We start from the raw sequence: 115,343 nt of genomic DNA, 5'->3' as shown, positions 1-115,343 counted from the left end.
GCCTCACTGCCGCGGGCATCCAGAGCGAGTTCCAGTGCTACAACCAGAACAGCCTCGAATCCGTGGAGCGTCTCATCCGCCGCGGCATCTACAAGGGCCCGCTGGTGCTGAACTGGGTGGCGATCGGCGGCGGCATGGATTCGCCCAACCTCTACACCCTGGCCAACTTCGTGCGCGGCGTGCCCGATGGCGCGGTGCTGACGGTCGAAAGCTCGGTGCTCAACACGCTGCCCGTGAACATGTGGGGCATCGCCGCGGGCCTGCACGTGCGCACCGGCACCGAAGACAACCTGTGGAACCAGACGCGCACCGCCAAGATCGGCACCGCCAAGCAGATCGAGCAGCTGGTGCGCATCTCGGGTGAGCTGGGCCGCCCGATCGCGACGGCGAAGCAGGCACGTGACATCTGCCGCATCGGCGTGTTCTACGACACGGCGGAAGAAGCGCTGGCAGCCAACGGCTTCGCACCCAACGCCGCTGGCCGCCAGCAGGGCTTCCTGCGCAAGGCCGCATAAAAACACACCCCGAGGAGACAAGCCATGCAACGCCGTTTTTCCCTTGTTGTCGCCGCCGCTGCCCTTTTGTGCACGAGCGCCGCGATGGCCTTCACCGACAAGCCCGTCAAGCTCGTGGTCCCCGCCCCGCCGGGCGGCACCATCGACGTGTTCGCCCGCATCATCAGCGACCAGCTCTCGCAAGAGATCAACCAGCCCGTGATCGTGGAAAACAAGCCGGGCGCGGGCGGCGCGGTGGCCATCAAGTACATGCTCTCGCAGCCTGCCGACGGCCAGGTGCTGCTGGTCAGCGTGACCAACGTGCTGACCGAATCGCCGCACGTGGTCAAGAGCGGCTTCGACCCGCTCAAGGACGTGAAGCCCATCGCGGAGATGGCGCGCTCGTACATGCTGTTCATTGCCGCGCCGCAGTTCCCGGCCAATGACGCGAAGGAAGCCATCGCCTACGTGAAGGCCAACCCCGGCAAGGTTTCAGTGGCCTCCTACAGCCCCGGCACCTCGTCGCAGTACGCCAGCGCCATCCTGAACAGGAAGGCCGGGCTGGACATGGAGCACGTGGCGTTCGCCGGCTCGGCCCCTGCGCTGGCCCAGGTCATGGGCAACCAGATCCCGCTGATGTTCGATGGCTCGGTCACCTCCAAGCCGATGATCGCGGCGGGCAAGGTCAAGCTGCTGGCCGTGGCCTACAAGAGCCGCATGCCCGAATACCCGAACGTGCCCACCATGGCGGAGCTCGGCTACCCGGAAGTGAACTTCAGCAACTGGAGCGGCGTGTTCGCCTCGTCGCAGACGCCCCCGGCGCTACTGGCAAAGATCCACGCGACACTCACCAAGATCAACGCCTCGCCCGTCGTGCGGGCGCGCTACGCCAGCACCGGCTTCGAGCCCATCACGGAATCGCGCACGCTGGAACAGGCCGCGGAGGACGTGCGCACGGAATACGAGCGCAACGGGGAGATCGTGAAGGCCTTCGGCATCAAGCTGAACTGACCCGCCAACCGCACGCTGCCGACGCTCAAAGCAACCAGTCGATCGGCAGCCAGGAGCCGATCAGCACCAGGGTGCGCTTGAAGGCGCCGGTCTCGGGGTCCACGGTATAGACCCGGTCGCCCTCGTGCCAGAGGATGCGGCCGTCGTCGTCCAGGCTGAGGCGGTAGGCCAGGTCAGGCGATGAGCCCTGGACCACCGCCGCCAGATTCCTGGCCATGGTCTCGCTGTCGATGACCAGGCCCATCTCGGTGTTCAGCTTGGCCGAGCGGGGATCGAGGTTGAACGAGCCGACGAAGATGGCGCGGCCGTCCACCGCATAGGTCTTGGCATGCAGTCCGGCGCTGGAACTGCGGCCGGTCTCCCGGGCCCGCTTCGTGATGACGGCGGCCTCGGGCCTGAGTTCGTAAAGCTGCACGCCGGCCCGCAGCAGGGCCTTGCGGTGCTTGCTGTAGCCCGACTGCACAGACATCTCGTCGGTCGCCGCCAGCGAGTTGGTCAACACCTCGACCTGCACCCCACTGCGCGCGAGCTCGGCGAGGAGCTCGGTGCCCGGGTCGCCCGGCACGAAGTAGGGTGAGATCAGCGCCAGCGAGGCGGTCGGCCGGCCGAAGGCGGCCCGGAGCCGGGGCAACAGCTCGACCCCCCGCAGGTCCGGCGGGTCGAGCGTCTTGCTCGGATCGTCGTTGATCACGGCGGCCGTGGTCCATTCGGTGTCCAGGCGGCCAGCCATGAGGTTGCGCACCATCTCGGTGTTGGCGATCGCGCCGACGATCTTCGCCGCCGCGGGGTCCTCGCGGATCGCCCGCGCCCGCTGCGCGAGGGCGTCGCGCGCCTGCGGCTGAACGCCCGCCAGGATCAGCTTCGCCGGATAGGCCGACGCACTGTTCCAGAACAGGTCGAACTCGTTCGACACCTGGCCCACCACCGCCCCGATAGCGATGACGTCGAGGTCCACCAGCCCGGTCCGATCGCCGGTCTCGAAGTACTCGTCGGCGATGTTGCGCCCACCCACCACGGCCACCAGGTTGTCGACCGTGAAGGACTTGTTGTGCATGCGGTGGTTGACGCGGCTGAAATCGGTGATGAAGCCGAGCGCCTTCGAGCCGCGGCTCACGAAGGGGTTGTAGAGGCGCACCTCGACGTTGGGCTGCGAGGCCAGCAGGGCCAGGATCGAATCGATGCTGCGGGTGGTGTTGGCATCGTCCAGCAGGATGCGCACGCGCACGCCGCGCTCGGCCGCCCGCAGCACCTCCTCGTAGAGCAGGGTGCCGGCGGCATCGTCGTGCCAGATGAAGGTCTGGATGTCGATCGAGCGCGCCGCGTTGCGCACCAGCGCGACCCGTGCGCCGAAGGCGACGCGGCCGTCCTGGACGGCGACCACGCCGGTCTTGCCCGGATGCTGGCGGGACTGCGGCATGATCGCGCGGCCCAGCGGCGTCTGTTCGGACGGCGCCAGCGCGTGGGTGTCTGGGCGGTCCTGCAGCGGCGGGAGGCCGGCGCAGCCGGTCAGCAGCGCGAGCAGGACGCAGCATGCCCATGCGGCGGCGCAACGAAGGGCGTGCTGCATGTTCGACCCTCCTCGCCCGCTAGGAGCGGAAGACCAGCAGCAAGTTGTTCGCGGGCATGCCATGGCGCTCCCGCAGGACCAGTCCGGCCCGCCGCGCCTCTGCCGCCACCTCGTCCAGTTGGCGGATGCCCCAGGAGGCGTCGCGGGCCCGCAGGCTCCGGTCGAAGGCCAGATTGCTCGGCGCCGGCGGAACATCCGCTTCGAAATAGGGGCCGTAGGTGATCAGCAGGCCGCCGGGAACCAGGTGCCGCGCGGCGCCATCCATGAGGGCGGCGCATGCCGCAGCCGGTGAGATGTGCAGCATGTTGGCGCAGTAGATGGCGTCGAAGCGCTGGCCCGCGTCGAGCGACAGCCAGCGGGGCGACATCACGTCCAGCAGCAGCGGCGGCCTGAGGTTGGCCAGCCCCGACTGGGCCACCCGCTCGGCGATCGCGGGCAGCATCGCCGCGTCCGCGTCGCTGGGCTGCCAGTCCCATTGGCCGAGTGCCGCGGCGAACCACGCAGCATGCTGGCCGGTGCCGGAGGCGATCTCGAGGGCGGCACCGCGCTCGCCGAGGACGCGGCGCAAGACGTCGAGGATGGGCTGCTTGTTGCGGTCGGCGGCCGGGCTGCTTGGAAGGTCTGCCATCCTGGTCGGGCGATCAGCCCTCTATTGCCGGGCCATCGCCATGTGCAGGGCATCCTCCGGCGCGATCAGATGGTCCACGCTCTCTGCGGCATCGGCGATGGCGAGCTGCACGCCCTTGACCCGCCCGTTGAACGCGTTGTCCTTCGGTCCGTAGTCGGGGGACACCGGCGCGCCGCTGTCTTCGCCCACATCGCAACCGTCGTCCGCCGAGAAGACCATCGCCTGGGTCATCGGAACGGAACCCTCGCCGGCCTTCTTGCCGTCGACGAACAAGGTCACCTCACCGCCCTTGCCGAGACCGCCGCCGGCGTAGGCGAACTCCATGCGCACCTGGTGCTCGCCGGCCGGCAGCGGCGCTGCGGCCTCCACGAAATAGTGGTTCACCCCCGCCAGGTTGTAGCAGTACTTGAGCTTGCCCTGGTGCACGTAGAGGCTCCAGCCCCCGATGTTCGCGCCCTGGGCAACGATCACGCCGTGCGCGCCGGAGCCCGGGACCTCGATCTGGGCCGTGACGGAGTGCGATTTGTTCTTGATGTTGAGCACGCAGTTCTCCGACAGCCGGCTCATCCCGCCGAGCAGCAGCTGCGTCTTTCCCCTGATCAGGACGGGCCGGCCCGCGGTGTCGGGATTCAACTTTTCGACCACCCGGTCGTCGATGGGCAACACCTTGTAGCGCGAGGCCTCGATCAGCCACAGGCGCTGCAGATCGTGCAGCTTGCCGGGCATCTGCTTGGACAGGTCGCGGGCCTGGCTCCAGTCCTTTGTCGTGTCGTAGAGCTCCCAGACGTCGTCGTCGAGCGGCACGGTCTTGCGACCCACGAGGACCCACGGCGTCCCGTGCTTGGTGACGGCCGTCCAGCCCTTGTGATAGATGCCCCGGTTGCCGAACATCTCGAAGTACTGCGTCTCGTGCCGTTCCGCCGCATTCGCGTCGTTGAAGGTGTACAGCATGCTGACGCCCTCGAGCGGGTCTTGCGGCACGCCGTTGACCTCGACCGGCTCGGGCAGGCCTGCCGCCTCGAGGATCGTCGGCGCGATGTCGATCACGTGATGGAACTGCGAGCGCAGCTCGCCCTTGGCCTGGATGCCCTTCGGCCAATGGACGATCGTCCCGTTGCGTGTGCCGCCCCAATGGGAAGCCACCTGCTTGGTCCATTGGTAGGGCGTATTCATGGCGTGGGCCCAGCCCACGGCATAGTGGTTGTACGACTCCGGGCCACCCAGCTTGTCGTAGCGGGCCATCAGGAACTCGGGCGTTTCGAGTGCGGCCAGTCCGTTGAAATTGGCCATCTCGTTGTAGGCACCGTTCAATGTGCCCTCGGCGGAGGCCCCGTTGTCACCGACGATGTAGTAGACGAGCGTGTCGTCGAGGATGCCGAGCCTCTCGAGGCTGTCGAGCAGGCGGCCCACATGATGGTCGGTGAACTCCATGAAGCCCGCGTAGACCTCCATCTGCCGGCGCAGGATCGGCTTGAGCGCTTCCGGCATCGCGTCCCATGCGGGAATTTCCTCGTGCCGTGCAGTGAGTTCGCAATCGGCCGGGATCACGCCCAGGGCTTTCTGCCGGGCGATGGTTTCCTCGCGCAGCCGGTCCCACCCCTGGTCGAACTTGCCCTTGTACCTGTCGGCCCACTCCTTGGGTACGTGATGGGGTGCGTGCGTGGCGCCGGGCGCGAAGTAGGCGAAGAACGGCTTGTCGGGCGCCAGCACCTTCTGCTGCCCGATCCATGACATGGCCTTGTCGGTCATGTCCTCCATCAGGTGATAGCCCTCCTCGGGGGTCTTCTTCGGCTCGACCGGATTGGTGCCTTCATACAAGCTCGGATACCACTGGTTGGCTTCGCCGCCGACGAATCCGTAGAAATACTCGAAGCCGCCACCGCCGGTGGGCCAGGCGTCGAACGGGCCGACCGAACTCGTCTCCCACACCGGCACCTCATGGCATTTGCCGAACTGCGCCGTCGAGTAGCCGTTGAGCTTGAGCGTACGGGCCAAGGGGGACATGGAGTTGGGAAGCACCGAGCTGTAGCCCGGGGCCCCGGTGGCGATTTCGGTGATGCCGCCCATGCCGCAGGAGTGGTGGTTGCGCCCGGTCAGCAAGGCCTGTCGCGTGGGCGAACACAGCGCGGTGGTGTGGAAGCGATTGAACTTCAGCCCGCGGGCGGCCAGCTTTTCCGCATTCGGCGTCTGGCAAGGGCCGCCGAAGGCACTGGACGAGCCGAAGCCGGCATCGTCGATCAGGATGATCAGCACGTTGGGTGCGCCCCGGGGTGGGCGCAGTTGATCGATCGGCGGAAAGCGGGTGTCGGGGTCGCGCGCGTCGTAGGTGATCAGGCCGGGCCTGGACGTGTTGCGCATCGGCAGATGCGTACGAATTCGCGCTTCATTCAAATCCTGCTTGTTCGGCTTGGCTTGAGTGCTCACGACCTTCTCCTCGATGGATTCGATGGAGCGTTTTCACATGCGGACGCGCCCGCCCCTGGCGCCTCCGCTTTCGGGTGGAGGCGAAAGCGTACGCGAAACCCGTCCCGTCCGCCACAGGAAATTCCGGCCGCATCGCGGCCGCCTGGCGATCTATGTGGGCGCGAACAGATTCCGGCGCCCCACCTCCGCCGGGCTGCGAACCCCGATCAGCGCCATGTTGCGCATGATCTCGGACGCCAGGATGCCGATGGCGTGCGCCACGCCGGGCTGCCCCGCCACCGCGCCCGCGTAGTTGAAGGGCCGGCCGACGAAGACGAACTTCGCGCCCAGCGCCAGCGCCAGCAGTACGTCGTTGCCGCGCCGGAAGCCGCTGTCGATCATCACGGGATAGTCGTTGCCCAGCGCCTCCACGACCGCGGGCAGCACTTGCATCGGCGACACCGCGCCATCGAGCTGCCGCCCGCCATGGTTCGACAGGATGATGCCGTCGGCACCGTGCTCGCGCGCCTGCAGCGCATCGCCGGTTGCGAGAATGCCCTTGACCACCAGCCGCCCCCGCCAGCGACGCCGTATCAATGCGAGGTGCTCCCAGTTCAGGTGGTCGCGGGCGCCGAAGTCGCGCAGCACGCGCGACGAGAGAATCGGCGCGCCGCGCGTGGACTGCGAGTTCTCGAAATGCGGCATGCCATGCAGCAGCAGCGTGCGCAACGCCGTCCCGCACAGCCAGCCCGGATGCGTGAGCCCGTCCAGCGCCAGCCGCAGGCTCGGACGCAGCGGCGTGGAGAAGCGGGCGCGGATGTTGTTCTCGCGGTTGCCCGACACCGGTGTATCGACCGTGACCACCAGCGTGCCGAAGCCCGCCTGCTCGACCCGGTCCAGCAACTTGAGGATGCGCTCCGGCTCGCCGGGCACATAGGCCTGGAACCAGGCGGCCGGGTTGGCACGCGCGACCTCCTCCATCGGTATCAGCGACGTGCCGCTGAGGATCATCGGCACATCTGCCGCCGCCGCGGCCCGCGCCTGCACCAGGTCGCCGCGGTAGGCCGACAACGCGCTGATGCCCATCGGCGCGATGCCGAACGGCGCCGCGTAAGTCCGGTCGAACAGGTGCGTGGCGAGCGTGCGGCCGGAGGTGTCGGTCAGGATGCGGGGCAACCACGAGAAGCCGTCGAAGGCACTGCGGTTCGCTCGCAGCGAGCGATTCGATTCGCAGCCGCCGCTGACGTAGGCAAAGATCGGCGCGGGCAGGAAGCGCCGTGCGGCCTGCTCGAAGTCGTCCAGCGACAGCACGCGGCGCAGCCGGCGCGGCAGCTTCGGTGCGCCGCTGCCGGCGGGCGCCGATGAACTCGGCGCCGCGAAGCGCTCCAGCCCGGGCGATGTCGTGGTCATGGCGGCACTCACACCGGCAGGCCCTTGGCGCGCAGCGTGGCGTCGAATCGCTCCGGGTCGGACTTGCCGGCCTGGTTGTCGGCACGGATCTTCGCTTCCTTCACCAGATGCGCGCGGCTGCGCGCCAGGATGTCGGCGCACTCCGCCGCGGGAATGGCGATGACGCCATCGGCATCGCCGACCACCAGGTCGCCGGGCAGCACGGCCAGGCCCGCGCAGGAGACCGGCACGTTGATCTCGCCGGGGCCGTCCTTGCTCGGACCGCGATGCGTGTGGCCGCGCGCGAAGATCGGCATGCCCTCCTGCGCCCATTCGCACAGGTCGCGCACGGCGCCGTCGATCACCAGGCCGCCGAGCCGCTTGAAGAGGCAGGTGGTGCGGATCAGTCCGCCGACCAGCGCCTGCGACACGTCGCCGCCGCCATCGATCACCAGCACGTCGCCGGGCTGCACCATCATGAGCGCCTTGTGGATCATCAGGTTGTCGCCGGGCCGCACGCGCACCGTGACGGCCGGGCCGCACAGCACGGTGTCGAGCCGGGCGTGGTACTGGCGCAGGCCGATGGTGCCGACATTGCGGCTCATCGCGTCACCGATCGCCGCGACCGGAATATCGCGAAAGGCGGCGACGACGTCGGCCGACGGCCCCTCGGCGCGGGGGTGGATGCGGTAGCCGGCAGGCCACTGGACGGTTTCGTTGCTCATGGAATGGAATCTCCGAGGGCGGACAGGGATCAGGCAAAGACCTGGGGGTTGACGCAGGCGGATGGATCGACCGGCGCGCCTTGAAGCCAGCCGAGCACGTTGCGCGCGGCGCCGCTCGCCATGCCCGCGAGCGCGGCCGGGGTGGAGCCGCCCACATGCGGTGTCAGCACGACGTTGGGCAGCGCGGCCAGCGGGCTGCCGGCCGGCAGGGGCTCGACCGCCATGGTGTCGAGGCCCGCCGCACGCAGCTGGCCGCTTCGCAGCGCGGCGACCAGCGCCGGCTCGTCGATCACTTCGCCGCGCGCCGTGTTGACCAGCATGGCGCCGCGCCGCATGGCTTCGAACTGCGCTGCGCCGAGCAGGTTGCGGGTGTGCGGGTTGAGCGGCACGTGCAGGCTGAGCACGTCGACCTGCGGCAGCATCGCGGCCAGCGACGGCATCAGCCGCACGCCGTCGACCGGACACTGGCCGCCCGCCAGCGCCGGGTCGAAGGCCATGACTTCCATGCCGAGCGCCAGGCAGACCGTGGCCACGCGCTGGCCGACCTGGCCGAAGCCGACCAGCCCGAGCGTCTTGCCATGCAGCTCGACGCCATCCTGCGCCCGCGACCAGCGGCCCGCGTGCAGCTCGGCGTCCATCCAGCCGATGCGGCGCGCGGCCGCGAACATCAGGCCCAGGGTCATCTCGGCCACCGACTGCGCATTGGCGCCCGGCGTCACGTAGACCGGGATGCCGCGCGCCGTGGCCGCGTCGACCTCGATGTTGCTGACGCCGACACCATGCTTGGAGATGACCTTCAAGCTCGGACAGGCCGCGATCGCGCGGGCCGAGAGCCGCACCGTGCGCGAAATCACCGCATCGACCGGCTCGGTCGCCATGATGCGTTCGACTTCCTCGGCGCTGTCGGGGTCGGCGAGGTAGATGACGCGCGCGCCGCCCTGCGCCAGCAGCTCGGCGCCGGCCGGCGCCAGCTTGGGCGCCGTGACCAGGATGGTGAAGTTCATGTCAATCCAGCTTGATGTTGGCTTCGCGGATCAGCGCGCCCCATTTCTGGTGCTCGCTGCGGATGTAGTCGGCGAACTGCTTCGGCGTGCCTTCGGCCGCCGCCGTGCTGCCTTCGAGCGCCAGCTTCTCGATCACGTCCGGGCGCTTGAGGATCTTCTGCACCTCGCTGTTGATGCGCTCGACCACCGCTTGCGGCGTGCCGGCCGGCGCGACCAGGCCGGTCCATGTGATCGCGTCGAAGCCCGGATAGCCCAGCTCGGCGACCGTCGGCACCGCCGCCAGCTGCGGCACGCTCTTCAGCCGCTGCGGCGAGCTGATGGCCAGCGCGCGCACCTTGCCGCCCGCCAGCTGCGGGATCGCGACCGGCGTGTTGGCGAAGTTCAGTTCCACCTGGTTGCCGAGCAGGTCGGTCATCGCCGGGCCGGCGCCCTTGTACGGCACGTTCAGGATCCGGATGTCCGCCCGGCGCTCCAGCATCTCGCCGGCCAGGTGGCCCACGGTGCCGTTGCCGGCCAGGCCGATGCGCAGCGACTCCGGCTTGGCCTTCGACGCCGCGACAACGTCGGCCAGGGTCTTGTACGGCGACGACGCGTTCACCAGCAGCACCACCGGCTGCGATGCGACCGCCGCGATCGGCGCGAAGTCCTTCAGCGGGTCGAAGGGCATCTTGGCGTACAGCGCCGGGTTGATCGCCAGGTTGGCGGTCTGGCCGAGGCCGAGCGTGTAACCGTCGGGTGCCGACTTGGCGACGGCGTCGAGCCCGATGTTGCCGCCCGCGCCGGGCTTGTTGTCGATCACGATCACCCAGCCGGCCTGGGTCGAGAGCTTCTCGGCCACGAGGCGGGCCACGAAATCGGTGCCGCCGCCGGGCGGGAAAGGCACCACCAGCTTGATCGGCTTGGCGGGCCAGGCGGTCTGGGCAAAGCTGCTGCAGGCGAGCAGCGCGAGGGCGGCGCCTGCCAGCCAATGGGGTCGACGGGTCATGTTCATGGTGGTTGTTGTCTCCTGTGGATGGACGCATTCTGGAAACTTCAATTCATTCCGTCCATTCGATAATGTTCATCCACCGATTCTTCGGAGTTATGAATGGACATCCACCTTCGGGACTTGAAGTACTTCGAGTGGTGCGAGCAAATAGAGTGCAAGAACGTGAAATAGAGTGCCTAAACTCTGGTCTCATTTCCCCTGGAGTCGACAAATAGAGTGCCGAACTGAATCCACGGGGCTTCGCGACGCCTGATGCCGTCGGTTGTAGGCCGCGGGCCGGGGCGAGCCATGCTTTTGGCGCGCATGATGGCCACGTTGCTTGCTTGGGGTTCTCCTCGAAGAACTTCATCACGAAGTGGTGGGCAACCGTGACGACCACCGTTTCATTCCGTGTTCGGCAGCTGGTCCTTGGTCTGACCGAGAAGCGCGCTCGCGTCGGCCTGAACGACCAAGGAGTGCCTCGCCCCGATTCTGAGCAACAGACCGAACGGTTCGCGCAGCAATTCCACAACCTGACGATGCTAGCGATGCACGATGGGATCTTCCGAGGCAAACAGACGATGCTCGCCGGCATTGATGCGGCCTCGATCAGGATAGCGGCCAGTGCGAACCCCGGACTCAGGTCCCACTAGCGCGCAGGAATGGCTCGACGAGCGGCGCTGCAGATCGCTCCTGAACCGCCACATCGATTGCTACAAGCGGTCGAGACTGGTGCCGGCGGGCGGGTGCCCCCATTCGTTCAGCTCCCGACAGGACCGTGATGCCCACTCGTTTGCTGGAGATGGCGCGCACCGCATGGACGCGGGATGGGGTCATGGGGCACTCGCCTGATGAGAACGGTTCGCCAACCTTTGATCGCGCGCCCGCTCAGCTTCAAGCGAAATTGCGGATGTTGATGAGTCGTGGATTGCTCACCTGGCGAGCGTTTCGCCGGTCGCTTGGCCGTTAACTCACGCAAGGGGCAACGGTGCTTGCGCTTGCAACCAGTCCTTGAATCAGCCGCAGCCGCGCCGACGACCGCAGCCACGTGATCCCGAACCGACGAGCTTCCGAAGGAATCGGCAACGGAATCTTCGCGATGCGCTGCCCGTCCAGCAGCGGCGACGCGATGTCCGGCACGATCGATACGCCGAGGCCACGGCCCACCATCATGGCGGTGGCCAACAGGGAGCTCAGTTCGAAGCGCTCCTGCGGCACGATGCCGGCGGCGCGCAGGTAGCGATCCGCCTGCTCGCCACCGCCGAGGTTGCGGTCATAGCGGATCAGGGGCGAGGTGCGCAGGAGTTCGTGCGGATCGCGCCGCGCCATCCGGTTCGGTGCCAACAGCACGAGCGGTTCCTTCCGCAACAGCGACCAGTCGAAGGTTTTCGGAACCAAGAAGTTGGGATACAGGCACACCGCCGCGTCCAGTTCGCCCTCCCGCCTCCCCTAAACAAAGGTTCAACACGCCCAACCATCTGGGGAGGCCCTCGACCCGAAAGCTCTAGACCGCTTGCGTTTCGCATTCGGGCAACCGTGCGCGCCAATCCCCAGAGGTCGAATCGCTCGACCGCAGGGCAATACACCCCAACTGCAGTGCCCGGCATTCTTGCTCCCGAGGTGTGAACATTTGCGGTCACGCCCGAATGCAGCCACTAGTTGCCAAAGGGGTCCCAGCCGTGAACTACCTGCCTGTCGTCCTCATCACCGGCGCGCTGACCGGCATCAGCCGCGCCACTGCTCTTGCCTTCGCCCGTGAAGGCCATCGCATCGCCGTCAGCGGCCGACGCGACGAAGCCGGCCAGGCGCTCGCAGCCGAGCTGCGCGCGCTCGGCGCCGAAGCCGAGTTCATCCGCGCCGACGTGCGCTTCGAAGGTGAAGTGCGCAGCTTGGTCGAACAGGTCGTCGAGCGCTTCGGCCGTCTCGACGTGGCGGTGAATATCGCCGGCGCCGAGGGGCAGGCCGGCCCAACCACCGAGCAGTCGGCCGCCAACCAGGCGGTCCTTGACCAGCTCAAGAAGACCTTCGGTAAAGTGCCTCATCTGTATGCGACGTTCGCGCGCTCCGAACACGCGCTGGGTGCCTATCTCGCACTGCAGAACGCCAAGAGCAGCATCGCCCGGATGCGCGTGAGGGAGTAACAGTAAACCTTGTGTCAGCGCGGCCAACGCCTCTCCTTACTGCCGTAGTCCCGTTCGTCGAGCCCGACCGCCACACCACCAATGAGCAAGCGAAGTCGCAGAGAGTCCACCTAGTGACAGGGTTCTCGAAAGGCGCGTCGCCCGTCACGCAGCGACGCGTCCGCGTCCGTTCTCTTCACGGTCACGAGAACAAAAAGCGGCCGACGGCGCAGAACGACCCTGATCGATCTGAATGTCTTGAAGCGGGATCGGCCGGAAATGGCGAATTTGCACTGCCGAGACTCCGCAGATGCTTGGTTCCTCAGCGCCGGCGACCTAAGGGCGCCAACACCTCCACCGTCCAATCGACGAAGGCGCGCAGCTTAGCGCTCGGGTGCCGGCTCGACGGGTAGGCCACCGACACGGGAAGCGGCGGTGGTTCCCAGTCGGCCAGCAACTCGACCAGGGCCCCGCTCTCGACGTGCGGTTGCGCCATGAATGCGAAGGTCTGCGCAACGCCGAGCCCGGTCAGTACGGCCGTCAGGTGAGCCGTGCTCTCGTTGACCGCGAGGACGGTTTGGCCATTGATTTCGATTCGTTCGTCGCCGCGCTCGTAGCACGGCGGAACGTGGCGCCCGGTTCGCGAGGAGAAATAGCTCACGACTTGGTGCCCGTCCAGCAGATCGGCCGGCGTCTCAGGAGTGCCGTGGCGTTTGAGGTAGTCGGGCGTCGCACAGGTCATGTAGGGCATCTGCGCGACGCGGCGCGCTACCAGCGACGGGTCACTTAGCACGCCGCCGCGGAGTACGCAATCCACCCCTTCGCCAATCAGGTGGACAGACCGGTCGCTCACGCCGAGCTCGAGCAGGATGCCCGGATAGCGCGCGTGGAACGCCGGCAGCCTCGGGATCAGGATCCGGTTGGCCAGCGAGGAGCCGATGTCCACGCGCAGGCGGCCCCTGGGGCTGGTCTGTGCGTTCGTCAGATCGGCCTCGATGTCGTCGATCTCCGCCAGCACCCGCGAGGTGCGCTCGTAGTAGGCCGCGCCCTCCGGGGTCACCGTTACCCGCCGCGTCGTTCGCTGCAGCAGCTTCACGCGCAAGTGGCTCTCGAGTTGCTGGACCAGCTTGGTCACGCTGGGCTTGGGAAGCTGCAACAAATCGGCCGCGCGGGTGAACGTGCCGGCTTCGACGACCCGGGCAAAAACGCGCATGGCTGCGATCTGGTCCATGACCGGATTATTAACGAACAGGAAATAGATATGTCTTGATCACCGTCTTGGTCGACGAAGGGTCTGCTCCCACACTTCATGCCATCGCAACACAACCTTCTGGAGCATCCCATGAGCAAACCCCTCAACAAAAAAGTCGCCCTCGTCACCGGCGGAACGCGCGGCATTGGCGCCGCCATTGCCCGCCGCTTGGCGCAAGACGGCGCCGACGTCGCCATCAGCTACTCGAACTCAGCAGCACGCGCCGACGCGCTGGTCAAGGCGCTGGAGAACCTTGGCGTTCGCGCAGCGGCATTCCAGGCCGACCAGGCCGATCCCCTGCAGGTCGAGGCATTGGTGAACAAGACGGCCGAGCACTTCGGCCGGCTCGACATCCTGGTGAACAACGCAGGCGTGTTGGTGGTCGGCCAAGTCGGCGCGCCCGACAGCGACATCGCGGCCTTCGACCGCCAGTTCGCGATCAACGTCGGCGGCGTAGCTGCCGCCGTGCGCGCAGCGGTTCCGCTGATCAGCGACAACGGTCGCATCATCTCGATCGGCTCCGGCGCCGGCGACCGCTCGACCTGGCCGGGCGTAGCCGACTACTCGGCCACCAAGGCGGCAGTAGCCGCTTACAGCCGCGGCTGGGCGCGCGATCTCGCGTCGCGCGGCATCACCGTCAACACGGTACAGCCGGGCTCGATCGATACTGAGTTGAACCCGCTGGACGGCGACTTCGCCGCCGTGCAGAGGGCCGCGATCCCGCTGGGCCGCTTCGGCCTGCCGGAAGAAGTCGCGGCGTCGGTGGCCTTTCTGGCCGGTCCCGATGCCAGCTTCATCACAGGCATCACGCTCGACGTCAACGGAGGCGCTGCGGCATGAGCCGAAACGATATGGCTCGGAGCCGATCGAGATAGCCAAAGGTCCCGATTTCCCTCATCAGGTTTAGCAGTACGGCCCCGTTCTGCTGCTGATGAAAGATGCCTCGTCCGCCGAGGCCTCCTTCTCAGCCGGATCCATCCACATAGTGTGATGAGCTCCATGAGCAAAAGCGAAGCCCATCGACTTGAGGCGTCGCCTCGCCGAGACGCCTCCACCCAGGACCCGGAATTGCGCTTGAGCGCGTCCGGACTCCCGAGGCCACGCATCGTGCTCACCAAGACCCTTCGCCGCAGCATGCCGAAAAAGAGCCCCCTCAGGGGGCCTGGCGAACCGGCAGCGCGTTCAGGCCGCGATACACCAGATTGCCGCTCCAGTTCGGTTGGGCGTCGACGAGTTCCAGTTGGGGAAAGCGCCACAGCAGGCGGGCGAACACGATTTCTGCCTCCAACAGGGTCAAGCTGGCGCCAATGCACACGTGCGCTCCAGCACCGAAAGACAGCAGGCCCCCAGGGCGGCGCGCCAGGTCCAAGCGATCGGCCTGTTCATATCGCGCCGGGTCGCGGTTGGCGGAGGCGATGAGCGCTATGACCAGGTCGCCGCGGCGCAGTTGCCGGCCATGCAGCACGAGATCAACCGCCACCCGGCGGCCGGTGTACTGCACCGGACTGTCGAAGCGGAGCAGTTCGCGCAAGGCACCTGGCAACAGGGCGGGCTCCTGCTGCAGGCGCTGCCAACCTTTACGATCGGACAGCAGCGCCTGAAGGCCATTGCCAAGCAGGTTGCGCGTGGTCTCGTGCCCGGCAAACAACAGCATCGCGCATTGGGAGAGCAACTCGGAACCGGGCTGAATGGTGCCCGCCTCTTCTGCTCGCAGCAGCCGGCTCACCAGGTCGTCGCCCGGCGCGCGACGGCGCTGCGGCAGGAGCTGCTCGAAGTAGGCGCTCATCGCTAGCAAGCTGGTGCGCGCGCGCCGCGCGAGCTCAAGCGAGGGCACGGGCGCGCCGATGAAGGCGGCCAGATCGTCGGACCAAGTAATGAACTCGCCTCGGTCGTCCGCGGGGATGCCCATCAGCAACGCCATCACTTCGGCCGGCAACGGGCGCGCCAGTGCCTGCATGAAATCGAAGCCTGCGTGCATATCCACGGCATCGAGCAAGTCATCGACGCGAAGCTCGATGGCCGGAACGAATTGGCGCAGCACTTCGTTTCGAAAGCCCGCATTGAGCACGCCGCGGATGCACGTGTGGTCCGGCGCATCGAGAAACAGCATCGCCCGCGCAAAGAGTTGCTGGAAGTCCTTCAGCTCGGCGCGCGCCGCCTCATCCTGCATCACCCAGCCGCCGGTGCGCTGCGCAGAAAAGCGTTGAGCATCGCGCAGTACGGCCTCCACGTCGGCATGGCGGGTCAAAAGCCATGCGCCGCCGAAGAACTCTTCGCTCCAGTGTATCGGGCCGGCCTCGCGCAGCGCGGCATAGGTGGCATAGGGATCGGCGCGAAACGCCGCGTCGACCATCGGCCGCCCGAGCGGGCCGGGCACCTTCGCCCATACCGCGCTCACGGCCTGCCTCGCGTCTTCAGGCGCGGGCGCTTGAAGAACGCGCAGTTGCGCTCGGCCTGAGGATTGCTCGTGATGAGCAGCTCGTCACCGTAGAAGATCGAGTTCGTGCCGGCGAAGTGCGCGGATTGTGGACAGCAGTCGCACTCTTCAGCGCATCCACCCGTCTTGATCGACAGCAGCGTCGAAATCTGCGCTTCGGAGGAGTCGACGTGCGCGCGATACACATGCTGGGCGCCAAACAGCGTGTCGATGAACGGCAACTCGCGCAAGGCCCGGACCTCCGAGACGCGCCAGCGAGGGTTCGGACACGGTTCGAGACTTGAGGCCGAAGTACGGAGCGAAGACAGGAAGGTGGTTGCGGTGGTGCTCATGTCAGGGGCAGGTAGCCAGCCACCCGTCACAAGAGTGAGTGGCCAACTCTGGATACAAACCGCGCCGAGGGCGCTGGGAGACATCGGATCGAAACGGTTCCTCAGGACAAGCCGAACAAGAGCTGCAGCGCGGCATCGTCGAGCTGGGCTGCCACGGCGGCAGGGTGGGGGCTCGTCAGCCGTGAAACGACGCCCAGGCACGGGGCCTGGTGGCGCCGACCCAGCTCATGGCGGAGGGTGGCGAGGTTGTCGTCGCGGTGAAGCATTGCGGGATCGACAGTGTTCGCTACCCAGCCCGCCAGCCGCAGCCCGCGTGATCGGATCGCCTCGGCGCTGAGCAGCGCATGGTTTATGCACCCTAGTCGTAGCCCGACGACCAGCACAACCGAAAGCCCTAGGTCCATTGCGACGTCGGCACTGTCGAAATGGAGGCCCAGCGGCACGCAGAAACCGCCGACGCCCTCGACGATCAGACACTCGGCGCGTGCCGCGAGTGCATTCGCTCCCTGCAGCAATGCAGCACGTTCTATGCCGCGGCCCTCGAGCGCTGCCGCAATGTGCGGAGCACAGGCGGCCTTGAACTGGAAGGGGCCGACCGCGGCGTCGGTCAACGCCACCGAACTCGCATCGCGAAGTGCGCCCACGTCCTCGTTAGCCTGCTTTCCTTCGATCAATTGGGTACCAGCGGCCACGGGCTTGTAGCCGGCACAGCGCTGTCCGCGCATGCCAAGCCAGTGCAACAGCGCGGCACTGATGCGTGTCTTGCCGACTTCGGTGTCGGTACCGGTGACGAAGCAACCGCGCAGCGCCACGGCAGTCATTGCCGGCCCCCCGCCGCCGCTCGCGACAGTGCATCGGCCAGGATCTGCACGTCTTGCGACGTGTGCGCCGCACTGAGCGTGATGCGCAAACGCGCCGTGCCTGTGGGCACCGTCGGTGGACGAATCGCTGGCACCCACAGGTCCTGCGCATCGAGCGACGACGCGAGGGCCAGCGCAGCGGCATTGTCGCCGACGATCAGCGACTGGATCGCGGTGGCCGAATCGGTCAGACGCCACCCAAGATGGGAGAACCGTTGTATCAACGTCGTAAGACGATCTCGAAGCATGCCGATCAGTTGGCGCAACCGCGCGCGCCGCGCCTCTCCCTCTTCACCTTCGATCAGCCGAAGGCTGGCGCACAAGGCATGTGCGATCGCTGGCGGCGCGGCGGTGGTGTAGATATAGCTGCGCGCTGACTGCACCAGCCAGTCGATCACTGTCGGGTGGGCCGCCACGAATGCCCCACCCAAGCCCGCGGCCTTTCCGAGGGTCCCCATGTAGATCAGCCGCTCGCTGCGCAGGCCAAAGTGCGACAGGCTGCCACCGCCTCGTTCGCCGAGTACGCCGAAACCATGGGCATCATCGATCACGAGCCAAGCGTCGTGCGCGTCGGCCAGCGCCAGCAGCGCCGGAAGATCGGCCAGGTCGCCGTCCATGCTGAAGACGGCATCACTCACGATCAATTTGATCGGCGTATCACAGCGCGAGAGGTGGCTCTTGAGCAGGTCGAGTCGGCCGTGAGGGTAGCGCTGCAGCCGCGCCCTCGCCAGCAACGCGCCATCGACCAGCGATGCATGGTTGAGCCTATCCGCAATGATCGTCGCGTTCCCGTCTCCTAGCGCGGTGAGCAGCGCGAGGTTGGCCATGTAGCCGGTACAAAAGGTCAGCACGCGAGCCTGTGGAATGGAGCGCGACATCCATCGCGCGAGTTCGTCCTCGAGCAGGGCATGGGCGCGAGAATGACCGCTGATCAGATGCGACGCGCCGCTGCCGACACCGAAGCGCCGAGCGCCCTCCGCGATCGCTTCGATCAGCGCCGGATGGTTCGCCAGTCCCAGGTAATCGTTGCTGCAGAAGGCCAGCATACTGCGCGTAGCTGCACCCTGCCCCATGCCAGCCACGGTCACCTGCTGGCGTGGCGCGCAGGGCGACTCGGCGGTGCGACGCTCTCGGCACAGCACCTGCGACTCCACTTCACGCAGTCGGTGGTTCAGGTGTTCGATGAGCATGAGCGTTTTCTACGGGGGTCACAGCATCCAGCGTTTGCGCCACGCGCTGCGCCAGCCAGGCGGCGAGCTGATCGTCCAGCACATAGGGCGGCATTAGGTAGACGGTGCGACCAATGGGTCGAATGAGCAGTTCGCGCTCGCGACCGGCGAGATGAAAGCGCTCGGCGAAGCGATCGCCCACGAAGGCCTCGCGCACGTCGAAAGCCCATATCATCCCGCACTGCCGAAAGTGCTCCACACGCGGATCGTCCTGCAGGGGCGCGAGCGCAGAACTCAGCACTTCGGCCCGTTGGCGGTTCCGCTGCAGAACGTCGTCCTGTTCGAAGCGGTCGAGCACCGCGAGAGCCGCACGGCAGGCCAGCGCATTGCCAGTGTAGGAATGCGAATGCAGGAAGCCCCGCGCGACGTCGTCATCGAGGAAGGCCTCGTAGATCGCGGAGCGAGTCATCACTAGCGACAGCGGCAGTGTGCCGCCGCTGATGCCCTTGGACAGGCAGACGAAGTCGGGCCAGATCGCGGCCTGCTCGCATGCGAAGAAGGTGCCGGTGCGTCCGCAGCCGACCGCGATTTCGTCGGCGATCAGGCTCACCTGGTAACGGTCGCACAAGCTACGCGCCGCGCGAAGGTAGGCCGCGTCGTGCATCGCCATACCGGCGGCGCCCTGTACCAGCGGCTCGACGATCAGCGCCGCGATGCTCCCATGACGAGCGTCGAAGAGCGCCTGCAGCTCGGCCGCGGCCCGCGCTGCCACGTCCGCTGCGCTCTCACCGGGCGCGGCTTGTCGCGAGTCAGGTGACATCACTTGGTGAGCGCGCATCAGCAGTGGGTCGTACGCGTCGCGAAATACCGCAACGTCAGTGACCGCAAGCGCTCCCAGCGTCTCGCCGTGGTAGCCCTGGCGCAAGCAGACGAACTCCCGCTTGTTCGGACGTCCCCGGTTGCGCCAGTGATGAAAACTCATCTTCAGCGCGATCTCGACCGCCGAAGCGCCATCACTGGCGAAGAAGCAATGGCCGAGCACGCCGCCGGTCAGGGCCGACAGGCGCTCGGCCAGCTCCACGGCAGGTGCATGGGTACAGCCGGCCAGCATCACGTGAGGCAGTCTGTCAAGCTGGTCCTTTAGAGCTGCGTTGATCCGCGCATCGGCATGGCCGAACAGGTTGACCCACCAGGAGCTCGTGGCGTCGAGGTAGCGCTGACCCTCATAGTCGAAGAGCCACGGGCCTTCACCGCGCGCAATCGGCAGCGGCGGCACGACCGCCGCGCGCTGCATCTGCGTGCAGGGATGCCAGACGGAGCGCAGGCTGCGTTGCTGCCAAGAGTCGTCGACGCCAACGGGCATATGCATGCCGTGAAACAGCATCGACGTGCGGACAGTGCGACTCATGAGGCCTGGATACACGAGCGGCCGGAGCCGCTGGTGCAACGGGATTCAACTTCTTTCGTCATGAAGACGTTAGGTGGACTTGACCACGCGGCCAGGCAACTTGCCGGTGGACTCTCCATTGCGCCGGACGACCTCCCCGGAGAGAATGGTCGCGACATAGCCGTGGGCCCCTTGCATAAGGCGTTTTCCGCCTGCAGGAAGGTCCTCTAGCATGCTTGGTCGGCGCAGACTTAGCCGATCAAAGTCGATGATGTTCAAGTCGCCTTTCATGCCGGGCATGATCACCCCACGATCATTCAATCCCACCATGCGCGCTGTGTCAGAACTCTGCCTCTTGACAAGTTCGCTCAGCTCAAACTTGTCAGCTCCGCGGTCGCGTCCCCAGTAGCTAAGCAGAAACGTGGGGAAGTTGGCGTCGGAGATATAACTCACATGGGCACCTCCATCACCAAGACCAGGCACAGTCAGAGGGTGGGCGATCATCGCTCGACATGCGTCGAGGCTGAACCCGGCGTAGTTCGTCATGGCCACGAACAAGAACGACAAACCATCGTCCCGCAACAACAGGTCGAGTGCCACCTCGTAGTTGCAGCGACCCTCTCGTTTTGCGATCGCCGCCACCGAATCTTGCCATCCGGGTTCGTAGTTGGGCACCGTGTCGAAGGGAAACATGAGATTGAACTGAGTCAGCGGACGCGAAGCGGCCAACCGTTCGTCAACCCCGCTGTTCTCCGATAGCAACTGACGCCGGAACTCGGGATTTCGCAGCACAGTGAGCTTTTGAGCAAGCGGTAGATGCGCAATAGGCTTGAACGAAGGGTGATCCGAAAATGGATTCTGGCTACCTTGGAGGCCCATCAAGACACCCGCGGGCCTCGGCGCCACCTGAGCCCTGATAGGCAATCCGTCACGATGCGCCTGTTCCAGCAGCGCCAATCCTTCCTTCCAACCATCTGGATCGTTGTGGCGCTGCGAGAGGGTGAACGAAAGCGGTCGGCCCGAAGCAACGACCAGGCGACGCACCATGTCAAACTCGCTCTTGCGATCAGGCGTATCCCAATCCGACACGTACTGCAGGACGCCTCTTCCCGCATCCTTCAAGCCCATCGCAATGCCGAGCAACTCGTCTTCCGTTGCGCGAAGGGTGGGCGTCACATTGCCGTCGATCGAACGGTGGTGAATCGTGCGCGATGTGGAGAATCCGACGGCACCTGCCCGTATTGCTTCGGCGGCGAGCGTCCTCATGGCCGCTATGTCCTCCGAAGTTGCCCTCTCATGTTGCAGCGCGCGATTGCCCATCACATATACGCGTAGCGCAGCGTGCGGCAACTGTGCGGCGAGATCAACGTCACGAGGCCGCTTGCCGAGCACCTCAATGTAGTCTTTGAACGAATGCCAGTTGAAATCGAGGCCTTCGTGCAAAGCCGCGCCCGGAATGTCCTCCACTCCTTCCATGAGATTGATGAGGGTCTCGCGGTCCTCTGCCTTGACGGGTGCAAAACCGACCCCGCAATTGCCCATCACGGCAGTGGTTACCCCATGCAACGACGAAGGCGTGAGATACGAATCCCATACAGACTGCCCGTCGTAGTGCGTATGCACGTCGACGAAACCAGGTGTGACCAGCAAACCTCTGGCGTCGATCTCTTCGACACCCTTCCCCGGCACGGAGCCGACAGCAGTGATCTTGTCGCCGGTGATAGCGACGTCTGCTTCACGCAATGAGCCGCCAAGTCCGTCGGCAACCGTGCCGCCACGGATGATCAGATCGTGATTCGCGTTCTTGAACATACAAACTCCAATGAATTTCAACTATTGGCGGCCACTCAAGCAACGCGGCTTCAGGAGCGACCGTAAACTGGAACGATTGCACCGGTCGTCACACAATTTGCAGACGAGGCGAGGAATAGAATCGCCGCTGCGATGTCTTTGGCACTAGGCCATGAACAATGATTGGCGCTCGGCCATGAACGATGGTTGGCGCTCGGCATGGCCGTTCGGTTGGCGGGCGTGTCTATGATCGACGGTGCTACAGCATTCACGAGGATGCCGCTGTGCTTGAGTTCTTCGCCCGCAGCAATAGTCAAGGCGACAACTGCAGCCTTGCTGGCAGCATAGGCACTCATGCCGCTGCCCATTCTTGGCTCCAACGCAGCACGAGCGGCGACGTTGACGATCCGCCCGCCATCGTTGCCGAACACTCGCGCGGCGGCACGGCTGCACAAGTAGGCACTCACGTAATTGACTTCGATCATCCGCATCAACGTTGCCTTGTCTGTATCCATCAGTGGACACATGGAGAAGCCGCCGGCAATGTGGATCGATGCCCAGAGGTCCTTGGTCCCCTTATAGATGCGGGCAACGTCCGGTTCCTTCGTCAGGTCACAGCCCTCCATGAGTTCCACACGATTGCGGTATTCAAAGTTACCCATCTCAGATGAATCAAAGACAGGCACTCGAACTCGGGCACCAGCGTCGAGCAGAGCGCCTGTGACTACCGATCCCAATGCGCCTGTACCACCAGTGACGACGACCAATCGGCCACCAAAATCGAGCATGCAAAGTTACCCTACAGTTGAAATCGAAGACGTCGACACGCAGTCCCAAACCTCTCAAGCTAGTGCGCCACTAGATCGAGCATCAGACCGACGCCTTGGCAGCGGCGGCAGCAGTCGGCTCGAAGGCCAGGACGTGTTCACGGGGCTTTGTGCATCCCTTCACTCGAGCTTGAGATTCAGCGGACGGATCGCGGAGGCCCAGCGCTCGGTCTCCTGGACGATGAATTCATTGAGGCTGTCCAGCGTGTCGAATGACAGAGGCTCGGACGCCGTATCCGCAAGCATCTGCTGATAGCGCGGCGTCGCAATGGCAGCGCGGAATGCGCGCTCGAGCTTGGCGACAACCTCAGGTGGCGTTCCGGCTGGCGCGCCGTATCCCCACCACGGGCTTGGCATGCCCTGCACGCCCGACTCCGCGAAGGTAGGCGTTTCAGGGAGTTTGGCCATGCGTCGCTGTGTGCCGACCGCGATGATATTGGCTTGGCCCGCCTGCATCATGGATACCCCGTGAGTGGCCGAAGTGATGAACAAGTGAATGCGGCCCGCAGCCAGGTCAGTGCTCGCTTGGCCTGGATCCCTATATGCCACGCCCTCCATCTTGATACCAGCAACGGCTTGCAGGCGTGTTGCCATCAGATGCGGACTACCTCCGACGCCCCAGTATCCATAGTTGAACTTACCGGGATTCGCGCGCGCCAGTTCAATGAATTCATGCGCGTTCTTGACCGGCAACGCCTTGCTGACGACCATAACCAGCGACAGAGTGCCACCCAGCGCGATGGGGACAAAGTCCGAAGGCTTGTAGTTGACGTTGCGGAATAACAGAGGATTGTTGTACTGCTGAACATTCAACAACAGCAGCGTATAGCCATCCTTTGGCGCCTGCGCAACCTGATTGGCCGCAATCATCGTCGCCGCTCCGGGCTTGTTTTCCACTATCACTGGTTGGCCCAACTCCTTGGAGAGCTGGTCAGCCAAGATACGTGTGCTCACCTCGATGCCAACGCCCGGACCAAATCCTGTGACGATCTTGATCGGCCGGCTGGGAAATTCCCGTTCGGCAAGCGCCGGAGCCAGACCGACAAAGGGAGCGGCGAAGAGGGCGAGGGTGACCGCCCGACGTTTGGTCGAATCCATTTGAAAGGTCTCCTAGTCTTATCGGTTATTCCACGGGCCCAGCGTTCTTGCAAAACTTGCGTAGCCTCACGTTCGCTCTGGTCACGCCATGCAAGCAGGAGCGCGTATCGCGAACCCCACGTAGATCGGCCGTTGTCGGGTGTCGCTGTCAACGAAGCCGGCGCGACCAACAGGCCATGTGCAAGACTTGGACTATGTGATTCGTGATTTCGAACTTTATATCGATATTAGGAACAGGTTACCACGGCAAGGTTCGAAGTCAAGCCTTCGCACCTTGACTATCTGACGGAAGACATCGCAGGTCGGTAGCATCTGGCTGACAGCTTGCGCGTGGGCTACCTAGGTGGGCGAATCTAGAATCTGCGGTTGACCGCATGTCCGTTCGGGGTGAACAAATGCGTGAACCTGTCGGCCCGACGATCAATGAATAGCCGCTTTGTGCGGCTTGTAAATCACACTCATCTGGTTGCTGGCAGCGCGCGCTGAGGAACGAACTGGACACTGAGTCTGCGCGCATCGGCGGAGACGCGGGGCAAGTTCGCCGCTGCGCGGACGCTGGGCGACCTCAAACAGCGGTACTGATCTGCGTCGCGCCGTCGTGGTGAAACGGCGCGGCAATGGCGCCGTTGATCTTGATGTCGATCAGGATCGGGCCCTCCGGATTGGCCAGCATCGGCGCCAACGCATTCAGTTCGTCCATCGTACGCACTGTCGCCGTCTGGAAGCCGAAGGCTTCGGCGACCGGGGCGAAGTCCACGTCCGGGAAGAGAGACATGCCTACGGGCATGTCTCTCATCGCCAGGAAGTGCGTCTCCGCTCCGTAGGCGCGATCATTCAGCACGACAATCACGAGCGGGATGTTCTCTCGCGCCACCGTCTCCAACTCGCCCAGTGTCATCAGGAAGGCGCCGTCACCGACCACGAACAGCGTGGTGCGCTCCAGGTTGGCGCGTGCAAAACCCATCGCGACGCCGAAGCCCATGCCGATGGATGCGAAGTCGCCGGCCTGCTTGTAGTGGGATGGAGCCGGCACCGAGATATACGGCACCACTTGCAGGAAATTGCCGGCGTCGTACACCACATTGCGGTCTTTCGGCAGCAGGTTGCTCAGCACCAGCCCCGCCGAGCGGGTGTCCAGCGTGCGCGGCGTGTGAGCCGGTTTGAAGTCGTTTGACAAGTCCCAGTTGTCCAGCCACTGGCGGAAAGCCGGTGCGTGGAACTCTTTGTGCGCTGCAGTGCGGGGCGGCAGTGCTTCCATCAGCGCTTGCGCAGCCAGCCTCGCATCGCCAACCATTGCGACGTCTGCATAGGTGTAACGGCCGATGTTGCTTCTCGAAGAGTCCACATGAATCAATGGCGCGTCCTTGGGAATGGAGGCGCCATTGCTAGTGGTGCGCCGGTTCATGCTGGCGCCAAAGGCCAGCACGGAGTCCGCCTGCTCGATCAACCGGCGGCCGCCGGCATTCGAGAAGGACCCGACGATGCCGCAATCCATGGGGTGGCCGCCGAACATGTCCTTGGCCTTCATGGTGGTGGCCAGCGCGGCGCCCAGATGATCAGCAAGAGCGATCAGCGCCTCCTTCGCGCCGGCCTGAAAAGCGCCCTGCCCCGCGATGATCAGAGGTCGGCGGCTATTCTCCAGTAGCGCTCCAGCGGCGGCAACGGCGGCGGCGCGCGGCGCCATCGGCTTCGGGGGCACGGCGGGCTTGTCCACAGGCGCGGTTTGCTCCACGTCGACCAGTCCCAGTTGCACGTCGGCCGGTAGCAGCAACGCCACGGCACCGTGCTCGGTCGCTGCGACGGCATCGGCCAACGCCTGCCGAGCGCTGTGTGAACTCGTGGCAATAAAGGGCGCAAAACCTGCGGCCTGAATTGCAAGGCTGGCGTTGAAGCGTTTGTTGTCGGGGCCGTGGTCGTCGGTCGACGTGTGGGTGGGCTGGTCGCCGAAGATCAGCAGAACGCGCGATCCGGAACGTTGCGCGTATGTGGCGCCGTGCATCGCGTTGGCCGTAGCGGGGCCGCGGCCGATAATCGCAATGCCGAGCTTGCCGCTGGCGGCCGCGAAGCCCTCGGCCATGCATACAGCGGTATTCTCGTGGCGGGCGCCGTGAAACTTCACGCCAATCGAGTCCAATGTGGTTACGAACAGCGCGGTGTCATCGCTCATGAGACCGAACACGACCTCAATCCCCATGGCCTTGATGTCCAGTGCCAGTGCTTGGTAGGCCGGTAGTGTCTTGTTGCTCATTGTGTCCTTTGCTTGGTCAGATGCCGGCGACGGCGCGTCGCCATAGATCCGGCAATTTCGTCTTCGTGAAAATTGGTTCTACGTTGGCGAGTGGCAGCGCCTCGTGCGGGAGCACTCGAGTGGGAATCTGCAGGAGTTACTCCTTCGACCCAGTGTGATACTCATTGCATTTGTCGCCGGTTAGCCAGAACCCAGGTAAGCAGCGATCACCGCTTCATTGGCTTGTACTTCGGGAGGCGTGCCTTCGGCGATCTTGCGGCCGAAGTCGAGCACGATGATCTTGTTCGAAATGTCCATGATCACCGGAATATCGTGCTCCACGATGAGGAAACTCATGCCGTATTTCATGCGCACGCGTTGAATCAGATCAGTCATGGCAATCTTTTCCGACCCGCTCATGCCCGCCATTGGCTCATCCAAGAGCACGAGCCGGGACTTTTGCATCAGCGCGCGACCGAACTCAACTTGCTTCTGGCGTCCATACGAGAGCTCCCCCGGCAGCTGGCCAGCGGTTTCACTCATACCCAGGAATTCAAGCACCTCCATGGCCGCAGCCTTGGCCGCACGCTGCTCCGCGCGTGCCTGGCCGGTGCGCAACGCACCCTGCAGCAAACCTGAGGAGCCCTGGCGGTAGGCGCCGACAACCAAGTTGTCGAGCACGGAAAGGCCGCCGAACAGCGCGAGGTTCTGGAAGGTGCGTGCAATGCCGTGTCTCGAGACCAGATGCGCCGCTTGACCGGTGATGTCCTGACCTTCGAAGGCTACCTGACCGGAGGTCGGACGGTACATGCCGGTGATGCAGTTGAACAAGGTGGTCTTGCCGGCGCCGTTCGGGCCGATCAGCGATGTGATCGAACCGGCGTCCATCGTGAATGACACAGTGTCCAGTGCGACAATGCCCTGAAAGCGCATCAGCAAGTCCTTGATGTCGAGCATCGCGGCGTTCATCGCTGTACCTCCTCTGCCTGGCTTGTCACGGGCGCAGACGTGCGGGCTGAGCCGAGATAGGACTCCTTCACTAGTTCTGAGGCTGCCATCGCCGCGGCCGGCCCCGACAGCACAATGCGGCCACGCTCGAGAAGGTAGGCCGTCGCAGCGAATTCGAGTGCAAGCCGGGCATTCTGCTCGACGACTAGCATCGATGTGCCGAGGGTCTCGCCGACGAACCTTAGTTGTTTGTAGATAGATTGAACAATGAGTGGTGCGAGGCCCAGCGAGAGCTCGTCAATCAGCAGCACCTTGGGGCCGGACACCAGCGCGCGGCCGAGCGCCAGCATTTGCTGCTCACCACCCGACATCCACCCTGCTAACTGCTTGCGCCGCTCGCGCAGCCGCGGAAACAATTCATAGACGCCCTCCAGCCGTCCTTTCAGCGCGGAGCGCGGAACGGCGGCAGCACCAACCCCCAGGTTTTCTTCAACCGTGAGCTGCTTAAATATCAACCGACCCTCGGGCACCTGCGCCATACCAAGCCGCACCAATCGGTGCGAAGGCAGGCCCAGTACCTGAGCACCATCGAATGTCACCTCGCCCCGTGTCACGTGGCCATGGTGCAAGTCAAGCAGGCCGGTTACCGCGCGGATCAGGGTGGTCTTGCCGGCGCCGTTGGCTCCCAGCAGCGCGACTATGCCACCGCTCGGCACGGTCAGATTGATGTCTTCCAGCGCCAGTCCCTTACTCGCATAGCCGACCGACAGGCCCTTAACTTCGAGCAGCGCGTTCATCGCTTGTCCCGTCCCACCACGAAGTGGTTTCGTAGCCTCCGTCCCATGCCGGCGATGCCGGTGGGCGCGAACAGCAGTAGCAGAATGACGAGCGTCCCAAAAATCAGTTGCACGGTCTGCGATTTGTTCTCTACCAGGATGCGATGCGCGAGTCCGGTGGTGGCACCGGCTTGGCTTGCGAAGCCAGTGATGATCGAGGGCAGCAGCAACCACACTGCCGCTCCAACGAGCGCACCCGGCAACGAGCCCATTCCGCCGATGATGATCATCGCGATGAACTGGATGGCGAACTGAATTCCGAAAGTTTCAGAGGTGACGTTGGTCAAGTAGTACGCGAACAGAGCTCCGGCCATCGCGGTGATTGCCGAACTCAGGCCGAAGGCCTTGAGCCGGAGAATCCGAACGTCGGCGCCAACTGAGGTGACAGCCAGCTCGTGATCGCGCATCGCCATCATGGCGCGGCCTTCTCGCGTGCAGAGCGAATTGCGCAGTCCCAGATATACCAGCGCCACGACCGGCAGAAGGAAGAAGTACCAGCGCAGCGGCGTGTTCAGTGCGATCGGACCGAGCGCGGCTTCCTTGTACGGTACCCCGACGACGTCGAAGAACTTGTACTGGTACTCCGCATAGGCAAAAACGACAATGTAGTGCACCGCGAAAGTGGACAGCACAAAGTACAGTCCTCGCACCCGCAGGGATGGCAATCCAGCCAGCAGTCCCGCCAACGAGCCCGCAAACCCAGCGGCCAGCAGCACCAATGGGAAGGGCCAACCCCACTGCGTCCCGGTCACCGCGGCGGTCATCGCGCCAACGGCGTAAAAGGCGGCGTGGCCAATCGAGATCAAGCCTGCGCTGCCGGTCAGGTAGTTCAGCGACAGCGCTCCGATCATGGTGATCATCATCAGATTCACTTGGGTGAGCCCGATGTTCAGCAACTGCATGTTAGACAGCCGCACGCCGAGAATCGACCGATCCGTCAACAGAACCGGAAGATAGCAAAGTGCCGTGAAGCAGACGGCGGCGCCCAGCCAGCGCCATGGAAACGGACGGGCTCGTGCCGGCAGGGACAGTGTGATTTCCTGGTTCGCCATAAGAACAGCCTTCGGGTGGAATATCAGACGCGGCCAAGCTCGCGCTGGCCGAACAGCCCCCACGGGCGGACCATCAGGATGAGCAGCAGCAAGGCATAGATCACGATGTCGCTGGACTTGGGCGAGATGTAGGTGGCAGCGAGTTGCTCGACTACGCCCACCAGCAGGCCCCCCACAATGGCGCCCGGAATGCTTTGCATGCCGCCGATCACCACTGCAGGGAGCGCGAGCAGGCCGATGCCCTCAAGTTCGGTCGAAGCGAGTTGCAACTGGCCCATGAAAAGACCCCCAATCGCGGCCAGGCTCGCACCGATGGCCCAGGCCATCCGGTTCATCATGTTCACGTTGATGCCCGATACGAGGGCTGCCTCATGGCTGTCTGCGGTCGCCCGCATCAGTAGCCCGACTGACGTGAACTGGAAGAAGGCGCCAAAGCTGGCCATGCAGGCCCAACTCACCGCCGCCGCGGTAAGGTGAAGCTGCGAGATGCGGACGTCACCCACAATGAAGATTCCCGCGGGCAACGGCGTCACCAGCGGGCGGCCTTGGGGCCCGTAGCTGATTTCGATGATGGCGCGCATCACGATCGACAGTGCGATCGTCACCATGATCACCGACAGCATTGGCCGGCCCGACAGCGGCTGAATCAGTAGCACGTGAATGACGATGCCCAGCCCCGCCGCAGCGCCGATCACCGCCGAAACGGCGAGCGGGAACGGTAGCTGCATCAGGGTGATCGTCGTCACGGCGAAGAACGCGCCGCACACGACAAACATGCCCTGGGCGAAATTGAACACCTCGGTCGCCTTGAAGACGACGGCGAAGCCGAGCGCAACCAGACCATAGATGCTGCCCAGGGCCAGACCACTGAAGAGTACTTGTGCAAGCATGATGTTGCCTGCCCGGTTACTTGGTGTACTTCACGTAGTCGTCGTATTCGCCATAGGCCTTGAACTTCTTCGCTACATAGTCATAGCCGAAGAACTTCAGAACCTGCGGCCCGATATGGTCGTCTTTTGTGAACGCAATCGGGGCGGACAGGCCTTTCGTGTCGACCGTGAAACCCTTGTTCATGGTGTCCATCAGCTTCGCGCGCGTCGGTTCGGCGCCTGCACGAGCAATCGCTTCCGCGGCCATCTGCGCCGTGGTCCAGCCGGCCACGTAGTTGATGTCCTCCTTCATCCCTCCGCGGCCAATCTTGTCCGCGTAGGCGGAAAGTTCCTTGTTGCCTGGGGTGTTGTCGGCACCACCGGGTGTGAAGCAGCTGACGAATGTGTAGTTGCCGCCTGCCTCCGCCCCAATCGAGCTGAAGATGTTCGGCGCCCCAAGGTAGGAGATGCCGAACGTGGGAATCTTCAAACCGTACTGCTGCATCGCCTTCATCGTCAGGATCGCTGTGTTGGCGACACCGTAGATCGTGATGAAATCCGGCTTGGCAGCGATGATGGCCTGCACTTGCGGTGTGACGTCGGCTGCGGTGACCTTCATGGTGATGATGCTCGAGGTGCCCCCTAGCTTCTTGGCAGCGTCAGCCACGAATTCAGCATACTCGACACCACCAGCACTCTCGACCGAGACCACCATTACCTTGGGGTTCTTCAGCTTGAGGTTCTCGGTGAAGTAGCGCACGCCGGTTTGAGCCATCTCGCGGTAGCCGCAGAAGCCGCCGTAGACCATGGGCGACGTCGGCTCGGACAGCGCCTTGGTGCTGGTGTAGGTTCCGACGATCGGAACCTTTCCGCTGCGAATGGTGGGCGCCAGCGCGACCTGGGCACCCGCTGTGCCGAGGCCGGAGATGCCTAGAACCGGCGTTTGAGTCACCAGCTTCTCATAGTTGACCTTGTCCTGAGCAGCGTTGTAGCGACTGTCTTCGGCCAGCACGTTGATCCTGCGCCCGTTAATGCCCCCACTTTCGGTGGTCCGCCGCATGTAGTCCAGGAAGCCATTGACCCAGATGGCTTGCGACGCCGAGGTCGGGCCGCTCAGGTCCATCATGACGCCCCAGTCGATGCGGTCGTTGTAGACGCCATCGCCAGGCGCCTCGAACGCGCTGGCGGCGAGGGCCATGCCAGCCAGCATCAGTGCACTTGCCACCGTTCTGGTCGAGCTCGCGACCCGGGTCGATGCTGCGTTTGCGGCGGATGGCGCTGAATTGCTTGTCGCGTTCATTGTTGTGTCTCCAATATATGCACCCGGATGACGGTGTGCGTTGCTAACCGAGATCTCGCCCAAACAGGCGATTGAATCTACGAAGATGTGCAAGGACGAATCCCCGCGTGAAGTGCCCTACAAAGCCGCGCCGCCGTCCATCGCGATCTCAGAGCCGGTCATGTAGACGCTGTCATCGGACAAGAGAAACAATACGAGTCCGGCGATCTCGCGCGCGGTGCCCAGCCGCCTGATCGGCACCTGCTGCACACGGCGAAGGTTCTCTTCGCGCGTTCTGACATTCAGCATGTCGGTGTCGATCGGCCCCGGATGCACGGAGTTGACGCGGATATTCTTGGGCGCCAACTCCAGGGCCGCCGCCTTGGTCATTCCCCGAACAGCCCATTTGCTGGCGGTGTACGCGATGGCGTTCGGAGCACTGCGCAAGGCCACCGTCGATGACATGTTGACGATGGCGCCTGTACCCGTCCGTTCCATGGCGGGCAGCACCGCCCTGATCCCTAGAAAGGTGCCGAGCTGATTGACGCGGGTGTGGCGTTCGAATTCGGCGGTGTCGGTCTCGGCCAGTGGCAGGGGCTTGTAGACGCCGGCATTGTTGACCAGGCCGTGAAGCCTGCCGAGCGTTTCCGCCAGCGCAACGGCATCGCTCCACTGCGTTTCGCTGGTCACATCGAGCGGCAGAAAAGCACAAGCCTCACCGAGTTCAGCCGCCAGCGCCTCGCCCTCCGTCACCAGCAGATCGCCAATCACCACCTTGGCGCCCGCTTCCACCAGGAGTCGGGCCTGCGCGGCGCCGAGCCCACGGGCACCGCCCGAGATAATAAAAACCCTGTCTTGCAATCGATTCATTTTGTCTCCTGGATGGGCCGAATTACGGCAATACCGTCGCAATGTCGACACGGTTTCTTCATTTGCGAAGCGGCTGTCACGCAGTGGCGCTGGCGTAAGTCCCCTGCGCCGTTTACGCTCTCAAGGTCGGTTGGCTGCGTCGGCGTTCTCGGGGGCGAGCGGCGATTGCAGGAGGAAGCCGCGGTAACCGTCCTCCGCCACCTGATCGCAGATCACGGTATAGGTGCCCAGGCCGCCGACGTACGGCAGAAACACGCGGGGTTTGCCAGGGATATTGGCGCCCGTGTACCACGACGCGGTGGTTGGAAACAGCGTCTTGTCGGCGACTTCGTTCACGTGCGCGACCCACTCGTTCTCGGCCTCGGCTTTCGCTTCCGCAACGTTCAGGGCCCGCTCCTGCATGTTGCGCAGGCAGCGCGCAATCCAGTCGACGTGCTGCTCGATCGCCACGACCACGTTAGTCAACACTGACGGACTTCCGGGTCCGGTGATGAAGAACAAATTGGGGAAGCCGGCCGTCATGATGCCTAGGTAGGTACGCGGCCCCTCGGTCCATTTCTCCTTGAGCGCTCGGCCATCGCGGCCGCGGATATCAATTCGGTCCAGCGCGCCCGTCACCGCGTCGTAGCCGGTAGCGAACACAATACTGTCCAGCTCGTAGGTCGTGTCCGTGGTGCGAATGCCCGTCGCCACGATCTCCTTGATCGGTGTTGCCTTCAGGTCGACCAAGCTGACATGCGGCAGGTTAAAGGTGTCGTAGTAGTCGGTGTCGACGCAGATGCGCTTGGTGCCGATGGCATGGTCGGTTGGAGCGAGCTTGGCTGCAACCTCGGAGTTCTTTACGATGCTTCGTATCTTGTTGCGAACGAATTCGGCTGCCTGGTCGTTCGCCTCGCGCTTGAAAAAGATGTCATTGAATGCGTGCGTGTAGTTGGCGCCGCCACGGCGCCAACGGCTCTCGTATTCCTGCTGCCGCTCTGCCTCGCTGACATCGAATGTGCCGCGCTGACTGTAGTCGTACAGGATGCCCGAGCGCGTCTTGCGCGCCTGCTCGCGGTACTCAGGGTACTTGGCCTTCCACTCCTGCTGCTCCACTGCCGAGAGCGGCCGGTTCCATGCCGGGATGCTGAAATTCGGCGTTCGCTGGAATACCACCACCTCGCCCGCCTGCTGTGCAATGGCGGGAATCGCCTGGATGCCCGACGAGCCGGTGCCGATGACACCGACACGTTGCCGCGTGAAATCGACCGTGTCGTGCGGCCAGTTGCCGGTGTGGTACCACTTGCCCTCGAAGCTGTCGAGGCCGGGTATGGTTGGCACGCGGCCAGCCGAAAGACATCCCGCCGCGGATATCAGGAAGCGCGCGACCAACTCTTCACCACGATCGGTCTTGACGGTCCAGAGGTGCTTCGCCTCGTCATAGTGAGCGGCGGTTACGCGCGTCTCCAGCTGGATGTCGCTCCGCAAGTCGAAGCGGTCCGCCACGTGATTGATATAGCGCAGGATCTCGGCTTGCTGGGGGTAACGCTCGGTCCACTCCCACTCCTGCTGCAGCTCCGGCGAGAACGAGTATGAATACTGCATGCTCTCGACGTCGCAGCGCGCGCCGGGGTATCGGTTCCAGTACCAGGTTCCGCCCACACCGGCGCCCGCCTCGAACACCTGCGCGCTCAGCTTGAGCTGGCGCAGACGATACAGCATATAGAGGCCGGCAAAGCCGGCGCCGATGACGACAGCGTCCACGGTGCGGACGGGGTGGCTCGATAGAGGTGAAGTCATTTATCTTCCTGCGTAATCATTGCGCGGCGGGGTTCAAGGCCGGGCGGGTGTGGGTGAATGCAACGCCAGCCCAATGGCTGCGGCGACGAAGCTGAGGATGGTGTTGCTGGCGCGTACCAGCTTTCCGGTAAGAAGCATGCCGTGCATGTGGTCGCTCAGGTGCAGCGCTGTGACCCGTACGCCTTCGGCTTCCAGCCGGGCGGCGTAGGCCCGGCCCTCGTCGCATAGCGGATCGTGGGCCACGGTGAGGACTAGCGCAGCGGCCGTGCCAGCTAGGCTTGCTGCCTGGAGGGGCGAGGCCCGCCAGTCCTTTCGGAGCAAGAGCGATGGCGTGTAATGGTCGATGAAATAACGCATGGTCGCCGCCGTCAACGAGACGCCGGCGGTGACCTTCCGATAGGATTCGCTGTCGGCGGCGAGGTCCAGTGCCGGATATAGCAACGCCTGGTAGCTCACCGGGGGAACGCTTCCGTCGCGGGCCATAAGCGCGAGCACGGCGGCTAAGTTGCCGCCCGCGCTATCACCACCCACTGCGATCCGGTCAGGCGCGATGCTCAAGGCAGCAGCGTTCCTCTCCACCCAATGCAGTGCGGCTACTGCGTCGTCCACCGCTGCGGGATAGCGATGCTCCGGCGCGAGGCGGTAGTCGACCGCCACGACGCAAATGCCCGCTAGATTCGCCAATTGCCGGCACAACCGGTCGTGGCTTTCCAGATTGCCGATGACCCAGCCGCCGCCATGCAGGTACAGCAGGCAGGGCAACCGCTCGCCCGACTGCGTCGCAGCTCCGCGATAAATGCGCAGTTGCAGCGGCCCACCCGGCCCGGAGATCGCTTCGTTGCGAACGCTACCGACTTCGGTGCGCGGCGGCTGCAAGACATCCCAGCTGGCTGCATATGCATCACGCGCCTCTGCCGGCGTCAAGGCCTCCAAAGGCGGCCGATCGGCCTGCTTAGCCAGTTCAAGCATGTGCTCGACTTCGGGATCCAGGGAAGACATAAGTCAGTCCTTCAAGGGCAAGTAGCTTGCGTGGGTACGCGCTTCGCCGAGTGCGGTCTCGTCGCGAGTCCGGCTGTCCGACTTCTGGTGAAGCGCTGTCGTGCCCACATGTCTCAACGGACGGGAGGTACGCCGGTCACGCCCTGTGTGATCAGGGACTCGATGACGGCCGCGTCAAATCCGAGGTCGCGGAGCACCTCTACTGAATGCTCGCCAAGCCTCGGCGGCAAACGGCCCAGCGATGTAGGTGAGGCTTCCATCGCGATGGGATTTGCCAAGACGCGAAGGGTGCCCTCGGTTGGATGCTCTCGCGTGCCCCAGAAGCCAACGCTGTTCAGGTGCGGATCCTCCAGCAGGTCAGGGAGCGAGTTGACGTTGCCGAAGGGAACGTCGGCCTTCGTCAGGAGTTCCGTCCACTCCGCTTTCGTCCTTTGTGCCACGAGTCGACCCACTTCGTTCCAGAAGCCAGGCTGATCGGCCTGCCGCGCCACGTGCGTGTTGAACCGGGCGTCGGCCGTGAGTTCCGGATCGCCGACAATCTGGCAGAACCGGGACCAGTGCTGATCCGTGTACGGGAGAACGCACAAGTACTCACCATCGCTGGTGCGAAACGGCCGACGAGAAGCCGTGCTCACCGGTGGGTAGCCCATGGTACCCAGCGAAGGAACGAAGCTCTCACCCCATAGATGCTCGATCATGTTGAACGCGACCATCTGCTCGAACATCGGCACGCTGACCTCCTGACCTTCGCCAGTGCGATGCCGATGACAGAGTGCCGAGACAACCGCAAAGGCCGCATGCACCGCAGTGATCTTGTCGCCCATGATCGAGGGCACGTATCGTGGCTCGCCGGCAATGGCTGACTGCAGCACTGCCAACCCTGAGGTGGCTTGAGCGACATCGTCATATGCAGGCTTTCCAGCGTACGCGCCATCGTCGGCAAAGCCCTTGACGTGGCAGAGAACCAAGGAGGGATTGATACGGCTCAGTCTGTCCCAGGTAAGTCCCAAGCGGGAAGCTGCATCGGTGCGGATCGAATGAAGGACCACGTCAGCCGTGCTTACCAGAGCCTCCAGCACTTCCTTGCCCTCAGCACTCTTCAGATCAAGTACCACGCTCCGCTTGTTCCGGTTGCTGCACAGGAAGAAGGCGCCCATGTCGCTGGAGTGACGTGGCCCGATGCGTCGTGTCATGTCGCCCTCGGGAGGCTCGACCTTGATAACGTCGGCGCCCATGTCGCCTAGCATTTGTGCGGCCATTGGCCCGACGATCATCGTAGCGAGGTCCAGGACGCGCGTCCCGTGCAGCGCGCCTGGCTTGTTGGAGTTCTGGGTCATGGTAGACAAAGGAAATTAGTTGTCGGTGCTCGAAGCGAGCGATCAACCGAGGCCGCCCCAAACTCGGTCGAGATCCGCGGCTGCCGTGCCGGTCAACAGAGTCAGCGCCGTACAGTAGCGGCCCGAGCTGAAGATCAGTGGCTCACCGTCGCCAAAGGCGAGATTGCGCACGCGGCCAACGAACAGCACGTGGTCCCCGCCGTCGATGGTCTGTTCCGTCTCGCACTCGAAGCGCGCCAACACCCCAGGCAGCAACGGAGAACCGCCGAGGCCGCTCTCCACCTCGATTCCGGCAAACTTGTCCGGGCTCGGCATGGCGAACCGGTGCGAGACGTCAGACTGTCCTGCCGACAGTACATTGATCGCGAAATGACCCGAGGCTAAGAAGCCTTCCAACGACGGCGATTTGCGGCCGATGCTCCAAAGCACCAAGGGCGGCTCCAACGACAGCGCTGCGAAAGAATTGGCCGTGAGGCCTTCGCGCTTTCCATTCGGTGCACGCGTGGTAATCACCGTGACTCCGGTAGGGAATCGGCCGAGCGCGTTACGAAGCTGGCGCGCGTCGTGGCTTCCGTCGAGCGTGAAGTGGCGCAGTTCCATAGTGGTGCTTCAACGAATCGCGGGCAGGACCTTCTCTGCCAAAAGCCGCATCGAGTCGCGCGCCAGTTGCGGATCTTTCCAATCCACGCCGGCGTACAGCAGGGTGCCGAACTCACCGATCTCGGATCGCAGGCCTCCCAGTTGATCAGCCACCTTCGCTGGCGATCCGTGAATCACGAGTTGCCTCATCACGTCATCCAGTGTCACCTCGTCGTCCGGCTGTTTCGGATCGTGCTTGAACACGCCAAGCGCGCTGCGTCGCTTGAGCTTTGAGAACAGCGATTGATAGTAGTAGTAGTACGGGCCATCCCTGCCCATGGCGTACGCCTCCGCGGTCGCATCATCCTTTGCCACGAACACGGTCTTCGCAACGCGCCAGTTGGAAAGCTCGGGGAGGCGGCCTGCACGCTCGCAACCCTCAACGTACTTGGTCCAGTGCGTCTTCACCCACTTGGGCAGCAGGAAGTTGGCCGAGATTGGGTCCCAACCGCGCGCGGCCGCTTCAGCAATGCCCTGGGAGAACGGCGCCACCGCGGTGACGACGATCGGAGGATGCGGCCGCTGCAGCGGCAGCGGGATCGTGCCCATTTGCGTTTCCGGGATGTACGTCCGTTCTGTGGAAAGATTCCAGAACTGCCCCTTGATGTTGTACGGAGGCTTAGTCGTCCAGAGTTGGAGAACCTGGTTGATGGCCTCGAGGAACATGGCTGGTCGCGGAAGATCCATGTTCCCAAAGATCTCTGCATCCGACGGCAGCGCCCCGGGGCTGATGCCGAGAATAAAGCGGCCGCCCAGCAGATGATCCAGCATGGCGATCTCACTTGCAGTGGCAGCAGGGTGATGGTTCGGCATGTTGATCGTGCCAGTGCCAAGACGGATTTGCTTCGTTGCGTTCGCCAAGCTTGCGATGAACATCGCCGAAGACGTGATATTTTCTTCCGGATCGGTGGCGTGCTCCCCGCAGTACGCTTCCGTGAAGCCCAACTCGTCAGCGAGGATAAATGCCTCTCGGTCCTCACGTAGCGACTGCTGCCAGTCCTTGCCGATCGGATGCATGGGCATGGTGAAGAAACCGAGTTTCATGGGAGTCATTCCTTGTCGTTGCAGTGCGGTGTCGATGCTCGGAGTCTAGGCACCGATGCGGCGCGCGACCAGACACTTGTTTCGATGTCAAACCTTCAATTTGATTGCTGAATGGTGTTCTTCGACCCGACGCTAGTAGTCGCCCCCTCGTTCGTACATGCGGGCTCACGGCCCTCTTGAGCTGTTGGCGTCTGCGACTCTGCGAAGGACCAACGCTCGATGTCGAGCCCGAGCCAGATCACGTGGGAAGACACGCGTCACGATCGACCGTTGTCCGTGGTCGCCCTGTGCTTGAGCAAGCCGCGATGCCAGGGCGCATGAGATTCTGTGCAGGTCCTCCCGCGCACCAGGTCGATCGAACGGCCTGTGCGCGGGCTCCTTGGGAGCCTGTCAATGATTCGGCCATGCTTTGCCTGGCGAAGGCGTTGCACGTATGACGCCAGGTTTGCCCACCACAGGTTCTCACACGCGCTTCAAGGGGCTGTCTTGACGAGTGGCCGTGCCTTTTCCACGATGTATGTGGCGAGTTCGGACGACCTGCCCTCGTCGACATTCTTGGCCGAGTGGATTGCCCCGGCCGGGATGAACAGGGACTCTCCAGCTTTGAGCGTCACCGGCGGCTTCCCGTCAAACTGATACTCCAGTGAGCCTTCCAGTACAAAGGCAACTTCCACACCTGGGTGGGAGTGCCGGGGAAATGCCGCCCCACGAGAAAAATCCACGCGAACCTGAATGACCTCGCGGCCGGGATCGCCAAGATCGCGGCGCATGAGCTCCGTGCGCCCGATCTCGGGTGACTGGGAATCGGCGAACGTTGCGAAACTCGCTCCGAATAGGACCGCCGCCACGACAAGTTGAGTTGATTTCATAAAACTTCCTTTCGAGTTTGGATTAACAGAGAGAGCTCCAGCGCTTCGAGTAATCATCGAATTTGCACGGCCGGTCATTCACGAACATGATCGAAGTAGCCTTCATAGCCCTCGGCCTCCATATCGTCGCGATGAACAAATCGCAGAGCTGCAGAGTTGATGCAGTAGCGCAAGCCGCCCTGTTCGACCGGGCCGTCACGAAAGACGTGACCCAGATGACTATCGCCGTGTGTAGATCGAACCTCGATCCCACCTTGTCTGGGATCCGGGCGTTCACGTACGTTGGCGGCGACAATGGGCTTGGTGAAGCTGGGCCAGCCGCTTCTGGAGTCGAACTTGTCAGATGAGGCGAAAACTGGCGCTCCGGACACGATGTCCACATAGATGCCTGGTTTGTCGTTGTAGAGATGCTCTCCTGTCCCGGGGTATTCGGTCGCACCGAGCTGCGTCACGCGGTACTGCTCCCGCGAAAGCTTCGAGATGGTATGGGGATTTTTGCGGTACTTTCTCACCTCGTTCTCCTCGGGCGGTGACACGGTAGGCGGGCAAAGAATGAAAGCTTGCATGGCGAGATCCGTTGAAAAATGGTGGTGGGGGCCTCGGGTGTGACTGCGAACCCTCACACCCCGGCCCAGAGGATGGCAGGCGCCGCAGTTGACTTGTATTGCACCATCGTCGATGGAATCAACGTTCGAGTTTGGATGCGCACGATCGTGGCGCAAGAGAACGCAAACATTCCCAACCAACAGGCCGAGAGCCCTGCACACATAGTTGGGTTGACTGAACCTTTGTTTAGGCAGGGGTTGGGCAGCAGCCAGAGGATCGCCTTGGCTGTCCCGTGTGCTACGCCGAGCACGTTAGGGCCCTCGCTCTAGCCGCGCGGCGCCTTAGGGCGCGGTTCTCACATACAGCAACATCGGAGTCGCCAGCCACCCCTCACCGACTCATTCGTCTACTTCGCGAGCAAGTCGGGGCCGGCGCCGTCACAATTGACAGCCGCGCCCATACAGTCACTCGGGCTGCGTCGACCTCTAGTACCAAGTCCCTACTCGGTCTCTATCGATATTGACGCCACCCGTGGGGCGCTCGAGTCGACATATAGCCGCAAGGCGAGCCGGGCCCTTCGGCCAGATTCGTGCTCCAGTTGCTCGGAGACAGCGGGTCTGATCAGACGATGCTGATCACGAGCCCATGTTCGCGCCAGAGCCCCTTGAGAACGCGGCCGCGCTTGCCTTCATTCGTCGACCCAGGCTATCGCCTCTGCAAGTTCGGCGCGTTGCGTTCTGAATGAGTTTGCGGGATGGGTCTGCGCTTCGTAGCCAAATGAAACCGCGCAAACCATCCGACGGCTCTCATCGATGCCGAGCGCGGCTTTTACGTCACCACTGTAGACGGCCGGCGCCGCTTGGCAGATAGAAGAAATTCCATGAACCTGCATTGCGAGCATGAGGATCTGGACGTACCCGCCCACGTCTACAGCTCCATAAACGCCCAACTGCGCATCGGTCGTCATGATTGCGACGTGCGGAGCACCAAAGAATTGGAAGTTTTCCCTAGATTGCCGCCGCGCCGCATCCTTGTCGTGGCGCTCTACGCCGACGGATTGGTACAACTGCAAACCGCAGTCCCGTCGGCGCTGCAGGTAAGTTCCTGAGTACGCCGATGGAAATTCGAAATCAGCCCGTCCCGGGTTTCGCTCATCGAAGCGACGCAGCAGCAAGGCCCGCAACCTCTCGATCGCGCGCTCAGACGCCAACGTAGCATGCCAGGGCTGCGCATTGCACCAGGACGCGGCACGCTGGGCCATTGCGAAGATGTTTTCGATCAGCGATCGCGGAACTGACTCCTGCAGGAATCCTCGACAACTGTGGCGCTCAGAGAGGAGTTCTTCTAACGTAGACAAGTGCATGCATACTCCGGCGGTTCAATCGGGCTTTATGCCAGCATTACGGATCATCCGGGCCCAGCGCGGCCGTTCAGTGCGCAGGAAGGAGGCGAACTCCTCCGGGGATTTCAGGATGTAGTCCTGCCCCAACGTAGCCAATTGCTCCTGCACATCCTTGCGGGACAGGATTTTCTGCATCTCTCGGTTCAAGCGCTGAACGATTGAAGGATGTACGCCAGCAGGGACGGACATGGCGGTCCAACCGATCACTTCGTATCCAGGTAGACCTGACTCCGAAAGGGTGGGAGTCTGTGGCATCAGTGGTGAACGCTTTGCGGATGTAACCGCCAGCAATCGCAGACGATTCGACTGGATCAATGCGCGCGCCGTCGAATAGTCGACAAAGGCGGAGTCGATCTCCCCGCCTACGACATCGGTCAACGAAGCCGGGGCGCCCTTGTAGGGAACATTGAACATTTCGATGCCGGCCATCTGGTTGAACGTGGACGCCGCGACCAAACTGGTCGCGTTGGCGCTTCCAAAGGTCACCTTGCCTGGCCGGTCCTTCGCATACGCGATGAACTCCTTTACCGATTTGACCGGCAACGACGGATTTACTACGAGGACGAACGGCAGCGATGCCACCATTGCCACGGGAACAAAGTCGGTCGCAGGGTCAAATGGGACATGCTTCATCAGATACGGATTCGCCACGAGCGTCGTAGTGCTGCCCATGAATACTGAATATCCGTCCTTGCCGCCGCGCAACGCCTCCAGGCCGGCTACCACCCCATTGCCACCTGGCCTATTGTCCACGATCACAGGTTGCCCAACCAGCTCGGACAAGTGCTTTGCGATCAATCGGGTTGCGACATCGGCGGCCCCTCCCGAAGGAGAAGGGGATATGAGCCGGATCGGTTGGCTGGGCCAATCCTGCGCGTGGGCGTTGACTGAAATCGCCAAGGCCGCTGGCAGGGCAAGAGTCAACTTGAGCAAGGTTCTTCGTTTCATTTTTTTTTCCTACGTTGGTCAGCCGGCATGTCGCTCAATCGAGCTCCAATTTCAGCGGACGAATGGCCGCGGCCCACTTCTTCTGATCCTGGTCGATGAACTCTTGGAACTTGGTCGGGCTGTCCACCGGCATGGGTATGGATCCAGTACTGGCCAGCATGGCCTGGTAGCGGGGAGAGTTCACCGCGGCCTTGATGACTCGCTCAAGTTTCTGGACAACGGCCGGGGGCGTGCCCGTCGGTACGCCATAGCCCCACCAAGGATTCGGCATTCCCTCGATGCCCGATTCGGCGAACGTCGGAACGTCGGGCAGGCTGGGCAGGCGCTGCGGCGTGCCGACCGCCACGATATTCGCGGTGCCCGCTCTCAGCAACGACAGTCCGTGAGTGACGGAAGTGAAGAAAAGGTGAATACGGCCCGTGACCAGATCTGCAGTCGCTTGCCCTGGATCCTTGTAGCCGACACCCTGCAGATTCAAGCCGGCCGAAGAGGCGAGGCGTGCGGCCAGCAGGTGCGGGCTGCCGCCCGCCCCCCAATAGCCGTAGAACAGCTTTCCGTCATTTTCCTTCGCGTACTTCAAGAACTCACGGCCGGTGGTAATCGGTACGGTCTTGGAGACCGCCATGACCATTGAAACAATCCCGCCACCCGCGATGGCCGTGAAGTCGCTGTTCTTGTACGGCACCTTCTTATAGATGAGGACGTTGTTAGCCGTTTGATTGTTCATCATAAGGAGCGTATAGCCGTCCTTCGGCGCTGAAGCCACCTGCGCCGCAGCGATCATCGTCGAGGCACCGGGCTTGGTCTCGACGATCACGGGCTGTCCGAGTTCCTTTGCCATCAGATCAGCCAATAGCCGGGTGCTGACTTCCATGCCAGTGCCCGGCGCAAATCCAACCACGATGCGGGCCGGGCGTGACGGAAACTCGTCTGCCGATGCCTCTGTGATTGCAAGTAGGGGTGCGAGCAGCAGGCTCAGGACCGCCCGGCGGCGAAAAGGGTGTTTGGCCATGTATGTGTCCTTCATTCCTAGGGATTCGGCAGTACGTCAGATCTCCGGCGACTGCACGACGCCGGCTAGCTTCAGGCGGGCTATCTCCGAGTCGCGAAGGCCCAGCTCTCGCAGTACTGCGTTCGTGTGCTCGCCTACATCGGGGGCACGGCTTGCACGTCGCTTGCTCTCGCCCTGGATGAAGAAAGGACTTGCTACTGTCATTGTCACGTCCGGCACCCCATCAAGTTCGACCAAGATGCCATTGGCCTTCATCTGCTCGTCATGTGGTGCGTCTTCCGCGCGCGCGACGATGCTCGTGACTATCCCAGACCCCTTGAAGTGCAGCTTCCAATCGGCGGCAGTTCGGCGCGAGAACGCCTCATCCAGCCGTCGAATCAGCTCGACGTTGTGCTGCAGCCGTGCGTCATAACTATTGAAGCGCTTGTCGCTCAGCAAGTCAGGGCACTCGACGATGGTGGCAAACTTCGTCCAGTGCAGTGCTTGGTGCGCCGGGTTGAGAGTGATCATGAACCAGCGGTCGTCGCTGCAAAGATAGTGAATGTTCAGCGGATTCCAGCTCTCCGACCGGCGGCGAATCGGCCGAAACTCCGCGCCCGCGAGCGCTGCCTGGATATAGACGGCGTTTTGCCAGGCGCCGTTGGCCAGCAAGGAGGAACCCACGTAGCCGCCTGCGCCAGTGCGCTCGCGCCGGTACAGGGCACTGACGATGGCTCCAAACAGTGACAACGCGGAGAGGTGGTCGCCAGAGGCAGCCGGGGCCTTGGCCGGCGGCATGTCTGGATCCGAGCGGGCCTGGTCCATCAGTCCGGAGCGCGCCCACCATCCGGTGGTGTCGAAGCCAGCTTCGTCGCGTTCCTCCCCGACCTCTCCGTAACCAGTAAAGGAGGCATACACCAAGCGTGGGTTGATGGTGGAGAGAGTCTGATGATCCGCACCTAACGCTCCGCGCACTGGGAGCGGCAGGTTGGTGATGAAGACGTCGGCGTCCCGGCAGAGACGATGTAGCAGTTGCCGGCCCTCAGGGGTCTTCAGGTCCATCGCTACGCTTCGTTTGCCGCGGCCGGTCAACAGCCAAAGATAGTTGGTTGTCGCCTGCGGCAACTCGGGTCGGCGATGCTGGTGGCGCCACAAGTCGCCTTGACCTGGCTGCTCGATCTTGACGACATCAGCACCAAGGTCACCCAAAATGGTCGCGGCCGCCGGTCCAGCGACGAAGCTGCCGACTTCTACAACGCGCAAGTGAGAGAAAAGGGATTCCTCAGAGTTCATCAGTGGCACTCCTAGAGGGCGCATCAGGCCGAAAATAGTCGGGTCGACCCGCAGGCCACGGGTCGCCCCACAGTTGTTGGCCACCATCCACCGTCACTACCTCCCCGGTTATGAACTTGGCGCTCGAGCCAGTGAGGTACACACAGGCTTGCGCGATGTCCTGCGCGTCGCCCGGACGGCGCATGACGTTGGGCTGCCCGTAGTAGGTGGCGAGGCCATCGGGCGGATAGTGCTCGAATCCCGTAGTCTCGACCACGCCTGGCGCCACGCAATTGAGCTGTATCCGGTGCGGCGCCCACTCGACGGCGAGCGTCTTGGAAAGGTAGATGACGCCGGCGCGGGCGGCGCAGCTGTGCGCGGTGGTTGGCCGTCCGCGCCACACCGTCGAGACGATATTGACGACTCGGCCAGACACATCGCGCGCAACCCAACGCTTGGCGGCAGCCTGAATCATGTACCAGGTGCCATTGAGGTTGGTGTCGATCACGGCCTGCCAGCCGCGATGCGTGAAGTCAATCGCAGGGGCGGCAAACTGGCCACCCGCGTTGTTGACCAGGACATCGAGGCGGCCAAAGCGCTTGAAGGTTTGGTCCATCAGCCTGTCCGCCTGCTCGGGATCCCGGATCGTCATGGGAACCTCCAGGGTGTCGGCCCCTAGCGAACGCAGCAACCGGGCCGATTTTTCGAGCCGGTCTGCATTGCGGCCGCATATGACAAGTTTGGCACCCAGTCGCGCATACAACACGGCGATCGCCTTGCCCAACCCGCTTCCGGCACCCGACACCAGTACCACCTGATCATCGAACAGACCGTCGCGGAAGTCCGTCGGCAACGCCACCAGTTCCTCATCACTGAAGCCGAAGCGGGGCGTGCACGCAGAGTTCATGTTCTGCGGGCCTCAGCGAACGGTGCGGGGCATGTTCAAACCCCGGGTCGCCACCATCTCGCGCATCACCTCACCGCTGCCTCCTCCGTAGGTGTTGATCTGACACCGGCGGTACTGTGCCTCGACGTCGCCCGCAATCAGCGCTGCCTCGCTCCCGTGGCGGACCAATCCGCCGATGCCGAGAACTTGCAGCAGGTCACGACACGTCTCTACCAGGGTTTCGACGCCATGCACTTTCGCCGCGCAGGCATAGGCAGGGTCGGGTTGGGCGCCCTCCAGGCTCCAGGCAAGCCGCATGTTCATGATGCGCAAGGTTTCCATCCGGGCGTACACACTGGCGAGCAGGCGTTGGACGCACGGGTCGTCGATTGGGCGACGACCCGCCCCACCCTCACGGGCCCAGGCCAGCGTACGCCGGTAAAGTTGCTCTCCATGGATCCCGCGCGCCGCGATACCAATGCGCTCGTAGTTCAGTTGGGAGGTGATCAGCTTCCAGCCGCCGTTCAGCTCACCGACCAGCATGTCGCGCGGCACGAAGACGTTGTCGTAGTACGTCACGTTGGTGTGCATGTCGGCGACGGTCTCGATCGGCGTCATGGAGAAGCCCTGAGCCTTTGTGTCCACCAACAGGATCGAGATCCCCTTGTGTGCCTTCGATTCCGGGTCAGTGCGTGCAGCCAGCCAGATCAGATCGGCACCCTCTGCGTGGCTCGTGTATATCTTGCTGCCGCTGACGCGGAAGCCATCGTCGGATACGACGGCGCGCGTCTTCAGGCTGGCGAGATCCGTGCCCGAACTGGCCTCGGTGTAGCCAATGGCGAAGTGCAGTTCCCCCGACGCTATTCCCGGCAGCAGCTTGGCCTTCTGCGCCGGCGAGCCATGGACCATAAGCGTAGGCCCCAGCGTACTGAGCGTGACGAACGGAATCGGAGCGCCCGCTCGCAGCGCTTCCTGAACGAAGATCAACTGCTCCATGGGTCCATAGCCCCGGCCTCCATATTCGCGAGGCCATCCGACGGCCAGGTAGCCGTCGCGGCCCACCTGACGAATGACTTGCTTGTAGATGGGTGTGGCGGCGTGTACCCGCAACGCCTCCTTGAGGTCCGGCGTGATGAGGGCGGTGAAGTAGCCCCGAATTTCCTCGCGCAAGGCCTGTTGCGTATCGGTCAGTTGAAATCGCATTCGAAACTCCTCAGTCGCGGCCCAGGATGATCCCGCTGGTAGGCACCCCCGAGCCAGCAGTTACCAGGACGTTCTCAATTCCGGAAATCTGGTTGCACGCAGAGCCACGGATCTGTCGCACCGCCTCCGCAATGCCGTTCATGCCGTGGATGTAGGCCTCCCCGAGCTGGCCGCCGTTCGGATTGATCGGCAGCGCCCCCCCACTGGCATGCTGGCCCGATCGCACGAAGTCCTTAGCCTCGCCTCGTCCGCAGAAGCCGAATTCTTCGAGTTGCTCCAGCACATAGGGCGTGAAGTGGTCGTAGAGGATGGCAGACTGGAAGTCGCGCGGCCCCAGTCCGCTCTGGGCATACAACTGCTTGGCGATGAGTCCCATTTCTGGCAGTTGCGCAAGATCCTTGCGGTAGAAGCTGGTCAGCCGGTGTTGGCCCTGCGCACTGGCCTGCGCCGCCGCGCGCACGACCGCCGGCTTGTTGCGCAACCTCCGTGCCCGCTCGAGCGAAGTGATGACGAGGGCCACCGCGCCATCGCTCTCCTGGCAACAGTCCAGAAGGTGCAGCGGCTCGGCAACAAAGCGCGAAGCTTGGTGATCGTCAAGGGTGATCGGCTTCCCATGGAAGAAGGCTTTGGGATTGGTGGCGGCGAAGTCACGGGCAGCAACGGAGACCCGGCCGAAATCCTCGCTGGTCACGCCGTACTTTTCCATGTATACGCGAGCCGCCATGGCCACGAAAGACGCAGGTGTACTCAGTGCAGCCGGCAGGTACCAGGCGTAGTGATTGGCGGCGATGAAGGTCGGGGCCGTCGACGCATTGGCCAGCGGGGTGCCGGCCCCGAAACGGTACCAGGAACGTTCGTTCATGGCACGGTAGCAAAGCACCACGTTTGCGGCACCGCTGGCAATGGCCATCGCCGCCTGCATCACCGGAGCGCACGCACCACCGCCCCCGTAGTCAATGCGCGAGAAGAAGGTCATGTCCCTGCCCCCGATCAGGCGGTGCACGTCCATCTCAGGGTTGTGATCCATCGTGAACGTACACATCCCGTCCACCTCCGCCGGTTCGATGCCGGCGTCGTTCAGCGCCGCCAAGCACGCCTCGACCGCCAGGCGCATCTCGGTACGGCCTGAGTCCTTCGAGAACTCCGTCGCACCGATCCCGGCAACTGCGACCTTGCCGCTCAGGATTTCATTCATCGTGACTCTCTTTCAAAACAGCAACGAGTTCTGCATGCACATGCTCCCCGCGGGAATTGGTGCCGACAGCCTCGACGCTCACGCAACGGGATGCGAGATCAACAGCGGTGACCCGGCCACTAAGGAGCAGCGTGTCGCCCGCGTAGTTGGGAACGCCCAAACGAAGTTTCAGGCTCCGGAGGAACGCACCAGGTCCAGCCCAGGCCAGCACCAGCCGTTCCAGATACGCGGTAGCCGTATGCGTGCTCGTAAAGACAGTCTCGCTGCCCAGTTCTCGGGCGCGCTCCACGTCGTGGTGTACAGGCTGGTAGTCGCGCGTTGCGATGGCAGCAGCCATCACCGAAGTCACATTGAACGGGATGCTCAAGGCAGGCAACTCATCGCCCAACTTCACGTCCGCGAGTCGCACAGATCGATCATTCATGGATGTACTCCGCAAAGCTGTTGTCAGCCAGCGCTCGCCCGATGCGCGCAAGCTGCGCCTCGGCTCCGCCACCGATGTGCGAGAACGCCTGGCTCTTGAGATAGAAGCGGTGAATCGGGTACTGCAGGTCCGCACCCACTCCACCATGAAAGTGCTGGGCTGTGTGCCCGACCATGTGTCCAGCTTGGCTTGCTTGGTGCTTGGACACCCTTGCGGCGGCTTCGGTGGGAAGTCCCTGGTCGATACGCCATGCCAGCTGCAGTTGCGCCGAGCGCAGCAGTTCCACCTGGATGTACGCGTCCGCCGCACGCACGGCCAGAGCTTGGAAGCTGCCAAGCGGACGGCCGAATTGTTGGCGCTCGCTGACGTAGGCAGCCGCTCGGTGCAACGCCTCCTCCAACACGCCCAACTGATATGCCGAGATGCAACAAGCCATGCGGGGTTTCAGCCATTCGAGTGCCGAAGTTCCAAGCTCGGAATCCACCGACACGATAGCGCGAGTGAAATACAGTTCGCATACGGTCTGCATGTCCGTTAGCTTTCCGGTCGTTCGCTTGGGCGCGACGTGTTTCAGGTCCAGCAGGAACAGACGAGTGCCTTGCGGGGTCTGCGCAGGGGCTAGGAGGAATTCATGCCAGGGCTCGAGCAAGATGTTCGACAGTTGGCCTTCCAAGATCCAGCCAAGTTCGCCTGGCTCCGCGATCAAGGCAGTCGTCACATCCAGTTCCGTTGCGAGGGCTGCGGGCCGTTCTCCGGAAAGCAGGGATGGCATGACGCGGTCCCTTAGCACGGACGAGCCTTGGGTAGCCACAGCAAGGGTCACCAAGGCATGCGTAGACATCGGTGCAGCCGCGAGGAACCGCCCCTGCTGTTGAAGGACCAGCCCAAGCTCAAGCATGCCCATGCCGGAGCCGCCACAGGATTCCGGCAGCGCCACCGCGAGCAACCCGGTGTCCACAAGCTTCTGCCACAGCGCCCGGTCAATGGCTTGACCGGCGTCCTGCAGAGAACGGGCATGTTCGTCCGAGCCATGTTCGCGAAACAATGAGGTGGCCAGATCGGAGATGGCCACCTGGTCGTCAGTGAGTTTGAAATCCATGGGTTTAGCTCCCGCTCACCGGCCGAAACCAGGGTAGGCGGTCCTCGCCTTCGACCGGTTCAATGATTGCTTCCATTCGCATGCCGGTTCGAAGCGTCACGGTGTCAGCGCACTTGATAGGTGCAACCAAGCGCGTACCCTCTTCCAACTCGATCAGCCCAACCGGCAACGGGTAGTCGAAGGCCGGATTCTTAGGCTGATGCACCACCACGAACGAGAACAGGCTGCCTCGGCCGGTGGACGCAACGGCATCCCACTCCAGGCTATGACACTCGGTGCACGCAGGCCCCGGCGGATGTCGCAACAAGCCACAAGCTTTGCACCTTTGAATAAGCAGTTGACCGGACTTCAGTCCCTGCCAAAAGAACGCGCTATCTTGGTTGATCGCCGGCTGCGGCGGCGACGGGCGGGTGGATGTTTTCTGTTTCGGCTTAAAGCGCAGGATTCGCAGGCGCATGGCGCCCACCTTTGCACCGGCCTCGTCAAAGAACTCCTGAAGGAATGTGACGAAGTGACCTGGTCCCATGCGAGTCTGCTTTTCCTCGCTGATCGCTTCCACGGAGTGGATGCAGGAGATCCTCTCACCTGGCCGCAATGGGCGCTCGTATTCCTGATCGCAATTTGTCCCAAGGATGCCGATGTAGCCCTCCCGCTCGAGGACCTTCATCACGGCCCGGGGATCAGCCCCATCCGAACCAGATGGTCGCCGGTTGCGCAGACCGGGCATCAACCAAATTGGCAGGAGGGTGGCAGGTGCGATCAAGCCGCCATGAACGCTCTGGGCTGCTTCCTGTTCGTCGGTGAACGGCGGAAAGTCCACGTCGAAAACCTCGCACCATTGGCGAATCATGGCTTCGTTTACGGAATCCCAGGCGTACACGGAGCCGCCACGCCCGCCGACATACCCCTGAAGTTCGGCAGACCAGGATTTCGATTCAAGTTCCGTCATCATATAAAGTTCTCTATCGATCGTTCGATAGACGTATCATACCGAACGAGTGTTCGAGACGCAAGACAGGAGGAACTGCATGAACGTGAAATCTTCAACCGGACCGCTTACAGGCGTGAAGGTGCTCGAGTTGGCAGGTATCGGTCCATCACCGTTCTGCTGCATGCTATTGGCAGACATGGGCGCAGACGTGCTGCGCGTCGACCGCACCGAGCCGGCCGACATAGGCGTTGCGACGGACCCCGCATTTCAGTTGCTCAACCGCGGTCGACGCTCGATTGCTGTGGACCTGAAGAAACCGGAGGGTGTGGCCCTCGTCATGGAGCTGGTTGCCGATTCCGATGTTTTGGTCGAGGGCTTTCGCCCTGGAGTGACTGAGCGACTGGGCCTCGGACCGACGGACTGCCAGGCGGTGAACCCGCGCCTGGTCTACGGACGTATGACGGGCTGGGGCCAGGAAGGCCCCCTGGCGCAGGCAGCCGGACACGACATCAACTACATCGCGCTGACTGGCGCACTCGACGCCATCGGCGAGCGGCATGGCCCTCCGGTGCCCCCCCTGAACCTCGTCGGCGATTTCGGCGGTGGAGCGCTCTATCTAGCTTTCGGAATCCTGTGTGCGCTTCATGAGGCGCGTAGCAGCGGCATGGGACAAGTGGTCGATGGGGCCATCATCGACGGGACGGCGCATCTGCTGACTAGCGTCTTTGCTCGCCTGGCCACCGGCGACTGGGCGCCGCGGCGCGGCGAAAACCTCCTGGACGGCAGCCGGCCCTGGTATGGCGTGTACGAGACCAGCGACGGCCTGTTTGTGACCGTGGGTGCGATCGAGAACCGCTTTTATCGCGAACTCCTCGAGCGAACCGGACTTGCAGGAGATCCGGCGCTCCGCGACCGGGACGACCCCGCCATGTATCCCGTCCTGCGGGCCCGCCTCGCCGCTGTCTTTCGCACGCGCACTAGGGCTGAGTGGGAGGAAGCGATGAAAGGCACCAATGCCTGTTTCGCTCCCGTGATGGGCGCCCACGAGGCAGCGTCGCACGACCACATGAAAGCGAGGGGGGTGCTGGTGGAAGCCCACGGCGTGCTCCAACCGGCGCCTGCGCCTCGCTTCAGCCGCAGCACCCCCTCCATCCGGCGCCCGCCGCCGCTGCCCGGCCAGCACACCCGCGAAATCCTTCAGGAGCAGGGTCATGATCACCAGCGGATCGAGCAATGGTTCATGCGCGGTGTGGTCGCTTGATCGGCCTTCAAGGACAATACACGCATGGAACGAGATGTAACAAAGCGGAAGCACGCACCAGACGCACCTGCAAGGACACCAGAGGTGGAGGATGCCGAGCGACCTTCAAATGCTCGTGAGGTCATCCTCCGTGAAGCCGCCATTCTCTTCTCGACGAAGGGCTACGCCGAGTCCGGCCTGCGCGAGATTGCGGAAATGGCCGGAATCCGGTCCTCGACGGTCTACTACTACTTCGCATCCAAGGATCGCATCTACGAAGAAATCATTCGTCTCGCGATCGACGCGACCATTGAGTCAGTCATGGCGCAGTTGGCCGCACTGCCCAGGCACGCCACACCGCGCATGCGGATCGAGGCTGCTATTGCCGGCCACCTGCTGGCACTGCACGCGAACAAGCCATTCACATCGACGAACGCGCAGTCTCGCATGACGCTGCCAGAAGAAGTAAACGCGGTCATCCAACCAATGCGCGAGCGTTACAGCGCTTTTTGGCGCGATTTGCTAGACGCTGCCGCTGCGGCAGGATGCCTGCAAGCTGGGCTTGAACCCCGCATGCTCCGCCCCCTCATTCTCGGGACCCTTAACAGGACAGTGGGCTGGTTCGATTCGAATACCAGCCCTATCGAGAAACTGGTACGCACAACCGTCATTACATTTTCAGGCATTTGGTGTCAGGGGACGGAAGGCGCTCCCGACAACTCCTGCAGAGCCGAGAAGGCAACGAAGGCTACCAAGCGAAGATCTGCATGACGGATGTTGCCTTTCGAAATGGCAGGCTCACGTAGGGATGGCGTACGCCGCATTCAGCTATCACGCTTCACTCCGGCTTTAGTCAGCAACACCTCCAAGGCGACGTCGTCGACCTCTGGATCACCTTCAGGCCCTCAGGTGTGACATCCGTCACGGCCAAGTCGGTATTGATCCGGTGCACCGCGCCCACGCCGATCGGCGGCAGCATGCACTGCTCCAGGACCTTGGGATCTTCCGTCTCTTCCCACAGGCTTGGGCAATAAGGCATCGTCAAATCGCTTGGCGAAACTCACCTGCCGCGACCGACGAGCCATTCGCGTGCTGGCGATGAAGTCCGATTGACGGTTGAAGCACTCACAGACTGAGCACAAACCAATCACGACTCTCAGACTTTGCGAAGCATGCGCCGGCTGGCCATTCTTGCCGCAAGGTTGACCCGCCGTCTCGTCGCGATTTAGCAACGCAGGAATTAGTCTGCCAGTCGATGCTGAATGATTCTTGCATGCCCTTGAATGATCGCATCCCCCTCCTGCAAGCGCTCCGATGAAATAACTGCAACTTCCCAGAAAGGGAAGTGGCCGGGGGCCGGTGGAGGCAGAACAGTGCAGTTGCACTGCGCCATCCGCACCGGAGCCCCATGTTTAACCCATGGAGAATCTTGCAGTGAAACAATCTCTCGTCGCTTTGGCCGCATTGGCCGTTGCTGGAGTCGCGTCAGCTCAGTCGTCCGTCACCCTGTTCGGCGTGATGGATGCAGGAGTCACCAACTTTTCGAACAAATCTGACAATGCGTTGGGCAACAGTGCGACGGTCAACAAGATCATTCTTCAAAACTCTGCCTACAACTCAAGTCGTCTCGGATTTCGCGGTACCGAAGATCTTGGCGGTGGCCTGGCGGCAAGCTTCTGGCTGGAAACAGCCATAGGGAACGATGATGGAACCGCCGGTGCTGGCTTCAACAACCCCACTGCTATCAACAATCAGTTCTTCAACCGCCGTTCGACGCTGAGTCTATCGGGCGTGTTCGGCGAACTCCGCCTGGGCCGTGACTATGTCCCTTCGTTCTGGAACGACTGCGTGTTCGACCCGTTCGGCTGCAACGGTGTCGGCACCAACCTAATCTTCTCGGCGAGCGGCTTCACGACGCAAGGCGCCACCACCAACGGCTTCGGCGCGAATCCTCAACAGGTACGTGCCAGCAATTCGATCGGCTACCTCCTTCCGCCGAACCTGGGTGGCTTCTTCGGACAATTCATGTACGCCATGAACGAACAGACCAGCTACGATCCAGGCAATCTGACCCCCCCCACGGCCAGCGCCATCGTTGCCAACCCGACACTCGCAAACAGCGGCAACAACGCTCGTGTAGGCCGCTACCTCGGTGGTCGTATCGGATACACCACTGGGCCGCTCGATGTCGCCTTCGGAGCCGCGTCAAGCACCATCGCGTCCAACTATTTTCTCGGCACCACAACAACTCTGGACATCTGGAACATCGGCGCTTCGTACGACTTTGGAATCGTGAAGCTCTTCACTGAATACTCGAACAACAAGCTAAAGGTTGACAGTTCGAACCCCTTGGTCAATCCATTCGGCTTTGCGGAACCGGGTGCCAACGGTTGGCTGCTTGGTGCGACTGTGCCCGTCGGACCCGGACTTTTTCGCTTTCTCTACTCAGCCGTCAAGTACAACAACGTCACCCCTTTGAATCAGGTATTTGGAGTGGCCGACGCGCCCAAGGCTGACAAGTGGTCGTTCGGCTATGTTCACAACCTTTCGAAACGAACCGCCCTGTACGCGACTGTCGCCCGCGTGAACAACAAGAACGGTGCCGACCTCACGGTAGGGGGACCGAACTACGTTCGCACGTTCGGACCCGCACCCTTGACCCCATCAAGTTCTACGGGATATGACTTTGGCATTCGCCACGTCTTTTGAGTTGATAGCCAATCGAATCTTCGAATGCTGATGGAAACTGCCTGGTGCCCAGAATCGGGCAGTTCTCCCTCGATGTCGCCAAACGACCTTCACCACATGTTGCGGCCGCAGGCCGCCTCCCATCGCGCTTTGCCCTGATCGGTCAAGTGCATGGAGAACTGGATGAGCTCGACCGAGCTGCGTAGCGGCAGTGACTTCATTGAATCAATCCAAGTCGCAAAATCAAGTCGACCTTCCGTAGAAATGCTCGATCTCAATGATCTGCGTGTTTTCGCCTACGTCGCCGCGCTCACGAACTTCTCGCTTGCGGCAAACGCATTGGGAATGCACAAATCCAGCGTAAGCAGAAGCATCGCCAGACTCGAGATGGCATTTGGTGCTCCCCTGATCCAGCGAACCACTCGCAAGGTACTACTCACTCGACCCGGAATAGCGTTGAACGAGCGTTGCGTAGAATTGCTCGCAAATGTAAGCGACACAATCGGCTACGTCCACAGCTTCAAGGCAGCGCCATTCGGGGAATACGGGGCGTAGCCCGTGCTGCATCCAGTGGCGCTCGATTCGAAGTCTGCGCCTGACGTCGGTTACCCTGCCGGAACGCCAACGCGTACATTCTGCCGCATCGTTCTGGGGGTTATTTCGTGCCATCGCTTGAATGCGCGACTGAAGTTCGCCGGTTTGGCATAGCCGAGTTGCGAAGCAATAGCTTCGATCGGCATTTCGGTATGCCGAAGATACCAATCGGCCTGAGTCATACGCACTTCGTCTTTTATCTCCGAATAGGTAAGTCCGACCTCCGCCAACCTGTTGACCAGAGTTCGCGCGGAGACGCCGAGTTCAGAAGCCATATCGCTCGTGCCAGGATCTGTCGTAAGCTGTTCGAAGAGCGCGCGCCGCACGCGTTTCTCAAAATCACCATGTCCCAGTTCCGACTCCATTCGGAGACACGCCTGCGAAGCGGAAAAAAACTCGCTGGCATTGCCAGACGCACAAGGCTCATCCAGTAGCCCCACCGGCAATTGGAATGTCAGATGTTCTTGCCCAAACTCCACCCGTCGCACGTAGCGGTTGCACGGCACATCGCTACCAGATGGGCGAGAGTATGGCAAACCCACGACGAGTTCCTCGACAGAACGCCCCATGATCGCTTCCAGAAGGCGGCAGTACGCTCCAACGATGAACTGAATGACGAAGATGTGGATCTCGTATAGAGGTCGCATCGGCTTGACCTCGACGATGCTCCACTGAACACCGATGTGCATGCGAAAGTCAATGCTACCGAATATGAGTTTGGCGTGCCGACATACAAACTGGAGGCTCTGCCCCAGATTCTTGCTCGTCACTGCCCCTATTCCCATCGGACTGTGGTACGGCTGGAACATTGATCCTGCCAATAGTCCCAATGCCGATTCCCCGCTGAAGTGAACAGCCTGGGCAACGAATCGACAGAACACCGAAAAATCGGCGCGCCGCCCGTCGCAAAGATCCTGCCAGCCCAGTCCTGCGCTTGCGAGCACCATCGACGATGGGATGCCTCGACTGTTCAGGAAATCCAAGACGCAGCGCGCGTAGATCGGATGGGCAAACGGAACTACGAGTTCACCTTTCGTGGTCATGGCACAACGATCCGCATCATTGAGATCTGTGGGGGAGCGCACAGTCATTGAGTTTCATTGATCGCTTCCCATGGGACAGTGCTCAGCGTGCGATGGCGAACACCGGCACAGCCGCAGCCATGCGACTCAAGCTGATGGGTTCATGTACACGCGGCGATTGCGGAACTCCACCATCCGAATCGATGTCCCCGCCGTCGAAGTCGGCCTCGAAGACCAGCCGGCTCTCGCGCCTTGGATCAATCGCCCCATCGGTACACCTTTGCATCGCTAGTCCTCGGTTGAAATTGGCGTCGGAGACAGAAGTCGACGTCCTCCGGCATACGCTAGTGATGCGTCCGTTCGCGTGTCTCCTAGTCCCGCCTTGCCGCATGAGATTTGGCCATGCAGACCTGCGATCTACAACGAACAAGTTCCGATGGGAAAGCATAAGAAACTTTGATGCATGGCGCAGGACCATATGCATCGCCCGGGTTTGGACCTCAGTCACGATGCACACCCGAAAAGCGGCTCTGTTTTCCATGCATAGCGATCGCTCACGATGCACACGGACGGCAGCTGCCGCCGAAGACAAGACGGGGTACGAGAACAGCGAACGGCCGAATTTCCAGGTACTAGACGCCCCTCTGTGGGAGGCTCATAGGACATGGCGTCCAGCCTCCTTAGCTAGCAGTTCTGAAGTGGTCTTCCAGCGTACTCTCGACCCCATCCGGGAGGCCCCGCCGCACTGAAGATGGCGATTTTCTCGCGTGGCCGGACCTGTGTCAGGTGCCGAACTCCACGTTCTGCGCGCATTCACCGCGCCCGCAAGTCACTTGTAGGTACCCATCTTCTTCGCGAGAGCCCCGGCCTTTTCATACTCGGACCGAAGGTCACGGCCGAACTGCTCGTTACTCACGTTGATCCGCTGCGCTCCCAATGCGGTCATGCGTGTGCGCACATCCGGCGATTCCATCGCCATGTTGATCAGCTTCTCCAGCGTGCTCACCACATGCGCAGGCGTTCTTGCGGGAGCTACGAAGCCGTACCAAACCGGCGTTGGTGAATATCCGGGGACCTTCACCTCCTCGGTGATGGCCGGCACGTTCGGCAGGAGTTCGGAACGACGGCTGTCCAGGACAGCCAAGGCAGTTGCGCGCCCGTTCTGGAGGTGCTGTGACACGAGCGGTATGACGACAGGAAAGACAGGCAAGATCCCGCCAATGAGGTCCGTCATCGCCTGCGAGGTACTCTTGTAGGGGATCTCTATGACTTCGATGCCCACCGCCTGCTTGAAGATCTCCATCTCCTGCTGACTGATCGTGCCCGGCCCGGAGGAGCCGTAGCTCAACTTTCCAGGGTTTGCCCTTGCATACGCGATGAAGTCCTTGACCGAATTGATTCCGAGAGCCGGCGAGACTGCGAGCACCAGCGGGATGACTCCAACTTTGGCGACGGGGACTAAGTCCCTGATGGGATCGTACGGGGGTTGGGTGCTCTGACTAGGAAGGATGGCCGTGGGATTGGCGGCCATGAGGAGGGTGTAACCATCGGCGGGCGCCTTCACGAGGGCCATTGTTCCGATGAGGCTTCCGCCACCCTCTCGGTTCTCGACGATGATGGCCTTGCCAGTCCTTTCGGAGATCACTTGGGCGACAGTGCGAGCGATGGCGTCACTGCCCGTTCCGGCCGAATAGGGCACCAGAATCTTGATCGGCCTGGAGGGGAAGTCAGCCTCACCCTCGGCGCGCGCAGGTAGGCCAGAGGCAGACAGGACGCATACCGCGACTGCCAAGACGGCCAGTTGACGGCGAGCCACAATGGAAGGATCCGGAGTTCCCACGTTTGGGGCTTGAAACTTCATCGTTGTCTCCTAGGTGTGTTGGCTTGGCAATGCTCAAAGGGACGCGCTCAGTCCACTCGCGAAATGTTCAGCATCCGGCTCGGGCCAACGCTGGAGCGCCAAGCCCACCTGCTCAATGCTGCATGCAGTCAGCCGACCAGACCGGCTTTCCGCGCGAGTTCAAGCTGCGTGGGACTCAGCCAGTTCCCCAGGATTTGCTCCCGCTGGCTGGCGTCCCAGGGTTGGTAGGCCTTGGGCAGTACAGGGGGAGTGCGGCTGAACCGTGGAGCGGGTGCAGGCTGAGTCACGCCATCGATATTCACGTAGGTGCCTCGCTCAACCAGGTGAGCATGCGCAGGGGCTTCGTCAAGCGTCAGAACCGGCGCGAAGCAGGCTTCAACCCCGTTGAATGCTCTGCTCCATTCATCGCGCGTACGGCCCCGGACGACTTCCGCGATTTGCGCCTTGGCGCAAGGCCACTTTTCCCTGTTCCACTGATCGGCCAGCAAGGCATCCAGCCGCAAAATTCGCAGCGCCTCGGCGTAGAATTTCTTTTCCACGGCTGCGATGGAAATCCACCTCTCGTCGGAACATTGGTACACGTCGTAGAAGGGCGCTCCCGAGTCGGTAACGTTCGTCCCGCGCTCGTTGCTCATCATGCCAGCGGCAAACGTTCCGTGAGGCTGCGTCATCAGCGAAGCGACGCCATCCACCATCGCTGCGTCAACGATCTGGCCCTTACCCGAGGAAGATCTTTCGAACAGTGCGGCCAGTATGCCCATCATGAGATAGAGCGTTCCGCCGCCGAAGTCGCCGACCAGATTGATCGGAATTGCAGGTGCCTGCCCCGCCCGCCCGATCGCGTGTAACGCGCCAGCAAGCGCGATGTAGTTCAGATCGTGGCCGACGGCCTGGGCAAGCGGTCCGTCTTGTCCCCACCCGGTGATACGGCCGTAAATGAGTCGGGGATTGCGCTCAAGGCATACGTCCGGGCCCAACCCGAGACGCTCTGTCACACCAGGCCGGAACCCCTCCATCAACACATCGGCTCCATCAACCATGTCCAGAACGAGGTGGACAGCACGCGGATCCTTGAGGTCCAGAGGCACCGAACGGCGGTTTCGCAACAACAAGTCATATTTCTGCGGCCGTGGTACTCCAAGTGAGGCGGGCTCCGTGCGCTCCACCCTCAAGACTGTCGCGCCCAGGTCTGCCAACAGCATGGCGGCCATTGGGCCAGGTCCAATGCCTGCCAGCTCGATCACCTTCAGCCCATTTAGCGGTCCCACGTCAGGCGCTCCTTATCAAGACTTCCGTACACCCGAATCGGCTGCCCCTTTTGTGAGCCGCAGCGCAGAACACCCGTTACAAAGATCGGCAAGTAGCCCGATCACTGTTGTGTCCATTGACCTTGCCGGGAACCACAAGGGCATCGTCCAGGCGCCGAGGACCTCCACCGCGTCGTGTGGCACCCCAGCCGACCAAACGCGGATCGGTCATGCTCGCCCTAGAAGGGGGCAAACTCCTTGCCGACGAGGTCGCGGGCAATGATGCCCAAGTGCACCTCGCGCGGGCCGTCCGCCGACTCCATGCCCAGACAGTCGCGCAGCCGCTGCTCATGCGGCAGGTCCTTGGCCCAGCCGTAATGGCCATTCAGGCGCATGCACGTGTATAGAACTTCGTTGGCGACCTTGACGCCAAACCACTTCGCCATCGACGACTCCGTATCGTGGCGCAGGCCCTTGTCCTTCTGCGACAGGGCCTTGAAGCAGAGCATGCGCGCAGCCTCAAGGTTCGTCGCGCAGATCGCCAGTTCTTGGGCAACACCTTGCCACTTGGTGGCCGAACGGCCCATGATCTGGCGCTGCTTCAGGTATTCCGTCGTCTCTTCGAGCGACTTCTGTGCGGCCCCGATACAGGCGAGCGGCACGAAGTTGCGGTTGTAGCCGATGATGGTCATCGCCCAGATGAAACCTTCGTTCTCCCTACCGATCATGTTCCGCGCGGGGATGCGCACGTTGTCGAAGAAAAAGCTGCCACCACGGTCCAGCTTCTGGCCCATACGCTCGAAGTTCATAGCCTTCACGCCAGGCGTTTCGGTAGGAACCAGGAAGAAGGACAACCCGCGGGGGCCCGGCCCTCCGGTGCGAGCGGAGACGAATACCACCTTGGACACGCCGGTGAAGGTAATACTGGTCTTCTCACCGTTAAGAACCCAGTGATCACCGTCCCGCACGGCCTTCGTCACGATGTTGCCAGCATCCGCGCCGCCGCGCGGTTCCGTGAAGGCCAGCGACATCATCTCGCCTTTCGCGATGCGCGGGATCCACTCTTCCTGAAGGTCAGGATGCATGGCGTGTGCCATTTCACCAAGATGGATCGCGTTAGAAATGATGTAGCGGATCTGGTGGTCGCAACGACCAATCTCCTCGCACACGATGCCGCAATCGACGAAGGAGTAACCCTCCCCACCAAACTTCTCGGGAAGGCGCAAGCGCAGCAGACCCATATCCACGATCTTCTGAACGAATTCCGGAGTGAGAAACTCACCACTGCGGTCCCAATGCTGGTACTTGGGCAACAGCTCCTTCTCGGCAAAGGCGCGCACCGAGTCGCGGATCATGATCTGGTTGTCGCTCAGGCTGAAGTTCATCGCAGTTCGTCCTTTTGTTTCGTCGCAGGTTGTCCGGGGATATGGAACCAAGGTCCATGGATAGGTTGCTTCCACGGTGAATACGCCTCGCCCTCGTAGGCAGCAGAGCCGAGCTTGAAATGTCTGGCGGCGTTGAGACTCTCGATAGCGGGGAGATTGGGGTCATACAGGTGCGGCTCAGAAGGGCGCGGCCCTGCCTTCGAGACGTGGCCGAACGTTGGGTGACCAAGCACCCGATCCAACATCCAGACGCACTCAATGATCTTGTCGAGATCCACGCCTGTCTCGATGCCCATGCCATGCAGCATGTGCAACAGATCTTCCGTGGGCACCATGCCCGACGCAATTCCATTGCCGCAGTACTGCCCCCCACCAACGCCGCCCAGCGTGCCTTCGACCAGCACAGTATGGGACGCATCGAGCGCCCTCAGTGCCGTGTATAGACATGGCAACGCCATTCCACGCGCGTCATGCATGTGCAAATGAAAATTCTTTACCTCCGGCCAACGACGCTTGATCTCACGGAGATCAGCCTCCATTTCGTGAGGCAGGCAGAAGCTCTGGGAGTCGTGCAGTCCGATCTCAAACACTTCCATCCCTGCGGCACGCAGCGCGTCAATCTGCTGCGCGAGGGACCACAGGCGATAGTCCTGCGAGAACTTGCCGAGGAAGTTGGAACCCCAGGCGGAAGCGATACCCGCGCGCGCGCGCTTCACACCCCGTCTACGCGCGTCTTCGATCAGCTTCGGCCACCCCTGCATGGACTCCTCGATGGAGCGATTCACGTTGCGGCGCTGATGGACATCGCATATGTCTTGAAAGAGCGTGCAGACCTCATCCTCTAGGGCCAGAGGCGGCGAGAACTTCTCAGCCAGGCTGCGTGCCTTCTGGTTGTGGATAAAGGTGACGTAGTCCACCCCGGGGCGCGGACGGAACGACGTCAACAGCTCCTCGAAGCACTCCATTTGCGGCACAAACCGCGGGCTGACGAATGCCCCGACGGCTATGCGCTTAAGTCCTGTCTCAGACAGCGCCTCAAGCAGCTCGATGCGGGCAGAGAGCGGGATGCGCGCGTCAGCGATGCCGAATCCTTCGCGCATCACTTCTTCGCTATAGATGACGCTGGGCCAGTTCACGTTCGTCTCCGTTCTAGGTCACTTCTAATTGTCTACCTATTATGGCGGAGCTTTCCAAATAGTCAACCAATTAGGATCTGGAATTCTGCGTCGCCACATGTGTCTCGCAAGACGACGGCGTCAGTAGAGAATGACGCCGCGGCTGCGTAGTTCGGCCAACTGACATTCGTCCAACGATAGCTCTTCCTGCAGCACTTCACGGGTGGACTCGCCGAGGCGCTCCCCGGCCCACCGCACGGTCGGCCCGAATTGCGTCATCCGTGGGACGGGTGCCGGCATACAGAGATCGCCTCGGTCGTGGTCCGGCACTTCGACGAAGTTTCCACGCGCGGCGACCTGCGGATGAGCCATAAGGTCAGCGATGCTGTTGATCTTGACGGCAGGCACGTCTGCTGCCTGTAAGGCAGCGATAGCTTCGTCGGTGGTGCGAATAGAAAGCCATTCGTTGATCGCGGCATCGAGCACGGGGCGGTGCGCGACGCGGTCCCGGTTGTGCCGAAACGCGTCGGCCGTCGCCACGTCGGGCCGGCCGACGGCGGTCAAAAGCCGCTCGAAGACGCGATCGCCGGTGCCGCTGATGAAGATCCAGTCACCGCTGCCAGTGCGATAGGCCCCACCAGGCGCGACGTAGTCAGGCATGTTGCCCGTGCGCTCAGTGACGCGCCCCTGGTGGCGCCAACGCTGTGGCATGTCCTTTAGGAAGGGGATGATGGACTCATACAGGGCGAGATCGATCTCGTTGCCGTTTGAAGCGCCATGCCCGTTCCTTCCCAGCAACGCGACGACGATCCCGAATGCAGCCCAGAGGCCTGCGGTAAAGTCGCACACGGGCAGACCGCACTGCTGCGGAGGCATATCCGGTTCGCCGGTAACGTGAACAAGGCCGGCAAACGCTTGCGCATTCCGATCGAATCCCGGCATGTCGCGCCAGGGCCCATCTTGGCCGTAGCCACTAATGCGAGCAACGATCAAATCGGGCCGTCTCTCCTTCATCCACTCCAGGGTGATGCCCCATCGATCAAGTGTTCCTGGCCGGAAATTCTCCACGAGCACGTCGGCCTTCTCCAGCAACCGGCCAAGGATCTGGCGACCTTCCGAAGTGCGAACATCCAGCGCGACGGACCGCTTGTTACGCCCCATCGCAGACCACCAATAACTGCTGTCTCCGCCTGCCGGGTAGGCGCCAAGGGTACGCATCGGGTCACCGCCTTCCGGCAACTCAAGCTTGATGACATTGGCGCCGAAGTCAGCTAGCAGTGTCGCTGCGAATGGACCAGAGATAAACGTTCCGATCTCAATGACGCGCACGCCCTCAAGAGCGAGGAGGCGGGATTCACCATCGTTGGCGCAAGTAGACATACTCGTGAAGCGTTGTTAAATGTCTAACCATTTAATCAGATTGGCACCCGCCGGTAAACCTTCGCGGCTCAGCGTCACGGCGGCCCCATGAGCGCGCTTCCGAAAAGCTACATCAACCTGTACGCGGTGCTCGAACGTACGGGGAAGGGGTTGCTGGCAAACCCTGGCAAGCATTCAGCGAACTGCTTCGCCTGATCGTCGCCAGCCGCTCCGCGACGTCCGATGCGCGTGCAGCCTAGACACGAGAGTGGGCGACAGCACACCTCATTGTGGTTTCAATAGGCGGCTGCCCCGTCGGTCCGAAGTCTTGGGCACACGGCAATTAGGGCGGCCCGCATCGGGCGCTGCCCGTCGATCGCGCCTCCCATCTACATGAGTCCTCAAGGCTTTTCGCGTCGAAACGAGCCGATCTCCAAACCAGACGCTGACTTTTGTCGGAACAGCAATGACTCTCTTCCTAGCTCAGAGTGGACGAAGATGGAAGGATCACCCACTATTCGAGCGTTGGAACGATCAGGCAATGGCGAACTGCTGCAAAGCAGCACTTCAGCGAAAGATCGGCTTAGCTCAAGATCTTCCAGATCTGACTCATCCCATTCCCCTCTTTCAAGTCGCGAGATCGCGAGGCAGCAGCGCAAGATTGCCATGGCTCCGCCTAGCTTAGTCTGGTCATCGAAAGCTCCGTCTCATCCAAATGAGACACAAACTCACAATGCGCCGCTGAGAGGTTTCTGGTCTTCCGTGCTCGTTCATGCTTCCCTGTATTTCCGCTATCTGCTGGTCCGCGCTGCTCGCGACGGTGCGGTCTTGCAGTGGCGCGTCGTGCCCTGCTCTATCCGCCCATCGTGCCTTGCTGCACACGAACCTGTTTTCCGCGATGATCTCGTCGACGCAGTTCCAACACTTATTGAACGGCGAAACCCGCTCCGATCCGGTCGACATTGCCAACGCATTGCTGTCGAAAGGATAGCGCTGAGCGGGCCTGTCTTGGCTCAGAAGTTCTGACGGAGACTGGCCAACAATCCTGATGATTTCGATTCCAACCACGGACACGCTTGCCTCGGGCCGAAGACCAGATACCAATTGACCCTAGCCGCGTGACCAAGTTGGCCCTTGAGCGGGGTGGCGCCCTATCTCGCACTCCCGGCAGCTTGCTGCTTGTAGCTCTTCGCTGTCAGCCCATCGAAGCTGGCGCGCTCTCGGCCCTGTCTCATTAGGGAGCCAACAGAGTCGTCAAGGTGGGGTGATGCCGGACTTCTGCCGAGGCGCCACAAAGTCCTACGCGACCACGGTCTAAGACGTATGCGGCATCAGCCACGCGAAAGGCAAGATCGAGGTGTTGTTCGACGATAACCACGGCGATCTCCTTCGCGAGTTCAGCCAGCCTATCAGCAATCTCTTCGATCACACCGATCCAGACGCCTTCGGTAGGTTCATCCAGCAACAGTAGTCGCGGGTTCGAAAGGAGGGCACGCGCGATGGCGAGCATCTTCCGCTCTCCGCCAGACAGCGTGCCTGCTGCCTGTTCAAATCGCGAGCCGAGCTTCGGAAACATCGCGACGACTCGATCGACGCCTTGCTTGTCTCGATTGGCAAGCGCGCCGACGCGCAGATTGTCACGCACGGACAACTGCGAGAAGACCGCGTGCTCTTGCGGCACATACGCGATACCTGCAAGAACCCTCTTCTGGGCTGGAAAGCCAGTGATGTCGCAGCCCTCAAATCGAACTCGCCCCTTCGGAGACAGCTCACCCATGATGCTCTTCATCAGCGTCGTCTTGCCAGCCCCGTTTCTTCCCAAAATGGCTACGCCGCCACGTTGCGGGATGTCGATTGACAAGTCGAAGAGGACCTGGGACCGCCCGTAATAGGCGCAAAGTTCTCGAACTTCTAGGAGAGATATATCAGACACGGCGGAGATATACCTCTTGTACTTTTGAACTGTTTTGAATCTCGGCGACCGTGCCTGTGTCAAGCACCGCGCCTTGATCGAGCACTGTCAGTCTGTCGCAGAAATCGCGAATAAAGTCCAGATCGTGCTCGACAATCACGAGAGAGCAGACCTTTTTTATTGGCATCAGGAGTTCCCCTGTGATGCGCCGCTCTTCGAGGCTCATGCCGCCAGTAGGTTCGTCCAGTAGCAAGACCTTCGGATGAGATGCAAGAGCCATGGCAATCTCGAGCCATTGCTGCTGTCCATGCGAAAGTTCCGAGGCCGAGTCAGTGGCGCGATCTGCCAGCTTGAACTTCTCCAACGCCGTCATGACCTCGTCATGCAGCCTGTGACGCGTCCTTGAGAAGAGAAGCTCTGTGAGAGACGAATGCCCCTGAAGCGCCAGCAGCAGATTGTCATACAGTGACAATGCGGGCAAGACGCTTGTAATCTGGAACTTCAGGCTCATTCCTCGGCGGGCTCGAGCTTGGGAGGAAGATCGGCTGATGTCGACGCCGTCGAACCAGACGCTTCCTGAGCTAGGCGATTCGGCACCAACCAGGCACTTCATGAATGTGCTCTTGCCAGAGCCATTTGGACCGATAAGTCCATGGAACTCATTGGACTCCACCGACAGCGATGCGCCCTTCAAAGCTGTGAGCTTTCCAAAGTTTTTCTTTATTTCCCTAGCCTCGAGGAGCGACACGTTGCGGTCCTTTCTTGATGGTCGGCTTGAAACTCCCGGTGCGTTCGCGTTTGGACGCCATGAAGCTGATCAGGCCTGCAGGGCGGAAGAGCACGACAATGAGCAGCATCATTCCGAGTATCACAGGCCAGATTTGCGGATAGCTGTCCGCGAGCCAGAAACTGGCCGATTCGATGGCTACCACTCCTATCAAGGCGCCGATGAGTGTTCCGGTGCCCCCGAGAAGGACATAGAGAACGATCTGCGTAGACATCACTACGCCCAGCATGTTCGGTCCGACGAACCCATCGTTGAAGGCGGAAAGGCTCCCGGCCAAGCCGGCAATTGCACCGCTGACAGCAAAAATGAGTGCTTTGAGATGCTGCACCTTGTACCCGAAGAACACTATTCGCGCCTCGTTCTCACGCAAACCGGTGAGCGCCAAGCCAAGTTGGGATCTGACGAGCCAGCGGCACAACGCATAGGAGAGCAGGAGAGCCACGAAGGCGAGGTAATAGAATCTTGGTCCCTCCGAGAACTCGTATCCATAGAGTTGCAGCACAGGCAGCGAGGGGATTCCGTTTTGCCCGCCCAGGGAGTACGAGCCGCGCGCGAGACGCTCAGCCGCATATGAGATGGTCAGTGTCCCGAGGGACACGAAGATCATGCTCGTCGGATTTCGTCCGAGAAGCAGGAATGCGCCCACCAATAGGGATAGGCAGAGACTTACCAGGATCCCCGCCGGAGCAAGTAGAGCCAAGTCGCTGATTCCGAGGTCTCTGGCCAAGATCGCAACGACATAGCCAGCGACGCCGAAGAAGACCGACTGACCGAAGCTCATGATCCCCGCAAAACCCCACACGAGATCAAAGCTCAACGCGAGGAGAGACAAGAGAAGCACGCGGGTTCCCAGCGACATGAGGTAGTCGGGCAGGAAGACCGGCATCACGAGCATCATTGCGAACACGATCGCCTCGATGAACGGAATTCGGGGTTGCGGGGCTGGATGGCCAGGACGACGGGCCCAGCTTCTGCCAAGCGGCTTCGAGGCACTTAGATTGGGCGTTGACATCAGCATTCCCGGGGATCCACAAGTCCCTTGCTACGTTCAATCAACTCGAACTGGCCGTTCCTTGCAGCAGCGATGTACATGTTCATTTTCACATGACGCTTGCCAGGCACCATCGCGCACGGGCCGCCTGGTCCCTCGGTGAGCTTGGCATGATCAAGCGCGCTTGCGACGACGGCTCGGTCTACGCTACCGCATTCCTTCACTGCGGTCTCCCAGAGCTTCAACGCGCGATACACACCAGTAGATTGATTGCCGGCGGCAAAGCGCGTGCTCTTGCCATGCATGGCTTCATATGCAGCTTGGATGCGCGCACTGGTGGGGTCTATAGCGTCGACGACGCGAAAGTAGTCCAGACAGTTGGCGAGGCCCTCAAACTCGGCGGGCTGGCTGGACAGCAGCGCATTCTCGTCGTAGTAGAGGCAAGCCAGGTGGCCACCCTCTTTGCTGAAGCCGGCCGAATAGAGCTGCTTGAAGAATGGCCCCCCACCAGGGGCGATGATCATGTTGAAGACAACTTCCGTCTTGGTCGACCTGATCTTATTGACCGCTGAACTGAACTCGATCTGGTCGAGCGGGAAGAATTCTTCATAGACAACCTCACCTCCGCTCTTTTGAATCAGATTTTTGGCGTAGGCGCCCACTTTGTGAGGCCAAATATAGTTGGATCCAACAATCGCGATTCGCTTGCCACGCGCCTTGATCAGCCAAGGAATGAACTCGTCGCATTGCTGGGCAGGCGTTGGACCTGTGCAAAAGAGGTCGGCTGTGCATTCGCCACCCTCGTAGGGCGATGGATACATATAGAGCGTCTTGCCACGCGAGACGATTGAATCCTTGATCGCATTGCGCATCGAGCTCGCAACGCCTCCAACTACTAGGTCAACTCTGTCCCGCTGCACCAACTTTCGGGCTGCCGTAACTCCGGCGTTCTCGTTGGTGGCGGTATCCTCGATGAACAGTTGCACTGGTCGGCCCAAGAGGCCGCCTGCGTCGTTGATCTGCTTGACTACAAGCTTCGCAGTGTTGACCATTGGAGCGCCTACCACCCCCAGGCCGCCGGTTAGGTCGACAGGCATGCCCACCTTGATAGGTCCTTCCGCGGCGTTTGCCCATTCGGGGAGCACTACCCAACTGCCGGCGCCAGTGGCGAGCAAGCCGCCTAGGCCCAGACCGCGCTTGAGAAAGCTCCTTCTGTTCTGCGAATTCACCTTGTTCACGATTTAGCTCCTTTGAACGAAAGCAGGCCTTTAGGCCGAAATTTGACGAAGACGATGGCTATTGCGAAGACAAGGACGTCCGCAAATGCGGGGGAGATGGCCCAAGGCAGGAGTGCGCTGAGCAACCCGATCACACCCCCTCCAAGCACTGGTCCTGCGAAGGATCCCGCGCCGCCGACCATCACCGCCACGAAGCCCTGGATCAGAAAGCGGAGACCAAGGTCGGCAAACAGGGAGAACAGCGGAACGATCATCGCTCCAGCGAGGCCGGCGAGCGCTGCCCCGAACGCGAACGTCACCGCATAGATGAAACTGGTTGATATGCCAGATGCACGCGCCAACGGGGCGTTCTCCAACGAGGCTCGGACGCGCAATCCAAAAGAGGTCCGAGTCAGCAGCAGGTGGCACGCTGCTATGACGGAGATCGTGACAATCACGACGACCAATCGCCAAGCGGAAAGACCTATGCCAGCGATATCTACGGATCCCTCAATGGGTTCTGGTACTGCGATATAGAGTCCGCCCGTCAGTGCGCGCACTGACTCACGTATGACAAGACCCAAGGCGTAAGTTGCCAACATCGCGACAATCGGCGCCGAATACAGCCGACGTATGACGAGCCGCTCCAGTACGAGGCCGATAAGGCCTACGACGACAGGCGCGGCGAGAATTCCTGACCAGAGCGGGAGGCCGTGTGAGTAGCATAGATACGCGGTGTATGCACCCAGCAAGACGAACTCGCCTTGGGCGAAATTGAAGATGCCCATCATGCTGGCGATAACACCAAGGCCGAGCACTACCAGCACGACAATGGAGGCAAAACTGAGTATCTCGAAGAGCGCCTGCAAAACACTTGACATGAGTAGTCCATAAGCCGAGAAGGGGGGCTTGTTGAAGCGATGCGGTTTGAGGAGCCGCTTCGGTCGAATCTAACGGCGATCCAATTGCGCCGCCATGCTGGCAGCGACAGCGGCTTGTCTGCAAGCGTCAGAGAAGACGATGAACCATCGGCTCTCGCTCGTCCGAGCCTTTCCTGGCTGTCATGCAGACGTCGCCCACGGTATCGGAACTACATTGACTTCCAATCGCCTGCTTGTTCGAAGGCGTGTGCAGCGCGGTAGATCGTTGGTTCGTCGAAGTGCTTGCCGATCAGCATCAATCCGACAGGCAGGCCGTCGACCATTCCACACGGCACGGTCATCGCCGGATGGTGCGTGATGTTGAACGGCGATGTGTTGCTGATCATCTCCAACGCCCTCGCGACGACGTCTTCGCGGCTCGCGTCGACTTCTGGCAAGGGAGTGGCCTTCATCGGAGTCGTCGGCATCAGAAGCAGGTCAAATTCGGAAAGGACGGTATCGTACGCGGCACGCAGGCGGCGGCTGACGTTCATGGCCTTTCCGTAGTATCGCGGGCCGTACAGCTTGTGGATGTAGGTGCTCGTCATCAAGAACAGCTTGCCAGTCGTGGACAGATCATTGGCGCGTTGTCGCCAACCGCGAAATTTGTCCATCAGCGCCACCGAATAGAGATCGCCGCGGCTGAGTCCATAGCCATCGCCACGAAACGTGGTCTGAACTGTACCCTCGCCGCATATGGGCGAGAAGATTGCAGGCGCCTCGAAATGCATTGGAATCGAGACCTCTTTCACCTCCGCCCCCAGAACGCGAAATCTTTCGGCCGCAGCACGCACAGAGGCGTTGACTGCTTCCTCAGAGCCGGGATGTTGGAATCCTTCCTTCACGATACCGATTCGAAGACCACGGACACCCTGCCCTAGCGCTTCGGTGTAGGCGTGAATAGTAGGGGACTTGATCCGCGAGTCATAACCGTCGTCGCCGGCAATCACCTCCAGCATCAAGGCGTTGTCAGCCACGGTGGCGGTGCAGGGCCCTGCATGGTCGACCATGACCTCGTTGGGCATGATCCCGGTATAGGGCACCAATCCGAAAGTGGGCTTCATGCCGTACACGCCGCAGAACGAGGCGGGAATTCGAATCGATCCGCCCTGATCGCAGGAAATCGCCATATCCGCCTCACCAAGTGCGACGGCCACCGAACTTCCGGAGGACGATCCGCCCGCTGAATACCCCATCTTGAATGGGTTGTGTGTGGGGCCGGTGGCATTGGTGTGGCTGCCCCCGGAGAGACACAGGTTCTCACAGTGCGCTTTGCCGACGATCACCCCGCCAGCGTCCAGGATGCGCGTCACGATGGTGGCATCAAATTCAGGGACAAAGCCCTCTAGCGCCGTGTTGCCGTTCATCATCGACACTCCGGCCAACTGGACGTTGTCCTTGAGCGCCACTCGCTTTCCCTGAAGCTTTCCAGCCTTTGCACCCACAACGTTGGTCTTGCGATGCCAGACGTTGCGTGGATCTTCTTCGCGACTCGGCCTGTAGCCTGGCGTTCGCGGGTAGTCCACGATTGGGATCTCATCCGCCATTGCATCCAGCGCCTGGTAGCTTGCGATGGCAGGTGACATCAGACAGATGAACGATGCGATCTCGGCGGAGCTCAAGTCGAGCCCGCATTCTTTCGCGACGGTTTGCAGTTGTTGGGGCGTCGGAGTTTGGACAGTCATGTTTGGTTTCCAATGGCGGGGATCGAACTGCCGAGCACGGGATGCCTCGGCAGCGGGGGCCAAGGGCCTACCGCCAAATTTAGAAGACCAGTCGACTGCGAACTATGCCCGGCGCGTCAACCTACTGGACTGCGCGCGACAACGTCATGCAACTTTGCGCAGAAGCGAACCCGGGCAGACGCCAAAGCGCTTCGCGAAGCTTCGGCTGAAGTGGGAGAAGTCACTGAACCCGGACGCCAGGGCCGCATCAGTCACCGAGCGGGCGCACCCCTCGCTGAGTTGACGGTATGCGAACTCAAGGCGCTCTTGCCAAAGCCAGCGGATCGCAGTTGTGCCGTCTGCGGCGAAGAGACGATTGATCGTTCGACTCGACACATTGTGTGCCGAAGCAATGGACTCCAGATCGAGATCGGGATCGTCCAGCCGGAGCCGCAGGTCTGCCTTCACGCGCCGAAGCAATTCCTGATGACGCCCCCCAGGTGTCAATCCAGGAGCGAGAGATGCTTCGAGGGCAGCACCTAGGATATCAGTGATCGAAGCACCGACGCGGGGACCCCACCCTCGGCCTTCTTCAGGTTCGAGCGATGACGCCTGTCGAACCAGGCTCATCGCGAGTCCAGCCAGTGGCGATGAGCAATCGACGACCCTTGCCGTCAGCCGCTCCGCCATAGGAACTCGAGAGAGCATGGCCTTGCGCGGTATGCGAGCCGACGTTGATTTATAGCGTTCCGGAAACACATAGGCGAAGGGCCGTGCGGTGTCGTAGATGACCATCTGATTTGCCTTCTGGACGACTTGCCTTCCGCCTTGTTCCAGGCAGGCGCGGCCACTCGATAGCGCCATCACGACGAAGTCATCGGAAGGCGAATGCAAGACCTCTTCAGATCCTCTCCTGGCCGTGAGAGCATCCGACTCGATCTCGCTGAGCGACAGATCGCCGACCCTGGTAGTAGACATGAGCGCGCGGAATCCCAGCGCAGCGAGGGGCTCATTCACTGATTCGCAATGCGTCCGATTGATTGCGTCGGTCCAATAAGCGATTCTCTGCCGATCGTCGACATCTTCGGTCGAATAAATAGTTCGCAATTTCCGCTCTTCCTTCAGAACCGCTTCGTGCAAGAAGCGTACCCGGCAGCTGCCCTACGACAGTGCACGGCGGGTTGGAATGGTCCCTCGGGCTCCATGGATAGGAAATAGGGGAACCCCTCACGCGCACCGCAATGTCGCTGGCCTTTCGTCTGCCGTCTCTCGCATCCTTAGGGAAGTCACGCTGAAATGCCGGAGTCACCGAAGGTCAGCCTTCGCCTTCCTGCTCGCTCCGATAGCTCCAGGCTTTGGAACCGCAGAGGCTTCCTCAGCGACGCAGTGGGCGGCGTGGAGCGGGAGGCGCGCATGTCCAGTGGCGGACTGCACAGCCACGGGGCATCGATACGAATCATTGCAACAGCTCGCGCAGCCAGGCCACGCAATCAGCCGGCGCCGAGACAAGCCATATGACGCCTTCGCCTCGAACGCTGCGCTGTGACGGCGGCGTTGCTTCGGAATGACGTCCATAGGAGACCAGCCGAACAGACGGAGGACGGATGGACGGACGGTCTCCGGCTTGGCCTCAAAATTCCAGGTGGAGCGACTGACCGCTTGGGCCACCGGTCAATTTGAGGCCCGCTTCCGAGCGGGCCGCACCGCGCGCTCGGTCACCGCGGGTAGCACCACGCCTGCGGCCGGCCGAAGCCCAGATGCGAACTGACCATTACCCCCGTGACCAAGTTGGCGTTCGATCTGAGTGGCACACTCTCGCGCCGCCGCGAGCAGCTTGCGCTCGTGGTTCTTCGTCGCTAGCTTTGCGATGACGGAAGCATGCAAGGCCGCGGCCAACGAGCCGTCCGCATGGCGAACCGGTATTGCATAGCCAACGACACCATCCACGGATTCTTCTCTGCTTGACGCGTAGCCTGCCTCTCGGATCCGCTGGTATTCGCGCTCCAGTTCTTCAGCGCTCGTGATGGTCGAGGGAGTAAGCTTTGGCAGGCGCCCCGACAAGGCCTTCGCTGCCAGTTTGGGATCATGGGCAGCGAACAGCTTGCCCGTGGCAGTGCTGTGCAGATACAGCGCCTCGCCCAGGCGAATGTCAAGTGAAATTTGGTTGTTGCCCATGGCGCGGTCCGCGTAGAACACGCGGCTACCCACCTGAAGCGCCAGGTAGATGTCGTCGCCAATCTCGCGCGCCAGATCTTGCACATAGCGACGAGAGATAGATCGGATGTCGAGAGACTGGATAGTCGCAAGAGCCAGGGACACAGCCCTAGGCCCAACCATGTAGCGCAAGTCCTCCGTCACGGTTGCGACCTCCGCCGTCACCATGGTTTGGAGCATGTTGTGTACGCTGCTTGCGGGCAGGTTGAGCGCATCCTTGATTTCGGTCAGCCGCATCCCCTGCCTGTGGCGCACAAGAAGGTCCAGGAGATCAAAGGTGCGAAGATAGCGATCAGGATCCATCCCCCGATTCTACGGAGCAATTTCAAGGTCCCCGCGGCAGCGACAGAGCTATCGCGATTGCATACGGCCTCAACCACCGGAGGGCGATGGGGCGTCGGGCATAGTTGCTCGCCGACAGCGAGTTCGCCGATCAACGCGCCATGATCGCATTCAGACCCGATTGCCCAGCATATGGACAGCCGTTGCGACGCTAACGGATTGCCGCCAAATCAAACGAAGTCGCCGAACGAGCGAGCTCGACGACAGTGCGGATCAGCGGCTGGTCAAGCGCGCCTTGCCAAGCGATTACGAATTCAATCTCGGGCGAAGGCAAGCCCGGCAGCACCGGCACCAGCTCTGACTTGGCTAGATAGCCACGCGCGAGGATTTCCGGCAGGAGCGCGATGCCCGCGCCTGCCAGAATCAATTCTATTAGCGCCATGGTATGGTTGCAGGTGGAAATCCCATCCGGCGTCACTTCGAGCTCGTGCAAGATTGACTGCGTCATCGTGTGGCTGGCCGACGGACTCGACAGCGACCAAATGGATTGGGTCATCAGTCTTTCTTTCGGCGGCATCGAAGCCGGCAGAGAGTGCACCAGCCCGGGTGCAGCCGCCCAAATCATGCGCACTCTGCCGACCGATACCGAGCGGATGTCAGAGCCTACGATCGGGCCGGCAAGGAGCGCCACATCCAGCTTGCCGGCTTTGAGTTTCTCCGTCAACGAAGCCGTAAGATCCACATCCACCTGATAGTTCACTCGAGGCATGCGTTCGTGCAACCTTGACATGAACGTTGGAAACCAACTGAGGGCAGCATATTCCCCCGCGCCGAAGCGTACGGTGCCAGTCATTGAAGCCGGGTTGTCGATCGAACCGACAGCACCTTGCAGGCGATGCAGCAACGGCTCTACCATTGCCACCAATTCCCGGCCATGCGAGGTGAGCTCCATGCGCCGGCCCTGCCGGCGAAACAGCGCTACGCCCATCGTCGCTTCCATGTCGCGGATGCGCGCGGAGATGGCTGGCTGCGAAGCATGCATTTTTTCCGCTGCCGCAGCAAAGGTACCTACATTCGCGATGCAGCAAAGCGTCTCGAGATTGAGTAGAGTAATACGAGACATTGTTTGGCACGTGTGAGCGTCAAAGTAGCGACCGACCCGCCGTGGCCGCGCGCGAGCTATCCATGCAGCGGAGCGTGAATCGGCAATCAACGCAGAGAGCAGGCGACGCAGTTCGGCATGAGGCTGGGTGGAAGCTATGCACGGAGAGCCCCTCTACCTCCTGCCTTCACAGCAGCCGGAGACGTGGAGACAGGCTGCTCTTGCCGGCGTACCTTTCCAATGGATCGCAGCTTGCCCACGGGCTTGGTCAACACATCGATGGTGGCCCGTCCGTCGTAGGCAGCCAGTACCAGGTCTCGCATATGCTCGAGGTGCATTCGCCAGAATTTCTCGATCTCTACGACCTTTCCCTTGCGCATCAGTTCGACCGCCTTTTCGCGAGCACGGAGGCTTTCCTCTCTTAGCCGATCGACGCTGCCACGTTCGCGCGTCTGCTCTGTCACATGCTCATGCTGACGGCGAATGATGTCCGAGATCAGTGCGGACAGCAAATGGATGGTGTTGCTGCCGCAGTGACGCGTTATCAGCATCGAAAACTCCGCGCTGAGTTCAGCATACCGAATGAGGTCGACTTTCGCGGCTTGGCGTGCTTCGTCGATGTTGGACTCTAAGCTCGCCAGAATCTCGGGATCGGGTCGCGCTGCAATGAGGCCGGCCGCCGGCGGCTCGATGAGGGTACGGGCGAGCCATACGTCCGCCAACGTCGTCCCTTCCAGTTGCAGGAACACGCCGACCTGTCTGGCGACTGCTCCCAGGTCGACGGAGCTGACGCGGGCGCCTCCGTGTTTGCCACGGCTTATGGTGATCAGCGACTCCGATTCCAGTAGACGCAACGCCTCGCGCATGGTCGGGCGAGAGATTTCAAATTCAGATCTCAATACATGCTCGGGCTGCAACTGGTCGCCTGGCTTCAGGCGCCCGGTAACAATCTGCCGCCGCAACTCGGACGCCACCACCTCTGCGGCCTTTGGACGTTTATTGCTTGCGGACGCGGTCGCCGAGCGAGGTGACAAAGGTAAAGGCATATCTGCCATTATCACCGCGTGCCCGATGTCAGGCCACCTGAACGAGGAAGCCTTCACTCGGAGCGATCCAATCGGCCGACGCAAGCAACGGATCCGGATGCGCCGACGGCGCAGGACGCCAGCGGCCCGTAAATGCCAATCGCTCCTCCTCAAGCAGCCACACCGTTCCGCCTGGAGTGCATTTCGGCACGAGGGTGTTGCAATCTCCGAGGCGAATGGCGTGATGGAAGATCGCCTGATCGGTCCACACTGCTCTTGGCGATTGACCATCACAAACCTCTGCCAGGGCCTTGCGCATCTGTTCTGGGGAACAAGGATCTATCACAATCCACCCACTTTGTAGATTTCCAACAAGGTAGGTATTCCCACAGGCATGCGTCAGCCGCTGAACAGACCGCGAAAGCCGCACCCATTCGCCGATCCGCAACTCGCACCATGCTGAGCCATCGCCTCGGGGATCGAGCAAGCCGATCTCAGCCCATGCCGGGTGATCGGGAAGCACCGTCTGAGCGCCGGCCGCGTCTCTGCTACGTCGTCGGAGCATCGTCTTAACGATGCGTGGAGAAGCCGCCCATTGCATCAGCGCCTCCAACGTGTCGAACTCTGACAAGAGTCCTAGCGTCGAGCGCGTGACGTCTAGAAGTTTTCGACCTCCAGGCTGCGCCAAGAGGGTAGCCGGGTCGAACCATCCATGCTCCAAGACCTCGACGTTGTCATGCTCTACCAAGTGCTCACCCTCATGGACACCCAAGAAAAACCTTGTGTCGAACCGCTTCGGCATCCCCACTGGAGTGATCCAGTGAGCGATGTAATGCAGCCTATTCACGTCCAGACGGAGCCGCTGCCCTTGGCACAGCGCGGCGAGCTCAATCTTTCCTCGACTCAGTGGACCTCGCATCGAGGATAGACATGCCTTGCTCACACTGTCCGTTGCCAAGTGCTCCCCCCGCTCTCCGATTGCGAATAGACGACCGGCTTCTTCGAAAGTCTCGCGGATAGCTGCGACGTAAAAGTCCAAGCCGTTACTTGGAACACCAAGCCGATGGCTTGCAGTGGCATCGTCCAGGCCTGCACAATAGGGATGACAGAGGCGATCTCCATTGTCTACCAAGCCACCTGGAAAAACCCAAGCCCCACTGTTCTGATCGCCCTTGTCGGCGCGACGCATGAGCAAGACTTCGAATCTGCAGGATGCGGCGCGGACTATCACCATGCTGGCCGCTTGGCGCAGGTCCGCGAAAAGTGGACTCGACTGAAGTTCGGACATACCTTGAATACAAGGAATACTGGAGATTCAAGTCAAAAGCACGAAAAATTGGCTGCGCATCGAGCGACTCCAGACTGAGAACAGTACAGCATCATCGCGTTTGGAGAGCAGATTTCGAGGCTTGCCAAGTAGTTCGATGCGGCTGCTAGCTTGCCAGGCTGCCGTCCGCTGGCGCTCCGCCGTCACACTGCCGACTTGACGAGTTCCGGCACGGCCGTGAACAGGTCGGCCACCAGGCCGTAGTCGGCGACCGAGAAGATCGGCGCCTCTTCGTCCTTGTTGATCGCCACGATCACCTTGGAGTCCTTCATGCCCGCCAGATGCTGGATCGCGCCCGAGATGCCGCAGGCGATGTACAGCTGCGGCGCGACGATCTTGCCGGTCTGGCCGACCTGCCAGTCGTTCGGGGCGTAGCCCGCGTCCACCGCCGCGCGGCTGGCGCCCAGGCCGGCGTTGAGCTTGTCGGCCAGCGGCGCCATCACTTCCTGGAACTTCTCGGCGCTGCCCAGGGCCCGGCCGCCCGAGACGATGATCTTGGCGGCGGTCAGTTCGGGGCGCTCGCTCTTGGTGACTTCGCGGCCGACGAAGCTGGACTTGCCGCTGTCGGCGACGCCTGCGACCGTTTCCACTGCGGCGCTGCCACCGGTGGCGGCTGCGGCATCGAAGCCCGTGGTGCGCACCGTGACGACCTTGATCGCGTCGCTGCTCTGCACGATCGCAATCGCATTGCCCGCATAGATCGGCCGCTCGAAGGTGTCGGGGCTGTCGACCTTGGTGATGTCGCTGATCTGGGCGACATCCAGCAAAGCCGCCACGCGCGGGGCGACGTTCTTGCCGTTGGCGGTCGAGGGGAACAGGATGTGGCTGTAGTTCTTGGCAATAGCCAGGACCTGGGCGGCAACGTTCTCGGCCAGGTTCTCGGCCAGGGACGGGCTGTCGGCGACGATCACCTTGGCCACGCCTGCGACTTGAGAAGCGGCCTTGCCGGCTTCGGCGGCGTTGGCGCCGGCCACCAGCACGTGGACGTCGCCGCTGGCGCAGGCGATGCCAGCGGTCACGGTGTTGAGGGTCGCCGGCTTGAGCGTGGCGTGGTCGTGTTCGGCAATAACAAGTACGGTCATGATCAGATCACCTTGGCTTCGTTCTTCAGCTTGTCCACCAGCGTCGCGACATCGGGCACCTTGATGCCGGCGCCGCGCTTCGGCGGCTCGCTGACCTTCAGGGTCTTCAGGCGCGGCTTGACGTCCACGCCCAGGTCTTCCGGCTTGAAGGTGTCCAGCTGCTTCTTCTTGGCCTTCATGATGTTCGGCAGCGTCACGTAGCGCGGCTCGTTCAGGCGCAGGTCGGTGGTGATGACCGCGGGCACGGAAAGAGAGATGGTCTCCAGCCCGCCGTCCACTTCACGCGTCACGTTGACCTTGTCCCCAGCCACTTCGACCTTGCTGGCGAAGGTGGCCTGCGGCAGGTCCGCCAGCGCCGCCAGCATCTGGCCGGTCTGGTTGGCGTCGTCGTCGATCGCCTGCTTGCCCAGGATGACCAGGCCGGGCTGCTCCTTGTCGACCAGCGCCTTCAGCAGCTTGGCCACGGCCAGCGGCTGCAGTTCTTCGGTGGTCTCGACCAGGATGCCGCGGTCGGCGCCGATCGCCATCGCGGTGCGCAGGGTCTCCTGGCACTTCGCGTCGCCGCACGAGACCGCGATGATCTCGGTGGCCGCGCCCTTCTCCTTCAGGCGCACCGCCTCTTCGACGGCGATCTCGTCGAAGGGGTTCATGCTCATCTTCACGTCGGCGATGGCTACACCGGTGCCGTCGGACTTGACGCGCACCTTGACGTTGTAGTCGACGACCCGCTTGACGGGAACAAGGATCTTCACTCGATTCACTCCTAAACAGTCGGGAGAACTAACGATTGCCTTTTGACCAAATGATTCCGTCTCGGAACTCTTAGGCTGAGCTCAGCCGCCTCTGACGCCTGGCGCGTCTCCGACGCAAAGCCACTCGATGCCGCAGGAGCTAAGTCCTGGATTATTGTATAACCAATTAGAAAAGTGAGCGCAAGACTCGCTTCATCTCGCGGCACTTCCAAATTGCGGGCCGTGGTCCCTTAGCCGAAACGGAACGAGCAACACGTTCATCTGCTGCGCCGTCTCCCGCATCTGCGAGCGCGCATCGAGTTAGGCCACCCCTCGCCACATTGAGGTGAAGCACAGGCCCCGCTTCTCGACGTACGGCACACACAGAAAGAGGTCAAGGCGAAGATCGACCAAGATGCATGCAAAGACCCACGCAGATGCGGTGCCCACGCATCTCACTCAAGCTTGGCGCCCGACATGCGGACCGCTTCTTTCCACTTCGCGCGCTCCTGCTCCGCGAACAACTCCGTCTGCCTCGGTGTGGTGGGCCTCAGCAAAGCGCCGATCTGCAGATATTTGTCCTGCACGGCCGGATCTCTGGCGATCTCTGCGATGGCAGATGACAGTTTGTTGACGAGTGCAGGAGCGGCGCCCTTGGGCAATACAAAAGCACCCCACGCAGTGACAATGAAGTCCTCTACCCCAGCTTCGGCCATGGTCGGCACGTCGACCATGGTCGGCCAGCGTTCGGGGCAAGTGACTGCCAACGCCTTTACTTTTCCAGTCTTGATGAGTGGCGTGTAGCTCGCGATGTTATCAATCGCGAAGTCAGTGTCGCCGGCCATCAGGGCGGGCATCGACTGAGCAGCGCCGCGGAATGGAACATGAACTGCATCGATGCCGGTTCGCAGCCGGAACAACTCACCGGCCAGGTGCGGTGTGGTTCCAACACCAGCCGAACCGTAACTGACGCCTTTCGGGCGCTTCTTGGCCCAATCCAGGAATTCCGTGATGTTCTTTGACGGGTTGTCAGGCGGCACCACGAAGACGTTGCAGTTCTCCCAGACTTTTGACACGTAGACAAAGTCCGCGACGGGATCATAGGGGAGCTTTGAGAACAAGAACTGATTGATCGTCAGGGTTCCGATGGTGGCAGAGCCGATGGTGCTGCCGTCTGGCGCCGCGGTCCTGATCGCTTCCATGCCAATGTTACCCCCAGCGCCGGTTCGGTTCTCGACAATCCAGTTCCCGCCAAGCTTGGACTGCAGACGCTCGGAAAGCTGACGAGTGAGAACGTCCGAACCGCCGCCCGCGGAAAAAGGAACGATGACTTTGACAGCACTCCCGGCAGGCCACGTCTCCTGGGCATAGAGTGAAGTTCCCAATGCGAGCTCGGCAACCAATAGAAAGGCTGACTGGGTAAGGGTGCGCAGAACCTGGGTCATAGATGTCTCTCAAGTCGGGGATGAATGAGGGAAGGTCCGAAGCTCGTGTGGGCCTCCGAGGAAAGGCGCGTGCGATTGGGCATCCACACGTATCCGCAGCCGGCGAAGAACTGCAAACACTGGTCCTTTACCTTAAGCTGCAGGTGTCCGTGACCACCTTGCACGACGCTGTGTCGACCGGACCGAACTGGGCATGCACGTGCAAATCCATGCAACGATCCGCGAACATCCGTTGGGAAGAGAGAGATTCAGGCGATCGGCTCCGTCGCTCGAGACGAGGGCAATGGATCAACGATAAGCTGTCTATAGGTACTAGCCTTCGAGCTCCCCCGGGGACTCCGGCTTGATCACGTCGGGGGCCATGTCGCCCAAGTACTGCCCAGCCAATTGTTCCAAAGGTCATCGAGGCAATCGCGAACACCCCGGACGCGCTCAAGAGACCGTTTCCTTCAAAAATGGAACCGCGCTCAAAGGACCGCCAGCGGTGTCAACGGACTTCCAGTAGCTCCGACAATCGGCAGAGCCGCTCCCACGAAGAGAAATTCCTTGCGACCGGTTCGAACCAAGGGCTCGAGCATCAAGCCCTCCAACAAAGGAATGCCAAAGTCGCGGATCACACACTGATGGACAGGAAAGACGGTACCTTCGGCGAAAGGCAGAACCTCAACGGCGAAGTTGTCAGCACCGATGATCGCGACATCTTGCTGCGCCAGCCAGAACCCAGCAGCATGGTCGATGCCAGGCTCGCTGTTGAAGTCGATGTCTGTGTTCCCCGCTTGCGCTTGCAACCAGCCAGTGTGCAGCAGGACCGCGTCCCCTGGCTCAATGCCAAGCCCAGCGACTGCCAGGCACGCCTGCAAATCCTCCCTGGAGATGACCTCACCAGGTTGCATAGGCCGGCCTCGCAACTCGACCAGGTCGATCAGCAAGCCGCGAGTGAACGCTGGCGGCATCTTCTCAACCCCCAATCGGGTGGCACCCGACGTGCTGCGCATCGTCGTCTCCCTATATCCATTGAACATCTTCTCTTCGCACCACGCGTGGCATAGCGCGTCGATGTGAGTGCCAATGTGCAGCGGCATGATGACGGTATCCTCGGCGAACTGAAACCCTCCCGGTCGCCTGGCACCGGCAGCATAGTCGCCTCCGTCGCGTCCCATGAAATGTTGAAGTCCGGAACGATGTCGCGGCACCGGTGTCTTGTGCGACAGTGGCTGCGCAAGCCGGATCACTTCACCAGTCCGCACAAGACCAGCGGCGCGCTTCACCTGCGCAGCACCTATCAAGTTGAGAGCTCCCGCTTCATCCTCCGGACCCCAACGGCCCCATGCGTTGTTCGGCGAGTTGACGCTCGTTTTGTCTTCCATTGATACGTCCCCTTCTACGCAGTTTCACCGCTCTTTAGCAGCTCGACCAGTCTCATCTTTTGCAGTTTGCCTGTGCTTGTGAGCGGCAGTTCGGCATCTGTGATGAAGCGGAACTGGCTTGGCACCTTGTAGGCGGCAAGCTCCTTCTTGCAAAATTGCTTCAACTCTTCTGCAGTCACTGAGCAATCGGCAGCGGGTACGATGAAGGCGACCAGGATTTCATCCAGCGAGGGATCAGGAACACCAATGACGTAGGCGCTTTGCACGCCTGCATGACCCAACAGCGTCTCCTCGACCTCAATGGGCGCAATGTTGATGCCGCCGCTCTTGACCATCTCCTTGAGGCGGCCACGGTAGTACAGCCGGCCCTCCCCGTCCATGCTACCCAGGTCGCCCGTGCGGAAGTACCCGTCTTCGTCAAATGCTTCCCGAGTCTTTTGCGCGTCCTTGAAATAGGCGGCAAAGAGCGGCCCCTGAACCCGGATTTCGCCCACTTCGCCGGGGCATAGTGTGGCACCGGACTCTACGTGACTGATCTTCGCGACAACCCCATCGAGCGGCCGACCCACCGAGTGCAGCCGGACCTCAAGCGTGTCGTTGGCATCCGTCACGGCGCAGTTGCCATAGGTCTCGCTCAGGCCGTAGACGTTGCAGATCTTCCTCGCACCCAGCTCGACAGCCCCCATCAATTGCTCGGGCGTACCGATCATCGCGCCGCTGCGTAGCGACGACAGGTCTCGCCTGGCGCGATCGGGATGCTCGATCAGCGCTTGGACCATGTTGGGCGTACCGTACATGAGAGTACATCGCTCGCGTTCGATAAGTGAGAGAGCTTCAGGCGCATCGAAGTGCTCTTGCAATATCACGCATCCACCGTGCGTCATGACATTGGGCATGGCGTTCACGCTCCCGAAGCTCCAGAACAGCGACACCGCCAGCCATAGCCTGTCAGCTTCAGAACTGTGCTGGCGCTCGCCGATGTTGAACGCGTTCTGTATCCAATTGGCATGCTGCAGCAGCATTCCTTTGGGCGCGGCGGTCGAGCCTGAGGTGTAGAGCAACATTGCGACGTCGTCTGCACCGATCTCGCCGGCAGTCTCGTCAATAAGGAAGTCAGACACTCCCTCTCCTAGAGCCATCATCGCTTCCCAGTCGAGATCTCCCTCGTCAGACGCAGCAATCGTGGGCTGAGTCCCCGCCGATATCCAGATCATGCGTTGAAGCTTGGATAGAGCACCGGACCGCGGCTGCATTCCATTGATCATGGCACGGTAGTTGTTGCGGCGGAACCAATCAACGGCAATCAGGCAACTGACTTCGGAGTGCGAAAGCGCATACTCCATTTCTCGAGGTGTGCTCCACGTATTCAAACCGACCGAGATTGCGCCGAGTTGCTGCAATGCGAAAAATGAGAGAACCCACTCGATTCGATTCCCCATCAAGATCGCGACGTGGTCGCCTCGCTTAACGCCTAGCGCCTTCAGGCCCTTTGCCGTACGCCGTACCTCTTCGCGCAACCTTCGATACGTCAGGCGAATTGAGCCTGCGACGAAAGCTTCGCGCTCGCCGTACCTCACTGCCTGCTCGTCGAGAAGTGCCGGGATCGTTCGGCTCGTTGGCATGGTGGTCATTGGTTCCTCCTTAACGCGGTGTACAGCCCATTCGACTCATCGCAGTTGCGTCGGTGCCAGCGAGTAGAAATGGGCTCATTTGCCCGCAACCAGGTTGCTGGTTGTGCCACCCATTGGTACGTTGCGATCCCAGCGGCTGACAAACCCACACGCCGCTCGTGGAGAGGACGCGCACTTTGCCATCGCTTTTGCACATGGTTGCCTCCAGGCTCGGATAGTTCTGTCGGTCACCTGGGCCACGTCAGGTTCGCGGACGACCAGAGTCATTTTTCAAACACGAAATATGTTTCGCGTTTTCGAATTGAAGTATAGCCAGAATGTGCTGCCAAGGGAACCCTTTCTGATCCCTGAGCAAAACTCTCGAACGCTCACTGTGCCGTTGCCGTGGGGATACCGTGACGCGCCTCATCGATGCTGGCGTAAGCCCAGCAGCCTGCCCGAGGTACTGGGATCACGTCTCTCGGCATCATGCCTGCGCCGGATCCCCACGAGGACCCGGTCCATGCGTTCAGCCGGCCGCGACCTACCCGTTGCCTAGATTCGGCCATGATGGTCGCCCGGTGACAAGAGGCCCGCACGTCCTCCGGCGCGGACGGCGAGATCAGGCGGTCGTGCTTGGAGGCTCACCCAGCCGCATAGACCGCGGCGGCTGAGCAACGCGCTCCGGCCAGCACAAGAGCCAAGACGCTCCAGATGCACGGGGCCTTACCTCTGCGCCGAGTTCCATCTCTGTCGTGGTGATCCCTTACGACGATCAGAAGTCAGCAGATCAATAGCCCCTTCAACCTCGCTTCGCGACCATCGTGTTGGCGTTGGTGAAGTTGTCGCGCTGTTCGAGCTCAAGCGCGCGTCTGTGCCGACACAACGCATCTCGCAGCGCTGCGAGTGTGGCAGAGCCCTCGCCGAGACCCGGCGCAAGCAACCAGGCAGCCAGTTCTCCTGCATGGAAGTGTCCCAGCTTCACCTTCTTCGCGTCCTCCGCTACGGGCTTCCGGCCAGATAGCGGCAAAGAAAGCGCTTGCCAACTGAATGAGCTTCACGCTATGATTTTCGGCAACACGAATCTTTCTTCGTGTTTTCGAAACAACATCTGGCGCTCTTCGGCGAAGTTTTCTTCTCCAGGCGCCTCTATGGAAGGTTCCACAATGGGCTCTCAAATCCAGGTAGGGGTGATAGGCAGCGCGGTGTTCGCGCCCCGCTACCCAGACCGCACCTCGCTCGAGGAAGCACTGCACGCGGTCACGCACGCTGCGTTGCGCAATGCCGGCCTTACCGTCGAAGACCTCGACGGTATGGTCGTGGCAAGCTGCGATCAGATCGATGGTCGGGCCATCTCGATCATGATGGCCTCGGGTTCTGTAGGCGGCGTTGGCCGCGACATTCTCTCGACACCTTCCAGCGGTGAACACGCTTTTGTGTTGGCAGCGCTGCGCGTTCGATCGGGCATGTATCGAACGCAACTGGTGGTGTCCTGGAATGGGATGGAAACGGACGACATCAACGAAACCCAGCACCTCAGCACCGACCCCTACTACCACCGTGCGTTGCCTCTGGACGACCTGGCTTCGCATGCGCTGCAAGCCAACGCGCTGGAAGCGCAGGTCGAAGGCCTGCGCGATGCCGCCTTGGGCGTGGTACAGACAAACAGGATCCAGGGCGCCGTGGCCTATCCCGACTATGCGCCAGCTCCGCGCGAGAAGGTGCTGATCGAGCGCAGCAAAATGCTGCGCTTCCCTCTCACTGAAGGTATGGTTTCGCAGCCCGAGTTTGGCGTCGTCGCATTGGTGCTCGCCAGCGATGATTGGATCGCCGAGCGGGAAGATGCAAAGGTCGCCTGGGTGCACGGCATGGGCTGGGCAACCGAGCCAGGCTTCTTGGGCGACCGCGATCTCGCCACTCTGCCCTCACTCCGCGCAGCGGCACAGCAAGCATATGCAGAGTCCGGTACCGACTTCGAGAAGCCCGATTTTGACTTGGCCGAAGTCGCAGATGCCACGCCCTATCAACAACTGGTTGCGTTGGAGGGCCTCGGCCTGTGTCCTCGCGAGCAATGGGTCACCTCCGAAGCTGACGGTCAGTTCGCAAAAGGCGGCAAGTTGCCAGTCAACCTCTCTGGCGGCGCGCTGTCGTTCAATCCTGTTTTTTGCTCAGGATTGATGCGTATTGCCGAAGCAGCCAATCAGGCCCGCGGACAAGCTGGCCTGCATCAACAGACAAATGTGGCAAAGACCGTGGCACACGGTGCAAGCGGCTTCGCCATGCAATACAACACGGTGGTCGTCTTCGGACGAGATCGCAGGAGCTCAAAATGAAAAAGATTCCTCGCGTTGGCATTGTTGGAATCGGCCAATCTGATTTCAAGGCCCGGCGTGAAGACGCCAACTATCCGGAACTCGTGCGCGAAGCGGTCGGCCTCGCTATGGCGGACGCAAAGCGAGAGCTCAAGGACATCGAGGCGGTCGTCTATTCGCTGGCCCCCGACGCACTGCTTGGCATCGGTAATGCAGAGCGGCTGGGTGTTGATGCCGTCGGCGCGCGCAACAAGCGCTTCATGCGCATCAATACCGGTGGCTCCACCGGCCTCTCGGCGCTCGCGGCCGCGCACTCGCATATTCTCGCGGGCGCCTGCGAGATCGCTTTGGTGGCCGGCGCCGACAAGGTTGGGGAATGCGGCGATTCGCAGACCATCTTGAACAAGATCTGGGATCCGACGTACGAGCGTTCGCTCCCACTCGGAACCATCACGATGCTCGCGATGTCTGCAACTCGCTACATGCACAAGTACGGCATGACCGAGGAAGACATGGCGCGGATCGTGGTCAAGAACCGTGAACACGCATCGCTCAATCCCCATGCGCATCTGCGCGAGCTCACCACCGTCGAGCAAGTAATGAGCTCACGCATGATCTCGTGGCCCGTGAAGCTGTTTGACTGCTGCCCCCAATCGAGCGGCGGTTGCGCCATGATCCTGGCATCAGAGGACTACATCAAGAAGAACAAGCTGGAGGCTGTTTGGATCACCGGCGTCGCGCACAGCTCGGAAAGCTACTTCATCGGAGACCGGATGGGCAATCACTTCACCGCCGACCATGCCGATGCGCAGGCGCTGGGTGAAGCGTGTCAGCGCGCCTACAAGATGGCCGGCATCACCGACCCGGTCAAGCAGATTGACGCCGCGGAACTGTACGCGCCGTTCAGCAACACCGAGTTCCATGCGATTGAGGCCGCCGGGCTGGCGCCGCTCGGCGAGTCGCCCATGCTGCTGCGCGACGGGCACTTCAAGATCGGCGGGCAGAACCCCGTCAATCCTTCGGGGGGCACGCTATGTAGCAATGCGATTGCGGTGACCGCAATGGTCCGCGTGGCCGAAGCCGCGCTCCAAGTCTGGGGCCGCGCTGGCGGACACCAAGTCAAGGGCGCGAAGAAAGCGATCGGAACCGGCAACGGAGGCGATCACCAGTTTTTTGGGGCGATGGTTGTCGAGTCGTAGACGCCGTCTGCCGCCACATCAGCTCACCTATGCTACGAACTCAAGGAATTGACATGGAACTCATGACGCGCACCGAACAGTGGAACATTACTTACAAGCACGCCCTGGGCGAGACCGCGAGCTACTTCTTCCAGCAGCTACGCGACAATCAGCAAATTTTTGGCCGTCGCGATCCGAAATCGGGTCGCGTGCTCGTGCCGCCACGGGCCTTCTCCGATGAAACCTTGGAGCCGACCGACGAGTGGGTTGCCGTTGGCCCCGCAGGTACGGTCGAGTGTTTCACCATCGTGTACGCCGCATTCAACAACCTGCCCGATCCGCCCTATGCGTTCGGATACGTTCACCTCGAGGGCGCCGACACCGCAATCGGTGGCTACTTCAAGGGCATTGACCTCACTGATAGTGCCGCTGCCGCGAAGAAGCTGGCGATCGGCACCAAGGTGACTACGAAATTCGCCGAAAAGCGCACCGGAGATGTGCTGGATTTTTGGTTCGAATTGGCCTGATAGACACGACACGGTAAGCGCGCAACGCCGGCCAGGATCCAAGGACGGCTTCGCGCGCTCATCGCCGGCTCCGGGCTACGCATCACATTGAAGGAGCCTCGGTTAGGTCCGAATCAAGTCGGTGTTGCCAAGCAGCCTGGCCCGAGGACTGCGAAACGGTGTGGCTGCCACTCGCGGGGGATCCATGAAAACCTACTTTGACACAGCCACCGTTCAGCAACGGATGCAGGTACCGGAGTGGTGCGAGAGGCTCGGTCAGAAGCTCTATCCGATCGATCTCAAGCCTCAAGCGCTGACGAACTTCTCCGCCCGCATCGGCGAAATGCGGCTTGGCGCACTGGACCTGTTCGAACTGAACGTCGATCCCGTCTCGGTGAGCAAGGGCAGGTCTTGTACGCCCGCCGCTGTCGAGTCGAACGTGTTCGTGTCTCTGCTCCGCCGCGGCCGTACGGAGTTGAAGCGTGACAACATCAGTCTCGTCCAAATGCCCCGTGATATCGTCATATGGCAGCGCACGCCGGCGACCATCTGGGGGCACCCCAACCACCAGATACGCAGCATCGTCCTCAAGATCTCCGGCAACTTGGCCGAATCAGAAATTGCGGGCGCGTGCCACCAGCGCCCGCGCCTGCTACGCGCCGCAAGCCCCGCGGCGGCCCTCCTGAACAATCTGGTGGACGAAGTCATCACCATGCGGGACGTGTCTGCCAACTCGCGCCTCGCCAACACCACCAGCCAATGCATTCTGGACATCCTGCGCGCCGGCCTGGCTGCCGATGAGTGCAGCTCAGTCGAAGGAGAGCGCCGGGCGCGCCACGTTGACCATGCCAAGAACTATCTGCGCAGCCGCCTCGGGGATGCCGAGCTGACGGTAGAGGACGCCGCTTCCGCCCTCGACATGTCTGCGCGCACCCTCAATCGGCTTTTCGCGCAGGAGGGTGAGACCGTGATGAAGTGGCTGCAGAAGCAGCGGCTTAAGAGCGGCTTCGCGATCCTCAGCCGAGGGGGCCAAGTGAAGATTGCCGATGTCGCGCTCGACTGCGGGTTTGTGAACTTCTCTCACTTCAGCAGCGCCTTCCGCAAGGCATATGGCGTCACGCCTCGTGAACTCGCTTCTCGCTAGAGACCGGGGCGACTGAGGCGCGCTAGGCGACAGCGCAGTCGAGCTGCCCAGGCTTGGCCAAGGACGATCTGAAAGAGCATTCGACTCGTCCGCCAACGACTGGATTCGGGCTGCTCTTGAGCAGGCGGGGCCCCTTCCGGTGCTAGTGCGTCTCGCGCTGGAATGCGACCGCAAGCAGCGCGGGTGAGCTCCACCGAAGCCGCCCGCCCCCGCGCCACGTCTTCTGCGGCTTCGACCAACGTGAGATTGGAAAGCACTTTGCGGCTCATGCCTGAGGCTCCCGTTCGTCCTGCAGCGCGGCAATCAAGCTCGAGCGCATGTCTGCGAAGACCAGCGCGATGCCGCTCCAAGAGATCATCTGTGCGACTCACCCGAAGTTTCTTCCCTCATGTCGTGCCCCCTGGCGCGCAGGAAGAGAAATGCGGAACACGTACGCATTCGACCAGGTGTCCAGGTTGTGCGGCGCGAAGGCCGGGCCGATCGCCCATGCAAAGCGCAGAGTCCATGTGTTTGCAACGCGGCGCGAAGGCGCACCCGACAGGCAAGGCCGCAAGGTTCGGTGGCGCTCCGGCGATGGTCTCGAGCGGCGTGCCCCGCCGCTGACCACGAAGCGTGGAGGCCAACAGGCCCTGAGCGTACGGATGCAGGCTTTCGCCAATCAGAATCTCTGTCGGGCCGCGTTCCACGAAGCGCCCGGCATACATCACCGCAATGTGGTCGGAGACCTCGGTGGCAACCCCGATGTCGTGCGTGACGAACACGACCGACATGTCCAGCTCCGCCTGCAGGCGCCGCAGCATTAGCAGGATCTGGATCTGCACCGTAACGTCCAGCGCCGTGGTCGGCTCGTCGGCCAGAAGAATACGCGGGTTGCACGCCAGCGCCATGGCGATCATCGCCCGCTGCCGCATGCCCCCAGACAGTTCGTGGGGATAGTTGGCCAGCCGGTTGCGCGCCGAGGGAATCGCGACCAAGTCCATCAGCTCGAGCGCCCTGCGCTCGGCCGTTGCGTGGCTGCAGCGCATATGGCACATGATGGTCTCGACGATCTGCGCGCCAATGGTATAGACGGGATCGAAGGCGGTCATGGGCTCCTGGAAGATCATCGCAATGACGGGCCCGCGAAGCTCCCCCCATGCCCCGCGCCCGAGACCTACGACTTCGCGTCCGAGCAGGCTGACGTTGCCCTCCACCCGTGCGCGCTCTGGCAGAAGGCCCATCAGGGAACGCAGCATGACGCTCTTGCCTGAGCCGGACTCGCCGACGATACCCAGCACTTCACCCCTGCGCAGGTCGAAGTCAATGCCGTTGACCGCCCTGACTGCGCCAGAGCCCCGGCCGAACTCGACCGAGAGGTTCCTGACTTGAATCGCGGAATCGTCCGCGGCAACTTGCTGCAGTAGCGGCTTCACGAAACCTTCTCCATTGGCGAGGAACTTGCACGGCTATGGCCAGAGCCCGCGTCAGACATATGGCAGCACACGCTGTGCGCGCGATGGACGACTACCGCTTGCGGATCGTGCGCCGCGCAGACTTCCTCAGCGAAGGGGCAGCGAGTCCGGAAGCGGCAACCGCTGGGGGGGTCGATGGGATTGGGTGGATCGCCGCTCAGGGGGGCCTCGCGCGTGCGCTTGCGGGGGTCCAGGCTGGGCGCAGATGCGAGCAGCGCCCTCGTGTAAGGATGCCTCGGCGCGTCGAAAATGTCCTCGACAGCGCCGGTCTCCACGATGCGCCCGAGGTACATCACCGCTACGTGGTCTGAGATGTATCGCACCACATTGAGGTCATGGCTGATCAGCACGTACGTGAGGTGCTGCGACTCCTGCAGCGCTACGAGCAGGTTCAGCACCTGGGCTTCGACCGACTTATCGAGGGCGGAGACCGGCTCGTCGAGGACGACTACCCGTGGCGACACCGCCAGCGCACGCGCAATGTTGACGCGCTGGCGTTGCCCACCGGAAAGCTCATGCGGGTAGCGGTGGGCGAAGAGCAAGGGCGACAGCCCAACCTGGTCGAGCAGAGCGCGCGCCTGCGCCGTCGCCGAAGCCGCCGAGGTCCCGCCCACTCGCGGCGTGAAGGCAATGCTTTCGCAGACAGACATCCGGGGGTTGAGCGACGAATAGCTATCCTGGAAGACCATCTGTACGCTGCTCCGTAGTGCCGCAAGCGACACGCCTCCATCCGCGGCCACCTCGTGACCGTCCAGCAGCATACGTCCCCCGTCCGGCTCGATCAGCCGCATGAGCAGCCGCGCAAGCGTGGACTTTCCACACCCGCTCTCGCCGACGATGCCCAGCACCTCGCCCTGGCGCACGGTCAGTGACACGCCGTCGACTGCCTGGACCGCGCCTGCCCGCCGGCCAAAGAAGCCTCGGCGAACTGCGTAGTGTTTGCGAAATCCCTGCACCGCCAGCAGGGGAGTTGAAGCGTCGGCTGGCAAGGTCATCGCGCGGTCTCGACGTTGATGCGGATATCCATGGCAGTCCGCAGGCCGTCACTGATCAAGTTGAAGCACATCGAGGTGATGAAAATCATGGCGCCTGGTAGCGCCGCCAGCGCAGGGTCGACATAGATCGCCTGCCGGAGGGAATTGAGCATCAGGCCCCATTCGGCCGTGGGGGGCGAGACGCCGAGGCCGAGAAAGCTGAGGCCGGCGGCGATGATGATGGACAAGCTGACCAGGCTCGTCGCATATACGAGGATCGGACCGAGTACGTTGGCAAGCACGTGATGCCGGATGATCATGGCAGAGGACGCGCCAGTGGCCCGTGCCGCCTCGATGAAATCCATGTTGCGCACCTGCGTCGTCACGGTTTCGGAGATACGAGTGATCTGTGGAATGAAAACGAGCGTGAGCGACAGCAGCGTGTTGAACAGGCCCATTCCCAGCGTTCCCACGATCGCGATCGCCAGCAGCGTGGAGGGGAAGGCGAAGAAGACATCCATCGTACGCATGATCAGCTTGTTCACGAGCCCCCCGCGGAAACCAGCCAGAATGCCGAGCCCACCGCCGATCACCAGTGCGATGGCGACAGGCAGCACGCCGGACAGCAGCGAGATGCGACCGCCGTACAGCAAGCGGGAGAGCATGTCGCGGCCAGTTTCGTCCGTCCCTAGCAAGTGGCCGGCGGAAGCGATGGGGCGCAGACGGCTCATGATCTGCCCTTGCTGCGGAGCATACGGAGCCAGCAGTGGCGCGAAGATGGCGCCCAGCACAATGACAAGGAGGACGCCCGCGGAGATGAGAGCAATGGGATCACGCGAGAGCCGGCGCCGCACATGCTCCCAGTAGGTCGGGTTCTTGTTGGTGGCCCTTGCGGGCGAGCTGCTCAGTGGCAGTGCACCGTCGATACTTTCGGCTTGATTCACGGTCTGTCTCTCAGCGGCGAATTCGCGGATCGACAAGCGCTTGCGCGATGTCGACCAGCAGGTTCATGAGTACGAAGAAGAATGCAAGCACCACGATGGTTGCTTGAATCACCGGCACGTCGCGCCGCAGGATGGCCTGATAGAGCAGGTTGCCGGAGCCCGGCCAGTTGAAGACCGTCTCGACCATGATGGAGCCGCCCAACAGATAGCCCAATTGCATGCCCATCACGGCAAATACGGACGGAAGGGTGTTTTTCAGGATGTGAACAACAATCCGGCCGCCACCGAGGCCCTTTGCGTGAAGCGTACTGACGAACTCTTGGTTCAGTACATCCAAGACTGATGCGCGGACCACCCGACCCACCACGCCCAACGGAATGAGCGACAGCGCGACAACGGGCAGCACCAGCGAACCAAGTTGCTGCAGATCGCCAGGCAAGCCCTCGAACCCCATTCCCTGCGCCGGAAGCCAGTTCAGCGAAACGGAAAAGATGGCCACCAACACGATTGCGATCCAGTAGTGCGGGAGGCTCACGCCGGTGATGGCAATGGCGGACAGCAGCTTGTCGGTCAACTTTCCCTGCCGAAAGGCGGCCGCGGTGCCCAGCAAGGTTCCCACCGAGAAGCCAAGAGCGGCTGCGGGAATGGCAAGCAGGAACGTATTGGCCAGTGCCCGTCCCAACTCCCGCGCCACGGACTCCGAGGTGGCGATGGAGTAGCCCAGGTCCCCCTTCACCAGCATGGCGAGCCAGTGGAGATATTGAACGTGGAGGGGTTTGTCCAGCCCGTACGCGGCCATGAGGCGCTTCACCAGTTCCTGCGGCGCATCGGGAGGTACGAGCATGTCGATGGCATTGCCGGGCATCATGTGTACGAGCACAAACACCAGCACCGATACGCCGGCCAGGATCGGAATCGCGTGCAGCAGGCGCTGGACCGCGTAGTGCAGCATGGTCATGAGACTGCCTCCGTCCTCACGGTAGCGCGGGCCAACGGTCCGCGATTGCCGATTCGCGCTCGTATGCGGCGCCCAGGCGCAGGAGCAGTTTCTCGTCCAGCGGGCGTCCCACCAATTGAAAGGCGGCCGGCAGGCCGCTGGCGGTGAACCCGGCCGGAACGCTCAGCGCTGGGAAGCCCAAGTAGCTGATCGGTCTTGTGCAATGGGTGAAGGACGCGATGAAATCGCTCAGCTTTTCGTCCTCGCGGCTGTCGACGTCGGACTCCGCAATCGTCGGCACGGGAAAGCGGAGCATGGGCGTGAACAGCACGTCGGCATCGAAAGAGCGCGCCACTTCGGATGCGACGCGCTCGCGCACCTGCAAGGCCTTCAGGTACTCGACTGCAGAAAATGCAAAGCCGTTCTTCATCCGCGCGCGCACGGCGGCGGAGTAGCGTTCAGGCATCGTCTTGATCCAGTGGTCGTGCAAGACGCACTGCTCGGCGCCCACCACCACAAGGTAGAGTGCGGAAATTAGCTCGTGGTGCGGAAGTTCCACTGGCACGATGGTGGCGCCCAACCGCCGGTACGTGTCCAGTGCGCGTTCCAGGATCTGCTGGATCTCGGGGCTGACATCGTCGAAGTAGTGGTTCCGTGGCACAGCGATCCGCAGACCTTTCACCCCGCATTCGAGGTCCGCTTCATAGTTGTCTGCCCTGCCGGGGACGGTGGTGACATCCATCGGATCGGGGCCGGCCAGCACCGACATGAGACGCGCGCAATCGCGCGCGGTGCGGGCGAGCGGACCGACCGTGTCCAGCGAAAACGACAAGCCCATAGAACCGTAGCGTGACACGCGGCCAAGGGTGGGCTTTAAGCCGAATACTCCGCAGAAGGCGCCGGGAAGCCGGATGGATCCGCCGGTGTCCGAGCCGAGGGACCCGTGCACCAGGCGGCCACCCACAGCGGAGCCCGAGCCTGAGGATGAGCCTCCCGTGACGTGCTCGGGGTGCCAGGGATTGCGGCAGTTGCCCCAATGAGGGTTGTGGCCGGTCGGGCCCCCGGCGAATTCCACCATGTTGAGCGAGCCCACGTGGGTCGCGCCGGCGGCGTCCAGCCGCGTCAGCACCGTGGCAGTCACGTCTGGCGTGAAGTTGCGCCGGATCTCCGACCCGCAGGTCGTCACGGACCCGGCCCGGTAGAACATGTCCTTGTGGGCCAGAGCGACGCCGTGCAAGAGACCAAGGGCTTCCTTGCGGCTACGCTTGCGGTCGGACTCGCGAGCGGCACGCAACGCCGCCTCCTCATCGACCCGGATGAAGCAATTCAAAATGGGTTGACGCTGCCGAATCCGCTCAAGCGTCGCCTGCGCTACTTCCACGGCCGAGATTTCGCCGCGCTTCGTGCCGTCGACGACCTCGCACAGCGACCAGTCCGCCAGATGAGAGGGTCGCGAATTCATGCGTCCCCCTTTTCGCGGCGGCGGCAGACCATTCGTTGGTAGTTCGACGGTTCCGTATCGAACAGGCTGAAGCACAGCGTCGAAGCCAACACCTCCTTCACCTTCGCCGCGACGACACCCACGCGGATCGCGTCGTTGGGCAATACTTCGATGCCTTGGTCGGCAATAAGAGCAACACGCAGTCCACCAGGGGTGACCGCCTCGTTCTCCGTCATGGGATGTCTCCTTAAAAATAGTGAGCGAGGCTGTTCAATCGACGGAAACGCCGCTGAAATCCTGAAACCAGCTCCTGGCCTGGACAAAGCCCTTGACCTTTGGGGACATCGCCCGCGGGTTCAGGTCATGAACGACAAACAGCCAGGGCGCCTCGTCCACGACGATCTCGTGGGCCCTCGCTAGCAGGGCGTTGAGCTGCTTCTCGTCGACCGTACGGTTGGCTTGGTCGATGATGGCGCTGACCTGCGCGTTCTTCCACACGCCCCAGTTGATCGATACCGGCGCCGCCGCATCCTTGTGCAGCAATCGCCACCACATGGCAGGGTCCTGGAAGTGGACGGACAGATTCAGCGCATGGCAACCGAGGCGCTTTGGGTCACCGGGAGGCGCGCGGAGCGCCACCAGCATCGTGCCCCACTCGACGACTTCGTACTTGACCTCTACGCCGATGGCCGCGAGGTTCTGCTGCAAAAACTCATTCATGGGTAACGGCAGCATCTGCCCGGACCCGCTGGTCGAGATCATGACCTTGAAGCGAAGCGGATTCGATTCGTTGTAGCCGGCCTCCCGCAGAAGTGCCTTGGCACGGTTGACGTCGTAACGATAGGAGACCGCCGGCTTTCCGTACCAGACATCGTCCGGGTAGACATAGCCGCTGGCCGGAAATGCCGTGCCGTTCAACAGTGTGACCAGCCCGTCGCGATTGATCGCATAGTTCAGCGCCTGCCGCACGCGTTTGTCCGTGAATGGCGAGCCTTCCTCGAAGCTGAACACCCAAGGCCACACGTGGGGGTATGGCTTCAGTACGATATTGAAGCCCGCCTTCTTAAGCCCGGGGATGGTGTCAGGCGGCGGCACTTCGATCCAATCCACCTGCCCCGATCGGAGTGCGGCCAACCGCGTGGTTGCCTCGGGCATCGGTATCAGCGTCACCTTGGAAACGCGGGGTACGCGCCGGCGGTCCCAATGCTCCTTGAAGGGCGCCAACTCCACCCCACCGTTCGTCGTTACCCGCGTGACCCTGAATGGCCCCGAGCCCGCCGGTTTCTTTGCGAAGGCCGGCCAACTGCCGGCCTGGTCGTAGCCTGCCCTGCCGACCATCAAGAACAAGGTGAGCCGCCATGGGAAATAGGCCAGGGGGCGGTCGGTCGTGATCTCCACCGTCATCTTGTCGACCGCGCGGTAGCTCTTTACCCAGGGCACGTAGGATCGCAGAATCGCTCCGCCGGCCTGGTCGAAATGTGGCGCATCGGTACGGAACATTCGATCGAGGTTCCAGATCACGAGGTCTGAATCGAGCTTCGAGCCATCATGAAACACCACGTTTTCGCGTAGTTTTAGTGTCCAGACAGTCTTGGTCGCGTCATCCACGGACCATTCGGTCGCAAGCCCCGGTCGGATGCCGGGCCGGCGATCAGGATTGCTTTGGTCCCAATCCACCAATGGCTCGAAGGATGGGTAGCCGGTGAAGCGCAAGCCTTCATAGCCGTTGTTCGGCATCCCAGTCGTCGTGGGAATCTCAGCAGCCGTGATCGCAATGCGCAAGTGATCCGTGGCGGCATAAGCGGTACCTCCCTGCCCCAACAACGCGGCTCCGGTAACCATGGCCCCGGTGGATGCCACGAATTCGCGTCGATTCATTTCCATGCGTACCCCTGTTTGTTGAAGCGCTCAGCGGTGGTCGGCGAACTGCGTACCGTCGGTTAGCCATATCCATTGTTTCGACGCTCGGACTCGAGTGCATTTCCGTAAGCGACACCGAGTGTTTCCGGACCGACAAGTGACGTTTTCCTATGCGGCTCGGTGTAGTTTTCTCTCTACGTTGCATGGCGCATGGACACTCGGCTTGATTTCGTGATCAGGCTCCACCCCCAGAGTCGAGGCGATCGTGACGTGTGTGTCCATGGCAGCCGGCCTCTCGCTGCCATCGCCTAAACAAAGGTTTAGAGATCCCAACCATGTGGGCGCACGTTCGACCCGCGCGCCCTAGACGGCTTGCATTTCGCGCGCGGCAGCCGTGCTCGTCGACACCAAGAGGTCGAACCGCTCCACCACTGCGCAATACAAGCCAACCGCCCCGCCGGGCATCCTTGCTGCCGGGTTGTGAACGTTTGCAGTCACACCCGAACGCTGCCACTGGCTGCCATGAAAAAGGACCCTCAAATGACCACCAAGATCCAAACCGTATTGCTCACCGGCAAGACCCATACGACGGCCAGCCGTCGTGAAGGTGCCCCCGCCGGCGAGGAACTCGTCGACATCCAGCTCTCCACCCCCGGCAACGCTGGCAACGAGATCTCCCTCAAGGCGATCCAGCTGCATCCGACCGCGGAGCAACTCTTCGCCGGCGCTTGGTCGGCCTGCTACACCGGCGCGCTTGGCCTCGCGGCCAAGACGAAGAAGGTGGCGCTGCCCTCGGACATGTCTGTCGACATCGAAGTGGACCTCGGCAAGACCGGGAACGCCTACTTCATCCAGGCCCGGATCGAAGTTCGCATGCCGGGAGTCGCGCACGACGTGGCTGAGGCCATCGCGCAGGCGGCGCACGAGGCGTGCCCGTACTCGAAGGCCGTTCACGGCAACATCGACATCGCAACGAACGTCATCGTCACGGATCCCGTGGCAGCGTGATGCACTGCGCGCCCTGAGCACTCTGTTCTTGGTCGGCGAGGTGACCCTCGGTCGCCTCGCCAATCGAGCTTTCCCTGAAAGAATTGAAATGAGTACACAAACCGAAACCGCCATCGTGGCCGGCGGATGCTTCTGGGGCATGGAGGCTCTGCTGAGACGCCTCCCTGGCGTCCTGTCCACGCGCGTGGGCTACACGGGGGGCGACGTGCCCAACGCCACCTACCTCCACCATGGCGCGCACGCCGAAGCGCTCGAGATCGTGTTCGACCCGCGCCAACTTTCCTTTCGACAGATCCTGGAATTCTTCTTCCAGATCCACGACCCGACATCGAAGAACCGCCAGGGCAACGACGTCGGCTCGAGCTATCGCTCGGCCATCTTCCATCTCGGCGACGCGCAGAAGCAGGCGGCTGAAGAAACCGTGGCCGAGGTCGACGCTTCCGGGCTCTGGCCCGGCAAGGTAGCGACCGAGATCGTCCCCGCAGGACCGTTTTGGGAGGCGGAGCCAGAACACCAGGATTACCTCGAGCGCAATCCGAACGGATACATCTGCCACTACGTCCGCCCGGAATGGAAGCTTCCTGAGATGGCTTGCCTGCCAACCCGGATGCGCGGACGATAGAGGGTCGACAAGTATAAATATGTGACAACTTGCAACGTGGAGAGCTCCCAGTGGAACTCAAATCGCCAGCGAAAGTGGTGCCGGACCCAGATGCCTGCGTTGTGGTCATCGACGACGACACGGAGTTTCGCGAATCCCTCGAAAGACTGTTACGGTCGGCCGGACTGCGCGCGCGAGCATTTGCGTCGGTAGCCGAGTTTGCGGGATCCGATCTGCCCGACTGCCCTACATGCCTGATTCTCGACGTGAGAATGCCAGGCAGGAGCGGGCTGGAGTTTCAGCGCGATCTTGCCGCGGCGGGCGCAACGCTCCCGATCATCTTCATCACTGGACACGGAGACATCCCGATGACCGTGCAGGCGATGAAGGCGGGCGCCATCGAATTTCTGACGAAGCCGTTCCGGGATCAGGAACTGCTGGACGCCGTGAACATGGGGCTCGCCCGGGACCGCGCACGCCGCGAGAACGACGAATCGGTGAGCTCACTCAAGGCCCGGTACGAAGAATTGACGTCGCGTGAGAAGGCCATCCTCGTCCAGGTTGTGCAGGGCCGATTGAACAAGCAGATCGCCGGTGAATTGAACATCACCGAAACCACGGTCAAGGTTCATCGCAGCAACATGATGCGCAAGATCGAGGCCGCGTCGCTCCCGGAGCTCTGCAAGATGGCGGACAAGCTCAACCTACTGCCGAAGAAAATCGAGCGCTCGTAGGCGCTCACCCGCTCACATCTAAACCAAGGCTTAGAGCTCCAGCCGCGCTACGGCAGTACCCTTTGCAAGTCATGTCCTCGCCACACTTGATCTCCATCGTCGATGACGACCAGGCCTTTCGCGACTCGCTGCGAAGACTGCTCAAGTCGCATGGCTACACGGTCTCTGCGTTCCCGTCCGCGGCGGATTTTCTCGCGTCCACTCAACTTGCTGCTACGGCCTGCCTGGTCGCCGATATTCACATGCCCTCCATGACAGGGGCCGAGTTGTACCAGCATCTGATCGCGACAGGGCACACCATCCCGACGATCCTGATCACGGCACATCCGGAAGACCGCGTTCGTCAACGCATGTTGAGCCTGGGAGTCGACTGCTATCTTCACAAGCCATTGGACGAGGCGATCCTGATCGACTGTCTGAATCGCGCGTTCGCGTGCGACCGGACACCTCGAGTCGCGCCATGAACGCGCTCGACGGCGATTCGGGCCAGGATTCACCAGAGGTGCTTTGGGAGGACGCCGAACGAGTGTTCTGCAGACTCGGGGGCATTGATTCAGGAGGTGACCGGCACGCTTTCATGCCAACGCGTTCAGGCGGCGAACACCAGATGCTTCAAGGCACCCGTTACCTAGCGCATGAATACGAACTCAAGGATTGCCTCGACGCTGCGTGGGCGTTGCGCCCCGTTGAACTCGTGCGTGAGCATGGGCAGACGACGTTGTTCGTCGAGTACTCAACAGGCACACCACTCGATCGCCTGATCCGCCAGCCCATGGAAATCGGACAATTCTTGCGCCTGGCAGCGGCCATGGCGTCCGCCCTCGGCCGCCTCCACGGAAGCGGCCTCATACACAAGAACATCAAGCCTTCCAACTTGATCGTGGATTCGGCGACGGACCTTGTCTGGCTCACCGGCTTCGGCATTGCGTCACGCCTCCCGCGTGAGCGCCAGGCGCTAGACCCCCCCGAATTCATCGCAGGAACCCTCGCCTACATGGCACCTGAGCAGACCGGACGGGTGAACCGCTCCGTCGATTCCCGAAGCGACCTGTACTCGCTCGGAGTCACCTTCTATGAGATGCTGACAGGGTCCCTTCCGTTCACGGCATCCGAGCCGATGGAATGGGTGCATTGTCATATCGCGAGACAGCCGGCAAACCCTAGCGAACGATTGACGAGCATTCCGACCGCTGTCTCCGCCATCACGATGAAGATGCTCTCCAAGACCGTCGAGGAGCGATATCAGACGGCGGCGGGTATCGAGAGCGATCTTCGGCGCTGCCTTGCGCAATGGAATGCGGACGGGCGCATTCACGATTTTTCACTGGGAGATCACGACACGCCAGACCGCCTCATGATCCCTGAGAAACTCTACGGGCGCGGATCGGAGGTCTATACCCTTCTTGCCGCATTCGATCGCATCGTCGTCGGAGCCGGGCCCGAGTTGTTGCTCATCTCCGGCTACTCAGGCATCGGCAAATCCGCTGTCGTCAACGAACTCCAGAAAGCGCTCGTTCCGACTCGCGGGTTGTTCGCATCAGGCAAATTCGATCAGTACAAGCGCGATATTCCGTATGCCACGATGGCTCAGGCGCTCCAAGGACTGGTCCGTACGCTCTTGAGCAAGAACGAGGAAGAGTTGCGCAGTTGGCGTGACGCGCTTCGCGACGCGCTGGAGCCGAACGGCCTACTCATGGTCGAACTCGTCCCAGAACTCAAGTACATCATCGGTGAACAGCCGCCCGTGCTCGAACTTCCCGTGCAGGATGCGCAGAAACGATTTCAGCTGGTATTTCGCCGATTCATCGGCGTATTCGCCCGGCCCGAACATCCGCTTGCCCTCTTCCTGGACGATCTTCAATGGCTGGACGCGGCCACGCTCGACCTACTCGAGAACCTGCTGACACGCTCTGATCTGAAGCACCTTCTGCTGATCGGCGCGTATCGGAACAACGAAGTCAACGCCGCACACCCCTTGGTGCGCAAGCTGGACGCAATCCGCCAAGCGGGGACCGATTTGGAGGAAATCGTCCTTGCTCCGCTGGATCGAGAAAATTTGGCGCATCTACTGGCGGACTCGTTCCGCTGCGAACTTGAGCGCGTCGGACCGTTGGCGCAATTGATTCACGAGAAGACGAACGGCAATCCATTTTTTGCGATCCAGTTCATATCCGGCCTGGCAGATGAGGGTTTACTGGCCTTCGACTACGATGAAGGCCGTTGGTCATGGGATCCGGGCCTCATCCATGCCAGGGGCTACACCGACAATGTGGTGGAGCTATTGCTCGGGAAATTGAACCGCCTCCCGTTGGCAACGCAGAAGACGCTGAATCAGTTTGCGTGCCTAGGAGACAACGCCGAGTTCGAAGTGTTGCGGATGGCCTGTCAGGAATCGGTCGAGGAAGTGCACGACCACTTGTGGGAGGCGGTGCGTGCTGGCTTGATCTTCCGCTCGAACGACGGGTATCGCTTCCTGCACGACCGGGTACAGGAAGCGGCGTATTCATTGGTCCCCCAGGAACTGCGCGCCGCTACGCATCTTCGCCTTGGCACCCTGTTGGCGGAGCAAACGCCCGCCGGGAAACGGGAGGACGCCGTTTTCCAGATCGTCTATCAACTGAACCGGGGCGCCCATCTCATCAACTCAGTCGAGGAGTTGGAGCGTGTCGCAAATCTGAATCTGATCGCGGGCCGGCGCGCGAAGGTCTCGACAGCGTTCGGATCGGCACTCAACTACCTCAGATGCGGGCGCGCCCTGCTCACCGAGGAAACATGGGAGCGCAACTACGAACTCATGTTTTCCTTCGAGTATCTGATTGCCGAGTGTGAGTTGCTGACTGGAGACATGCCGGCCGCTGAAGTCCGTCTTTCGCAGCTCACCGAACGCGCAAGGAGTCGGCATGACTACAGCATCGTGACCCGTCTACGGCTCACGCTTTACACCAATTGGGACAAAGGCGACCACGGACTCGACGTTTTCCTCGAGTGGTTGCGCCGCGATGGCACCGACTGGTCGAGAAGTCCAACCCGCGAGGATGCGATGCGCGAGTACACGCGGATCTGGACGCTGCTCGGCACACGGCAAATTGAAGACCTCGTGGAGTTACCACTGATCACAGACCCCGAAGTCCTCGACACCCTGGACGTCCTCTCGGAAGCTGTTACACCGTCTTTCTTCTCCGATGAACACCTCTCATCACTCGTCGTCTGCCGCTTGGTCAGCCTCAGCCTCGAATACGGCAACTGCGATGCGTCGTGCTTCGGCTATGTCTGGTTAGCCTTTTTCGCCGGACCGCGCTTTGGGAACTACAGAGACGGCTATCGGTTCGGCCAGCTCGGATATGACTTGGTTGAAAAGCGCGGCCTGACGCGCTATCAAGCGCGAACCTACTTGTGCATGGGTGCACTCGTGGTGCCGTGGACAAGACATCCTGCCAGCGGGCTGGAGTTGATACACAGAGCGTTTGACGCCGCGTATCGGGTAGGCGACATGGCTTTTGCGGGCTATAGCTGCAACACATCGATCACGATCAGTTTTGCGACAGGCACTCCTCTCACGGAAGTACAAAAGGAAGCCGAGAATGGTCTTGCCTTTTCCAGCAAGGCTCAATTGGGTCTTGTGAACGGCATCTGCCGCGCTCAGCTTGGGCTGGCACTAACTTTGCGCGGATTCACCGCGACATTTGGGCGGCTGGATCACGAAGGATATAACGAGCACGATACCGAGCAATATCTGGCCAGCGACCACAATCTCGGGCTCGTCGAATTTTTCTATTGGGTACGCAAGTTGCAGGCGCGATTTCTTGCCGGGGACCACTCATCAGCGATTGGCGCCACGCTGAACGCGCAACGTCTCCTCTGGAACGCGGCGGCGAACTTCGAGGCCGCCGAGTTCCAACTCTACGGGGCGCTCGCGCATGCTGCAGCCCATGGATTCGCTTCTGGCGCCCAGAAGCGTCAACACTTGGAGGCTTCAATCGGCCACCACAGGCAACTCGAGGTGTGGGCCCAGCACAACCCCGTCACCTTTGAATGCCGCGCAGCAATAGTTGGCGCGGAGATCGCCAGGATGGAAGACCGGGTGCTCGACGCTCAAGATCTCTATGAAAAGGCGATGCGTTCGGCGAGCACCCATGGCTTTGTCCACATCGAAGCAATCGCCAACGAGCAGGCCGCACGCTTCTACGCCGGGCGCGGCTTCGAGAAGATCGCAACGGCCTATCTTCAGGATGCGCGCAACTGTTACCTCCGCTGGGGCGCTGGAGCCAAGGTCCGACAGCTCGAGGAGTCGTTTCCAAGCCTCAGGGGGGACAAGCTCGTCTCGGAGCCCAGCACGACGATTCAGACATCTGTCGAGCGCCTCGATCTGGCGACCGTGATGAAGGTCTCCGAAAGACTGTCAGGTGAGATTGTGTTGGAGAAGCTGATCGACACGATCATGCGTACGGCGATCGAGCACGCGGGCGCCGAGCGGGGCCTGCTGATTCTTGGCAGAGGGAATGAATATCGGATAGAAGCAGAAGTCACGAGCAGATCTGGCAGGATGGAGGTGCAACTCCGACAAGCGAGCGTCACTGCAGCAGATCTGCCTGCGCCCGTCTTCCGCTACGTCCTGCGCACCAAGGAAAGCGTGTTGCTGCATGACGCCTCGAGCGAGAACCCGTTCGGTGCGGACGATGACTACATACGTGAGCACCACGCCCGATCGGTCCTGTGCTTGCCGATACTCAAGCAAACCAGGCTACTGGGCATGCTGTACCTCGAGAACAATTTGACGATCGGTGTCTTCACTCCCGCCCGGATGACAGTGCTCAAGCTGCTGGCGTCGGAGGCCGCAATCTCGATGGAGAATGCCTACTTGTACCGGGATCTTGCCGAGCGCGAGGCTCGGATCCGACGCCTGGTGGATGCGAACATTATCGGCATCTTCTTCTGGGATCTTAAGGGCAGGATTCTCGAAGCGAACGATGCATTTCTTCTCATGGTGGGATACGAGCGCGAGGATCTCACCTCCGGGCGTGTCCGCTGGACGGACCTGACGCCGCTGGAATGGCGCGATTTTGACGATCAGACGTCCGTGCCAGCACTGAAGGCCACCGGCCGAGTCCGGCCCTATGAGAAGGAGTTCTCCCGTAAGGACGGCGGCCGCGTCCCTGTCCTGATCGGCGCGGCAACGTTCGAGGAGGATGCTTACCAAGGCGTCGCGTTCGTGCTCGACCTGACTGAGCGCAAGAACGCTGCGGACGCGATGCGCGAGGTGCAGATGGAACTGGCGCACGCCAACCGCTTGGCCACCATGGGACAACTCGCGGCGTCCATCGCGCACGAAGTCAACCAGCCGATCGGTGCGGCACGCAACAACGCACACGCGGCATTGCGCTTTCTTGCCAGGGATCCACCAGAACTGGCTGAAGTCAATGAGGCGCTCGAGTGCGTGGTCACCGATACCTACAGGGCTGGCGATATCATCAGCCGGATCCGAGACCAGGTCAGAAGAGCGCCTCCTCGCAAGGAGAGCATCGACCTGAACGTTGCCATCAGCAACGTGATTGCACTCGTGCAGGGTGAGTTGTCAAAGAATTGCGTAACAGTCCACACGCAACTCGCGCATGGACTACCGCCCGTTCACGGAGATCGGGTTCAACTGCAGCAGGTAATGTTGAACCTCATGCTCAACGCGATCGAGGCGATGCTCGGCGTCGACGCCAACGCGCGAAACCTGCTGATCAGCACTGAATCGAGTCCGTCGCGAGACCTGCTCGTCACGGTCAGCGACACAGGTCCTGGCATCGAACAGGAGCATCGCGAGCGGGTTTTCGATTCCTTCTACACCACGAAGTCCAGTGGCCTGGGAATTGGCCTGTCCATCTGCCGGTCGATCATCGATGCCCACGGCGGAAATCTATGGGCAGACTCCCACAGTCCTCGCGGCGCCGCCTTCAAGTTCACACTGCCAGCCCTCGCCTGAACCAAGGTTCAGAGCACCCAACTGTTCGCCTAGGCCCCGGGCGTTCTGGTTGACGGCAGCCTGCGATTTGCGCGCGACAACCGTGCGCATCGACACCAAGAGGTCGAAACGGTCGACCAGGACGCAATACAAACCAACGGCCGCGCGTTGCATTCTCAGTCCCGGGTTGAGAACGCATACGAGGCCGACATGACGAATACGACGACTGAACTGAGCGCTGCGCGAGACATGCAATTTCCTCTCGGCGCGCACATCGTGACGCCTCGCCGCTGGTACACACATCACGGAATCTATGTCGGAGCAGGCCAGGTCGTCCACTACCAGGGCCTGTCTTCGTCGCTGCGCCGAGGTCCCGTCGCGAGGGTTAGCCTCGCCGAATTCAGCCATGGCCAGCCGGTGCACCTGCACAGTGAGGCGGACGTGGCGTACTCTGGCATCGAAGTCGCAGCCCGTGCCTGCTCTCGCCTGGGCGAAGACGCCTACGACGTGCTGCGCAACAACTGCGAGCACTTCTGCTCCTGGTGCCTGAGCGGGACCGCTCGCAGCCCGCAAGTGGAAAGCCTGCTGTTGAGATCGCGCGTGGTGGCGCTCGCCACTCAAGTCCTGGTCGGCTTTTTCAACGGGTGGCGGACCTGCTGAGCATCGAACGGCTGCCTAAGAGCTAGCAAGTCTGCAGCAGCGGGGATCGGCAAGGCACTCAATGGGTCGCGCAAGTGGCGGGTCAGAAGCAAGAGGCGCTCGGCGTTGAGCCGAACTCGAGTTGGTTCCCGCAGGTGAAGCTGTCGCTGGTGTCCAGCGTGGTCGACGAGGAGCGCACCCACTTTGCGAGCCTGCCCCCGTCTGGCCTCCTCCCCTTCCGCACTGGCGTCTCGACCGTCCGGGTTTCCGGGAGTCGGGCTCGCCATCACGCCCAGCGCCATGAGCCGAGTCATTTTGTGCAGGCGCTCGATGGGAGCTCGATGGGTCTCGCGAGAAAGCACGAAGGCGGTACGCCGCTTTCGTACATCTCCTTGAGCGTCGACTTAGCTCGAACCCTGATCTGCGGGGTGCTCGGCCTTGTAGGTTCCCATGCCGTGCACTCTGACGCTCCATCTCATCGATGCGCACGGCGGAAGGTGGCGTGGACACCCATCCCCTCGCTGCGCCCCTTCGGATTCACGCTGCCAACCCCTCCCTGAACCAAGGTTCAGAAGCGTTCAACCATGTGCGCAGGCTCTAGGCCCGTTGGTTGGACGCCGACCGCGTTTTTTTGCCCGCCAAGCTTGCGCGTCCATGCCAAGAGGTCGAACTGCTCGACCACAGCGCAATACACCCCAACCGCAGTGCCCGGCATCCTCACTCCGTGGTCGTGAACATTGCGGTCACATCCAAAGGCAAACGCGAGAACCTTCAAAGGAACTTCACCATGAACCCACCCGTCGTGCTCATCACCGGCGCACTCACTGGCATCGGCCGCGCCACGCTCTTGCCTTCGCCCGTGAAGGCCATCGCATCGCCGTCAGCGGCCGGCGCGACAAAGCCGCGCTACCTCACGAGGCAAAGCCTCGCAGTCGACGGCGGCTACACGGCGCAGTGATCGGATTGCTCACACCACGATGGTCTGAAAACCTGAAGGAGTACGTCCAATGGGAGACCTCATGAATCAGCCGGATCTCAGCGCGTGTCCTGGAGGAGCCACGTGGTTCCCCAGATGCTCGCACGGCCCCGGGAGCCAATCAGTTTGGCGTTAGTGCCGAGCGAACTGACCGTTGTTTCAACTATTCCTTCGAACGGAAATTCATCATGGATACATTGTTCTCACTGCTGGCAACGTACGGCGTAGCGATCGCGTTCTTCTCGATGTTGATCGAGCAATTGGGCGTGCCGCTTCCCGCGTATCCAGTGCTCGTTGTCGCAGCCGCACTCAGCGTGGACGGTCACCACTCTGCTGTTTCGCTCTACGCGGCAACGGTAGCGGCATGCCTGTTGGCAGACGTCACTTGGTACGTTGCTGGACGCAGCCACGGTGCCCGAGTTCTTGGCACGATCTGTCGCATCTCCATCAATCCGGACACTTGTGTGCGTCAGACGCAGTCGCTTTTCGAGCGTTGGGGGGTCTGGTCGTTGCTTGTCGCTAAGTTTGTGCCTGGCTTCGGCACCCTGGCAACCGCATTGTCTGGAAGCAGCCAACTGCGCCTTTCCACCTTCGTCGCCGTCGATGCCCTTGGCTCGGCGCTGTACATAGGCATCGGACTTTGGCTTGGGGTCCACTTTCACGAGACGGTTCACGAGGTTCTCGCCACTTTCGGGCGCCTCGGGCATTGGGGATTGATGCTGTTCGTGGTCGCACTGGCCATCTTCCTGGCAGCAAAGTGGTGGCAACGTCGGCGTCTGCTTCGCGAACATCAGGGCTCCCGGATCACCGTGCACGAGCTGCAGCAGCTATTCAGTGCGGGAAGGCGCCCCACTCTTGTTGACGTTCGTCCCGCGTCACGCCGTGCACAGACCGGCACGATTCCAGGCGCAGTGCACCTCCCATTGGACCGTGTCGACGAGGATCAACAGCACATACCTCGCCATGCTGAAATTGTTGTCTTTTGCGAGTGTCCCAATGAAGTTTCAGCTGCCCATGTCGCTCGTCAACTCCGACGCTCAGGCTTCCTCACTGTTAGGCCTCTTGCTGGCGGACTGGATGCTTGGATCGCATCCGGGCTTCCCGTTGACAGTACGAGTCCGTCAGGAGTTGCGGCGCTGCAATCGGTTTGCGCAACGAGCCGATAGGTTCGGTCGAGGAGGCCTTGCCGGCAGCCTAGTCGCCGACTTTGCCGATGGCCGCAACGGTCAGCATGCTCGGGTCTTCCTCGAAGGCCCAGACCTCATCGAAGTCTGGATGCCCCGGCCGCATACGGGATGTCGAGCCATCCGAAATCTAGGGACGTCGACCAGAGCTGCGTGGATCCTCCGGATGTAGGTGCTTCAGACTGTGCGTCATGCACAACGCAGCTTTTCATGTCTATACAGGCTCCTCAAGCACCGCGTCGATCCAGCCCCGCAGGCTGTTGACGAAGGCCAACCCTCGCACGCGAGGCAGGTCATCAGAATGCACGACCGATTCCACAACCCTGCCTTCGCGAAGGCAGTTTGATCTGCCGATGCCCCCCAGGAGCCCGCAGTGCAGCGGCGGCGTAACCCATCGATCATCGAGCAGCAACGCCACATTTCCCCGGGTGCACTCAGTGATTTCTCCGCGTTCGTTCCACAACAGGGTGTCGAACACATGAGGGCCGCTCGGCGCAAAGGCTTCGTAGTGGCCACGCCGGGTGGTCTTGAATCGCACGAACTCATTTTTTGCGGCCTCAAAGGCCCGATCGGCCAGCGCCAGGCGCACCTGCGTAGGCGAAGCATCCAGAGCGAAGACCTGAACCTGGTGGCGACCGCGAAAGTCGCACAGCAATCGAACGCGCCATGCTCCATCGGGATGCGAAATACGCAGTGCGTCCAGGCCCTGAGTCACAGACTGTGCGTTCCACCGAAAGCCGAAGTGGCTGGCCGCGGCCGCCATCCTTGCCAGATGTGCGTCGACGTTGTTCAGGCGACCATTGACCAGCGCAAGGGTCTCCAGCAATTCGAAGGGCGTGCTGGCACGCTCGAGGAACGCCCTCTTGTGACGCCACTCGTCCCACTCACCGTCCTGCTTGGCATCAGCCGTGATGCCACTACCGATGCCACAGCGCGCACCGTCGGCACTCAGCGTGACGGTCCGGATGGGCACATTGAAGGTCGCCACACCACCCGGCTGCACCACACCCACTGCCCCGCAGTAGACGCCGCGGGGCTCAGGTTCGAGGTGGCGGATCAACTGCATCGCCGCGACCTTTGGCGCTCCAGTCACGGATCCGCAGGGAAACAGCGCCGCAAACACGTCAGCCAACGTGGTCCCCACGCGCGTAGTTGCTTCGATGTCTGAGGTCAGCTGCCACACCGTTGACAAGGCCTCCGTGTGGAAGAGCCTCGGCACGCGCACCGAGAACGGTTCGGCGATTCGGGACATGTCGTTGCGCAGGAGGTCGACGACCATCACGTTCTCCGCCCGCTCCTTTGCCGAACTGCGAAGCCGCTCGGCTGCGGCGGCGTCGTCGGTCGCATCGATACCACGCGCGGCCGTACCCTTCATCGGCCTCGTCAGCAATCGTCCATCCCGCCACTCGAAGAACAACTCCGGCGACACCGACAACACCCGCTCGCTCCCAGCGTCGATATAGGTCGCATAGCCGCCGGGCTGGGCCCGCTGGAGGGCTTCGAACAAGGCCTGGGCCTGTTGGTCCTCTGCCCCTTTGTCCAGGGTACCTCGCAGGCTCGCCGTGTAGTTCACCTGGTAGACCTCGCCTGCGGCGATGGCTCGATGCAGCTCTGCCAGGGCCGAATCAAAGGCGCGGCGCGACAGCGGCCCGCGCCAGGCCACCGAGACCGGGTCCGGATCTACGTCGTCCTCACTCGCTTCAGACCAAGGATGTGCTGAATCGTGGATCCCAAACCAGGCGAGTGGGCCGTCAGCTGGGTGCGCGACCAGCGCCGGGTCAAACGCAGGTGCCGCCTCGTATCGCAGATAGCCGACGCACCATTGCCCTTGTATTGACCGTGAGTGCACCGCCTCGAGCACAGGCCGCACCTGGTCGGGCCTGTGCGCCACCAAAGTCTCGACGGGCGGCCCGAACACGCGTCGCAGCCGAGTTGCCGTGGCGTCGCGAGGCGACGAAAGGTCGATTCGAGCCGAAATGATCACTACGTTGCGCTGGTGAGTGAGCTACTCGGTGTCGCGGCGATTGGAGACGATGGGCAAGGCCGTGTAGACGCTGGTGAGAGCGCGCTATCCATGTTCATCACGATGTTGCCAGGCTGCGGACGGAGGGAAAATGGGCGCGATCGTAGCATCGACGGCAACGCCATCCGCCTCTGAAAATGCACGCCGGCGTAGAGAAAGCGTCGGCTGTTGTTCGACCCTGCATCACCACCAAAGGGTGGGTCCGCAATAGGCAGCAGGCGCGCGAAGTTAATCACACCCGAGCTGGAAAGCTCCTGCCAGAATGCTCGCATGCTCTCCCCGGACACCGCCTCCTCGCCGCTGAATCGACAAGATCGGTCTCCGATGCAAGACGCGATCAGGTACGGTCGCGAATCGTCCGATCAGGAACCCGAACCTGCCAACCGCTTCGGCGCCGCGGCCAACATCGTCGATCGCCTTGACCTTCGGCCCCTGCACATGCGCGAGCGTCGGCCGTGGTGGAAGCTCTGGTAGCCCCTGCGGGTGACCTCTTGACAGCGCTTCTCAAAATCCGCCTCATCTCAACGCCTCTCCCGCCACCTCCAGCTACTGGCACTCGCCTCGGGCGGCAATGGGCGCAAGTCGGGAGATTCCTGGAGGCTTGGCTACCCGTCGGCGGAACAGTCTGCATGAGGCAAAACCGGCGTCCCAACCTAAGCACAAATCAGGTGCAGACATAGAGGCGACCCATGGTTGGGCAAGTGTTGTAGGCGAATTGAGGTCGACCCCAGCTTTGTACACGCGTGCGCAGTGCACGACGTCCTTGCAATCGACAGCGCCCAAGGGGATGGAATTTCTGATTCCACAAGGCGCATGATCTCGTAGCCCCCGATAGACTCCCCTCCATTGGGAATCAGCCCGAGCAAAGGCGGCTCGAGCGGCAAAGGTGACACCGCTCACACGGTCCTCCAGTGGCTCCTCGTTCGTCATGCAAGCGTGAAAGTGACCTCCTGCTCGCTCGTGCGTAAAATCTACTCCGGCGCGTATTTGAATAGCCGACGTTCATTCATCGACTTATCAAGGACGCCTTTGTCGCAAACGTTCACGGCGCCAAGCGACGAATTCCTTCAACTTCAAAGGTTCCAGACTCAATGACGAAGTCCTACGCGCAAATTAAATCTGCCATCGCCAAACTTGAAAAGGAAGCCGCTGCGCTCCGAGAAGCTGAAACGACAAAGGTGGTTGCGCAGATCAGAGAGTCGATCGCCACCTTTGGCCTGACCGTCGAGCACCTCTTTGGCCGTGGCGCCAAAGCCTTGAAGACAGTCGCAGGTAAGGCCCTCGGCGGTGGCAAGGCAACGCGCAAGGGCGCAGGCATTCCCAAGTACCGCCACCCCAAAACGGGCAAGACGTGGACTGGGTTCGGCAAGGCTCCCGGGTGGATTGCCTCCGCGCGCAACCGTGACAAGTTCCTCATCGACCAATCTGGCGTCATCACGACACCTTCGGTCGAGAGATCCGACGTGCCTGTCGCTGCCGTGGCAAAAAAGGCTACTCGCAAGGCCCGCAGTGTTGCAGCACCAGTGAAGAAGTCGATTCGCGCCAAGAGGGTTGCTTCCGCTTCCGTCGCAGTTCCCGAAGCGAAAGCAGAAAAGCCGGTTGCAAGGAAGGCTGCCCCGAAGAAGGGCGCTCCTTCGAAGAAAGCCACGGCGGCAAAGAAGGCGGCTGCCGCCCCCAAGGCAGCCAAAGCTGCCAAGGCTCCAAAGCCTGCAGCGAAGGCTCCCAAGCAAGCCGTCGCCAAGACCGCGAAGTCGGAAGCCGCCGCCAAGACCCGCCGCCCGCGTGCGTCCACGACCATTGCGACGCCTGTGTCGACCCCCACCCCGGCAGAGACGGCGGCATCCCAGGGCTAAATTCACGTACGGCGCGCACGAGATCGTCCGTTGTTCCCCAGGAATCCGTGCCCAGCTGTACAGCGGCTGGCCGCGTCATACAACAATCCCGTGCTGGATCCTTCGAAGAAGGATCTGCACTCGCTCTTGACCGCCAGCAGCGACGATCTCTGCTGGCGTTTGGCTTCCCAGGAGGGCATGCGGCTTGCGTAACCATGCGTCGGCCTCGTTCCCGAAGACCTGTCTAGCGAGACTGAGTAGTTCCTTTTCGTCATGAACTCGATCCACACACGGTGAAGCGTCGACCTCGACCACAAGTCCAGGATTGAAGGCCTTGTTCTCGAATGACCCGTGCCAGTTCAGATAGCCACGCGGATTGGAGATCACCCGGCAGTTCCCCACTTCGTAGTCGAAGCTGTCGTGCGTGTGCCCATGGACCCAGAGCACAGGGACCTCGAAAAACTCGGGCCGCATCTCGTTGACGAAGCCGCCAGAGGACCAATCCTCGGCATACCGCGCTGCCAGCGAGTTGCGATGGGGTGCATGGTGAGTCACCACCACCGTTGGCCCGTTGAACGGTTCGGCAAGCTTCCTGCGAAGCCAAGAGCGTTGTCGTCGGTGAATCAGCAAGGTATCCGTCGGGACCAGGCGCCGGGACCCATGCGAGTCTGCTGTGTGCGGGTCGTCGACTCGGATGGCTGAGTAGTCGGCAAGGTAGCGCGAGCTCTCGGTCATCGAGCGGTACCGATCGGAAAGCAACCGCACTGGTTGCCCCGGGAAGCCCGGGTTGTCGATGCGCAACGCAAAGTCCGTCCACAACGTGCAGCCCAGGAAGCGGACGCCAGCGATCACCACCTCGTCGCAATCGAGGAAGTGAACGCCCTGCTCTTGCGCCTGGCGACGCATCTCCGGCTTTTCCTCATCGAGCACGGATTCGTAATACTCATGATTGCCGGCGATCTGCACCACGGGTTTGTCAGCAAATCGCGTCGGGTCTCGCAGCCAGCGCGCGACCACGCGACCGGGCGCAACGATATCGCCCGCCAGGACGGCCACGTCGTAGTCCAGGTCCTTCGGCACCTCGAAGGTCTCGAATTCAGCGTGAAGATCAGAAAGAATCAGAAGCTTCATCTTTGATCAATGCGCGTCGGCGATGGCTGCGTCCAACACGCGGTCGATCGAGATACCTCTTTCGAGAGCTACTCGTGGCGTCAAGCCTTCCAGCGCAGGCGCCGGCGTCTCAAGGAAGACGAGGACTTGCCAGGGATCCCGCGTGCCCAGAGATCGGGCGATGGGCTGAATCGCTGACCAGGCAGACGGCTCGAACTGCCAACGAGGAATCCTCAGCGTTCCGTCTGGGCCGGCAAGCCCAATGCACCGGCCGCCACTGATCCACGTGACGATCGTCGAAGCATCTACGTTCAGGAGCGAGGCGGCTTCTGTGACGGTGAACATGTCGGCCGATCGCAAGCGTTCGTGACGGTACTTTTTCCCCTCGCGAAGCAAAATCGCTGTCTCTTCGACCGTCGCGTAGAGAACCCTGGTCATGTCAGCCCAACACTACAGTCTGACAATTGGAGCACCAGACCGGGATCAAACGTCTGGTTCTCCGTCCTGCCGCTCCAATTGACGTAGCCACGGGGGTTGCATACGACGCGGCATGAGCGGACGCGGTAGTCGAAGCTCTGGTGTGTGTGCCCGTGAACCCAGAGCACTGGTACGTCGAAGAACATCTCAGGCAGTTCATTGACGAAGGCGCCCGACACCCAGTCGTCTTCGTAGCGCTTCGCGAGCGAACCACGATGCGGTGGATGGTGCGTGACGACCACGGTGGTCCCTGCGAACGGTTCCGCGAGTTTCTCGCTCAACCAAGCTCGCTGGCATTGATGGATCTTGAGCGTGTCTTCCGCCCTCAGCCTTCGCCCTTGACGGCTGCGCCAAGTATCTGGCTCTGCGAGTTCGTCGGCAGTCCGGATCAGGGTGTAGTCGTTCATGAGATTGGTCGCCCTCCTCATGGCCAGCCCAGCGTCTCGTCGTCGACCTTCGGGTGTTTCGATCGCCAACTCGAAGTCCGTCCAGAGCGTGCAGCCGAGGAAGCGCACACCGTCGATCACGACCTCGCCGCCATCCAGCAGATGCACCTGGCCGCCAGTCGCCACGGTTCGGGCCTCCGACTGGGCCAGGTCCATCCGGCTGCCGTAGTACTCGTGATTCCCGGGAACGTAGATCGCCGGCTTGCCGGCGAAGTGCGCCTCAGCCCATTCGACGCCGCGCCGACCGGGCGTGTGGATGTCCCCTGCGAGGATCACCACGTCGAACTCTCCTTTCGGAAGCGGCTCGAAGGGCTCGAACTCGAGGTGCAGATCGGAAAGGATCAGCGCCTTCATGGCTTCACCTGAGCGGCTTCCCAAACTGAACCCATGTGGCCATGGGGTCGATCGCCTTCTGCACGGTGCACAAGGCGTAGCGACGCCCACGGCCCCCGATCGTTGCAGATCTCCGAAGGCCGCCGCAGACCATGCACCGAGATCTCAGTTCCACCTCGAGCTGGAGCACGCGCTCGTCAACCAACGCCACCGGATCGCAGCCCTCGGCGGGCCCACATTCGTGCCGATGCACCTCGGTCGGGCGATGGATGTTGATGGCGACGCGCGCCTTCCGCTCAATCCGATAGGCAAAGCTCGGCGAGGTGAAGTTCCCTCGCAACCGCAAGCAGTGGAAGGCGCGCTTGTCTGCCTCGAGGAGTTCGTCAGTGTCTTCGCAGGGCTTCGCCAAGAGCGCCATCCACCCTCGGAAGAACATGTACGCGCGTCGCCGCTCCTCCCCTTCGAGCGGGAAAATACATGGGAAGCGGTCTGCAAGGGCCTTGGGCGTGTCGATCCTCACTGTTAGCTCCTTTTCACAACGCCACTCGTCGCGGTTCTCCCGCCGGACCATGGCGACCTCAACCCGTCTGCAGAGCATTCAGAAGCTCCGCACGCAGCGAAGCCCGCTCGACGGCACGGCTCGGGGACAAACCGACTCATCCGGGGGCGCCCTGGACCAGAACCTTCAGGTGAATTGCCAACCCAGGTTTGAAGGCCTCGAACTCCGGAGCGCTGACTACCAGCGCTCTCGAAGGTCGAAGTCCACATGGCTGATCTGCAAGCGAAAAGTGGTGCTGCACCGCAACACCCGCATCAAAAAGTTTGCCCCAAATGTCGATTTGTATCATACAAGCGGGTGCATAAACAAGCGCAGGCGGCGAGATTCGTCGCATGCGGTCGAACCAAGATCCTGTGTTGCTGCAAGCGTTTGCAGCCGAACTCAAAGTTCGGCGGGCAGCGCTTGAGGTCAACCAGGACACGTTGGCGTTCGCAGCTTCGCTGAACAGGTCTTTCGTCGCAAAGCTTGAGGTCGGCACGACAAGCCCTTCCTTGACCTCCTTGTTCCGGATCGCCGAAGGCCTCGGCCTCGAGCCCGATGAGCTGGTTCGTTCCGTGGCAGAGCGCTATTACGCGGAAAAGCAGACTGGCAAGCGAAAAGTAAAACTGAAGGCTCAGGCCTAGTTGCCTGGCGGACGCCTCGTCGATCTGCGTTTCGCCCCGCCAGCGATATTTCGTTGCGGCGCTAGCCTGAGCCATGACGCGGCGTGGTCCTCAAAGCGGACACCAACTGCGTAAGCGAAGCAACATCTGGAAATTCTCCGCGTAAGTAGTCCGTTACGGAATTTGATCGCTGAAGGTTCGCTCGCGAGTTTGCGTGACACGATCGGCGCACGCACGCCCTCTGCCAGAAGCTCGACCAGCCGGCCTCGCTGCCGGAAGCCCACAGCAGCCTCCGAGCGGTGCGGAGTCTTCGAAACCCCTCCGCCCGACTAAGCGCTTCCTCACGCGGGGTAGGGCGACCACTGACGTCTGACCGTCAGCAAAGCTGTCGCTGCGAAGCACCCGGCGTCCGACGGGTCCGTGGAAGCATCCGCCTCGACCAAGTGCATGCGCATATCCTGCAGCGCCTGGGAGACCGCACCGCGTGGGTGATCTCTCGCGCCGTCAGATGGGCAAGTGCATGCGCGAACTTTGCTTCCAGATCGAAGAACCCCTCACTCCGAGTTGCTCTATTGCGTCCTTCACGACCACGCGTGCCGCCTGCAATGCCTGTTCTCCCATTGGGCCGAGATCTGAAACTCTCGCAATCTTGAGCGCCTGACTCCGAAGCCCTGCCCGGATCGTTGGAGGTCGCTACGTAAAATCGCCAAGCTCGCATCAAGGGTGATCGCCACGTTTGGTCTGACTGTCCAGCACGTCTTTGGCCGCGGCGCCTAAGCACTGAAGGTAGCCGCCGGCAAGGCCCTCAGCGCCACGACAACGCAACGGACTTTGGTTGCGACGGCGCGGTCACCTCGTGCCTGATCTCATTTGCTTTTTTATGCACCATGCTGTATGGTACAAACTGTGTTCGCAACATACTCAGAATCGCTCGCTGACATTTCTTCCCTGGATCGAGGACGATGAAACTGCGTACAGCTTCTGCTCGACAACCCATCGACTCAGCGGGAGCGCCAATGGTGAGACGACCTCACTGAACCTGTTCGGCATTCGTTCTGGTGCGTGGCGTCACGCCCAGCCTCACTCGCTGCCGCGCCTACCTTTGCCGGAAACGGATACACCAGAGGGGGCCTTCCGATGGGCGGCTCGCCACACCGTCGCCGGCCTCTACATTCCTTTCATGACGCCGTCTGCCCGACACGTCGCGACAGCGGCCTGGACCGCGCGTGAGCCAACTCGGTCGCTTAACTATCGGATGCCAGGCTCATTCTGGCCCCAGCATCCTTTGAAATGGTGCCCCGATTGCGTCTCGGAGGACATAGCGCGCCTCGGACGCCCCTACTGGCATGTTTCCCATCAGTTGCCGACGACGTGGCTTTGCGTGCAACATCGCCGTGCACTTTTCTGGGTTCCGACCAGGTACATGCGCTGGCTCTTGCCGACAGATGTTCTGTGTCGAGCGAAGCGAAGGTCGTTGGGTGACGACTGTGCGCAACTAGGGAATCTGCTTGCCAGCCTAGGCCATGTGGTCCTGTCGTCCGACGGAGCCGCTGTGGATCTCTCGCTTGCTCAATCGAGGGCGGCCGAGAGACTGCTCAAACTAGGCGTGCGATGCCTTTCATCGGTCGTTCGGGACGCCTCATTGGATGAGTGGTTTCGCACGACCGAAACATCGAAGTTCCTCAACGCATGCCCAGCATGGCTATCAAACCTTGCTCAAGGCACGTGGATTTCGCAATGCTTGGACCCGAGTAGGAAGTTGCATCCCGTACTCTTCCTGGTACTGTGGAGTTCGCTGCAGTGGCGCTCGAGCGAACTGGCGTGTGCAGCCCTTGTAGACGCCGCATGGGGTAACCGCCTAGCCAGCCGCGCCCAGACGCCGGCGATCCACGCGACCACCAGGAGCACCCGCCCCCTCTGTACAACATAGCCTTAGACGCGGGAAATCTTCAGAACCAGAAGTTTGGGCCAAATGGATTAGGACTTCGTTCGGTGTCTCCGCAGTTCCTGTCCGCCTTCTATCCCTAGTGCAACGTCCGTCTATCTGAATCAGAGTCCAGAACCTCAGCAGATAGGTCACCCATGATGAGGTATCGCCTACCCACACTCAACGCTTGCGCAACTGCATCCTGCACTGTTTGGTAGATCTCGCGAGCAGTCAGATGAGCGAGCTGGTGACAAAGCGCATGCGTCGGTGAAGCGAATCCCGGAATCTCCAGGTCCGCCGCCGCCGCGGTAGCCACCGCACGAGCAACCTGCAGCGCGTGGGCGCCAGTCGGCGCCAAGATATGAAACTCACGAAACCGCGAGCGCAAAGACAGGGGTACCCGTTCCGGATCGTTGGAGGTGGCGACAAAGGTTGCAAGACTCGCATCGAACTCAATGTCCAAAGCAGCATCGCGTGCCCTCTTAGCTGTAAGAGGTTCAAGCAATGAGTGCAACGGCGCGAGGGGATCGTAGTTGGATTTTCTAGAGGCCTTGTCCAACTCATCGATCAAAAACACCGGGTTCGCAAATCCTCCCAGGCAGATCTCCTCGAATACGAGCCCGGGCGTAGCCGTACTCCAGTGGCGCTCCGTACCAAGCAGCAGAGACGTGGTCTGGGCGTTTTCCATCGACTGCTGCCGCAAAGGAGCTCCGATGGCCTTCGCCAGATCATTGGCGTAGGCAGTCTTCCCCAGGCCGGGGTCGCCCCAAATGCCCGGCGTCAACTATTCTGAGCGCCGGGCGTCAATTATCTTGTGCGGTGCGGTCGAGCAAGATCATTGAGTAGTTGTCGTTGCGCTGCGTTGCCGGCGCGCCCGCCACCCAGCCCCGGGGCCGGAGCGGTAC

Annotated in this window: 98 protein-coding genes and 3 pseudogenes (1 of these 101 running past the window's edge); 25 read left to right on the top strand and 76 right to left on the bottom strand. The window is 61.8% G+C overall.

Translation table 11 applies throughout. The features are described from left to right. Together QTI68_RS25965 and QTI68_RS25960 are read left to right on the top strand one after the other, a co-directional pair. On the top strand, nucleotides 1–515 hold the final stretch of the coding sequence (locus QTI68_RS25965) for a beta-keto acid cleavage family enzyme (RefSeq protein WP_286525757.1). The gene continues 544 nt to the left of window position 1, outside the view; only the last 515 of its 1,059 coding nucleotides appear in the window; the start codon falls outside the window, past its left edge; its stop codon occupies nucleotides 513–515. A 24-nt stretch (nucleotides 516–539) separates the two neighbouring features. After that, nucleotides 540–1,505, top strand: a complete 966-nt coding sequence (locus QTI68_RS25960; protein WP_503011734.1) for a Bug family tripartite tricarboxylate transporter substrate binding protein — start codon at nucleotides 540–542, stop codon at nucleotides 1,503–1,505. Between the two features lie 25 nt (nucleotides 1,506–1,530). On the opposite strand, the gene QTI68_RS25955 is transcribed toward QTI68_RS25960, so the two are convergent. From QTI68_RS25955 to QTI68_RS25925, 7 genes are all read right to left on the bottom strand, one after another. After that, nucleotides 1,531–3,072, bottom strand: a complete 1,542-nt coding sequence (locus QTI68_RS25955; RefSeq protein ID WP_286525754.1) for a phospholipase D family protein — start codon at nucleotides 3,070–3,072, stop codon at nucleotides 1,531–1,533. Nucleotides 3,073–3,091: 19 nt separating this feature from the next. Continuing rightward, nucleotides 3,092–3,700: a DUF938 domain-containing protein gene (locus QTI68_RS25950; RefSeq protein WP_286525752.1), complete on the bottom strand. Its 609-nt coding sequence runs from the start codon at nucleotides 3,698–3,700 to the stop codon at nucleotides 3,092–3,094. A 21-nt stretch (nucleotides 3,701–3,721) separates the two neighbouring features. Further along, the gene (locus tag QTI68_RS25945; RefSeq protein ID WP_286525750.1) at nucleotides 3,722–6,124 is read right to left on the bottom strand and encodes an arylsulfatase; all 2,403 of its coding nucleotides are present in this window, start codon (nucleotides 6,122–6,124) and stop codon (nucleotides 3,722–3,724) included. Nucleotides 6,125–6,274: 150 nt separating this feature from the next. Continuing rightward, the gene (locus QTI68_RS25940; RefSeq protein ID WP_286525748.1) at nucleotides 6,275–7,513 is read right to left on the bottom strand and encodes an alpha-hydroxy acid oxidase; all 1,239 of its coding nucleotides are present in this window, start codon (nucleotides 7,511–7,513) and stop codon (nucleotides 6,275–6,277) included. Nucleotides 7,514–7,521: 8 nt separating this feature from the next. Next, complete coding sequence (locus QTI68_RS25935; RefSeq protein WP_286525746.1) at nucleotides 7,522–8,217, bottom strand: RraA family protein; 696 nt, start codon at nucleotides 8,215–8,217, stop codon at nucleotides 7,522–7,524. A gap of 29 nt (nucleotides 8,218–8,246) precedes the next feature. Continuing rightward, the gene (locus tag QTI68_RS25930; protein ID WP_286525744.1) at nucleotides 8,247–9,221 is read right to left on the bottom strand and encodes a hydroxyacid dehydrogenase; all 975 of its coding nucleotides are present in this window, start codon (nucleotides 9,219–9,221) and stop codon (nucleotides 8,247–8,249) included. A gap of 1 nt (nucleotide 9,222) precedes the next feature. Further along, complete coding sequence (locus tag QTI68_RS25925) at nucleotides 9,223–10,206, bottom strand: Bug family tripartite tricarboxylate transporter substrate binding protein (protein ID WP_286526085.1); 984 nt, start codon at nucleotides 10,204–10,206, stop codon at nucleotides 9,223–9,225. A 371-nt stretch (nucleotides 10,207–10,577) separates the two neighbouring features. Here QTI68_RS25925 and QTI68_RS25920 point away from each other — a divergent pair, with 371 nt between their 5' ends. After that, complete coding sequence (locus tag QTI68_RS25920) at nucleotides 10,578–10,841, top strand: hypothetical protein (protein WP_286525742.1); 264 nt, start codon at nucleotides 10,578–10,580, stop codon at nucleotides 10,839–10,841. 313 nt (nucleotides 10,842–11,154) lie between these two features. Here the strand turns inward: QTI68_RS25920 and QTI68_RS25915 are convergent. Further along, nucleotides 11,155–11,631, bottom strand: a pseudogene (locus tag QTI68_RS25915) (LysR substrate-binding domain-containing protein); the annotation flags it as partial. A 203-nt stretch (nucleotides 11,632–11,834) separates the two neighbouring features. Between QTI68_RS25915 and QTI68_RS25910 the strand changes: the two are divergent. After that, a pseudogene (locus QTI68_RS25910) lies at nucleotides 11,835–12,188 on the top strand (SDR family NAD(P)-dependent oxidoreductase); the annotation flags it as partial. Between the two features lie 442 nt (nucleotides 12,189–12,630). Here the strand turns inward: QTI68_RS25910 and QTI68_RS25905 are convergent. Continuing rightward, nucleotides 12,631–13,539 (bottom strand): LysR family transcriptional regulator, encoded by a 909-nt coding sequence (locus QTI68_RS25905; RefSeq protein ID WP_286525740.1) that lies wholly within the window; start codon nucleotides 13,537–13,539, stop codon nucleotides 12,631–12,633. A 111-nt stretch (nucleotides 13,540–13,650) separates the two neighbouring features. Here QTI68_RS25905 and QTI68_RS25900 point away from each other — a divergent pair, with 111 nt between their 5' ends. Beyond that, the gene (locus tag QTI68_RS25900; protein ID WP_286525738.1) at nucleotides 13,651–14,400 is read left to right on the top strand and encodes an SDR family NAD(P)-dependent oxidoreductase; all 750 of its coding nucleotides are present in this window, start codon (nucleotides 13,651–13,653) and stop codon (nucleotides 14,398–14,400) included. 313 nt (nucleotides 14,401–14,713) lie between these two features. Here the strand turns inward: QTI68_RS25900 and QTI68_RS25895 are convergent, their stop codons facing one another. The 32 genes and pseudogenes from QTI68_RS25895 to QTI68_RS25740 form a co-directional block, all read right to left on the bottom strand. Further along, nucleotides 14,714–15,958, bottom strand: a complete 1,245-nt coding sequence (locus QTI68_RS25895) for a cytochrome P450 (protein WP_286525736.1) — start codon at nucleotides 15,956–15,958, stop codon at nucleotides 14,714–14,716. 116 nt (nucleotides 15,959–16,074) lie between these two features. Further along, nucleotides 16,075–16,329, bottom strand: a pseudogene (locus tag QTI68_RS25890) (biotin synthase BioB); the annotation flags it as partial. A 101-nt stretch (nucleotides 16,330–16,430) separates the two neighbouring features. Continuing rightward, entirely contained in the window at nucleotides 16,431–17,150 is a 720-nt protein-coding gene (gene bioD / locus QTI68_RS25885; protein ID WP_286525734.1) for a dethiobiotin synthase, read from the bottom strand. Continuing rightward, nucleotides 17,147–18,379: an 8-amino-7-oxononanoate synthase gene (gene bioF, locus QTI68_RS25880; RefSeq protein ID WP_286525732.1), complete on the bottom strand. Its 1,233-nt coding sequence runs from the start codon at nucleotides 18,377–18,379 to the stop codon at nucleotides 17,147–17,149. Before bioF ends, bioD begins: the two co-directional genes overlap by 4 nt. Beyond that, nucleotides 18,345–19,742 (bottom strand): adenosylmethionine--8-amino-7-oxononanoate transaminase, encoded by a 1,398-nt coding sequence (gene bioA / locus QTI68_RS25875; RefSeq protein ID WP_286526082.1) that lies wholly within the window; start codon nucleotides 19,740–19,742, stop codon nucleotides 18,345–18,347. The genes bioF and bioA overlap by 35 nt, the downstream gene beginning before the upstream one ends. A 93-nt stretch (nucleotides 19,743–19,835) precedes the next feature. Continuing rightward, nucleotides 19,836–21,557, bottom strand: a complete 1,722-nt coding sequence (locus tag QTI68_RS25870; RefSeq protein ID WP_286525730.1) for an N-acyl-D-amino-acid deacylase family protein — start codon at nucleotides 21,555–21,557, stop codon at nucleotides 19,836–19,838. A gap of 50 nt (nucleotides 21,558–21,607) precedes the next feature. Further along, a complete protein-coding gene (locus tag QTI68_RS25865) occupies nucleotides 21,608–22,324 on the bottom strand; it encodes an SDR family oxidoreductase (protein WP_286525729.1) in 717 nt (238 codons plus the stop codon). A 159-nt stretch (nucleotides 22,325–22,483) separates the two neighbouring features. Further along, the gene (locus QTI68_RS25860; protein ID WP_286525728.1) at nucleotides 22,484–23,461 is read right to left on the bottom strand and encodes a Bug family tripartite tricarboxylate transporter substrate binding protein; all 978 of its coding nucleotides are present in this window, start codon (nucleotides 23,459–23,461) and stop codon (nucleotides 22,484–22,486) included. 565 nt (nucleotides 23,462–24,026) lie between these two features. Next, the gene (locus tag QTI68_RS25855) at nucleotides 24,027–25,709 is read right to left on the bottom strand and encodes a thiamine pyrophosphate-binding protein (protein WP_286525726.1); all 1,683 of its coding nucleotides are present in this window, start codon (nucleotides 25,707–25,709) and stop codon (nucleotides 24,027–24,029) included. 180 nt (nucleotides 25,710–25,889) lie between these two features. After that, entirely contained in the window at nucleotides 25,890–26,657 is a 768-nt protein-coding gene (locus tag QTI68_RS25850; RefSeq protein ID WP_286525725.1) for an ABC transporter ATP-binding protein, read from the bottom strand. Next, a complete protein-coding gene (locus QTI68_RS25845) occupies nucleotides 26,654–27,433 on the bottom strand; it encodes an ABC transporter ATP-binding protein (protein ID WP_286525724.1) in 780 nt (259 codons plus the stop codon). Before QTI68_RS25845 ends, QTI68_RS25850 begins: the two co-directional genes overlap by 4 nt. Continuing rightward, nucleotides 27,430–28,524, bottom strand: a complete 1,095-nt coding sequence (locus QTI68_RS25840) for a branched-chain amino acid ABC transporter permease (RefSeq protein WP_286525723.1) — start codon at nucleotides 28,522–28,524, stop codon at nucleotides 27,430–27,432. Before QTI68_RS25840 ends, QTI68_RS25845 begins: the two co-directional genes overlap by 4 nt. 23 nt (nucleotides 28,525–28,547) lie before the next feature. Continuing rightward, nucleotides 28,548–29,414 (bottom strand): branched-chain amino acid ABC transporter permease, encoded by an 867-nt coding sequence (locus QTI68_RS25835; RefSeq protein WP_286525722.1) that lies wholly within the window; start codon nucleotides 29,412–29,414, stop codon nucleotides 28,548–28,550. A 16-nt stretch (nucleotides 29,415–29,430) separates the two neighbouring features. Then, nucleotides 29,431–30,693 carry an ABC transporter substrate-binding protein gene (locus tag QTI68_RS25830; protein WP_286525721.1) on the bottom strand — a complete coding sequence of 421 codons (1,263 nt, stop codon included), beginning with the start codon at nucleotides 30,691–30,693 and terminating at the stop codon, nucleotides 29,431–29,433. 117 nt (nucleotides 30,694–30,810) lie between these two features. Next, on the bottom strand, nucleotides 30,811–31,542 hold the full coding sequence (locus QTI68_RS25825; RefSeq protein ID WP_286525720.1) for a glucose 1-dehydrogenase: 732 nt from the start codon (nucleotides 31,540–31,542) through the stop codon (nucleotides 30,811–30,813). A 120-nt stretch (nucleotides 31,543–31,662) separates the two neighbouring features. Then, nucleotides 31,663–33,321 (bottom strand): flavin-containing monooxygenase, encoded by a 1,659-nt coding sequence (locus QTI68_RS25820; protein ID WP_286525719.1) that lies wholly within the window; start codon nucleotides 33,319–33,321, stop codon nucleotides 31,663–31,665. A gap of 33 nt (nucleotides 33,322–33,354) precedes the next feature. Next, complete coding sequence (locus QTI68_RS25815) at nucleotides 33,355–34,320, bottom strand: alpha/beta hydrolase (protein WP_286525718.1); 966 nt, start codon at nucleotides 34,318–34,320, stop codon at nucleotides 33,355–33,357. Nucleotides 34,321–34,433: 113 nt separating this feature from the next. Then, entirely contained in the window at nucleotides 34,434–35,657 is a 1,224-nt protein-coding gene (locus QTI68_RS25810; protein ID WP_286525716.1) for a CaiB/BaiF CoA transferase family protein, read from the bottom strand. Nucleotides 35,658–35,699: 42 nt separating this feature from the next. Continuing rightward, complete coding sequence (locus tag QTI68_RS25805) at nucleotides 35,700–36,257, bottom strand: flavin reductase family protein (RefSeq protein WP_286525715.1); 558 nt, start codon at nucleotides 36,255–36,257, stop codon at nucleotides 35,700–35,702. Between the two features lie 9 nt (nucleotides 36,258–36,266). Further along, nucleotides 36,267–37,340 carry an LLM class flavin-dependent oxidoreductase gene (locus QTI68_RS25800; protein ID WP_286525714.1) on the bottom strand — a complete coding sequence of 358 codons (1,074 nt, stop codon included), beginning with the start codon at nucleotides 37,338–37,340 and terminating at the stop codon, nucleotides 36,267–36,269. 473 nt (nucleotides 37,341–37,813) lie between these two features. Beyond that, nucleotides 37,814–38,209 carry a cupin domain-containing protein gene (locus QTI68_RS25795; protein ID WP_286525713.1) on the bottom strand — a complete coding sequence of 132 codons (396 nt, stop codon included), beginning with the start codon at nucleotides 38,207–38,209 and terminating at the stop codon, nucleotides 37,814–37,816. Nucleotides 38,210–38,283: 74 nt separating this feature from the next. Next, a complete protein-coding gene (gene msrB / locus QTI68_RS25790) occupies nucleotides 38,284–38,775 on the bottom strand; it encodes a peptide-methionine (R)-S-oxide reductase MsrB (protein WP_286525711.1) in 492 nt (163 codons plus the stop codon). A gap of 668 nt (nucleotides 38,776–39,443) precedes the next feature. Then, the gene (locus QTI68_RS25785; protein WP_286525709.1) at nucleotides 39,444–40,118 is read right to left on the bottom strand and encodes a nitroreductase; all 675 of its coding nucleotides are present in this window, start codon (nucleotides 40,116–40,118) and stop codon (nucleotides 39,444–39,446) included. A gap of 15 nt (nucleotides 40,119–40,133) precedes the next feature. Then, on the bottom strand, nucleotides 40,134–41,105 hold the full coding sequence (locus QTI68_RS25780) for a Bug family tripartite tricarboxylate transporter substrate binding protein (protein WP_286525707.1): 972 nt from the start codon (nucleotides 41,103–41,105) through the stop codon (nucleotides 40,134–40,136). 34 nt (nucleotides 41,106–41,139) lie between these two features. Further along, nucleotides 41,140–42,117: a Bug family tripartite tricarboxylate transporter substrate binding protein gene (locus QTI68_RS25775; protein ID WP_286525705.1), complete on the bottom strand. Its 978-nt coding sequence runs from the start codon at nucleotides 42,115–42,117 to the stop codon at nucleotides 41,140–41,142. A gap of 36 nt (nucleotides 42,118–42,153) precedes the next feature. Continuing rightward, the gene (locus QTI68_RS25770; protein WP_286525703.1) at nucleotides 42,154–43,389 is read right to left on the bottom strand and encodes a CaiB/BaiF CoA transferase family protein; all 1,236 of its coding nucleotides are present in this window, start codon (nucleotides 43,387–43,389) and stop codon (nucleotides 42,154–42,156) included. After that, nucleotides 43,379–44,275, bottom strand: coding sequence for an SDR family oxidoreductase (locus tag QTI68_RS25765; RefSeq protein ID WP_286525701.1), 897 nt, complete (start codon nucleotides 44,273–44,275; stop codon nucleotides 43,379–43,381). Before QTI68_RS25765 ends, QTI68_RS25770 begins: the two co-directional genes overlap by 11 nt. Nucleotides 44,276–44,287: 12 nt before the next feature. Next, complete coding sequence (locus QTI68_RS25760) at nucleotides 44,288–45,457, bottom strand: acyl-CoA dehydrogenase family protein (protein ID WP_286525700.1); 1,170 nt, start codon at nucleotides 45,455–45,457, stop codon at nucleotides 44,288–44,290. A 10-nt stretch (nucleotides 45,458–45,467) separates the two neighbouring features. Next, nucleotides 45,468–46,652 carry a lipid-transfer protein gene (locus tag QTI68_RS25755; RefSeq protein WP_286525699.1) on the bottom strand — a complete coding sequence of 395 codons (1,185 nt, stop codon included), beginning with the start codon at nucleotides 46,650–46,652 and terminating at the stop codon, nucleotides 45,468–45,470. Continuing rightward, nucleotides 46,645–47,076: a hotdog family protein gene (locus QTI68_RS25750; protein ID WP_286525698.1), complete on the bottom strand. Its 432-nt coding sequence runs from the start codon at nucleotides 47,074–47,076 to the stop codon at nucleotides 46,645–46,647. Before QTI68_RS25750 ends, QTI68_RS25755 begins: the two co-directional genes overlap by 8 nt. Continuing rightward, a complete protein-coding gene (locus QTI68_RS25745; RefSeq protein ID WP_286525696.1) occupies nucleotides 47,069–48,175 on the bottom strand; it encodes an acyl-CoA dehydrogenase family protein in 1,107 nt (368 codons plus the stop codon). The genes QTI68_RS25750 and QTI68_RS25745 overlap by 8 nt, the downstream gene beginning before the upstream one ends. A 4-nt stretch (nucleotides 48,176–48,179) precedes the next feature. After that, nucleotides 48,180–49,127: a bifunctional MaoC family dehydratase N-terminal/OB-fold nucleic acid binding domain-containing protein gene (locus QTI68_RS25740; protein WP_286525695.1), complete on the bottom strand. Its 948-nt coding sequence runs from the start codon at nucleotides 49,125–49,127 to the stop codon at nucleotides 48,180–48,182. A gap of 76 nt (nucleotides 49,128–49,203) precedes the next feature. On the opposite strand from QTI68_RS25740, the gene QTI68_RS25735 reads away from it, so the two are divergent. The 4 genes from QTI68_RS25735 (at nucleotide 49,204) to QTI68_RS25720 (ending at nucleotide 53,589) form a co-directional block, all read left to right on the top strand. Continuing rightward, nucleotides 49,204–50,367, top strand: a complete 1,164-nt coding sequence (locus tag QTI68_RS25735; protein WP_286525694.1) for a CaiB/BaiF CoA transferase family protein — start codon at nucleotides 49,204–49,206, stop codon at nucleotides 50,365–50,367. 24 nt (nucleotides 50,368–50,391) lie between these two features. Beyond that, entirely contained in the window at nucleotides 50,392–51,117 is a 726-nt protein-coding gene (locus QTI68_RS25730) for a TetR/AcrR family transcriptional regulator (RefSeq protein WP_286525692.1), read from the top strand. A 663-nt stretch (nucleotides 51,118–51,780) separates the two neighbouring features. Then, on the top strand, nucleotides 51,781–53,055 hold the full coding sequence (locus tag QTI68_RS25725) for a porin (RefSeq protein ID WP_286525689.1): 1,275 nt from the start codon (nucleotides 51,781–51,783) through the stop codon (nucleotides 53,053–53,055). 162 nt (nucleotides 53,056–53,217) lie between these two features. Then, nucleotides 53,218–53,589, top strand: a complete 372-nt coding sequence (locus QTI68_RS25720; protein WP_286525687.1) for a LysR family transcriptional regulator — start codon at nucleotides 53,218–53,220, stop codon at nucleotides 53,587–53,589. Nucleotides 53,590–53,639: 50 nt separating this feature from the next. On the opposite strand, the gene QTI68_RS25715 is transcribed toward QTI68_RS25720, so the two are convergent. The 22 genes from QTI68_RS25715 to QTI68_RS25610 form a co-directional block, all read right to left on the bottom strand. Further along, nucleotides 53,640–54,671 (bottom strand): helix-turn-helix domain-containing protein, encoded by a 1,032-nt coding sequence (locus QTI68_RS25715; RefSeq protein ID WP_286525685.1) that lies wholly within the window; start codon nucleotides 54,669–54,671, stop codon nucleotides 53,640–53,642. A gap of 808 nt (nucleotides 54,672–55,479) precedes the next feature. Then, nucleotides 55,480–56,511, bottom strand: a complete 1,032-nt coding sequence (locus QTI68_RS25710; RefSeq protein WP_286525683.1) for a Bug family tripartite tricarboxylate transporter substrate binding protein — start codon at nucleotides 56,509–56,511, stop codon at nucleotides 55,480–55,482. 128 nt (nucleotides 56,512–56,639) lie between these two features. Continuing rightward, nucleotides 56,640–57,779 carry a CaiB/BaiF CoA transferase family protein gene (locus QTI68_RS25705; protein WP_286525681.1) on the bottom strand — a complete coding sequence of 380 codons (1,140 nt, stop codon included), beginning with the start codon at nucleotides 57,777–57,779 and terminating at the stop codon, nucleotides 56,640–56,642. A gap of 218 nt (nucleotides 57,780–57,997) precedes the next feature. Next, nucleotides 57,998–59,143, bottom strand: a complete 1,146-nt coding sequence (locus QTI68_RS25700) for an acyl-CoA dehydrogenase family protein (protein WP_286525680.1) — start codon at nucleotides 59,141–59,143, stop codon at nucleotides 57,998–58,000. Next, a complete protein-coding gene (locus QTI68_RS25695) occupies nucleotides 59,140–60,279 on the bottom strand; it encodes a hydroxymethylglutaryl-CoA lyase-like TIM-barrel protein (protein WP_286525679.1) in 1,140 nt (379 codons plus the stop codon). The genes QTI68_RS25700 and QTI68_RS25695 overlap by 4 nt, the downstream gene beginning before the upstream one ends. Before the next feature lie 120 nt (nucleotides 60,280–60,399). Next, nucleotides 60,400–61,638: a CaiB/BaiF CoA transferase family protein gene (locus QTI68_RS25690; RefSeq protein WP_286525678.1), complete on the bottom strand. Its 1,239-nt coding sequence runs from the start codon at nucleotides 61,636–61,638 to the stop codon at nucleotides 60,400–60,402. A 1,213-nt stretch (nucleotides 61,639–62,851) separates the two neighbouring features. Continuing rightward, nucleotides 62,852–63,478 carry an ATP-binding cassette domain-containing protein gene (locus tag QTI68_RS25685; protein ID WP_286525676.1) on the bottom strand — a complete coding sequence of 209 codons (627 nt, stop codon included), beginning with the start codon at nucleotides 63,476–63,478 and terminating at the stop codon, nucleotides 62,852–62,854. 64 nt (nucleotides 63,479–63,542) lie between these two features. Further along, nucleotides 63,543–64,277 (bottom strand): ABC transporter ATP-binding protein, encoded by a 735-nt coding sequence (locus QTI68_RS25680; protein WP_286525675.1) that lies wholly within the window; start codon nucleotides 64,275–64,277, stop codon nucleotides 63,543–63,545. Beyond that, entirely contained in the window at nucleotides 64,258–65,334 is a 1,077-nt protein-coding gene (locus QTI68_RS25675; protein WP_286525674.1) for a branched-chain amino acid ABC transporter permease, read from the bottom strand. The genes QTI68_RS25680 and QTI68_RS25675 overlap by 20 nt, the downstream gene beginning before the upstream one ends. After that, entirely contained in the window at nucleotides 65,328–66,545 is a 1,218-nt protein-coding gene (locus QTI68_RS25670) for a substrate-binding protein (protein ID WP_286525672.1), read from the bottom strand. Before QTI68_RS25670 ends, QTI68_RS25675 begins: the two co-directional genes overlap by 7 nt. Next, nucleotides 66,542–67,405: a branched-chain amino acid ABC transporter permease gene (locus QTI68_RS25665; RefSeq protein WP_286525670.1), complete on the bottom strand. Its 864-nt coding sequence runs from the start codon at nucleotides 67,403–67,405 to the stop codon at nucleotides 66,542–66,544. The genes QTI68_RS25670 and QTI68_RS25665 overlap by 4 nt, the downstream gene beginning before the upstream one ends. Before the next feature lie 209 nt (nucleotides 67,406–67,614). After that, nucleotides 67,615–69,129 (bottom strand): amidase, encoded by a 1,515-nt coding sequence (locus QTI68_RS25660; RefSeq protein ID WP_286525668.1) that lies wholly within the window; start codon nucleotides 69,127–69,129, stop codon nucleotides 67,615–67,617. Between the two features lie 144 nt (nucleotides 69,130–69,273). Then, the gene (locus QTI68_RS25655; RefSeq protein WP_286525666.1) at nucleotides 69,274–70,248 is read right to left on the bottom strand and encodes an AraC-like ligand-binding domain-containing protein; all 975 of its coding nucleotides are present in this window, start codon (nucleotides 70,246–70,248) and stop codon (nucleotides 69,274–69,276) included. A gap of 531 nt (nucleotides 70,249–70,779) precedes the next feature. Further along, nucleotides 70,780–71,625 carry an IclR family transcriptional regulator gene (locus QTI68_RS25650; RefSeq protein WP_286525664.1) on the bottom strand — a complete coding sequence of 282 codons (846 nt, stop codon included), beginning with the start codon at nucleotides 71,623–71,625 and terminating at the stop codon, nucleotides 70,780–70,782. Between the two features lie 190 nt (nucleotides 71,626–71,815). Continuing rightward, entirely contained in the window at nucleotides 71,816–72,727 is a 912-nt protein-coding gene (locus QTI68_RS25645) for a LysR family transcriptional regulator (RefSeq protein ID WP_286525663.1), read from the bottom strand. A gap of 134 nt (nucleotides 72,728–72,861) precedes the next feature. Further along, a complete protein-coding gene (locus tag QTI68_RS25640; RefSeq protein WP_286525660.1) occupies nucleotides 72,862–73,809 on the bottom strand; it encodes a FadR/GntR family transcriptional regulator in 948 nt (315 codons plus the stop codon). Beyond that, on the bottom strand, nucleotides 73,781–74,920 hold the full coding sequence (locus QTI68_RS25635; RefSeq protein ID WP_353506444.1) for an NUDIX hydrolase: 1,140 nt from the start codon (nucleotides 74,918–74,920) through the stop codon (nucleotides 73,781–73,783). Before QTI68_RS25635 ends, QTI68_RS25640 begins: the two co-directional genes overlap by 29 nt. A gap of 281 nt (nucleotides 74,921–75,201) precedes the next feature. After that, entirely contained in the window at nucleotides 75,202–76,140 is a 939-nt protein-coding gene (locus tag QTI68_RS25630; RefSeq protein WP_286525657.1) for an electron transfer flavoprotein subunit alpha/FixB family protein, read from the bottom strand. Between the two features lie 2 nt (nucleotides 76,141–76,142). Continuing rightward, a complete protein-coding gene (locus QTI68_RS25625; protein WP_286525654.1) occupies nucleotides 76,143–76,892 on the bottom strand; it encodes an electron transfer flavoprotein subunit beta/FixA family protein in 750 nt (249 codons plus the stop codon). Between the two features lie 434 nt (nucleotides 76,893–77,326). Further along, nucleotides 77,327–78,316: a Bug family tripartite tricarboxylate transporter substrate binding protein gene (locus QTI68_RS25620; RefSeq protein WP_286525652.1), complete on the bottom strand. Its 990-nt coding sequence runs from the start codon at nucleotides 78,314–78,316 to the stop codon at nucleotides 77,327–77,329. A gap of 467 nt (nucleotides 78,317–78,783) precedes the next feature. Then, complete coding sequence (locus tag QTI68_RS25615; RefSeq protein ID WP_286525649.1) at nucleotides 78,784–79,683, bottom strand: cyclase family protein; 900 nt, start codon at nucleotides 79,681–79,683, stop codon at nucleotides 78,784–78,786. Between the two features lie 14 nt (nucleotides 79,684–79,697). Next, nucleotides 79,698–81,314: an AMP-binding protein gene (locus QTI68_RS25610; RefSeq protein WP_286525648.1), complete on the bottom strand. Its 1,617-nt coding sequence runs from the start codon at nucleotides 81,312–81,314 to the stop codon at nucleotides 79,698–79,700. A gap of 1,043 nt (nucleotides 81,315–82,357) precedes the next feature. Here QTI68_RS25610 and QTI68_RS25605 point away from each other — a divergent pair. The 4 genes from QTI68_RS25605 (at nucleotide 82,358) to QTI68_RS25590 (ending at nucleotide 86,433) form a co-directional block, all read left to right on the top strand. Continuing rightward, nucleotides 82,358–83,626: a thiolase family protein gene (locus QTI68_RS25605; protein ID WP_286525645.1), complete on the top strand. Its 1,269-nt coding sequence runs from the start codon at nucleotides 82,358–82,360 to the stop codon at nucleotides 83,624–83,626. Continuing rightward, nucleotides 83,623–84,804 carry a thiolase family protein gene (locus QTI68_RS25600; protein ID WP_286525643.1) on the top strand — a complete coding sequence of 394 codons (1,182 nt, stop codon included), beginning with the start codon at nucleotides 83,623–83,625 and terminating at the stop codon, nucleotides 84,802–84,804. Before QTI68_RS25605 ends, QTI68_RS25600 begins: the two co-directional genes overlap by 4 nt. Nucleotides 84,805–84,857: 53 nt before the next feature. After that, nucleotides 84,858–85,310 (top strand): Zn-ribbon domain-containing OB-fold protein, encoded by a 453-nt coding sequence (locus tag QTI68_RS25595; RefSeq protein WP_286525641.1) that lies wholly within the window; start codon nucleotides 84,858–84,860, stop codon nucleotides 85,308–85,310. Nucleotides 85,311–85,494: 184 nt separating this feature from the next. Next, nucleotides 85,495–86,433, top strand: coding sequence for an AraC family transcriptional regulator (locus QTI68_RS25590; protein ID WP_286525639.1), 939 nt, complete (start codon nucleotides 85,495–85,497; stop codon nucleotides 86,431–86,433). Between the two features lie 386 nt (nucleotides 86,434–86,819). On the opposite strand, the gene QTI68_RS25585 is transcribed toward QTI68_RS25590, so the two are convergent. From QTI68_RS25585 to QTI68_RS25555, 7 genes are read right to left on the bottom strand one after another with little or no spacing between them, the layout of a single operon-like run. Continuing rightward, nucleotides 86,820–87,845, bottom strand: coding sequence for an ABC transporter ATP-binding protein (locus QTI68_RS25585; RefSeq protein WP_286525637.1), 1,026 nt, complete (start codon nucleotides 87,843–87,845; stop codon nucleotides 86,820–86,822). Then, complete coding sequence (locus QTI68_RS25580) at nucleotides 87,842–88,879, bottom strand: ABC transporter ATP-binding protein (protein WP_286525635.1); 1,038 nt, start codon at nucleotides 88,877–88,879, stop codon at nucleotides 87,842–87,844. Before QTI68_RS25580 ends, QTI68_RS25585 begins: the two co-directional genes overlap by 4 nt. Next, nucleotides 88,876–89,784 carry an ABC transporter permease gene (locus tag QTI68_RS25575; protein WP_503011740.1) on the bottom strand — a complete coding sequence of 303 codons (909 nt, stop codon included), beginning with the start codon at nucleotides 89,782–89,784 and terminating at the stop codon, nucleotides 88,876–88,878. Before QTI68_RS25575 ends, QTI68_RS25580 begins: the two co-directional genes overlap by 4 nt. Before the next feature lie 28 nt (nucleotides 89,785–89,812). After that, a complete protein-coding gene (locus QTI68_RS25570; RefSeq protein WP_286525631.1) occupies nucleotides 89,813–90,760 on the bottom strand; it encodes an ABC transporter permease in 948 nt (315 codons plus the stop codon). 16 nt (nucleotides 90,761–90,776) lie between these two features. After that, entirely contained in the window at nucleotides 90,777–92,201 is a 1,425-nt protein-coding gene (locus QTI68_RS25565; protein ID WP_286525630.1) for an amidase, read from the bottom strand. Beyond that, a complete protein-coding gene (locus tag QTI68_RS25560; RefSeq protein WP_286525629.1) occupies nucleotides 92,198–92,416 on the bottom strand; it encodes a hypothetical protein in 219 nt (72 codons plus the stop codon). Before QTI68_RS25560 ends, QTI68_RS25565 begins: the two co-directional genes overlap by 4 nt. Before the next feature lie 34 nt (nucleotides 92,417–92,450). Continuing rightward, nucleotides 92,451–94,064 carry an ABC transporter substrate-binding protein gene (locus QTI68_RS25555; protein WP_286525626.1) on the bottom strand — a complete coding sequence of 538 codons (1,614 nt, stop codon included), beginning with the start codon at nucleotides 94,062–94,064 and terminating at the stop codon, nucleotides 92,451–92,453. 516 nt (nucleotides 94,065–94,580) lie between these two features. On the opposite strand from QTI68_RS25555, the gene QTI68_RS25550 reads away from it, so the two are divergent. The 8 genes from QTI68_RS25550 (at nucleotide 94,581) to QTI68_RS25515 (ending at nucleotide 105,111) form a co-directional block, all read left to right on the top strand. Further along, nucleotides 94,581–95,048, top strand: coding sequence for an Ohr family peroxiredoxin (locus QTI68_RS25550; RefSeq protein ID WP_286525624.1), 468 nt, complete (start codon nucleotides 94,581–94,583; stop codon nucleotides 95,046–95,048). Between the two features lie 88 nt (nucleotides 95,049–95,136). Beyond that, complete coding sequence (gene msrA / locus QTI68_RS25545) at nucleotides 95,137–95,670, top strand: peptide-methionine (S)-S-oxide reductase MsrA (RefSeq protein WP_286526080.1); 534 nt, start codon at nucleotides 95,137–95,139, stop codon at nucleotides 95,668–95,670. Nucleotides 95,671–95,720: 50 nt separating this feature from the next. Further along, nucleotides 95,721–96,383, top strand: coding sequence for a response regulator transcription factor (locus tag QTI68_RS25540; RefSeq protein WP_286525622.1), 663 nt, complete (start codon nucleotides 95,721–95,723; stop codon nucleotides 96,381–96,383). An 86-nt stretch (nucleotides 96,384–96,469) separates the two neighbouring features. Continuing rightward, nucleotides 96,470–96,847, top strand: a complete 378-nt coding sequence (locus tag QTI68_RS25535; RefSeq protein WP_286525620.1) for a response regulator transcription factor — start codon at nucleotides 96,470–96,472, stop codon at nucleotides 96,845–96,847. After that, nucleotides 96,844–102,351, top strand: a complete 5,508-nt coding sequence (locus QTI68_RS25530) for an AAA family ATPase (RefSeq protein ID WP_286525619.1) — start codon at nucleotides 96,844–96,846, stop codon at nucleotides 102,349–102,351. Before QTI68_RS25535 ends, QTI68_RS25530 begins: the two co-directional genes overlap by 4 nt. Before the next feature lie 189 nt (nucleotides 102,352–102,540). Then, nucleotides 102,541–102,990 (top strand): lecithin retinol acyltransferase family protein, encoded by a 450-nt coding sequence (locus QTI68_RS25525; RefSeq protein WP_286525617.1) that lies wholly within the window; start codon nucleotides 102,541–102,543, stop codon nucleotides 102,988–102,990. A gap of 766 nt (nucleotides 102,991–103,756) precedes the next feature. After that, nucleotides 103,757–103,927 (top strand): hypothetical protein, encoded by a 171-nt coding sequence (locus QTI68_RS25520; RefSeq protein WP_286525615.1) that lies wholly within the window; start codon nucleotides 103,757–103,759, stop codon nucleotides 103,925–103,927. A 206-nt stretch (nucleotides 103,928–104,133) separates the two neighbouring features. Continuing rightward, nucleotides 104,134–105,111 (top strand): DedA family protein/thiosulfate sulfurtransferase GlpE, encoded by a 978-nt coding sequence (locus QTI68_RS25515; protein WP_286525613.1) that lies wholly within the window; start codon nucleotides 104,134–104,136, stop codon nucleotides 105,109–105,111. 232 nt (nucleotides 105,112–105,343) lie between these two features. On the opposite strand, the gene pabB is transcribed toward QTI68_RS25515, so the two are convergent. Further along, entirely contained in the window at nucleotides 105,344–107,113 is a 1,770-nt protein-coding gene (gene pabB / locus QTI68_RS25510; RefSeq protein WP_286525611.1) for an aminodeoxychorismate synthase component I, read from the bottom strand. Nucleotides 107,114–107,476: 363 nt separating this feature from the next. Here pabB and QTI68_RS25505 point away from each other — a divergent pair, with 363 nt between their 5' ends. Further along, entirely contained in the window at nucleotides 107,477–107,626 is a 150-nt protein-coding gene (locus QTI68_RS25505; protein WP_286525609.1) for a hypothetical protein, read from the top strand. A gap of 617 nt (nucleotides 107,627–108,243) precedes the next feature. Continuing rightward, entirely contained in the window at nucleotides 108,244–109,005 is a 762-nt protein-coding gene (locus tag QTI68_RS25500) for an H-NS histone family protein (RefSeq protein ID WP_286525607.1), read from the top strand. Nucleotides 109,006–109,080: 75 nt separating this feature from the next. On the opposite strand, the gene QTI68_RS25490 is transcribed toward QTI68_RS25500, so the two are convergent. From QTI68_RS25490 to QTI68_RS25475, 4 genes are read right to left on the bottom strand one after another with little or no spacing between them, the layout of a single operon-like run. Next, complete coding sequence (locus tag QTI68_RS25490) at nucleotides 109,081–110,115, bottom strand: metallophosphoesterase (RefSeq protein WP_353506443.1); 1,035 nt, start codon at nucleotides 110,113–110,115, stop codon at nucleotides 109,081–109,083. 6 nt (nucleotides 110,116–110,121) lie between these two features. After that, a complete protein-coding gene (locus QTI68_RS25485; RefSeq protein WP_286525604.1) occupies nucleotides 110,122–110,532 on the bottom strand; it encodes a helix-turn-helix domain-containing protein in 411 nt (136 codons plus the stop codon). Next, nucleotides 110,529–111,371 (bottom strand): metallophosphoesterase, encoded by an 843-nt coding sequence (locus QTI68_RS25480; protein ID WP_286525602.1) that lies wholly within the window; start codon nucleotides 111,369–111,371, stop codon nucleotides 110,529–110,531. Before QTI68_RS25480 ends, QTI68_RS25485 begins: the two co-directional genes overlap by 4 nt. 4 nt (nucleotides 111,372–111,375) lie before the next feature. Beyond that, on the bottom strand, nucleotides 111,376–111,870 hold the full coding sequence (locus QTI68_RS25475; protein ID WP_286525599.1) for a hypothetical protein: 495 nt from the start codon (nucleotides 111,868–111,870) through the stop codon (nucleotides 111,376–111,378). 371 nt (nucleotides 111,871–112,241) lie between these two features. Here QTI68_RS25475 and QTI68_RS25470 point away from each other — a divergent pair, with 371 nt between their 5' ends. Beyond that, nucleotides 112,242–112,532, top strand: a complete 291-nt coding sequence (locus tag QTI68_RS25470) for a helix-turn-helix domain-containing protein (protein WP_286525597.1) — start codon at nucleotides 112,242–112,244, stop codon at nucleotides 112,530–112,532. Nucleotides 112,533–113,391: 859 nt separating this feature from the next. Further along, entirely contained in the window at nucleotides 113,392–114,441 is a 1,050-nt protein-coding gene (locus QTI68_RS40185; protein WP_353506445.1) for a TniQ family protein, read from the top strand. 94 nt (nucleotides 114,442–114,535) lie between these two features. On the opposite strand, the gene QTI68_RS25465 is transcribed toward QTI68_RS40185, so the two are convergent. Next, nucleotides 114,536–115,222: an AAA family ATPase gene (locus QTI68_RS25465; RefSeq protein ID WP_286525595.1), complete on the bottom strand. Its 687-nt coding sequence runs from the start codon at nucleotides 115,220–115,222 to the stop codon at nucleotides 114,536–114,538. Nucleotides 115,223–115,343 lie beyond the last annotated feature (121 nt).

Source organism: Variovorax sp. J31P207, assembly GCF_030316965.1.
In the GTDB taxonomy this organism is placed as follows: domain Bacteria; phylum Pseudomonadota; class Gammaproteobacteria; order Burkholderiales; family Burkholderiaceae_C; genus Variovorax; species Variovorax ginsengisoli_B.
Note: the sequence above shows the minus strand (reverse complement) of the source record. Positions and strands in the feature narration are given on the sequence as shown.

Bases quoted from the DNA above. Each gene is read 5' to 3' on its own strand.
- QTI68_RS25570 (WP_286525631.1), bottom strand. From the start codon at position 90,760: ATGACCATGCTGCACTACGCGGTCCAGCGCCTGCTGCACGCGATTCCG.
- QTI68_RS25530 (WP_286525619.1), top strand. From the start codon at position 96,844: ATGAACGCGCTCGACGGCGATTCGGGCCAGGATTCACCAGAGGTGCTT.
- QTI68_RS25900 (WP_286525738.1), top strand. From the start codon at position 13,651: ATGAGCAAACCCCTCAACAAAAAAGTCGCCCTCGTCACCGGCGGAACG.
- QTI68_RS40185 (WP_353506445.1), top strand. From the start codon at position 113,392: ATGCACCATGCTGTATGGTACAAACTGTGTTCGCAACATACTCAGAAT.
- QTI68_RS25820 (WP_286525719.1), bottom strand. From the start codon at position 33,321: ATGACTTCACCTCTATCGAGCCACCCCGTCCGCACCGTGGACGCTGTC.
- QTI68_RS25855 (WP_286525726.1), bottom strand. From the start codon at position 25,709: ATGAGCAACAAGACACTACCGGCCTACCAAGCACTGGCACTGGACATC.
- QTI68_RS25480 (WP_286525602.1), bottom strand. From the start codon at position 111,371: ATGAAGGCGCTGATCCTTTCCGATCTGCACCTCGAGTTCGAGCCCTTC.
- QTI68_RS25940 (WP_286525748.1), bottom strand. From the start codon at position 7,513: ATGACCACGACATCGCCCGGGCTGGAGCGCTTCGCGGCGCCGAGTTCA.
- msrB (WP_286525711.1), bottom strand. From the start codon at position 38,775: ATGCAAGCTTTCATTCTTTGCCCGCCTACCGTGTCACCGCCCGAGGAG.
- QTI68_RS25710 (WP_286525683.1), bottom strand. From the start codon at position 56,511: ATGAAGTTTCAAGCCCCAAACGTGGGAACTCCGGATCCTTCCATTGTG.
- QTI68_RS25835 (WP_286525722.1), bottom strand. From the start codon at position 29,414: ATGCTTGCACAAGTACTCTTCAGTGGTCTGGCCCTGGGCAGCATCTAT.
- QTI68_RS25755 (WP_286525699.1), bottom strand. From the start codon at position 46,652: ATGAATGAAATCCTGAGCGGCAAGGTCGCAGTTGCCGGGATCGGTGCG.
- QTI68_RS25860 (WP_286525728.1), bottom strand. From the start codon at position 23,461: ATGGATTCGACCAAACGTCGGGCGGTCACCCTCGCCCTCTTCGCCGCT.
- QTI68_RS25905 (WP_286525740.1), bottom strand. From the start codon at position 13,539: ATGGACCAGATCGCAGCCATGCGCGTTTTTGCCCGGGTCGTCGAAGCC.
- QTI68_RS25800 (WP_286525714.1), bottom strand. From the start codon at position 37,340: ATGAAACTCGGTTTCTTCACCATGCCCATGCATCCGATCGGCAAGGAC.
- QTI68_RS25605 (WP_286525645.1), top strand. From the start codon at position 82,358: ATGATTTTCGGCAACACGAATCTTTCTTCGTGTTTTCGAAACAACATC.
- QTI68_RS25745 (WP_286525696.1), bottom strand. From the start codon at position 48,175: ATGGATTTCAAACTCACTGACGACCAGGTGGCCATCTCCGATCTGGCC.
- QTI68_RS25770 (WP_286525703.1), bottom strand. From the start codon at position 43,389: ATGAACTCTGAGGAATCCCTTTTCTCTCACTTGCGCGTTGTAGAAGTC.
- QTI68_RS25760 (WP_286525700.1), bottom strand. From the start codon at position 45,457: ATGCGATTTCAACTGACCGATACGCAACAGGCCTTGCGCGAGGAAATT.
- QTI68_RS25810 (WP_286525716.1), bottom strand. From the start codon at position 35,657: ATGACCCAGAACTCCAACAAGCCAGGCGCGCTGCACGGGACGCGCGTC.
- QTI68_RS25750 (WP_286525698.1), bottom strand. From the start codon at position 47,076: ATGAATGATCGATCTGTGCGACTCGCGGACGTGAAGTTGGGCGATGAG.
- QTI68_RS25590 (WP_286525639.1), top strand. From the start codon at position 85,495: ATGAAAACCTACTTTGACACAGCCACCGTTCAGCAACGGATGCAGGTA.
- QTI68_RS25730 (WP_286525692.1), top strand. From the start codon at position 50,392: ATGGAACGAGATGTAACAAAGCGGAAGCACGCACCAGACGCACCTGCA.
- QTI68_RS25500 (WP_286525607.1), top strand. From the start codon at position 108,244: ATGACGAAGTCCTACGCGCAAATTAAATCTGCCATCGCCAAACTTGAA.
- QTI68_RS25950 (WP_286525752.1), bottom strand. From the start codon at position 3,700: ATGGCAGACCTTCCAAGCAGCCCGGCCGCCGACCGCAACAAGCAGCCC.
- QTI68_RS25620 (WP_286525652.1), bottom strand. From the start codon at position 78,316: ATGACCCAGGTTCTGCGCACCCTTACCCAGTCAGCCTTTCTATTGGTT.
- QTI68_RS25485 (WP_286525604.1), bottom strand. From the start codon at position 110,532: ATGACCAGGGTTCTCTACGCGACGGTCGAAGAGACAGCGATTTTGCTT.
- QTI68_RS25645 (WP_286525663.1), bottom strand. From the start codon at position 72,727: ATGTCTCGTATTACTCTACTCAATCTCGAGACGCTTTGCTGCATCGCG.
- QTI68_RS25850 (WP_286525725.1), bottom strand. From the start codon at position 26,657: ATGAACGCCGCGATGCTCGACATCAAGGACTTGCTGATGCGCTTTCAG.
- QTI68_RS25715 (WP_286525685.1), bottom strand. From the start codon at position 54,671: ATGACCACGAAAGGTGAACTCGTAGTTCCGTTTGCCCATCCGATCTAC.
- QTI68_RS25550 (WP_286525624.1), top strand. From the start codon at position 94,581: ATGACCACCAAGATCCAAACCGTATTGCTCACCGGCAAGACCCATACG.
- QTI68_RS25505 (WP_286525609.1), top strand. From the start codon at position 107,477: ATGCAAGACGCGATCAGGTACGGTCGCGAATCGTCCGATCAGGAACCC.
- QTI68_RS25490 (WP_353506443.1), bottom strand. From the start codon at position 110,115: ATGAAGCTTCTGATTCTTTCTGATCTTCACGCTGAATTCGAGACCTTC.
- QTI68_RS25930 (WP_286525744.1), bottom strand. From the start codon at position 9,221: ATGAACTTCACCATCCTGGTCACGGCGCCCAAGCTGGCGCCGGCCGGC.
- QTI68_RS25845 (WP_286525724.1), bottom strand. From the start codon at position 27,433: ATGAACGCGCTGCTCGAAGTTAAGGGCCTGTCGGTCGGCTATGCGAGT.
- bioD (WP_286525734.1), bottom strand. From the start codon at position 17,150: ATGACTGCCGTGGCGCTGCGCGGTTGCTTCGTCACCGGTACCGACACC.
- QTI68_RS25690 (WP_286525678.1), bottom strand. From the start codon at position 61,638: ATGTCTACTTGCGCCAACGATGGTGAATCCCGCCTCCTCGCTCTTGAG.
- QTI68_RS25650 (WP_286525664.1), bottom strand. From the start codon at position 71,625: ATGGATCCTGATCGCTATCTTCGCACCTTTGATCTCCTGGACCTTCTT.
- QTI68_RS25665 (WP_286525670.1), bottom strand. From the start codon at position 67,405: ATGTCAAGTGTTTTGCAGGCGCTCTTCGAGATACTCAGTTTTGCCTCC.
- QTI68_RS25560 (WP_286525629.1), bottom strand. From the start codon at position 92,416: ATGACGGAGAACGAGGCGGTCACCCCTGGTGGACTGCGTGTTGCTCTT.
- QTI68_RS25795 (WP_286525713.1), bottom strand. From the start codon at position 38,209: ATGAAATCAACTCAACTTGTCGTGGCGGCGGTCCTATTCGGAGCGAGT.
- QTI68_RS25515 (WP_286525613.1), top strand. From the start codon at position 104,134: ATGGATACATTGTTCTCACTGCTGGCAACGTACGGCGTAGCGATCGCG.
- QTI68_RS25825 (WP_286525720.1), bottom strand. From the start codon at position 31,542: ATGAATCGATTGCAAGACAGGGTTTTTATTATCTCGGGCGGTGCCCGT.
- QTI68_RS25565 (WP_286525630.1), bottom strand. From the start codon at position 92,201: ATGAATTCGCGACCCTCTCATCTGGCGGACTGGTCGCTGTGCGAGGTC.
- QTI68_RS25615 (WP_286525649.1), bottom strand. From the start codon at position 79,683: ATGGAAGACAAAACGAGCGTCAACTCGCCGAACAACGCATGGGGCCGT.
- QTI68_RS25660 (WP_286525668.1), bottom strand. From the start codon at position 69,129: ATGACTGTCCAAACTCCGACGCCCCAACAACTGCAAACCGTCGCGAAA.
- QTI68_RS25675 (WP_286525674.1), bottom strand. From the start codon at position 65,334: ATGCTGATGTCAACGCCCAATCTAAGTGCCTCGAAGCCGCTTGGCAGA.
- QTI68_RS25840 (WP_286525723.1), bottom strand. From the start codon at position 28,524: ATGGCGAACCAGGAAATCACACTGTCCCTGCCGGCACGAGCCCGTCCG.
- QTI68_RS25780 (WP_286525707.1), bottom strand. From the start codon at position 41,105: ATGAAACGAAGAACCTTGCTCAAGTTGACTCTTGCCCTGCCAGCGGCC.
- QTI68_RS25805 (WP_286525715.1), bottom strand. From the start codon at position 36,257: ATGGAACTGCGCCACTTCACGCTCGACGGAAGCCACGACGCGCGCCAG.
- QTI68_RS25775 (WP_286525705.1), bottom strand. From the start codon at position 42,117: ATGGCCAAACACCCTTTTCGCCGCCGGGCGGTCCTGAGCCTGCTGCTC.
- QTI68_RS25735 (WP_286525694.1), top strand. From the start codon at position 49,204: ATGAACGTGAAATCTTCAACCGGACCGCTTACAGGCGTGAAGGTGCTC.
- QTI68_RS25830 (WP_286525721.1), bottom strand. From the start codon at position 30,693: ATGAACGCGACAAGCAATTCAGCGCCATCCGCCGCAAACGCAGCATCG.
- QTI68_RS25765 (WP_286525701.1), bottom strand. From the start codon at position 44,275: ATGAACTCTGCGTGCACGCCCCGCTTCGGCTTCAGTGATGAGGAACTG.
- QTI68_RS25815 (WP_286525718.1), bottom strand. From the start codon at position 34,320: ATGTCTTCCCTGGATCCCGAAGTCGAGCACATGCTTGAACTGGCTAAG.
- QTI68_RS25610 (WP_286525648.1), bottom strand. From the start codon at position 81,314: ATGACCACCATGCCAACGAGCCGAACGATCCCGGCACTTCTCGACGAG.
- bioF (WP_286525732.1), bottom strand. From the start codon at position 18,379: ATGCTCATCGAACACCTGAACCACCGACTGCGTGAAGTGGAGTCGCAG.
- QTI68_RS25555 (WP_286525626.1), bottom strand. From the start codon at position 94,064: ATGGAAATGAATCGACGCGAATTCGTGGCATCCACCGGGGCCATGGTT.
- QTI68_RS25870 (WP_286525730.1), bottom strand. From the start codon at position 21,557: ATGTTCAAGAACGCGAATCACGATCTGATCATCCGTGGCGGCACGGTT.
- bioA (WP_286526082.1), bottom strand. From the start codon at position 19,742: ATGCTGTTTCACGGCATGCATATGCCCGTTGGCGTCGACGACTCTTGG.
- QTI68_RS25630 (WP_286525657.1), bottom strand. From the start codon at position 76,140: ATGACCGTACTTGTTATTGCCGAACACGACCACGCCACGCTCAAGCCG.
- QTI68_RS25955 (WP_286525754.1), bottom strand. From the start codon at position 3,072: ATGCAGCACGCCCTTCGTTGCGCCGCCGCATGGGCATGCTGCGTCCTG.
- QTI68_RS25960 (WP_503011734.1), top strand. From the start codon at position 540: ATGCAACGCCGTTTTTCCCTTGTTGTCGCCGCCGCTGCCCTTTTGTGC.
- QTI68_RS25635 (WP_353506444.1), bottom strand. From the start codon at position 74,920: ATGCGTCGCGCCGACAAGGGCGATCAGAACAGTGGGGCTTGGGTTTTT.
- QTI68_RS25600 (WP_286525643.1), top strand. From the start codon at position 83,623: ATGAAAAAGATTCCTCGCGTTGGCATTGTTGGAATCGGCCAATCTGAT.
- msrA (WP_286526080.1), top strand. From the start codon at position 95,137: ATGAGTACACAAACCGAAACCGCCATCGTGGCCGGCGGATGCTTCTGG.
- QTI68_RS25740 (WP_286525695.1), bottom strand. From the start codon at position 49,127: ATGATGACGGAACTTGAATCGAAATCCTGGTCTGCCGAACTTCAGGGG.
- QTI68_RS25520 (WP_286525615.1), top strand. From the start codon at position 103,757: ATGAACCCACCCGTCGTGCTCATCACCGGCGCACTCACTGGCATCGGC.
- QTI68_RS25785 (WP_286525709.1), bottom strand. From the start codon at position 40,118: ATGCACTTGTCTACGTTAGAAGAACTCCTCTCTGAGCGCCACAGTTGT.
- QTI68_RS25720 (WP_286525687.1), top strand. From the start codon at position 53,218: ATGAGCTCGACCGAGCTGCGTAGCGGCAGTGACTTCATTGAATCAATC.
- QTI68_RS25865 (WP_286525729.1), bottom strand. From the start codon at position 22,324: ATGCTCGATTTTGGTGGCCGATTGGTCGTCGTCACTGGTGGTACAGGC.
- QTI68_RS25700 (WP_286525680.1), bottom strand. From the start codon at position 59,143: ATGAACTTCAGCCTGAGCGACAACCAGATCATGATCCGCGACTCGGTG.
- QTI68_RS25525 (WP_286525617.1), top strand. From the start codon at position 102,541: ATGACGAATACGACGACTGAACTGAGCGCTGCGCGAGACATGCAATTT.
- QTI68_RS25925 (WP_286526085.1), bottom strand. From the start codon at position 10,206: ATGACCCGTCGACCCCATTGGCTGGCAGGCGCCGCCCTCGCGCTGCTC.
- QTI68_RS25580 (WP_286525635.1), bottom strand. From the start codon at position 88,879: ATGACCTTGCCAGCCGACGCTTCAACTCCCCTGCTGGCGGTGCAGGGA.
- QTI68_RS25935 (WP_286525746.1), bottom strand. From the start codon at position 8,217: ATGAGCAACGAAACCGTCCAGTGGCCTGCCGGCTACCGCATCCACCCC.
- QTI68_RS25595 (WP_286525641.1), top strand. From the start codon at position 84,858: ATGGAACTCATGACGCGCACCGAACAGTGGAACATTACTTACAAGCAC.
- QTI68_RS25470 (WP_286525597.1), top strand. From the start codon at position 112,242: ATGCGGTCGAACCAAGATCCTGTGTTGCTGCAAGCGTTTGCAGCCGAA.